Source organism: Kribbella catacumbae DSM 19601, assembly GCF_000372465.1.
GTDB lineage: Bacteria > Actinomycetota > Actinomycetes > Propionibacteriales > Kribbellaceae > Kribbella > Kribbella catacumbae.
Genome location: NZ_AQUZ01000004.1, coordinates 115344 through 227200 on the forward strand (window position 1 = coordinate 115344; position 111857 = coordinate 227200).

General features: G+C 67.9%; 124 protein-coding genes and 2 tRNA genes (2 of these 126 cut by a window edge). 33 read left to right on the plus strand and 93 right to left on the minus strand.

The window, feature by feature from the left end:
* The 3 genes in view from A3ES_RS0105840 to A3ES_RS56665 are tightly spaced (at most 49 nt apart) and all read right to left on the minus strand, a layout consistent with a single transcriptional unit that may run on beyond the window.
* Positions 1 to 211, minus strand: partial view of a hypothetical protein gene (locus tag A3ES_RS0105840; RefSeq protein ID WP_020385847.1) — the 5' end (the start) only. The gene continues 362 nt to the left of window position 1, outside the view; the window shows 211 of its 573 coding nt (coding positions 1-211); the start codon lies at positions 209 to 211; the stop codon falls past the left edge of the window.
* Entirely contained in the window at positions 211 to 498 is a 288-nt protein-coding gene (locus A3ES_RS0105845) for a hypothetical protein (protein WP_020385848.1), read from the minus strand. The genes A3ES_RS0105840 and A3ES_RS0105845 overlap by 1 nt, the downstream gene beginning before the upstream one ends.
* Before the next feature lie 49 nt (positions 499 to 547).
* Positions 548 to 1846 carry a conjugal transfer protein gene (locus tag A3ES_RS56665; protein WP_169501751.1) on the minus strand — a complete coding sequence of 433 codons (1299 nt, stop codon included), beginning with the start codon at positions 1844 to 1846 and terminating at the stop codon, positions 548 to 550.
* A gap of 571 nt (positions 1847 to 2417) precedes the next feature.
* Here A3ES_RS56665 and A3ES_RS0105855 point away from each other — a divergent pair.
* Positions 2418 to 3293 carry an aldo/keto reductase gene (locus A3ES_RS0105855; RefSeq protein WP_020385849.1) on the plus strand — a complete coding sequence of 292 codons (876 nt, stop codon included), beginning with the start codon at positions 2418 to 2420 and terminating at the stop codon, positions 3291 to 3293.
* A gap of 101 nt (positions 3294 to 3394) precedes the next feature.
* Positions 3395 to 3784, plus strand: a complete 390-nt coding sequence (gene trxA, locus A3ES_RS0105860) for a thioredoxin (protein ID WP_020385850.1) — start codon at positions 3395 to 3397, stop codon at positions 3782 to 3784.
* A 447-nt stretch (positions 3785 to 4231) separates the two neighbouring features.
* Here trxA and A3ES_RS0105865 read toward each other — a convergent pair whose 3' ends face one another.
* Positions 4232 to 5500, minus strand: a complete 1269-nt coding sequence (locus tag A3ES_RS0105865; protein WP_020385851.1) for an NAD(P)/FAD-dependent oxidoreductase — start codon at positions 5498 to 5500, stop codon at positions 4232 to 4234.
* Between the two features lie 90 nt (positions 5501 to 5590).
* Here A3ES_RS0105865 and A3ES_RS0105870 point away from each other — a divergent pair, with 90 nt between their 5' ends.
* Positions 5591 to 7144: a PucR family transcriptional regulator gene (locus tag A3ES_RS0105870; protein WP_020385852.1), complete on the plus strand. Its 1554-nt coding sequence runs from the start codon at positions 5591 to 5593 to the stop codon at positions 7142 to 7144.
* Positions 7145 to 7401: 257 nt separating this feature from the next.
* Here A3ES_RS0105870 and A3ES_RS0105875 read toward each other — a convergent pair whose 3' ends face one another.
* From A3ES_RS0105875 to A3ES_RS0105885, 3 genes are read right to left on the minus strand one after another with little or no spacing between them, the layout of a single operon-like run.
* The gene (locus tag A3ES_RS0105875) at positions 7402 to 8421 is read right to left on the minus strand and encodes an NAD(P)/FAD-dependent oxidoreductase (RefSeq protein WP_020385853.1); all 1020 of its coding nucleotides are present in this window, start codon (positions 8419 to 8421) and stop codon (positions 7402 to 7404) included.
* Positions 8418 to 8945, minus strand: a complete 528-nt coding sequence (locus A3ES_RS0105880; protein ID WP_020385854.1) for an isoprenylcysteine carboxyl methyltransferase family protein — start codon at positions 8943 to 8945, stop codon at positions 8418 to 8420. Before A3ES_RS0105880 ends, A3ES_RS0105875 begins: the two co-directional genes overlap by 4 nt.
* Positions 8945 to 9991: a type III polyketide synthase gene (locus A3ES_RS0105885; protein WP_020385855.1), complete on the minus strand. Its 1047-nt coding sequence runs from the start codon at positions 9989 to 9991 to the stop codon at positions 8945 to 8947. The genes A3ES_RS0105880 and A3ES_RS0105885 overlap by 1 nt, the downstream gene beginning before the upstream one ends.
* Positions 9992 to 10018: 27 nt before the next feature.
* Between A3ES_RS0105885 and A3ES_RS0105890 the strand changes: the two genes are divergently transcribed.
* Positions 10019 to 10837, plus strand: coding sequence for a UbiA family prenyltransferase (locus A3ES_RS0105890; RefSeq protein ID WP_040454085.1), 819 nt, complete (start codon positions 10019 to 10021; stop codon positions 10835 to 10837).
* Here the strand turns inward: A3ES_RS0105890 and A3ES_RS0105895 are convergent.
* Positions 10834 to 11709, minus strand: a complete 876-nt coding sequence (locus A3ES_RS0105895) for a LysR substrate-binding domain-containing protein (protein WP_020385857.1) — start codon at positions 11707 to 11709, stop codon at positions 10834 to 10836. The genes A3ES_RS0105890 and A3ES_RS0105895 overlap by 4 nt on opposite strands.
* A gap of 132 nt (positions 11710 to 11841) precedes the next feature.
* On the opposite strand from A3ES_RS0105895, the gene A3ES_RS0105900 reads away from it, so the two are divergent.
* Positions 11842 to 13365, plus strand: a complete 1524-nt coding sequence (locus A3ES_RS0105900) for an MFS transporter (RefSeq protein WP_020385858.1) — start codon at positions 11842 to 11844, stop codon at positions 13363 to 13365.
* On the opposite strand, the gene A3ES_RS0105905 is transcribed toward A3ES_RS0105900, so the two are convergent.
* Together A3ES_RS0105905 and A3ES_RS0105910 are read right to left on the minus strand one after the other, a co-directional pair.
* A complete protein-coding gene (locus A3ES_RS0105905; protein WP_020385859.1) occupies positions 13353 to 14048 on the minus strand; it encodes an SRPBCC family protein in 696 nt (231 codons plus the stop codon). The genes A3ES_RS0105900 and A3ES_RS0105905 overlap by 13 nt on opposite strands.
* Before the next feature lie 265 nt (positions 14049 to 14313).
* Positions 14314 to 15882: a lysyl oxidase family protein gene (locus A3ES_RS0105910; protein ID WP_083933220.1), complete on the minus strand. Its 1569-nt coding sequence runs from the start codon at positions 15880 to 15882 to the stop codon at positions 14314 to 14316.
* Between the two features lie 169 nt (positions 15883 to 16051).
* On the opposite strand from A3ES_RS0105910, the gene A3ES_RS0105915 reads away from it, so the two are divergent.
* Positions 16052 to 18118 carry a fibronectin type III domain-containing protein gene (locus A3ES_RS0105915; RefSeq protein WP_020385861.1) on the plus strand — a complete coding sequence of 689 codons (2067 nt, stop codon included), beginning with the start codon at positions 16052 to 16054 and terminating at the stop codon, positions 18116 to 18118.
* A 54-nt stretch (positions 18119 to 18172) separates the two neighbouring features.
* Here A3ES_RS0105915 and A3ES_RS0105920 read toward each other — a convergent pair whose 3' ends face one another.
* Positions 18173 to 18946 (minus strand): SDR family NAD(P)-dependent oxidoreductase, encoded by a 774-nt coding sequence (locus tag A3ES_RS0105920; protein ID WP_026162587.1) that lies wholly within the window; start codon positions 18944 to 18946, stop codon positions 18173 to 18175.
* Between the two features lie 177 nt (positions 18947 to 19123).
* Here A3ES_RS0105920 and A3ES_RS0105925 point away from each other — a divergent pair, with 177 nt between their 5' ends.
* On the plus strand, positions 19124 to 21346 hold the full coding sequence (locus tag A3ES_RS0105925) for a bifunctional SulP family inorganic anion transporter/carbonic anhydrase (RefSeq protein WP_026162588.1): 2223 nt from the start codon (positions 19124 to 19126) through the stop codon (positions 21344 to 21346).
* On the opposite strand, the gene A3ES_RS0105930 is transcribed toward A3ES_RS0105925, so the two are convergent.
* Together A3ES_RS0105930 and A3ES_RS0105935 are read right to left on the minus strand one after the other, a co-directional pair.
* On the minus strand, positions 21286 to 22023 hold the full coding sequence (locus tag A3ES_RS0105930; RefSeq protein ID WP_020385864.1) for a phosphatase PAP2 family protein: 738 nt from the start codon (positions 22021 to 22023) through the stop codon (positions 21286 to 21288). The two genes, A3ES_RS0105925 and A3ES_RS0105930, sit on opposite strands and share 61 nt — an antisense overlap.
* Before the next feature lie 373 nt (positions 22024 to 22396).
* Positions 22397 to 24340 (minus strand): S41 family peptidase, encoded by a 1944-nt coding sequence (locus tag A3ES_RS0105935; protein ID WP_020385865.1) that lies wholly within the window; start codon positions 24338 to 24340, stop codon positions 22397 to 22399.
* A 129-nt stretch (positions 24341 to 24469) separates the two neighbouring features.
* Here A3ES_RS0105935 and A3ES_RS0105940 point away from each other — a divergent pair, with 129 nt between their 5' ends.
* Positions 24470 to 25648, plus strand: a complete 1179-nt coding sequence (locus A3ES_RS0105940; RefSeq protein WP_026162589.1) for a hypothetical protein — start codon at positions 24470 to 24472, stop codon at positions 25646 to 25648.
* On the opposite strand, the gene A3ES_RS0105945 is transcribed toward A3ES_RS0105940, so the two are convergent.
* A complete protein-coding gene (locus A3ES_RS0105945; protein ID WP_020385867.1) occupies positions 25645 to 26328 on the minus strand; it encodes an SDR family oxidoreductase in 684 nt (227 codons plus the stop codon). The two genes, A3ES_RS0105940 and A3ES_RS0105945, sit on opposite strands and share 4 nt — an antisense overlap.
* Positions 26329 to 26359: 31 nt before the next feature.
* On the opposite strand from A3ES_RS0105945, the gene A3ES_RS0105950 reads away from it, so the two are divergent.
* Positions 26360 to 27064 carry a M50 family metallopeptidase gene (locus A3ES_RS0105950; protein ID WP_020385868.1) on the plus strand — a complete coding sequence of 235 codons (705 nt, stop codon included), beginning with the start codon at positions 26360 to 26362 and terminating at the stop codon, positions 27062 to 27064.
* A gap of 408 nt (positions 27065 to 27472) precedes the next feature.
* Here the strand turns inward: A3ES_RS0105950 and A3ES_RS0105955 are convergent, their stop codons facing one another.
* Together A3ES_RS0105955 and A3ES_RS0105960 are read right to left on the minus strand one after the other, a co-directional pair.
* Positions 27473 to 28504 (minus strand): aldo/keto reductase, encoded by a 1032-nt coding sequence (locus tag A3ES_RS0105955; protein WP_020385869.1) that lies wholly within the window; start codon positions 28502 to 28504, stop codon positions 27473 to 27475.
* A 58-nt stretch (positions 28505 to 28562) separates the two neighbouring features.
* Entirely contained in the window at positions 28563 to 28958 is a 396-nt protein-coding gene (locus A3ES_RS0105960; protein ID WP_020385870.1) for a RidA family protein, read from the minus strand.
* A gap of 112 nt (positions 28959 to 29070) precedes the next feature.
* Here A3ES_RS0105960 and A3ES_RS0105965 point away from each other — a divergent pair, with 112 nt between their 5' ends.
* Positions 29071 to 29571: a mycothiol transferase gene (locus A3ES_RS0105965; protein ID WP_020385871.1), complete on the plus strand. Its 501-nt coding sequence runs from the start codon at positions 29071 to 29073 to the stop codon at positions 29569 to 29571.
* On the opposite strand, the gene A3ES_RS0105970 is transcribed toward A3ES_RS0105965, so the two are convergent.
* On the minus strand, positions 29564 to 30697 hold the full coding sequence (locus A3ES_RS0105970; protein ID WP_020385872.1) for a hypothetical protein: 1134 nt from the start codon (positions 30695 to 30697) through the stop codon (positions 29564 to 29566). The two genes, A3ES_RS0105965 and A3ES_RS0105970, sit on opposite strands and share 8 nt — an antisense overlap.
* Position 30698: 1 nt before the next feature.
* Positions 30699 to 31577: an exodeoxyribonuclease III gene (locus tag A3ES_RS0105975; RefSeq protein ID WP_040454091.1), complete on the minus strand. Its 879-nt coding sequence runs from the start codon at positions 31575 to 31577 to the stop codon at positions 30699 to 30701.
* 120 nt (positions 31578 to 31697) lie between these two features.
* On the opposite strand from A3ES_RS0105975, the gene A3ES_RS0105980 reads away from it, so the two are divergent.
* The gene (locus tag A3ES_RS0105980) at positions 31698 to 32009 is read left to right on the plus strand and encodes a hypothetical protein (RefSeq protein WP_020385874.1); all 312 of its coding nucleotides are present in this window, start codon (positions 31698 to 31700) and stop codon (positions 32007 to 32009) included.
* A gap of 680 nt (positions 32010 to 32689) precedes the next feature.
* Here the strand turns inward: A3ES_RS0105980 and A3ES_RS46390 are convergent.
* The 19 genes from A3ES_RS46390 to A3ES_RS0106090 all read right to left on the minus strand — a co-directional run bounded on the left by A3ES_RS46390 (position 32690) and on the right by A3ES_RS0106090 (position 48863).
* Complete coding sequence (locus A3ES_RS46390; protein ID WP_020385876.1) at positions 32690 to 33235, minus strand: hypothetical protein; 546 nt, start codon at positions 33233 to 33235, stop codon at positions 32690 to 32692.
* Positions 33228 to 33458: a hypothetical protein gene (locus tag A3ES_RS46395; RefSeq protein ID WP_020385877.1), complete on the minus strand. Its 231-nt coding sequence runs from the start codon at positions 33456 to 33458 to the stop codon at positions 33228 to 33230. The genes A3ES_RS46390 and A3ES_RS46395 overlap by 8 nt, the downstream gene beginning before the upstream one ends.
* Positions 33458 to 34135, minus strand: coding sequence for a glycine-rich domain-containing protein (locus A3ES_RS0106000; protein WP_020385878.1), 678 nt, complete (start codon positions 34133 to 34135; stop codon positions 33458 to 33460). The genes A3ES_RS46395 and A3ES_RS0106000 overlap by 1 nt, the downstream gene beginning before the upstream one ends.
* A gap of 13 nt (positions 34136 to 34148) precedes the next feature.
* Positions 34149 to 36881, minus strand: coding sequence for a hypothetical protein (locus A3ES_RS0106005; RefSeq protein ID WP_020385879.1), 2733 nt, complete (start codon positions 36879 to 36881; stop codon positions 34149 to 34151).
* Entirely contained in the window at positions 36878 to 37933 is a 1056-nt protein-coding gene (locus A3ES_RS0106010; RefSeq protein ID WP_020385880.1) for a phage tail tape measure protein, read from the minus strand. The genes A3ES_RS0106005 and A3ES_RS0106010 overlap by 4 nt, the downstream gene beginning before the upstream one ends.
* Positions 37933 to 38343 carry an HK97 gp10 family phage protein gene (locus A3ES_RS0106015; protein WP_020385881.1) on the minus strand — a complete coding sequence of 137 codons (411 nt, stop codon included), beginning with the start codon at positions 38341 to 38343 and terminating at the stop codon, positions 37933 to 37935. Before A3ES_RS0106015 ends, A3ES_RS0106010 begins: the two co-directional genes overlap by 1 nt.
* Positions 38344 to 38421: 78 nt before the next feature.
* A complete protein-coding gene (locus A3ES_RS0106020) occupies positions 38422 to 38823 on the minus strand; it encodes a hypothetical protein (RefSeq protein WP_020385882.1) in 402 nt (133 codons plus the stop codon).
* The gene (locus A3ES_RS0106025; RefSeq protein ID WP_020385883.1) at positions 38820 to 39221 is read right to left on the minus strand and encodes a hypothetical protein; all 402 of its coding nucleotides are present in this window, start codon (positions 39219 to 39221) and stop codon (positions 38820 to 38822) included. The genes A3ES_RS0106020 and A3ES_RS0106025 overlap by 4 nt, the downstream gene beginning before the upstream one ends.
* 10 nt (positions 39222 to 39231) lie before the next feature.
* On the minus strand, positions 39232 to 39570 hold the full coding sequence (locus A3ES_RS0106030; protein WP_020385884.1) for a hypothetical protein: 339 nt from the start codon (positions 39568 to 39570) through the stop codon (positions 39232 to 39234).
* Position 39571: 1 nt separating this feature from the next.
* Complete coding sequence (locus tag A3ES_RS0106035; RefSeq protein WP_020385885.1) at positions 39572 to 39979, minus strand: hypothetical protein; 408 nt, start codon at positions 39977 to 39979, stop codon at positions 39572 to 39574.
* On the minus strand, positions 39979 to 40575 hold the full coding sequence (locus tag A3ES_RS0106040; RefSeq protein WP_020385886.1) for a hypothetical protein: 597 nt from the start codon (positions 40573 to 40575) through the stop codon (positions 39979 to 39981). Before A3ES_RS0106040 ends, A3ES_RS0106035 begins: the two co-directional genes overlap by 1 nt.
* A 140-nt stretch (positions 40576 to 40715) precedes the next feature.
* Positions 40716 to 41897, minus strand: a complete 1182-nt coding sequence (locus A3ES_RS0106050; protein WP_020385888.1) for a phage major capsid protein — start codon at positions 41895 to 41897, stop codon at positions 40716 to 40718.
* Positions 41894 to 42457, minus strand: a complete 564-nt coding sequence (locus A3ES_RS46400; RefSeq protein ID WP_020385889.1) for an HK97 family phage prohead protease — start codon at positions 42455 to 42457, stop codon at positions 41894 to 41896. Before A3ES_RS46400 ends, A3ES_RS0106050 begins: the two co-directional genes overlap by 4 nt.
* Positions 42454 to 43629 carry a phage portal protein gene (locus A3ES_RS0106060; RefSeq protein WP_040454093.1) on the minus strand — a complete coding sequence of 392 codons (1176 nt, stop codon included), beginning with the start codon at positions 43627 to 43629 and terminating at the stop codon, positions 42454 to 42456. Before A3ES_RS0106060 ends, A3ES_RS46400 begins: the two co-directional genes overlap by 4 nt.
* Before the next feature lie 36 nt (positions 43630 to 43665).
* Positions 43666 to 45411 carry an HNH endonuclease gene (locus A3ES_RS46405; protein ID WP_020385891.1) on the minus strand — a complete coding sequence of 582 codons (1746 nt, stop codon included), beginning with the start codon at positions 45409 to 45411 and terminating at the stop codon, positions 43666 to 43668.
* A gap of 542 nt (positions 45412 to 45953) precedes the next feature.
* On the minus strand, positions 45954 to 46973 hold the full coding sequence (locus tag A3ES_RS51050) for an AAA family ATPase (RefSeq protein WP_020385893.1): 1020 nt from the start codon (positions 46971 to 46973) through the stop codon (positions 45954 to 45956).
* The gene (locus A3ES_RS0106080; RefSeq protein ID WP_020385894.1) at positions 46973 to 47266 is read right to left on the minus strand and encodes a hypothetical protein; all 294 of its coding nucleotides are present in this window, start codon (positions 47264 to 47266) and stop codon (positions 46973 to 46975) included. Before A3ES_RS0106080 ends, A3ES_RS51050 begins: the two co-directional genes overlap by 1 nt.
* Complete coding sequence (locus tag A3ES_RS0106085) at positions 47266 to 47454, minus strand: hypothetical protein (protein WP_051084643.1); 189 nt, start codon at positions 47452 to 47454, stop codon at positions 47266 to 47268. The genes A3ES_RS0106080 and A3ES_RS0106085 overlap by 1 nt, the downstream gene beginning before the upstream one ends.
* A 527-nt stretch (positions 47455 to 47981) precedes the next feature.
* Complete coding sequence (locus A3ES_RS0106090) at positions 47982 to 48863, minus strand: tyrosine-type recombinase/integrase (RefSeq protein ID WP_020385896.1); 882 nt, start codon at positions 48861 to 48863, stop codon at positions 47982 to 47984.
* Positions 48864 to 49072: 209 nt separating this feature from the next.
* Between A3ES_RS0106090 and A3ES_RS0106095 the strand changes: the two genes are divergently transcribed.
* On the plus strand, positions 49073 to 50197 hold the full coding sequence (locus A3ES_RS0106095) for a winged helix DNA-binding domain-containing protein (RefSeq protein ID WP_020385897.1): 1125 nt from the start codon (positions 49073 to 49075) through the stop codon (positions 50195 to 50197).
* Here A3ES_RS0106095 and A3ES_RS0106100 read toward each other — a convergent pair whose 3' ends face one another.
* From A3ES_RS0106100 to A3ES_RS0106115, 4 genes are all read right to left on the minus strand, one after another.
* Positions 50198 to 50551, minus strand: coding sequence for a VOC family protein (locus A3ES_RS0106100; RefSeq protein ID WP_020385898.1), 354 nt, complete (start codon positions 50549 to 50551; stop codon positions 50198 to 50200).
* Between the two features lie 43 nt (positions 50552 to 50594).
* Entirely contained in the window at positions 50595 to 51893 is a 1299-nt protein-coding gene (locus tag A3ES_RS0106105; protein WP_020385899.1) for a phosphoinositide-specific phospholipase C-related protein, read from the minus strand.
* A gap of 114 nt (positions 51894 to 52007) precedes the next feature.
* Positions 52008 to 53213 carry a CynX/NimT family MFS transporter gene (locus A3ES_RS0106110; RefSeq protein WP_020385900.1) on the minus strand — a complete coding sequence of 402 codons (1206 nt, stop codon included), beginning with the start codon at positions 53211 to 53213 and terminating at the stop codon, positions 52008 to 52010.
* Positions 53210 to 53905, minus strand: a complete 696-nt coding sequence (locus tag A3ES_RS0106115; protein ID WP_020385901.1) for a FadR/GntR family transcriptional regulator — start codon at positions 53903 to 53905, stop codon at positions 53210 to 53212. Before A3ES_RS0106115 ends, A3ES_RS0106110 begins: the two co-directional genes overlap by 4 nt.
* A gap of 128 nt (positions 53906 to 54033) precedes the next feature.
* On the opposite strand from A3ES_RS0106115, the gene A3ES_RS0106120 reads away from it, so the two are divergent.
* Both A3ES_RS0106120 and A3ES_RS0106125 read left to right on the plus strand, forming a co-directional pair.
* Positions 54034 to 54840, plus strand: a complete 807-nt coding sequence (locus A3ES_RS0106120; protein ID WP_020385902.1) for a metalloregulator ArsR/SmtB family transcription factor — start codon at positions 54034 to 54036, stop codon at positions 54838 to 54840.
* A 1-nt stretch (position 54841) separates the two neighbouring features.
* Positions 54842 to 55441, plus strand: coding sequence for a dihydrofolate reductase family protein (locus tag A3ES_RS0106125; protein ID WP_020385903.1), 600 nt, complete (start codon positions 54842 to 54844; stop codon positions 55439 to 55441).
* 101 nt (positions 55442 to 55542) lie between these two features.
* On the opposite strand, the gene A3ES_RS0106130 is transcribed toward A3ES_RS0106125, so the two are convergent.
* Entirely contained in the window at positions 55543 to 56397 is an 855-nt protein-coding gene (locus A3ES_RS0106130; protein WP_020385904.1) for an alpha/beta fold hydrolase, read from the minus strand.
* 70 nt (positions 56398 to 56467) lie between these two features.
* The gene (locus A3ES_RS0106135; RefSeq protein ID WP_157630362.1) at positions 56468 to 58120 is read right to left on the minus strand and encodes a response regulator transcription factor; all 1653 of its coding nucleotides are present in this window, start codon (positions 58118 to 58120) and stop codon (positions 56468 to 56470) included.
* An 80-nt stretch (positions 58121 to 58200) separates the two neighbouring features.
* Here A3ES_RS0106135 and A3ES_RS0106140 point away from each other — a divergent pair, with 80 nt between their 5' ends.
* From A3ES_RS0106140 to A3ES_RS46415, 7 genes are all read left to right on the plus strand, one after another.
* The gene (locus A3ES_RS0106140; RefSeq protein ID WP_020385906.1) at positions 58201 to 58596 is read left to right on the plus strand and encodes a MerR family transcriptional regulator; all 396 of its coding nucleotides are present in this window, start codon (positions 58201 to 58203) and stop codon (positions 58594 to 58596) included.
* Complete coding sequence (locus tag A3ES_RS0106145) at positions 58596 to 59516, plus strand: alkylmercury lyase family protein (protein ID WP_020385907.1); 921 nt, start codon at positions 58596 to 58598, stop codon at positions 59514 to 59516. The genes A3ES_RS0106140 and A3ES_RS0106145 overlap by 1 nt, the downstream gene beginning before the upstream one ends.
* A 37-nt stretch (positions 59517 to 59553) precedes the next feature.
* On the plus strand, positions 59554 to 60051 hold the full coding sequence (locus tag A3ES_RS0106150) for a pyridoxamine 5'-phosphate oxidase family protein (RefSeq protein WP_020385908.1): 498 nt from the start codon (positions 59554 to 59556) through the stop codon (positions 60049 to 60051).
* A gap of 67 nt (positions 60052 to 60118) precedes the next feature.
* Positions 60119 to 60790 carry a response regulator transcription factor gene (locus tag A3ES_RS0106155; protein WP_026162595.1) on the plus strand — a complete coding sequence of 224 codons (672 nt, stop codon included), beginning with the start codon at positions 60119 to 60121 and terminating at the stop codon, positions 60788 to 60790.
* A gap of 53 nt (positions 60791 to 60843) precedes the next feature.
* Positions 60844 to 62103 (plus strand): sensor histidine kinase, encoded by a 1260-nt coding sequence (locus tag A3ES_RS0106160; RefSeq protein ID WP_020385910.1) that lies wholly within the window; start codon positions 60844 to 60846, stop codon positions 62101 to 62103.
* Between the two features lie 106 nt (positions 62104 to 62209).
* Positions 62210 to 63841, plus strand: a complete 1632-nt coding sequence (locus A3ES_RS0106165; protein ID WP_020385911.1) for an alpha/beta hydrolase — start codon at positions 62210 to 62212, stop codon at positions 63839 to 63841.
* 11 nt (positions 63842 to 63852) lie between these two features.
* Entirely contained in the window at positions 63853 to 65031 is a 1179-nt protein-coding gene (locus tag A3ES_RS46415; protein ID WP_020385912.1) for a hypothetical protein, read from the plus strand.
* A gap of 190 nt (positions 65032 to 65221) precedes the next feature.
* Here the strand turns inward: A3ES_RS46415 and A3ES_RS0106175 are convergent.
* Positions 65222 to 65298 (minus strand) — tRNA-Ile (locus A3ES_RS0106175).
* 118 nt (positions 65299 to 65416) lie between these two features.
* On the opposite strand from A3ES_RS0106175, the gene A3ES_RS54960 reads away from it, so the two are divergent.
* From A3ES_RS54960 to A3ES_RS0106200, 5 genes are all read left to right on the plus strand, one after another.
* A complete protein-coding gene (locus A3ES_RS54960; RefSeq protein WP_169501752.1) occupies positions 65417 to 65563 on the plus strand; it encodes a hypothetical protein in 147 nt (48 codons plus the stop codon).
* A gap of 400 nt (positions 65564 to 65963) precedes the next feature.
* Positions 65964 to 66848 carry a tyrosine-type recombinase/integrase gene (locus A3ES_RS0106185; protein WP_026162596.1) on the plus strand — a complete coding sequence of 295 codons (885 nt, stop codon included), beginning with the start codon at positions 65964 to 65966 and terminating at the stop codon, positions 66846 to 66848.
* Between the two features lie 71 nt (positions 66849 to 66919).
* Positions 66920 to 67162, plus strand: a complete 243-nt coding sequence (locus A3ES_RS0106190) for a hypothetical protein (protein ID WP_020385915.1) — start codon at positions 66920 to 66922, stop codon at positions 67160 to 67162.
* A gap of 15 nt (positions 67163 to 67177) precedes the next feature.
* Positions 67178 to 67645, plus strand: coding sequence for a DUF4234 domain-containing protein (locus tag A3ES_RS0106195; protein WP_020385916.1), 468 nt, complete (start codon positions 67178 to 67180; stop codon positions 67643 to 67645).
* A 28-nt stretch (positions 67646 to 67673) separates the two neighbouring features.
* A complete protein-coding gene (locus tag A3ES_RS0106200) occupies positions 67674 to 67952 on the plus strand; it encodes a hypothetical protein (protein WP_020385917.1) in 279 nt (92 codons plus the stop codon).
* Between the two features lie 107 nt (positions 67953 to 68059).
* On the opposite strand, the gene A3ES_RS0106205 is transcribed toward A3ES_RS0106200, so the two are convergent.
* From A3ES_RS0106205 to A3ES_RS0106385, 35 genes are all read right to left on the minus strand, one after another.
* Entirely contained in the window at positions 68060 to 68764 is a 705-nt protein-coding gene (locus A3ES_RS0106205; RefSeq protein WP_020385918.1) for a peptidoglycan recognition protein family protein, read from the minus strand.
* Positions 68757 to 68987, minus strand: a complete 231-nt coding sequence (locus A3ES_RS0106210) for a hypothetical protein (RefSeq protein WP_020385919.1) — start codon at positions 68985 to 68987, stop codon at positions 68757 to 68759. The genes A3ES_RS0106205 and A3ES_RS0106210 overlap by 8 nt, the downstream gene beginning before the upstream one ends.
* Positions 68987 to 69664: a glycine-rich domain-containing protein gene (locus tag A3ES_RS0106215; protein WP_020385920.1), complete on the minus strand. Its 678-nt coding sequence runs from the start codon at positions 69662 to 69664 to the stop codon at positions 68987 to 68989. Before A3ES_RS0106215 ends, A3ES_RS0106210 begins: the two co-directional genes overlap by 1 nt.
* 10 nt (positions 69665 to 69674) lie before the next feature.
* On the minus strand, positions 69675 to 72407 hold the full coding sequence (locus A3ES_RS0106220) for a hypothetical protein (protein WP_020385921.1): 2733 nt from the start codon (positions 72405 to 72407) through the stop codon (positions 69675 to 69677).
* Positions 72404 to 73474, minus strand: a complete 1071-nt coding sequence (locus A3ES_RS0106225; RefSeq protein WP_020385922.1) for a hypothetical protein — start codon at positions 73472 to 73474, stop codon at positions 72404 to 72406. Before A3ES_RS0106225 ends, A3ES_RS0106220 begins: the two co-directional genes overlap by 4 nt.
* On the minus strand, positions 73474 to 73884 hold the full coding sequence (locus tag A3ES_RS0106230) for an HK97 gp10 family phage protein (RefSeq protein ID WP_020385923.1): 411 nt from the start codon (positions 73882 to 73884) through the stop codon (positions 73474 to 73476). Before A3ES_RS0106230 ends, A3ES_RS0106225 begins: the two co-directional genes overlap by 1 nt.
* 84 nt (positions 73885 to 73968) lie before the next feature.
* On the minus strand, positions 73969 to 74376 hold the full coding sequence (locus A3ES_RS0106235; protein ID WP_020385924.1) for a hypothetical protein: 408 nt from the start codon (positions 74374 to 74376) through the stop codon (positions 73969 to 73971).
* Positions 74373 to 74774, minus strand: a complete 402-nt coding sequence (locus tag A3ES_RS0106240) for a hypothetical protein (RefSeq protein ID WP_020385925.1) — start codon at positions 74772 to 74774, stop codon at positions 74373 to 74375. The genes A3ES_RS0106235 and A3ES_RS0106240 overlap by 4 nt, the downstream gene beginning before the upstream one ends.
* A gap of 9 nt (positions 74775 to 74783) precedes the next feature.
* Positions 74784 to 75122 carry a hypothetical protein gene (locus A3ES_RS0106245; protein ID WP_020385926.1) on the minus strand — a complete coding sequence of 113 codons (339 nt, stop codon included), beginning with the start codon at positions 75120 to 75122 and terminating at the stop codon, positions 74784 to 74786.
* A gap of 1 nt (position 75123) precedes the next feature.
* Positions 75124 to 75531, minus strand: coding sequence for a hypothetical protein (locus A3ES_RS0106250; RefSeq protein ID WP_026162597.1), 408 nt, complete (start codon positions 75529 to 75531; stop codon positions 75124 to 75126).
* Entirely contained in the window at positions 75531 to 76127 is a 597-nt protein-coding gene (locus tag A3ES_RS0106255; RefSeq protein ID WP_020385928.1) for a head-tail connector protein, read from the minus strand. Before A3ES_RS0106255 ends, A3ES_RS0106250 begins: the two co-directional genes overlap by 1 nt.
* 25 nt (positions 76128 to 76152) lie before the next feature.
* On the minus strand, positions 76153 to 76422 hold the full coding sequence (locus tag A3ES_RS46420; protein WP_020385929.1) for a hypothetical protein: 270 nt from the start codon (positions 76420 to 76422) through the stop codon (positions 76153 to 76155).
* Between the two features lie 75 nt (positions 76423 to 76497).
* Complete coding sequence (locus A3ES_RS56670; protein ID WP_020385930.1) at positions 76498 to 76632, minus strand: hypothetical protein; 135 nt, start codon at positions 76630 to 76632, stop codon at positions 76498 to 76500.
* 3 nt (positions 76633 to 76635) lie between these two features.
* Positions 76636 to 78570, minus strand: a complete 1935-nt coding sequence (locus A3ES_RS0106270; RefSeq protein WP_237744866.1) for a phage major capsid protein — start codon at positions 78568 to 78570, stop codon at positions 76636 to 76638.
* The gene (locus A3ES_RS0106280; protein ID WP_020385932.1) at positions 78567 to 79781 is read right to left on the minus strand and encodes a phage portal protein; all 1215 of its coding nucleotides are present in this window, start codon (positions 79779 to 79781) and stop codon (positions 78567 to 78569) included. Before A3ES_RS0106280 ends, A3ES_RS0106270 begins: the two co-directional genes overlap by 4 nt.
* A gap of 40 nt (positions 79782 to 79821) precedes the next feature.
* A complete protein-coding gene (locus A3ES_RS0106285) occupies positions 79822 to 81570 on the minus strand; it encodes an HNH endonuclease (protein WP_020385933.1) in 1749 nt (582 codons plus the stop codon).
* Positions 81567 to 82079: a hypothetical protein gene (locus tag A3ES_RS0106290; RefSeq protein WP_020385934.1), complete on the minus strand. Its 513-nt coding sequence runs from the start codon at positions 82077 to 82079 to the stop codon at positions 81567 to 81569. The genes A3ES_RS0106285 and A3ES_RS0106290 overlap by 4 nt, the downstream gene beginning before the upstream one ends.
* 205 nt (positions 82080 to 82284) lie before the next feature.
* Positions 82285 to 82581 carry a hypothetical protein gene (locus A3ES_RS0106295; RefSeq protein ID WP_157630363.1) on the minus strand — a complete coding sequence of 99 codons (297 nt, stop codon included), beginning with the start codon at positions 82579 to 82581 and terminating at the stop codon, positions 82285 to 82287.
* A 62-nt stretch (positions 82582 to 82643) separates the two neighbouring features.
* On the minus strand, positions 82644 to 83090 hold the full coding sequence (locus A3ES_RS0106300) for a hypothetical protein (RefSeq protein ID WP_020385936.1): 447 nt from the start codon (positions 83088 to 83090) through the stop codon (positions 82644 to 82646).
* A gap of 3 nt (positions 83091 to 83093) precedes the next feature.
* On the minus strand, positions 83094 to 83309 hold the full coding sequence (locus tag A3ES_RS57440) for a RusA family crossover junction endodeoxyribonuclease (RefSeq protein ID WP_475008778.1): 216 nt from the start codon (positions 83307 to 83309) through the stop codon (positions 83094 to 83096).
* A gap of 254 nt (positions 83310 to 83563) precedes the next feature.
* A complete protein-coding gene (locus A3ES_RS53840; RefSeq protein ID WP_020385938.1) occupies positions 83564 to 83740 on the minus strand; it encodes a hypothetical protein in 177 nt (58 codons plus the stop codon).
* Entirely contained in the window at positions 83737 to 83955 is a 219-nt protein-coding gene (locus A3ES_RS0106315; protein ID WP_020385939.1) for a hypothetical protein, read from the minus strand. The genes A3ES_RS53840 and A3ES_RS0106315 overlap by 4 nt, the downstream gene beginning before the upstream one ends.
* 742 nt (positions 83956 to 84697) lie before the next feature.
* The gene (locus tag A3ES_RS0106325) at positions 84698 to 85072 is read right to left on the minus strand and encodes a hypothetical protein (protein ID WP_020385941.1); all 375 of its coding nucleotides are present in this window, start codon (positions 85070 to 85072) and stop codon (positions 84698 to 84700) included.
* The gene (locus tag A3ES_RS0106330; protein ID WP_020385942.1) at positions 85069 to 85398 is read right to left on the minus strand and encodes a hypothetical protein; all 330 of its coding nucleotides are present in this window, start codon (positions 85396 to 85398) and stop codon (positions 85069 to 85071) included. Before A3ES_RS0106330 ends, A3ES_RS0106325 begins: the two co-directional genes overlap by 4 nt.
* Entirely contained in the window at positions 85398 to 86489 is a 1092-nt protein-coding gene (locus A3ES_RS51055; protein WP_020385943.1) for an ERF family protein, read from the minus strand. Before A3ES_RS51055 ends, A3ES_RS0106330 begins: the two co-directional genes overlap by 1 nt.
* Positions 86486 to 86608 carry a hypothetical protein gene (locus tag A3ES_RS56675; RefSeq protein ID WP_020385944.1) on the minus strand — a complete coding sequence of 41 codons (123 nt, stop codon included), beginning with the start codon at positions 86606 to 86608 and terminating at the stop codon, positions 86486 to 86488. The genes A3ES_RS51055 and A3ES_RS56675 overlap by 4 nt, the downstream gene beginning before the upstream one ends.
* Positions 86605 to 86988 (minus strand): hypothetical protein, encoded by a 384-nt coding sequence (locus A3ES_RS53845; protein WP_020385945.1) that lies wholly within the window; start codon positions 86986 to 86988, stop codon positions 86605 to 86607. The genes A3ES_RS56675 and A3ES_RS53845 overlap by 4 nt, the downstream gene beginning before the upstream one ends.
* A complete protein-coding gene (locus tag A3ES_RS53850; protein WP_020385946.1) occupies positions 86985 to 87122 on the minus strand; it encodes a hypothetical protein in 138 nt (45 codons plus the stop codon). The genes A3ES_RS53845 and A3ES_RS53850 overlap by 4 nt, the downstream gene beginning before the upstream one ends.
* Entirely contained in the window at positions 87100 to 87309 is a 210-nt protein-coding gene (locus tag A3ES_RS0106355) for a hypothetical protein (protein WP_020385947.1), read from the minus strand. The genes A3ES_RS53850 and A3ES_RS0106355 overlap by 23 nt, the downstream gene beginning before the upstream one ends.
* Positions 87302 to 87607 (minus strand): hypothetical protein, encoded by a 306-nt coding sequence (locus tag A3ES_RS0106360; protein WP_020385948.1) that lies wholly within the window; start codon positions 87605 to 87607, stop codon positions 87302 to 87304. Before A3ES_RS0106360 ends, A3ES_RS0106355 begins: the two co-directional genes overlap by 8 nt.
* Entirely contained in the window at positions 87604 to 87882 is a 279-nt protein-coding gene (locus tag A3ES_RS0106365; protein ID WP_020385949.1) for a hypothetical protein, read from the minus strand. Before A3ES_RS0106365 ends, A3ES_RS0106360 begins: the two co-directional genes overlap by 4 nt.
* Positions 87879 to 88229: a hypothetical protein gene (locus A3ES_RS0106370; RefSeq protein ID WP_020385950.1), complete on the minus strand. Its 351-nt coding sequence runs from the start codon at positions 88227 to 88229 to the stop codon at positions 87879 to 87881. Before A3ES_RS0106370 ends, A3ES_RS0106365 begins: the two co-directional genes overlap by 4 nt.
* Positions 88226 to 88783 (minus strand): hypothetical protein, encoded by a 558-nt coding sequence (locus A3ES_RS51060; protein ID WP_020385951.1) that lies wholly within the window; start codon positions 88781 to 88783, stop codon positions 88226 to 88228. The genes A3ES_RS0106370 and A3ES_RS51060 overlap by 4 nt, the downstream gene beginning before the upstream one ends.
* Positions 88780 to 88962, minus strand: a complete 183-nt coding sequence (locus A3ES_RS0106380) for a hypothetical protein (RefSeq protein WP_020385952.1) — start codon at positions 88960 to 88962, stop codon at positions 88780 to 88782. Before A3ES_RS0106380 ends, A3ES_RS51060 begins: the two co-directional genes overlap by 4 nt.
* A gap of 109 nt (positions 88963 to 89071) precedes the next feature.
* A complete protein-coding gene (locus A3ES_RS0106385) occupies positions 89072 to 89287 on the minus strand; it encodes a helix-turn-helix domain-containing protein (RefSeq protein WP_083933226.1) in 216 nt (71 codons plus the stop codon).
* 116 nt (positions 89288 to 89403) lie between these two features.
* On the opposite strand from A3ES_RS0106385, the gene A3ES_RS57000 reads away from it, so the two are divergent.
* A complete protein-coding gene (locus A3ES_RS57000) occupies positions 89404 to 89682 on the plus strand; it encodes a helix-turn-helix domain-containing protein (protein ID WP_083933236.1) in 279 nt (92 codons plus the stop codon).
* On the opposite strand, the gene A3ES_RS0106390 is transcribed toward A3ES_RS57000, so the two are convergent.
* The 8 genes from A3ES_RS0106390 to A3ES_RS0106425 form a co-directional block, all read right to left on the minus strand.
* Positions 89641 to 89716 (minus strand) — tRNA-Asn (locus A3ES_RS0106390). The genes A3ES_RS57000 and A3ES_RS0106390 overlap by 42 nt on opposite strands.
* Before the next feature lie 95 nt (positions 89717 to 89811).
* Positions 89812 to 90354 carry a hypothetical protein gene (locus tag A3ES_RS0106395; protein ID WP_020385954.1) on the minus strand — a complete coding sequence of 181 codons (543 nt, stop codon included), beginning with the start codon at positions 90352 to 90354 and terminating at the stop codon, positions 89812 to 89814.
* A 29-nt stretch (positions 90355 to 90383) separates the two neighbouring features.
* The gene (locus tag A3ES_RS0106400; protein WP_020385955.1) at positions 90384 to 91265 is read right to left on the minus strand and encodes a sigma-70 family RNA polymerase sigma factor; all 882 of its coding nucleotides are present in this window, start codon (positions 91263 to 91265) and stop codon (positions 90384 to 90386) included.
* Positions 91266 to 91358: 93 nt separating this feature from the next.
* On the minus strand, positions 91359 to 93263 hold the full coding sequence (gene dnaG / locus A3ES_RS0106405; RefSeq protein WP_020385956.1) for a DNA primase: 1905 nt from the start codon (positions 93261 to 93263) through the stop codon (positions 91359 to 91361).
* 48 nt (positions 93264 to 93311) lie between these two features.
* Entirely contained in the window at positions 93312 to 94553 is a 1242-nt protein-coding gene (locus tag A3ES_RS0106410) for an NAD(P)/FAD-dependent oxidoreductase (RefSeq protein WP_020385957.1), read from the minus strand.
* A gap of 9 nt (positions 94554 to 94562) precedes the next feature.
* A complete protein-coding gene (locus A3ES_RS0106415; protein WP_020385958.1) occupies positions 94563 to 95408 on the minus strand; it encodes a carbohydrate ABC transporter permease in 846 nt (281 codons plus the stop codon).
* Positions 95405 to 96292: a carbohydrate ABC transporter permease gene (locus tag A3ES_RS0106420; protein WP_020385959.1), complete on the minus strand. Its 888-nt coding sequence runs from the start codon at positions 96290 to 96292 to the stop codon at positions 95405 to 95407. The genes A3ES_RS0106415 and A3ES_RS0106420 overlap by 4 nt, the downstream gene beginning before the upstream one ends.
* Entirely contained in the window at positions 96289 to 97626 is a 1338-nt protein-coding gene (locus A3ES_RS0106425) for an ABC transporter substrate-binding protein (RefSeq protein WP_020385960.1), read from the minus strand. Before A3ES_RS0106425 ends, A3ES_RS0106420 begins: the two co-directional genes overlap by 4 nt.
* Positions 97627 to 97762: 136 nt before the next feature.
* On the opposite strand from A3ES_RS0106425, the gene A3ES_RS0106430 reads away from it, so the two are divergent.
* Both A3ES_RS0106430 and A3ES_RS0106435 read left to right on the plus strand, forming a co-directional pair.
* Positions 97763 to 98443 (plus strand): FadR/GntR family transcriptional regulator, encoded by a 681-nt coding sequence (locus tag A3ES_RS0106430; RefSeq protein WP_020385961.1) that lies wholly within the window; start codon positions 97763 to 97765, stop codon positions 98441 to 98443.
* Between the two features lie 132 nt (positions 98444 to 98575).
* On the plus strand, positions 98576 to 100513 hold the full coding sequence (locus A3ES_RS0106435) for a sialidase family protein (protein WP_020385962.1): 1938 nt from the start codon (positions 98576 to 98578) through the stop codon (positions 100511 to 100513).
* A gap of 43 nt (positions 100514 to 100556) precedes the next feature.
* Here the strand turns inward: A3ES_RS0106435 and A3ES_RS0106440 are convergent, their stop codons facing one another.
* Positions 100557 to 101789 carry a deoxyguanosinetriphosphate triphosphohydrolase gene (locus A3ES_RS0106440; protein WP_020385963.1) on the minus strand — a complete coding sequence of 411 codons (1233 nt, stop codon included), beginning with the start codon at positions 101787 to 101789 and terminating at the stop codon, positions 100557 to 100559.
* 11 nt (positions 101790 to 101800) lie between these two features.
* Positions 101801 to 102445 (minus strand): dihydrofolate reductase family protein, encoded by a 645-nt coding sequence (locus A3ES_RS0106445; RefSeq protein ID WP_020385964.1) that lies wholly within the window; start codon positions 102443 to 102445, stop codon positions 101801 to 101803.
* 642 nt (positions 102446 to 103087) lie between these two features.
* Between A3ES_RS0106445 and A3ES_RS0106450 the strand changes: the two genes are divergently transcribed.
* Both A3ES_RS0106450 and A3ES_RS0106455 read left to right on the plus strand, forming a co-directional pair.
* On the plus strand, positions 103088 to 103639 hold the full coding sequence (locus tag A3ES_RS0106450) for an ArsR/SmtB family transcription factor (RefSeq protein WP_202806441.1): 552 nt from the start codon (positions 103088 to 103090) through the stop codon (positions 103637 to 103639).
* Positions 103636 to 104937, plus strand: coding sequence for an MFS transporter (locus A3ES_RS0106455; protein ID WP_020385966.1), 1302 nt, complete (start codon positions 103636 to 103638; stop codon positions 104935 to 104937). The genes A3ES_RS0106450 and A3ES_RS0106455 overlap by 4 nt, the downstream gene beginning before the upstream one ends.
* Here A3ES_RS0106455 and A3ES_RS0106460 read toward each other — a convergent pair.
* Positions 104859 to 105509: a TetR/AcrR family transcriptional regulator gene (locus A3ES_RS0106460; RefSeq protein ID WP_020385967.1), complete on the minus strand. Its 651-nt coding sequence runs from the start codon at positions 105507 to 105509 to the stop codon at positions 104859 to 104861. The two genes, A3ES_RS0106455 and A3ES_RS0106460, sit on opposite strands and share 79 nt — an antisense overlap.
* A 99-nt stretch (positions 105510 to 105608) precedes the next feature.
* Here A3ES_RS0106460 and A3ES_RS46440 point away from each other — a divergent pair, with 99 nt between their 5' ends.
* Positions 105609 to 106448, plus strand: coding sequence for an alpha/beta hydrolase (locus tag A3ES_RS46440; protein WP_020385968.1), 840 nt, complete (start codon positions 105609 to 105611; stop codon positions 106446 to 106448).
* Here A3ES_RS46440 and A3ES_RS0106470 read toward each other — a convergent pair.
* Positions 106413 to 107939 carry a helix-turn-helix domain-containing protein gene (locus tag A3ES_RS0106470; RefSeq protein WP_020385969.1) on the minus strand — a complete coding sequence of 509 codons (1527 nt, stop codon included), beginning with the start codon at positions 107937 to 107939 and terminating at the stop codon, positions 106413 to 106415. The two genes, A3ES_RS46440 and A3ES_RS0106470, sit on opposite strands and share 36 nt — an antisense overlap.
* Before the next feature lie 154 nt (positions 107940 to 108093).
* Between A3ES_RS0106470 and A3ES_RS0106475 the strand changes: the two genes are divergently transcribed.
* Entirely contained in the window at positions 108094 to 109323 is a 1230-nt protein-coding gene (locus tag A3ES_RS0106475) for a hypothetical protein (protein WP_020385970.1), read from the plus strand.
* A gap of 21 nt (positions 109324 to 109344) precedes the next feature.
* On the opposite strand, the gene A3ES_RS0106480 is transcribed toward A3ES_RS0106475, so the two are convergent.
* Entirely contained in the window at positions 109345 to 109617 is a 273-nt protein-coding gene (locus A3ES_RS0106480; RefSeq protein ID WP_020385971.1) for a YciI family protein, read from the minus strand.
* A 302-nt stretch (positions 109618 to 109919) separates the two neighbouring features.
* Positions 109920 to 111857, minus strand: the 3' portion of a protein-coding gene (ppdK, locus tag A3ES_RS0106485) for a pyruvate, phosphate dikinase (protein ID WP_020385972.1). 741 nt of this gene lie beyond the right edge of the window; 1938 of the gene's 2679 nt are visible here — the last part of the coding sequence; the start codon falls outside the window, past its right edge; it ends in the stop codon at positions 109920 to 109922.

The following is a 111857-nucleotide window of genomic DNA, read 5'->3' on the forward strand; positions in this document are numbered from 1 at the left end:
TGATCACGAACGGCGGTACGACGTACAGGCTGACGGTGGCCTTCTGCGGCACCCCGATGAACGGGACGAGCAAAGCGATCCAGACCAGGATGATCACCGCACCGAAGATGATCATCCGCCGTCGGGCGCCTTCGCCGAGGTCGATGCCGAGCAGGTCGTACTGCCGGGTCTCGATCTCGAAATGGTGGGTCAGGGTGCGGCCGACACGCATCAATTACCTCCGGCCAGCAATCCCCAGAACCCCTTGAGCACGTTGATCGTCTGGTTGTTGGCATAGATCAGGCCACCGACGAGGACGCCGGCCGCGATGTGGCCGAACAGCTCGCCCCACTCGCGCTTGAAGTAGTGGCCGATCGCGCGCAGGACGAGGATCGCGATGAAGATGTTCCCCGCGATGACCAGGACCCAGTCCTTGAAGTCCGCCCCGGTGGGGACATTGCTGTCAGCCAGCGGCGCGACGAGCTGCGCAACGCTCGCGGCGAGTTGGTGCGTCATCATTGCGGTATCTCCCTTGGTACTCCGGTCATCCGACGGCAGTCTGCTGTGGTCATCCGACGGCAGCCACTTGCCATCGCTGTGCTCCGTCCGCGGCGACAGTACGCCGAAGAGTGAGCGAATAGGTCTGGTCGAGGGTGGTATCCCCGGCCCCGTTCCAGGTGACGGCGGCCGTGGCCCGGCGCTCGTCATCGTTTCCGGTGTAGACCTGCCAGGCCTTCAGGTCGCCCAGTTTCACCACGCCGTTGAGGCTGCGGATCGCGGCGCCGGGAGCCGTCACCGCCTCCACCTTGGCGTCGGACTCGGCGTACGCGCTGAAGAAGGCCTCGGCGTCCTTGAGAGTCGCCGCGGTCAGATCGTCGTCCGGCACGCCCGCCTCGGGCATGTTGTCGGGCAACGCGGCCCGCTCGTCGGCGACGAAGGTGGGCGGGCCGCTGGCGACGACCCGCGATGACGTCCGCGCCACCGGCACGGAGACTCGCTGCCAGGTGTACGGGCCGGGCACGAAGGCGCGGCCGGACTTGGTGAAGGCGCGGACCTGCACCCGGACGTCGACGACCGCGGTCACCCCGCCCGAGGCGACCCTGACCTCGCCTGGATAGGCCTTGTCCGCGGTCTGCTTGCCACGGCCGTTCCAGCCCGCGCGGGCGTCCAGGCCGGCAGCCAGGTCGAGGCCGATCGCGGCCGGGCGGGCGTCGGCGTTGGCCTCGTCCCAGTTCAGGTAGGACACCGCGTACCGCGTCGCGACCGCGCGCGCCTCGTCCGCCGGGAAACCGGACTGGCCGGTGACGACGGTCGAGGGCACGTTGTTCGGCCGGACCCAGGACCGGATGCCGCTGATCGCGGCGAGCAGCAGGACGGCGACCACCAAGCCGCGGAAGAACCGCCGCGCCCAGGTGGAGAAGGAGGACTCGGGCTCGGTCGACCAGGGGGTCTGGTTGGGCTCGAGGATCGGCTCGCGGACCGGGCCGGGCGCCGCGTGGGCACCGTGCGGCGATCGCTGCCGGAGCCGCTCGGGGGGCCGGTTGCCGCCCGCCGGCGGCTGGCCCGTAGTACCGGCTGCTGGGGGTTGGCCAGGCGGTGCCTGACCGGGAGGTGGCTGGGTGCCGGGCTGTTGCGGGCGACGCGGCGGTGCCATCACGCCACCGGAGTTCGGAGGTTGGGGTTGGCTGTACTGCGCTGCTACCCCCTGCGCCTGGCGAGGCGTAGGTGACACCGGGCCATCGGGGTGTGCCCACCACTCCGGTGCGGTGTTCTGCGGGCGCTGCCTGCCCGCCTTCTTCGTTCGCCGCTGGTCCGCCCAGTGCTCACCTTTTGGCGGCAGATTCAGCAACGTTCGCCACCAACTCATCGCTACCCGCCCCTCAAACAGCAGTTACGCGGACAGTAGCCGGGAGGATACGGCAAGCAACTGTCCACCGGGAGTCCTGAGACCAGGATCCGGATGCTCCATCGCTCCCCGCAGCCATACTGTTACCCGCTTCCACGCTCGGTGCACATTCACGGGTGAAGCGTGACACCTTCGGTACCGTCGCCATAACTCCTCTCTCATGCCCGACCAAGTCGATCAGGCAGCGCACACCATGCCACACGGAACCGACGTTCGAATATCCGTGCGAACAACATGGTAAGCAGAACGATCCAACTGATCACAGATAGTAACCGATCCAGCTGCCCAGCCTGTGGAAAACTCTCCCGTGGCGAGGGGTCAAAGTACTAGTCCTTCGTACCCCGAAACCGTATGTCAGCTCCGGTGTCCGGTGGGGTGCATCGCAAGCCGGAGGCGGAGGCTCGATGCGGGGTTCATCGTGCCTTCGCCTCCGGCGCCGCGAGGCGCCCTGCCGGGCGCCGGAGATGGCGTGCGGGGGCGGGGTACGGAGGACTAATGTTTGACCGACCTGCGGACTTTGAGAGGACAAGCGATGGAGACTCGTCGACTCGGGCGGCTGGAGCACCAGAGCTCGGTACTGATCTACGGCGCGGCATCGCTGGGTGGTGTCGACCAGGATCGCGCCGACGTCTCGATCCAGGAGGCCCTCGACGCCGGGATCAACCACTTCGACGTGGCCGCCGACTACGGCGACGCCGAACTGCGGCTCGGCCCGCGGATGCCGGAGATCCGGGACCGGATCTTCCTGGCCACCAAGACCGGACGGCGCACGTACGACGAGGCGTGGGCGGAGATCAACCGCTCCCTCGAGCGCTTGCAGACCGACCGCCTCGACCTGATCCAGATGCACGCGGTCTGCGATCTGGAGAACCTCGACCTGGTGACCGGCAAGGGCGGTTCGCTCGAGGCAGCGATCCGGGCCAAGGAGGAGGGAATGGTGTCGGCGATCGGCATCACCGGGCACACCGACGAGGCGCCATCGGTGCATCGCGAGGGGCTGCGGAGATTCGACTTCGACAGCGTGCTGACGCCGTTGAACTACAAGCTGTCCACCGATCCGCGGTACGCCGATGATTACGCAGCGCTGGTGGAAGCGGTGCAGGCCAGCGATGCGGCGCTGATGACGATCAAGATGATCTCCCGGCGAAACTGGCGCGACGGCGAGGAGAAGACGTACGACACCTGGTACCGGCCGTTCGACGAGCAACGCTACGTGACGGCCGCCACGGCCTGGTTGCTGAACGGGCATCCGGAGATCACCGGGCTGGCGACCGCCGGCGAGACCAGGCTGCTGCAGCAGATGGTCCAGGCCGAGAAGGAGCGGGCCGGTCTCAGCCCGGACGACGCGGCTGCGATCCTGGACGAGGTGCAGGACTACGAGTCGCCGTTCGTCGACATCCCGATCTGATCGTCCGTACGAGGGACACACCCTCCGGTGCGCGGGCTGGGGAACACTGACGGCTCCCGCACTGTTGTAGAGGGCGTATTCGTCTAACTTCGGAGGTCGTAGTGGCAACGGTCGAGCTGTCCCAGGAGAACTTCGACAAGGTCGTCGGTTCCGACGGACTCGTCCTGGTGGATTTCTGGGCGGAGTGGTGTGGTCCGTGTAAGGCGTTCGGGCCGGTGTTCGAGAAGTCGTCCGAGACGCATGACGACATCACGTTCGGCAAGGTCGACACCGAGGACCAGGTCGAGCTGGCGCAGGCCTTCCAGATCCGGTCCATCCCGACGCTGATGGCGGTCCGTGACGGCGTCGTGCTGTACTCCCAGCCGGGCGCGCTGCCGGCCGCGGCGCTGGAGGACCTGATCGGCCAGCTTCGCGCGGTCGACATGGAAGAGGTTCGCGCCCAGATCGCGGCCCACGAGGCCGAGCACGGCACCGAGCCGCACACGCACTGAGCACCTATATATAGAGAAGCGGTCCAGACCTGATGTTCGGGTCTGGACCGCTTGCTCTTTGCGGCCGGCTCCCGCGCGGCATCGCGGGAGCCGGGTTTTGCGCTCGCGGTCCCGCCAGGCGCTGGGTTCGGACCGCTGCCGGTTTCCGCGAGTGAGGCGTCGCGGAGGCCGGGTACTGCGCCGCGGTCTCCCAGCAGGGTGGGAGCCGCAGGCGGTGCGCCGGCTCCGTTGGATACGGATCCCGGGTGGTACTGCCGGGACCGTGGGGCCACGGTGCCCGGGTGGTGCTGCCGGGATGCCGCGGAGTCGCGGGCCCGGGGTGGCGCTGCCGGATCCCCGGGAGAAATTCGGGGCCGGCTGGTGGTCTCCTGCAGGGTGGAGGCCGTTTGGTCCCGTCACGGGGAGGCGGCTGTGGTACGGCTCGGCCGCGACGGGAGATCGGTGGGGTCAGCGGAGTGGGTCGAAGGGCGCCAGCTCGGTCGGGATACGGCCGGTGGTGATGGTTTCGGCGAGCAGTTGGCCGGTGATCGGGCCGAGGGTTATGCCCCACATGCCGTGGCCGCCGGCGGCGAAGACGCGAGGTGACGCGGTGGCACCTATCAGCGGCAGGCCGTCCGGGGTGCACGGACGCGGGCCGACCCACTCGAAGGTGCGGGCGTCGAGGTCGGCGTCCCGCAGCAGCGGCCGGGCTGCCTCCACGATCGCGTCGATCCGGCGCGGGTCGAGCTTCGCGTCGGGCTTGCGGAACTCCATCATCCCGGCGACGCGCAGCCGGTCACCGAGCGGCGTACAGGCGATGCGCTGGGCCGGGAAGTAGACCGGTCCGGCCGGTACATGGGCGATCGGCACGCTGAAGCTGTAGCCACGACCCGCCTGGACGACGGTCTTCACGCCGAACTGCCGGGCCAGGTCGCCGAGCCAGGCGCCGGTGGCCATCACGACCGCGTCGTACGGCGTACTCTCGCCCTCGGCGGTGACGATCCGGACGCCGCGGATCTCGTCGACGATGTCCGTAACGGTGACGCCGGTGACGATGGAGCCGCCGCGGGCGCGGACCGAGTCGGCGAGCATGTTCACGTATTCGCCCGGGTTGATGAAGCGCTGGCCGTGCAGCCGGATCGCGGCGCCGATCTCGTCGGACAGCGACGGCTCGATCTCACGGGCGTCGTCGCCGGTGATCGCCTCGAACTCGATGCCCTGGCCGGCCGCGTGGATGTGCTCGATCTCCTCGAGCAGCACGGCCCGCTCGGCCTGCGTCCGGTACGCCGCCAGGAACGACTTGGCCTCGTAGGTCTCGGCCTCGACGCCGGCTTTGGCCAGTGCGTCGAATCCGTTCAGCGCCTGCCGGTTGATCGGCACCAGCGCCTCCATCGCGGTCTTCCAGCGTCCGGCGGTGCTGTTGCGAGCGAAGCGGGTCAGGAAGGAGATGAGCCGCGGGCTCGCCGTCGGCGGTACGTAGACCGGCGAGGAGGGGCTGAGCACCGCGCGGACGCCGTACTTGAGGACGGCCGGTTCCGGCAGCGGGGTCGCCAGGCCGGGGGTCAGCCAGCCCGCGTTGCCCCACGAGGCACCGGCGGCGACACCTTCGCGGTCCAGCACGGTGACCTCGATCCCGGCCTCCTGGAGAAACCAGGCGGTGGCGAGGCCGACCATGCCGGCGCCGACGACGGCGACCCGGTCGGGGACGATGTGAGTACCTTGCACGGAAGCGACCATGTATCGATGGTGCGGCCGCCCTGGACCGCTGTCATGGTGCGATCGCACCAAGGCTGGGTTAAATGACGGTGGCGAGAGCACAATAACCTCATGATCACTGTCCCTGACCTGGTCGTTGCGGTCGGACCGGCCCTGTTCGAGATCGTTGTCGCCGGGCACGGCGACGACGAGGTGCGTGACGTCTTCCTGGCCGACCCGCAGGAGTCCGCGACCGGGCAGCCGGGCGACCTGGTCCTCGGTTTCGGCCTGGGCAGCCCGGAGGAAGCAGTAGAGCTGCTGGAACGCTGTGCCGCCGGCCGGGCCTCCGGCATCATCCTGCGCACCGCACTCGCCCAGGACCCCGCTGTAGTGGCGCAAGCAGAGAAGCGGCAGCTCACATTGGTCGCACTGCAGCCGACAGTCACCTGGGCCCACGTGGTGTGGCTACTGCGGGGCGTGATCGACAGGGCGGCCGCGCCCGACTCCCCCGCCGCAGGCGACGCCGGAGTACACCAGGAGCTCTTCGCACTGGCTGATGCCGCTGCCGCCATCGTCGATGCGCCGGTGACGATCGAGGACAACCAGTCGCGCGTCCTGGCCTACTCGAGCCTCCATGACGTCTCTGACACTGACCCGACCCGGGTGTCGACGATTGTCGGCCGCCGGGTGCCTGCTGAGGTCATCGCGCACTTCAGGGCCCGAGGGATCTTCCGACGCCTCGCCCGGTCGAGTGAGCCCTTCCTTGTCCCCGACGGGCCCAACGGCATCCGCCCGCGGCTCGTAGTACCGGTTCGGGCCGGTGGTGAGTGGCTGGGGTCTATCTGGGCGGTAGTGGATGGCCCGGTGAGCGCAGAGGTGACTACTGAGCTGAGCAACGCGGCATCGGTCCTTGCACTCCATCTGCTGCGACTCAGGGCCCAGGCTGACGTCGCTAGGCGCAGTGCGATCGACAGGCTGCGTACTGTCCTGCGGCAGTTCTCCCCCGACAATCCACTCGACGTACGGCTGCCGTCGCCGCCGTGGCGGGTGGTAGCGCTCGGTTCGCCTGCCGCGTACGACGTACCGCAGGAGCTGGATCTGTGGGAGTCCACTGGTCGCCGCCACGGCTGGAGCGAGCCGCAGCTGGCCGACCTCGACGGCATCGTCCTAGCCGTCGTCTCGGATGGCGACGGCCCTGGGTCCTGGCGCTGGCTGCGCAAACTCGTCACCGACCTGGCCAAAGAATTCCCCGGTACTACGGCCGCCGCCGGCGGGCGTGCGCGTGGCCCGGCGGACCTACCGAGCTCCCGGGCGGAGGCGGTCGAACTGCTAGGCCTGGTACGCCGTGAGCTCGCGCCCGGCCCGGCGCTGCGGGTGGAGCAGGCTTGGCACATCCTGACCGTTCATCGAGCGGTCACCTCACTGGACACCACCAAGCTGGACGGCCCGCTCGCGACTTTGCTGCGGCACGACATCGAGCACGACACGGCATTCGTCGACACCTTGCAGGCCTGGCTGAACTATCCGGGCCAGCCGCAGCAAGCGGCCAAACAGCTGCATCTGCACACGAATACCTTGCGGCACCGGATGAAACGGATCGGCGAGATCGCCAAGCTGGATCTGGCCAATCCGCGCGAAAGGCTCGCCTTGCAACTGCAGATTGCCGCCGTCCGCACCGAGCACTGAGACGTAGGCCACAGGGCCAGGTAACAAGGCTTCATATTCCGGCAATGGATGGGCAACATCTGGCTGGCAATCTTTACCTCAGAAACACCGGGAACTTGTCCCAGCCTTTCACCAGGAGGCTGGGGCCAGATCGTTCCAGCCTTTCACCAGGAGGCTGGAGCAAACGGGCGAGCATTTCACCAGGATGCTCGGCCACCGTGCGGCCCGGCGATCGTCTGAGCGATCGCCGGGCCCGCGTGCGTTTCCAGCAGAATCCGCTACGCGAGTTGGTTGACGATGGCACCGAAAACCTTCGGCAGCCGCGCGGCCGCCGGGACGATGCGGGGAGCGAGCAACGACCTGTTGCGGGCCCAGAGCAACGAACCGGTGAGGAACCGGCACTCCCAGGACGCCCGCCGCCAAGCCGCCTCGTACGCCGCCGGCCGGTCGGCCTCGACGCACCGGACCAACTCGGCAGACGTTCGGAGCGCGACGGCGATGCCCTCGCCGGTCAGTGCGTCGACGTAGCCGGCCGCGTCGCCGACCAGCAGCACTCGGCCGGCGACCCGGCCGCGGACGCGTTGGCGCAGTGGACCGGCGCCCATCACGGAGGTCGCCTCGGTTGCGCCGGACAGTCGGCGCTTGAGGGCGGGGAAGGCTTCCAGATGAGAGTCGAAGGTGCCTTTCGCAGAGGTCAGGATCGCGACCCCGACGAGGTCGTCGGCGACCGGCGTCACGTAGGCCTCACCAAGAGACGACCAGTAGACCTCGACGAGATCGCACCACGGGCTGACGGCGTAGTGCCTCCGAAGCCCGCGCCGCGGCCCACTTTTGTCCTGCTCAGCACCCAGACCTAGCTGGCGGCGGATTGTGGAGTGGAGGCCGTCGGCGGCGGCTAGATAGCAGGCGGTGATTCCGGCGGCGGTGACCGAGTGCTGGTTTTGGGTGATGGTTTCGACGCGGACGGGGATGACAGGTACTTCCAGTTCGGCGAGCCGAGCCGCGAGGGCGCGCTGGAGGGTAGTACGGCGTACTCCGAGGCCTGGGCCCGCGTGGAAGCGGGCGTCGACCGCGTGCTGAGCGTCGAGGTACCGGATGCCATGGAAGGGGCGGCCCTCGAGCCGCACGCCCAACCGGTCCAAGTACTCCACCGCGCTGTGCGCGATTCCTTCGCCGCACGCCTTGTCGATCGGCGACCTGCGTGGCTCGACGACGGTCACCGACAGGCCGGCGAGCGCGGCCCGGATGGCAGTCGCCGCGCCGGCCGGGCCCGCACCGGCGACCAAGAGGTCGATCACTTCGTCAGCGCGGAGTCCAACGCTGCTTCCTCCGCGCGGATCCGGATCGTCAGCAGCGGGATGTTCAGCAGCAGGAACACCGCCGCCGTCACCCACGCCGTATGCACCAGCGGCAACGCGATCCCCTCCGCCACCACCGCGACGTAGTTCGGATGCCGGATCCACTGATAGGGGCCCTTAGCAACTAGCTTCAACCCCGGTACGACGATCACCCGGGTGTTCCACTGATGCCCGAGCACGCTGATGCACCACCAGCGCAACCCCTGCGCCAGCAACACGACGGCGAACATCGACCACCCGAGCGCCGGGATGAACGGCCGGTCGGCCACGATCGCCTCGACCAGACAGCCAGCCAGGAACCCGGTGTGCAGCACCACCATGAACGGGTAGTGCCCCTTGCCGGACTCCACCCCGCCCTGCTTGAAGCTCCAAGCCGCGTTGCGCAGCGAGACGACCAGTTCGGCCACGCGCTCGAGCCCGACGACCAGGACCAGGACGACGTACCACCACAACGACGAATCCATCACCACTCCAGGAGTACGAGCTCGGAACAGAAACCTGGGCCCATCGCGAGCAACACGCCCATCCCCGAAGGATCCAGGCGCAGGGTGTCACCGAGCACGTGCAGTACCGACGAGGACGACAAGTTGCCGACGGCGTCGAGTGATCGCCAGGTCAGTTCGAGCGCGCCCGGTCTCAGGTCCAGCGTCTCCGCGACGGCCTCGAGCACCTTCGGCCCACCCGGGTGACTCACCCAAGTACCGATCTCCGGAACAGTCAGGCCATGCTCCGCGAGGAACGCCGTGACGTCGCCGCCGAGATACTGCCGAACCACCTGCGGTACGTCGGCACCGAGCACGATCCGGAATCCGCCGGATCCGACGTCCCACCCCATCACCCGCTCCGAGTCGGGATAGAGCCGCGAACGCGTCGCCACCACAGACGGCCCCGAGGCCGCGGGATGCTCCGACCCCGTCAGTACTACGGCCGCCGCGCCATCGCCGAAGAGCGCGCCGCCCACCAAGTTCGGCAGCGACGAGTCATCACGCTGAAGCGTCAGCGAGCACAACTCAACCGACAGCAACACCGCCACATGCGTTGGCCACGCCTTGAGATAGTCGTGCAGCCGCGCGATCCCCGCCGCTCCGCCGACACATCCCAACCCGAACAGCGGCAGCCGCTTGACGTCTTCACGCAAGCCGAGCCGTACTGCGACACGCGCGTCGATCGACGGCGCGGCCACCCCGGTCACCGTGGTGAACATCAGGATGTCGACGTCATCCACAGTTAGCCCGGCAGCAGCCAACGCACCCGAGACAGCCTCGGCCCCCAGGTCGACCGCCACCGAGATCCACGCGTCATTGGCCTCGCCGAAATCCTTCAGTACGCCGTACCGCTCCAAGGGCAGCGCGAGATGCCGGTGGGACACGCCCGCGTTCGCGTGCAGCCGGCGGAGCAGCCCGACGCCCTTGCCGTCGGGCAGACAGATCTCGGCGAAGGCCTCGGTCAACTCGTGCTGCGGATAGCGGTGGGGCGGCAACGCCGCCTGCACCGAGGCAATCCGCGTCATCGTGGCATCGTTGGGTCGGTGACCCGGATGCGAGCCGTGCTGAGACCAGTGCGCGGGCTGGCGATGGCGAGCCATCCCGGGCCGACCGTTGCCGTCACCACCCTGGTCACTGTCGTCGCGTGGTCGGCGGGCCGAGACCTCGCCGGATGCTTGTCTGTCGCCGCAGCAATCCTCACCGGCCACCTCTCGATCGGCTGGAGCAATGACGCGATTGACGCAACTCGCGACACCAGTGTCCACCGAAACGACAAACCAATCGTCCTCGGACTGGTGAGTCGCCGGACGTTGTGGATCGGCGCGACCCTGATGCTGGTTGCCTGCGTCCCCCTGTCGCTGGCCAGCGGCTGGCTCGCCGGCCTCGCACATCTCGTCGGCGTGGCGGCCGCGTGGGGGTACAACCTGCGGCTCAAATCGACCCGGATCTCGTGGCTCCCGTACGCCGTGGCGTTCGGGCTGCTGCCGTCTTTCGTCACGCTCGGCACTTCGGGCACGTGGGCGCCATGGTGGGCGTCAGCCGCGACGGCGTTGCTCGGCGTCGGCGCGCACCTGGCGAACGTAGTACCGGATCTTGCCGATGATCTGGCGACCGGAGTCGAGGGCTGGCCGCAACGCCTCGGCCGACTAGCCCGGTACGCCGCTCCGCTGCCGCTCGCCACAGCAACCGCGTTGCTGGTGGTCGCCCCACCCGGCCCGGTCGGCGCAATCGGCTGGGCCACCCTGGCGGTGGTCGCAGTACTGCTGGTGGTGATCGTGGCCTGGAGAAATGCGCCGTTCCTCCTGACGATCGCGGTCGCCGCGGTGAGCATCGTTGCCCTGGTACTACACGGTGACGCCCTCACGAGCTAGTCGGCTGGTTTGAGAGGGGCGTTGCTGCCGAGGATGGCCGCTGTCAGCGCTTCGGCGGGCTCTTTGGCGGCTCGGGGGTTGGTGATGAGGACCAGGTCGATGGCGGGCAGCTCTGGAAGGCCGGCGCTGGGCGGCGGTTCGACCAGGTCAGCGGGCATGAGCGATCGGGCAAAGATGGCTATCCCCAGGCCGGCGCGCACGGCGGCGAGGACGCCGTTGACGCCGCGGACTATGCAGGTGATCCGGCACGAGCGGCCGGCCTGTTCGAGGGTCTGGACGCCGAGGGAGCGGCTGATGCTTGGCGCCTGGTAGGCGACCAGGGGCACGTGTCCGTCCGGCGCGATCCGCGTGCCCGCGATTCCGGCCCACACGAGCGGGTCTCGGCGTACCAGCCGGCCGTTGGGCTCGTAGCCGCCGCCGAGGCTGTGCTTGACGTAGGCGAGGTCGAGGTGGCCGGACTCGACCCGGCGGAGCAGATTGGGGCTCTGCGCAACGGTCAGCTCGAGATCGATCCGCGGGTAGAGCTGCCGGAAATCCCGCAGGATCCGCGGCAGCGGCGTCAGCGCGAGGTCGTCGGTGACGCCGAACCGCAGCCGCCCACGCAGCTCAGACCCGGTGAAGTACCCCGCCGCCTCCTCGTGCGCGGCGAGGATCGTCCGCGCGAACCCGGCCATCGCCTCGCCGTCGGCGGTCAGCGTGACGGTGCGCGTGTCGCGCACGAACAGCGGCCGCCCGATCGCCGTCTCGAGTTTACGAACATGCTGGCTGACCGTTGGTTGCCGGATGCCCAGACGTTCCGCGGCCTGGGTAAAGCTCAGCGACTGCGCCACCGCCAGGAACGTGCGCAACTGGTCCGGATCGTAGGCCACCATCACTCCTCAGGTACCGAGGTCATTGCGGTACGCAATAAGACTAATAGGAGTAATTCGCTGTCAGAATCCAGGTCCAAACCACGAGGATGGAGGTGACCGCCCCTGACAAGCCCACTTCCGTAGGGATGACTCTTGACCACCCGGGCCACCGGACCTGTCCACCCCGTCGCCGACTTCCACACCCACCGCACCACCACCAGTCCTGAGAACCGCCGCCAACGGCCAGGCTTCCGGGACACCTTCAGCGCCCTGCAGGTGCGCAACTTCCGCCTCCTGATCAGCGGCCTCTTCGTCAGCTCGACCGGCGGCTGGGTGCAGCGCATCGCCCAGGACTGGCTGGTCCTGACGCTGACCGGCAGCGCCACCGCGGTCGGCATCACCACCGCCCTGCAGTTCCTGCCCTCTCTCCTGCTCGGCATGTACGGCGGCGTCATCGCCGACCGCTTCCCCAAGCGCAAGGTGCTGCTCTGCACCCAGGCCACGATGGGTACGGCGGCAGCCATCCTGGCCGTGCTGGCGCTCACCGGTGAGGTCAAGGTCTGGCAGGTCTACGCGCTGGCCCTGTTCCTCGGCCTCGCGACCGCCGTCGACAACCCGACCCGGCAGTCCTTCGTCAACGAACTGGTCGGCAAGGAACGCCTCCGGAACGCGATCAGCATGGTCTCCTCGACGTTCCAGCTGGGCAGCCTGATCGGCCCGGCGCTCGGCGGCCTCCTGCTCGGCACGATCGGCACCGGCTGGGCCTTCGCGATCAACGCGGTCACGTTCTTCGGCTCGATCACCGCGCTGCTGATGATGCGCGAGCACGAGATGCCCGGACTGCAGGCTGCCCGCCGGGCCAGCGCGGGGATCCGGATGCGCGACGGCCTGCGCGACGGAGTGCGGTACGCGTTCCACGAGCCGGCCGTCCGGTGGGCCATCGCACTGGTCGGCATCTACGGCATGTTCACCATCAGCCTGCCGGTGACGCTCACCGCCTTCGCCGACCGCGTCTTCCACACCGGAGCCACCGGGTACGGCGTACTGAACTCCGTCGTTGCCGCCGGCGCGTTGACCGGAGCGCTGCTGTCGGCGCGGCGGGTCCGGCCGACCAGGCTGCGCAACCTGGTCGGGATCGCCTCGATCCTCGCGGTGACCGAAATGGTCGCCGCGATCCAGCCGTCGCTATGGACCTTCTTGCCGCTGCTCTGCGCACTCGGCATGGCCACGCTGATGTTCCTCACCGCGGCCCAGTCGATGGTCCAGCTGATCACGCCAGACGGACTCCGCGGCCGGGTCGCCGGCATCTACAGCCTGGTCTTCGTCGGCGGCGGCGCGATCGGCGGACCGACTGCCGGCTGGATCGCCGAGCACTGGGGTGCCCGTACTGCACTGTTGCTCGCCGGAATGATCCCGGCCGTCGCGACCCTCGCGATCGGCATCAAGCTGGCCCGGGCCGGCCGGTTCCGGGTGGTCGTGGTCCGGCCGCAGACCCGCTCACCCTGGTTGCAGCCGCCACGGCTCGGCCTGACCCAGACCGAAGTACGGATCGAACGGCCGGCCGCGCCGCGGATCGAGCGGCCGGCGACGATCGCCCGGCGTCAGCATCAGCGCAACGGCGACCACCCGCACCCCCGGCGTACCAGAAAGAAGCCGCTGCGGCACTACACGAGGTAGAACTCCGTGAGCCAGGACTGCCAGGCGTCTTCCAGGCGTTTGGCATCCTGGCCGGGGCCGTAGTAATGGTGGCCGAGGGCAACGGGCATCCCGAGCAGGCTGCGGTCGTGGAAGCGCAGCAGCGCGTTGTCGGTGCGGATGCCGAGGTGGCTCGGGCCGTGGTAGTCGACCTCGCCGATGACCGTGCCCAGGCCGTAGATGTCCAGCTCGACCTTGTCGCCGACCGCACCACCGATGGCGTCGCGCAGCTTCTGCCACGCCTCCGGAGTACCGGACCACGCGGGGCCTTCAGCAACTACATAGGTGGCGGGCACGCCGTTATAGCCCGACAGATAGACCTGCAGCGTGTGGAAGTAGAGGTCCCAGCCGCGCGCGGTCGCCTCGTACTCCGCTTCCCAGTCGTCGCCGGTGAATCCGGTCTGGACAAAACGCAGTACGGACGAACCGCCGTCACGCGCCTCGATCAGATACTCGAATGCACCCGCCTCGGCCTGGATGGCGAAACCGCGGCCGGGCTCCCAGCGCAGTACGACGCCATCGGCCGACACCCCGTTCTCGTCCGGCGCCGGGTTCATCGGCGCGAACCAGGCGGTCAACCCGGCCTCGGTCGCGATCGCGTCCCAGACCTGGTCAGGTGTCGCCTCCAGTGGGACCTCGACTTCAAGCCTGCGTTCCTCAGTCATCGTTGCTCTCCGGACTGTCGTGTCGGTTTCGGATGGACGGCCACCAGCAGCCGGTGGCTACGGCCATTCGGCGCGGACTCGTCGTGATACTTGGCCACCAGTACCCGCAACGCCTGCCCCAACTCGTCGGAGAAGGCAGCCCGATCCGCGGCCGTGGCGAACCTGACCTCGCCGTCGACCGCGAACGTCGCGGCACGCCAAAGGCGGCCCTCCCCCAGGAAGGGCCGCCTCGGCGGCGGTCTCGCGGCGGCGGCGCGAGACCGGATCAGGGAGCGTCGACCAGCTGGACCGGCGGGACCTTGACCGTGCGGTGGTGCAGGGTGCCGCCGAGGATGACCTTGCGCAGCGACACGTTGTTCTTGAGGTTGGACTCGAACAGCCGCTTCTCCGGGTTCGCGGCGACCTCGATGTAGTAGGTGCCGTTCGGCAGGCCGGTGATATCGAACGACTGCCCCGGCAACGACTGCACGTAGGTGTCACCGGAGCCGACGTCGAGGACCTCACGCACCGACAGCGACCCCTGGCTGCCACAGGCCGTGTGCAGGTCGGTGTTCATCGGGTGCCAGTTCGCGTTCTTCACCGTGTAGTCGATCGAGTCGGTCGCGGCCAGGCAGAAGGCCTCCTTCTGGCTGCGGACGACCTCGGTCTGCTTGGCGTTCAGCAGGCTGTACCGGGCGAAGTCCGTGAAGTGCCAGTGGGCGTGACCGTCGCGGGCATCCCACTCCATCGTGCCGGTCTTGGCGTAGCCGACCTCCTTGCCCTTCTCGTCGTAGAAGTACTGGTAGGCGTCCATCAGGTCCTTGCCCTTTTGCCGGAAGCCGTCGAGCACCAGAGTGGACGGTCCGGCGTTCCAGACGTTGGCGGAGAACTGCAGGAAGTCACGGCCGGCGCTCGGCGTACCGGCTTCGCCCGGGGCGACCACGATCTGCCAGGCCGGCAGGGATCGCAGGTCCGGCTTCGGGCCCTTCGGAACGCTCGCCTTGCCGGTCGGCCGCTGCGCGTGCGGCTTCGGCGCCGCCTTGGCCGGCTCACCCTCAGCCTTGGCGGCCAGCTTGGCCTTGGCCTTCGCGAAGGCCTGCCTGCAGCCGTCGTGACCGCAGTTCGCGGCCTCCCTGACCGTCACCTTCAGCGTCACGGCCGAGTCGTAGGCGCCGATCTTGAAGAGGTCGCGGTAGGCCTTGTTGACGGTCAGCTTCGCGGTGTACTTGCCGACTGGCAAGTCCACCCCGGCTTCGTCAAAGCCCACGGTGCTCGCCGACCAGCCGGCCTGCAGGCCCCAGACAGCGCCGAGTGTGAACGGGTTCGCAGTGCAGCCGTCCGGGTACGGCGAGGTGGCCGGCGCGTCCGGCCGGGTCCGCGATCCCTCGCCGTTCAGGCAGAAGGTGCGGTCCTTGTCGTAGACCTTCTTTCCCTTGGCATCGGTGACGGTCAGGTGCAGGAACTTGGCGAGCCCACCGAAGTCGGTGACCAGGCCGGCCGGCAACGCCTTCGCCTTGCCGTTGACGAGCTGGCTGGCGACGATCGGATCGCCATAGGACTTGCGGGTCGCGCGCACCTCGATCGGATTCTTGCCGGCCACCAGATGGGTGCCCAGATCCAGCAGCACGCCACCGTCGGGATACCGGTCCAGGGTCACTTCGGTGCTTCCGGCAACTAGTTTGAGCGGCGCGTCCGCGGCCGCCCGTGGTTGCGACGACGCTGCGCCCGCGGCCCCCGCCGCGAGCGCGACGAGTGTCGCGGCTCCGGTCACGGCCACCGCCGTACGACCGAACTTCCGTGAAATGTTGATGATCAATCCCCTCCCGTTCGGGCCGACCCGCCTCACACGGGTCATCGATCCCTTACGTGAGTACTGACCTCCAGCCGCCCGGCATTGTTGATCTCAGTTGGATGGCAGTTGTGTCACAGCGATCACTCACGGTAATCGCAGCCTGTTACTTGACGACGTAAATTAAACACCCCTAGGCTCGGCGCAAGTTTCCGCCACCCGATGGAGGACACACATGTCAGTACGCCGATCGCCGGGGCGCCGCCTGCGCCGTACCGGTGTGGTGACGATGGCCGCTCTCGCCCTGGTGTCGGCGGCGGCCGCGATCGTGCCGGCCAGCGCGACAGCACCGACCGCCAAGGCGCCGGTACCCGCGAAGTACCCGCAGGTCGCCGCCAAGCCCTACCTGGGCTGGAGCAGCTGGAGCCTGCAGTCCACCAACTATCCGGGGGTGAACCCCGACGGCCCGGGCAGCTTCATCAGCGAGAAGAACATCCTCGCCCAGGCCAACGCGATGGCCACCAAGCTGAAGCCGTTCGGCTACGAGTACATCAACATCGACGCGGGCTGGCAGCTCGGCGGCGACGAGTACGGCCGTCCGGTCGCGAACAAGGCCCGCTTCCCGCGCGGGATGAAGGCGGTCGGCGACGACCTGCACAAGCTCGGACTGAAGTTCGGCATCTACACCGTCGTCGGCCTCGGCTTCGACGTGTACCGCGAGGGCAACACCCCGATCCACGACGCTCCGGGCTGCTTCACCCGCGACATCGTGTACCCCGACCTGCGAACCACCAACGGCTGGGACCAGGCGTACAAGATCAACTACGCCAGCCCGTGCGCGCAGAAGTATGCCGACTCGATCGCGAACCTGTTTGCCGGCTGGGGCGTCGACTTCATCAAGATGGACGGCGTCGGCCCAGGCTCCTGGAAGGGTGCTCCGGACGACCCGAACCACAACAACACCGAGGACGTCGAGGCCTGGTGGCGCGCCGTCCAGAACGCCGGCCGCCCGATGCAGTACACGCTGTCGTGGTCGCTGAGCCACCGGTACGCCGAAACCTGGAAGCAGAACTCCAACGGCTGGCGGATCGACACCGATGTGGAGTGCTACTGCGACACGATCGTCCGCTGGGACAGCTCGGTGAAGCAGCGCTGGTGGGACCTGCCGCAGTGGATCGACGATGCCGGACCGGGTCACTGGAACAACCTCGACGCGATCAACGTCGGCGTCGGCGAGATGGATGGCCTGAACGAGGCCGAGCGGCAGAGCTACATGACGTTCTGGGCGATCAACGCCGCGCCGCTGTTCGTCGGTGACGACATGACCAAGCTCGACGCGTACGGTCTCAAGCTGCTGACCAACCGCGAGGTCATCGCGATCAACCAGTCCGGCAACCCGGCCCGGCCGCTGAACCAGGACCAGCTGCAGCAGACCTGGTACGCGAAGAACGCCGACGGCAGTGTCACGGTCGGCCTGTTCAACCTGGCAGAGACCCCGGCGACGGTGACCGGCGACTTCGGCCAGCTGGGCATCACCGGCAAGGCGACCGTCCGCGAGGTCTGGGCGAATCAGAACACGTCGAACGTGTCCGGCCAGGTCTCCGCGGCGTTGCCGGCGCATGGCTCGAAGCTGTACAAGATCTTCCCGAACAGCCTCGGCTCGGTGAGCAAGCCGGCTGATCTGACGGCGACCGACGTCAGCCGTACCACGATGTCGCTGACCTGGCGGCCGAGCACGAACGCGAAGTCCTACGCGGTCTACGCGAACGGCAAGCAGGTGGCGATCAGCACGACGACCAGCACCGTCGTCACCGGGTTGCTGCCGCAGACGCAGTACAAGTTCGAGGTGAAGGGTATCAACGGCAACAAGTCGTCCGACGCCAGCGCCGCGATCACCATGTTCACCGCTAAGGCGGGTGGACCGGTCCGGTACGAGGCTGAGGCCGCGAACAGCACGCTGACCGGCAACGCGAGTGCCAACGGCTGCACGTTGTGCTCGGGTGGCAAGAAGATCGGCAACATCGGCTACGACGCCTCGGTGACGCTGAACGACATCACCGTGCCGGCGGCCGGGACCTACCTGGTCAAGATCGCCTACACCGACGGCGACACGAGCCGGCAGAGCATGCTGACCATCAACGACGCCGACTCCTACTGGGTGAACTACCACGGCCTCGGCGACAACGACTGGGGTACGCCGCAGGTCGTCTACCTACCGGTCAAGCTGGCCGCGGGCGCCAACTCACTCAAGATCTCCAACCCGTCTGGCTACATCGCCGACATCGACTGGATCACCGTCTAGTCGTCCCCTCGAAGCAGGGGGCGGACCGCCTGCCCGCGGTCCGCCCCTGCCTGGTCAGATCGCCGAGGTGACGCCGCCGTCCATGGTGATGATCGCGCCGGTGACGTAGCCGGCCAGTGGGGAGGCGAGGAAGACCGCGACGTTGGCGATCTCGGCCGGCTCGGCCGCGCGGCCGATCGGGATCTCGCTGACCATCTCGGCGAGCAGTTCGTCCTTCGGCCGGCCGGTCGCCCGGACCGCGGCCTCGAGTCCTTCGTCCACGCGACCGGTCCGGGTCAGCCCGGGATTGATCACGTTCACCCGGACGCCGCGATCGGCGTACGCCTTGGCATAGCCGACGGAGGCAAGCATCAGCGCCGCGTTGGCCGCGCCGCCGCCGATGTGCAGCGGGCTCGCCGCCCGGCCGCCCTGGCCGACCACGTTCACGATCGTGCCGCTGCCGCGCTCGGCCATCCCGCGGACGACCGCTTCGGTCGCGTGCATATAGGTGAAGTACTTCGCTTCCATCGCCGCGTGCAGCGCCTTGCTGTCCAGCTCGGCCGCCGGCGTACGCCGGGCCGCTCCGGCACAGTTGATCAGGATGTCGGGGACGCCGATCCGCTCGAACGCCGCGGCCGACGCCTCCGGATCGGTGAGGTCGACCGCCTCGACCTCGAAGGTCAGCCCTTTCCCGGCGAGCTCCTGCTGGGCGGCGGCGAGGTTGGCGGGGTCGCGGGAGATGCCGATCACCTTCGCGCCCTCCCCGGCCAGCGCCTCGACGCAGGCCAGCCCGATCCCCTTGCTTGCTCCGGTCACCACGGCGGTCCGGCCAGATAGTTGAAGATCCACACCGTGAGCCTATCTCCCCGCAAAACAAGGTGATGAAGGCAACTATCCAGGGGCGGTAGGCAACGAATTGGAACTACTGGCCGGTCGGCCTTGATCCGGCCGGTACTATCAGTAATCAGATCGACACTCTTTGTTTCGACGTTCCGTTGCTGTCAGCACCTAACGCCGGAGGGACCCGTGCCGAGCATCTCACCCAACCACTCACCGCCTCCGTCCGAGCCTGCGCGCGACCGCAGCTCGTGGAGGTCCATCCTTCGCCATGACGTACCGGCCTCGCTGGTCGTCTTCCTGATCGCAATCCCTTTGTCGCTAGGGATTGCCGCCGCATCCGGAGCCCCGTTGATCGCCGGGCTCGTCGCCGCCGTCGTCGGTGGCATCGTCGCCGGTGCACTCGGCGGCTCCCCCTTGCAGGTCAGCGGTCCAGCCGCCGGCCTCACGGTCGTCGTGGCCAGCCTGGCCACGCAGTACGGCTGGGCCGCTACCGCGGGTATCACCTGCGCGGCCGGCCTTCTGCAGATCCTGCTGGGCGTCACCCGCATCGGCCGGCTCGCTCTCTCACTGTCGCCCGCCGTGGTGCACGGCATGCTGGCTGGAATCGGTGTCACCATCGCCGTCCAGCAGCTGCACGTGGTGCTCGGCGGACAGGCGCAGAGTTCCCTGATCGCCAACCTGGCAGGGCTTCCCGCGCAGTTGGTGGCCCATCACCCCGGATCCGTGCTGGTCGGGATCCTCACCGTGGTGATCTTGCTGGTCTGGCCCCGGCTACCCCGGGTCAGCATCGTTCCCGCACCCCTGGTCGCGGTGGTCGCCGTCACGGCGCTGGCCGCCGCGTTCATGGTCGACGTCACCCGCGTCGACCTGCCGGACGAACCGTTGAAGGAGCTCATCCTCCCCACGTTGCCGCACGGCGGACCACTCGAGATCGCGACGGCCATCCTGACCATCGCGCTCGTCGCCAGCGTCGAGTCGTTGCTCTCGGCCGTTGCCGTGGACAAGCTTCATCGCGGCAAGCGCAGCAACCTCGATCGCGAGCTGATCGGGCAGGGTGCGGCCAACGCGATCTCCGGTGCACTGGGCGGGATGCCCGTCACCGGCGTGATCGTGCGCAGTTCCACCAATGTCGCCGCCGGCGCCCGCACCAGGGCATCGGCGATCATGCACGGCGTCTGGATCGCGGTCTTCGTGCTCGCCGCGGGCGCGATGCTCGAGCTGATCCCGATGGCCGCGCTGGCCGGCGTTCTTCTGGTCACCGGCCTGCGTCTGGTCCAACTGGCCCACATCCGCATTCTCAGGCGCCACGACGAACTCCTCGTGTACGTCGTGACCGCGGCCGGCGTCGCCGTCCTGGGGCTGGCCGAAGGAGTGCTGGCCGGACTCGTTCTCGCTCTTGCCCGGGTGCTGTACCGGTTGGCCAGGGCAACGGTGACAGCGACCGAGGAGGACCGCGTCTGGATCGTCCGGATCCGCGGCACGCTGGTCTTCCTCGGGGTGGCGTCGCTGGTCCGGACGCTGCGCACGATCCCGGTGGGCGCGTCCGTCCGGGTGGATCTCCAGGTCAACCACCTGGACCACGCGGCGTACGAAGCGATCGAGGACTGGCGGCGCGGACACCTCGCGCGCGGCGGCTCGGTCGTCCTGAACCGATCGGCGTTCCGTGCCGCAATGCGTGGCGACTCGGGCCGCCGGATCATCCCCTGGCAGCAGCAACGCCAGGTGGTGCCGGAGGTCGACCAGCGGGCCGCCATGCTCGACGGGATCCGCGAGTTCGAGGCATCGGCCGAGCCGATCCGCCCGATGATGGCCCGGCTCGCGGCCACCGGTCAGCGGCCGACGCAGTTGTTCATCACCTGCGCCGATTCGCGCATCGTGCCGAACATGATCACCGCGACCGGGCCGGGCGACCAGTTCTGCGTCCGCAACGTCGGCAACCTCGTTCCGCCGTACGGGTCGAACAGCAACTCTGTCGACGCGGCAGTCGAGTACGCGGTCGAAGTACTGGGGGTCGCGTCGATCGTGGTCTGCGGTCACTCGCACTGCGGGGCGGCCGGGGCGGCGCTGGATGCTTCCAGTCTGGACGGTTCCGCGTTGCAGACCTGGCTGAAGCACCTGGAAGTGTCCGTACGCCGGTCCGCCGCGCTGCCCGACATCATCGACCCGGTGACCGGCATCAAACTGTCACCGGCCGACAAGTTGTCCGTCACCAACGTGGCGGTGCAACTGGAGAACCTGCGCAGTTTCGCCTGCGTCCGCAAGGCCGAGGAGGCGGGCCGGCTGGAACTGGTCGGCCTGTACTTCGACATCGGCGCGGCCGCGGCACGGCTGGTCGTCGAGCGCGAGCCCTACCTCGTGCGCGCCGACGAGGAACTGGCGGCCACCGCGACTCCACCGGCCGACACCTGATCGGCACCGGCGGGTGCGCTGTCCCGGCGCACCCGCCGGCTGTCGAAGAGCAGGACCAGCGGGATCGCCAGTGCGATCGCGATCAGGCCGTCGAGCCAGTAGTGGTTGGCCGTCACCACGACGACCGCGAACGTGATCACCGGATGCGCGATCCACAACCAGCGCCAGCGCGAACTGGTGGCGCGGATCAGGAACACCGCGACCATGAACGCCCAGCCGACATGCAGGCTCGGCATCGCCGCGAACTGGTTCGCCAGGCCGCTCTCGGCATCGGCGCTGTAGACCGACTGCCCGAGCAACTGCGCGGTGTCGATCCAGCCGTGCTGCGGAAACATCCGCGGCGGCGCGAGCGGGAACACCAGGTGCCCGAGCAGCGCCAGTCCGGTCAGCGACGCGAGCGCCCACCGGGCTTTCGCGTACTCCGCCGGGCGGCGGATCAGCAGCCAGAGCAAGACGATCGCGGTGAGCGGGAAGTGCACGCTCGCGTAGTACCGGTTCGCCGCCTGAGGCAGATCGGGCACCTGCAACGCGAGGCGCTGGACCTCGGCCTCGCTGGGCAGGCCCATCCAGGTCTGCAACTGCATCAGCGCGTCCGCGTGCTCGAAGGCAGATCCGGCGTGATGGGCCGAGATCAGCCGGCCGAGGTTGTAGATGCCGAAAAGAACGGCGAGCAGCACGATCTCGCGGATGATGCGTTTGCGGTCTGGCGCGCTGCGACACCAGTGGCGGTAGCTCCCCCAACGGCCTGCTGAGCGGCTCGAGAGTCGCCTGCGCCATGTCGCCCTCCCCTTGGAAACCGAACGCTCGTTCTCCGACTTCCAGACTGACGGTGAAGCCTAGGAGAAATCAAGAACGATCATTCGTTTTCCAGTGTGATCCCGACCGCATTTCTCCTCTTTCAAATTATCGCAACTTGCTGATAGTTGCGAAGAATATGAACGAGATCACACTTTGCCTAACCCACTGGGCACCCGATGCCGACCTTGGGCACCCGCCAGCCAGCTACCCGCCAGTACGACGACTGGCGGGTGCTCAAAGTCGAGCGGTGGGTTAGACGTGCAGGCGGCGGGAGGCGACCAGGGTGCCGGTGGCGTAGCCGTCGGCGCGAAGGAGTTGGCCGGGGGCGACGTCGGTGATGGCGATGCTGAGCGGGGCTCCGGTCAGGTCTTCGGAGCTGATCGGGCGGTCGTCGACATACAGGTCGACCCGGTCGAGGCCTTCCACGTCCAGCTCGACGGTCAGCGTCGTACCGGCGAGTGAGGTGGAGACGTCGAGCCGGCGGTTCGGCATCGCCGCGAGCAGCGCGCCGGCGGCGTCGAGGAGATCGACATTGCCTTCGAGCAGGTCAGCGCGCGTCAGCTGGTGGGTCGAGTCTGGCCGTACGCCGAGGTCCTCGACCGGCGTACCGGACAGGTCGCCGACGCGCAGGGTCCGGCGGATCGCGACCCGGAGATTCGCGCCGTTCGGCAGTGCCTCGTACGGCGAGGTCGGGTCCGGCGGCTGCGGCTCATTGAGCAGGGCGGCGAGCAATCCGTGGGTCCACACGTTCGCGCCACCCGCGCCGGTGTTGTTGTCGACGCCGAGGATGTGACCGATCTGGTGATCAGCGAACCCGGCCGCGAAGATGTCCGTCGCCGAGTAGACGCGCGCGTCGGTGATGAGAACGACCGGGCCGTAGTACGTCTGGCCGATCGCGTTCGCACCGTCCTCCGGGGTGATCGGCTTCGCAGCGGAGTACCCGGCGCCTGTCTCGGTGGCCAGGTCGAGCGAGTCGAACCAGGGACCGAGGTCGATGCCGGACGGGTTGTCCTTGTGCCGCCGGCAGAGCCGCAGGTTGAGCGGCGTACTGATGAACTGCACCGGCTCGGGCGAGATCCCGCGCGGCGTCATCGTCTGCAGGGTGAACTCGCTGGCGAAGATGTGCCCGCCGCCGTTGTCGCGGACGTCGACGATCAGGCCGTTCTGTGGCAGCGCGGCGGCGAGCCGGACGAACTCGTCGCGGAAGGCGATCGGGTCGTTCACGCTGAAGGTGAAGATGCGCAGCTGGCCGAAGGTGCCGTGCGCGGTGACCACCTCGCGGGCGCGGAAGACGCCGGGCATCGTCGTCGGCAGGTCCGCCGCACCGACTGCCTGCGGTTCGGCCAGCTCGGCCGAGCTCTTGCCCTTCTCCAGCTCGATCACCTCGCGAACGTAGAGCACCTTCTTGGCGCGCGCCTTCTCGTCGGAGTCGAGGTCGACCCCCATCGACGCCGAGGCCGGGGTGAGCGCGTCGAGATCGGTCATCGGCGGCAGGTTGGTCGTCACCTTCCACTGCTCGCGCAGTTCCCGGGCGGATCCGTCGAGACCGAGGTAGCTCATGGTCACCCAGTCCTCGTCCGGTGGCGACTGGACCACCAGCGGGCGCAACGTCAGCGACTCGAGTCCGCGAGCCAGGTTCGCGACATCGTTGCTGCCGGCGAACTGGGCACCGTTGAGGGCGACCGCCCGAGCGATCGGCGTACCGTTCCAGTGCGTCACTTCGGCACCGGCCCCGAACTGCTCGGCGGTGTAGCCGACGACGGTCCGGGTGACCAGGTAGTGCTCGCCGGCCTGGTCGAAGCACTTCTCGATCATGAACGGGAGAAAGGCGATCTTGCCCGCGAACGGCGCCGGCAGCAGGTAGTTGGTGTGCAGATCCCGCACCGAGTGGAAGACGCTCGACATCCGCCGGTGGAAGATCCACTCGGCCTCCATCGTCTCGGCCGTCTGGCGTTCCATCCTGGATCGCATCACTCGCAAACGCTGCAAGGGATTGACAGCGTGCATCGCGGCCTTGAGCGGCAGGTGCACGTAGTTCTGCTCGAGCACCAACAGGGCCTGGTCGACGAGCAACTTGCGCTGACCGAGCGACAGCGATCCGGCTGATTCGAGGAACTGCGGCAACGGGACGGCGGCGGCTTCCTGCGTGGCGACTGCTTTGCGAGTGGTGGCGGTGGCTTTGCGAGTTCGCGACATGACTTCCCCCCAAAAAAGGCGGCCCCTCCCCTGAGCCGCGGTTCCTCCACCGTGCGGCGGCGTCTGGGCGATGTCAACGCCTCGTTGTCCTCGTGGCCAACGGCGGCTCGTTCGACAACCATCGAAGACATGAGGATCAGACGTTTGGTGTTGACCATCGCGGTGGTGACCGGCGTCTGTACTGCGCCGGCTCTGGCTGAGGCAGCCGCTACGTTCCCCCGGATCGACGCGTCCGGGTTCCAGCTCGTCACGGGCGACACGTTCGCGACGTACGGCGCCCGGATCGCCGCGCTGGAGCAGAAGCCAGGACTCGCGCCGGTCGGCGTTACCGAAGTACTGGCCGCATCCAACCGGACCGGGCGCAACCTGTGCCATCCGACGTACCTGACGGCGTCTCTCAATCCGCAGGGGTTCTGCTGGCAGGACGGCGAGGACGATGACGCGAACGTCTGGATCCCGCAAGGCTTCACCGGGTCGGGCGATGCCCAGCCCGGCGGTGGCGCCCGCCGGATCGCGGCCGCCACCTGGCACAACGGCAACGACAGTGCGATCCGGGTGTCGTTCCTGGATCTGACCACCTACAAGTACCGGCACGTGCTGCTGGTCGAGCCGACCAGTACCGGCAACTTCGCGGCGATCGCCGGGCATGGGCACGGGATGTACTGGTCGGGCAACACGCTCGTCGTCGCCACGGGCGGGTCGGTACTGCGTACTTTCGACCTGCGGCACATCTGGCGGACCGACACCAGCACGGGCGAAGTCGGATTAGGTGCCGACGGCAAGTATCACGCGTTGTGGCATGCCTTTGCGTTGCCGCAGACCGGGGCCTATTGGTATGCGGGTGGCGGATGCGCCAACACCACGGGCGTGAAGCCGTGCTTTGCGAGTCTCGGGCTTGATCACTCGGGCACTGGGTCCTTCGTGGCCGCGGAGCACACCCAGCGGGGCGGTGGACGGATCGTTCGCTGGCCCGTCGACAAGGCGACCGGCCTTCCGGTGGTGAACGGTTCGGGAGTCGTGCAGGCCAGCGAGGCTTTCAACTCGCCGGTTTGGGGGATGCAGGGAGCTGTCTCGTACGCCGGGAAGTTCGTCGTCGCGGGGGTCTGCCCGGAGTACGCGGACAACATCGGGGATGGCGTGGACTACCCGAGCTGCCTGCATCGGGGTACCGGCGGGGTGTCGACCAGCGTGTGGACGAAGGCCCCCAAGAACACGGAGAACCTGGCGTACTGGCCGGCCACCAACGAGCTTTGGCTGCTCAGCGAGCAACTGCGCGAGCGGGTGACCGTCCACATCCCTTGGAGCTAAGGAATACGAGGGCCCAGGAACAAACCACCGCTGGCGTCGATGACCTGACCGGTGATCCAGCGCGCCTCGTCGGAGGCGAGGAAGGTGACGATGTCGGCGACGTCGCCGGGCTCGCCCAGACGGTCGAGGGCTGTCCCGGCGGCGATCTGGGCGACCAGACCCGGGGCGTCGAAGCTCGCTCCATTGGTGGCCGACCGGGTGGCGCCGGGCGCGACCGCGTTCACCGTGATCCCCTGGACGCCGAGCTGGTTGGCCAAGGTCATCGTCATCGTCTCGATCGCGCCCTTCGTCATCGCGAACGAGGTCTGACCCGGGTTCGCCATCCGGGTCGCCACGGACGAGAGCTTGATGACGCGGCCGCCCTCGGGCAGCAGCGGCAAGGCCCGCTGGATGATGAAGTACGGCGCTCGCACGTTCACCGCGAAGAGGTGGTCGAACTCCGCCCGGGTCGTGATTCCGAGCGGTCCCGCCGGCGCGGCCGCCGCGTTGTTGACGAGGATGTCGAGCGGCCGCCCGGCCAGGATCGATTCGACTCCCGCGAAGAGCGTCTCGGCGTCATCGTCCACACCCAGCTCCGCCCGTACGGCGTACGCGGTCCCGCCGGCCCGCTCGATCTCCTCGACCGTCGCCGCCGCGGCTTTCGGGAGCACCAGCGCCGAGGGCTGACCACCAGCTTGCAAGGCTTGACCACCTGCCTGTAAGGATGGGCTGATGGGTGAGGTTTGGGACAACATCACGACCACGCAGCCGGATCCTTCGGTGACAGTGGTGATCGGCACTGCCGTCGTCGCGCTGCTCCTCATCGCCTGGCGCCCGATCTGGCGCCAGACGCGGCAGGTGGTCACCATCGCCCACGAAGGCGCCCACGGCCTCATCGCACTTCTCGTCGGCCGTCAGCTCGCCGGCATCCGGCTGCACTCCGACACGTCGGGCGTGACGGTCTCGCGCGGCAAACCAGACGGTGCCGGCATGATCGCCGTCCTGCTGGCCGGCTACCCCGGTCCTGCACTCTTCGGTCTGGGGGCGGCCTTCGTCCTGGGCCGCGGGTACGCCGTCGCCCTCCTCTGGGGGCTCCTCCTCGCGCTTCTCCTGCTGCTACTCCAGATCCGCAACCTCTTCGGCCTCTGGTCGGTCGTCGCGTTCGGCGCTCTGGTGTTCGCGGTTTCCTGGTGGGGATCGGAGCAGGTGCAGTCCGGTTTCGCGCAACTCCTGACCTGGTTCCTCTTGCTCGCCGCTCCACGCGCGGTGCTGGAGCTGCAGCGCTCCCGCCGGTATGGCGGCGGCCGCAGCTCCGATGCGGATCAGCTTCGGCGAATGACCGGCGTACCGGCGATCCTTTGGGTTGGCTTCTTCGGGATCGTCACGCTCGCCTGTCTCGCGCTCGGCGTGGTCTGGTCCGGCGTACTGCCCGACTAGCCGCGCTCTGTCAGCCGGCGGGCAAGCCCACCAGTGGTGGGCTTGAACACCTTCTGGTGACCTTGAACAGGGCAGACCTTGTTCAAGGTCGCCGTTAGGGGTCCGAGCCCACCACTGGTGGGCTCGCGGCCGAAAGGTCGGCGGCGACCAGTGCCCTGGGCACAACATCGGGAGGATCCGGACGTCCGCGCATACCCATCTCCGGCCAGCAAACGCTTCCCTCGGCGTGTCGAGGCATCGGGGCCGGGTCGTGCGTGCGCCGCCGTCCGCGCCTTCGCTCCGGGCCGTGCCTACGGGCGGCCTCGTTGAAGCACCTCCCCGAACCGCCTAGCGGGCTCTGGGGCTGCCCCTGCCTGCGGGTTGGCCCTGCGAAGTACCTCAACTGGCTTTGGGGCTGGCCGTGGCTGGTTAGCCGCGGCCGCCTTCGATCGGGCGGTCGCGTTGGGTGGTGCCGGGGCCGCCGTACGGGTAGTCGGCCGCGCCCGGGTTGCTGGCATGGTCGAGATGCTCGGTTTCTTCGGCCGTGAGGTGCAGGTCGGCCGCGGCGAGGTTGTCGTCGAGTTGCGCGGTGGTGCGGGCGCCGAGGATCACCGACGTGATCGCCGGCCGGTCGACGAGCCAGGCGAGTGCGACCTGGGCCATCGAGATACCGCGAGCTTCGGCGATCACGCGGACCGCCTCGACGACGTCGCGGACGCGTTGGTTCTGGCTGCGCCGATGCCAGGACTCGACGCCGCGGTTCGAGTCCTCACCCAACCGGGTCGCGCCGGTCGGCTCCTCGTCGAAGGAGTACTTGCCGGTCAGCCAGCCGCCACCGAGCGGCGACCACGGCAGCAGGCCAAGACCGTTCTCCTGCGCGGCCGGGATGATCTCCCACTCGATCTCCCGCACCAGCAGGTTGTACTGCGGCTGCAGCGTGACCAGTGGCGACCAGCCGCGCCGGTCGATCAGGTCGCACGCCTTCTGCAGTTGCCATCCGGTGAAGTTCGACACCCCGCCGTACAGGATCTTCCCGGCCCGTACTGCGTCCTCCAGGAAGCTCAGGCTCTCCTGAAGCGGCGTGATCGGGTCCCACGCGTGCAGCTGGTACAGGTCGACGTGATCCACCCCGAGCCGGGTCAGTGACGCGTCGAGCGCCTTGCGCAGATGACGCCGCGACGTACCGACATCGTTCGGCAGGTCCCCGATCGGGAACCGCCCCTTGGTCGCCAGTACTACGGTCTCGCGCGCGCCCGACTTTGCCAGCCAGCTGCCGATGATGTTCTCCGAGGCGCCGGCCGTGTAGACGTCGGCCGTGTCGACGAAGTTGCCGCCGGACTCGACGTACCGGTAGAGCTGCTCATGCGAGCCGGCCTCGTCGGTCTCGTTGCCGAACGTCATCGTGCCCAGCGCGTAGGTGGAAACGACAGTGCCGCTGCTGCCCAGAGTGCGGTATTCCACGACTGCTCCTCGCTCGAGACGAATGTCCTGACAACACTAGACCGCAACAGCCACGACCTCAGAGAGCCACGGTGACGTCGATCTCGACGAGTTGGCCGGGGAAGCCAAGCTGGGCGACGCCGAGGAGCGTGCTGGCGGACGTGAAGGCCGGGGCAAGGGGCGACTCGCTGAGCTGCGCCCAAACCCCGGCCAGGTCGGACCGGTCGGCGCTGTTCACGTAGATGACCGTCCGCACCACGTCCTCCGGGGTAGCACCCGCAGCGGCTAGCGCGATCAGGATGTTGTCGATGACCTGCGCTGTCTGCCCGGCCAACCCGCCCTCGGCAAGCACGCCGGACGGGTCCAACGGGCACTGGCCCGCAAGGTAGATCAAGGTGTCCGCGTGCACCTTCGTCAGATGGTGGTAGCCGGGTGTCGGATGCAGTCCGTCGGGATTCGTTCGTTCGATGGTCACCTCGCGAGCCAACGCGAACAGATCGCCTTGGTCAACAGAATTGTCGGGTGCGCCGGAACTGTCCGAGGCGGCCAGTAGCCTGGCGGGGTCCGCGTGATGAAGGGGAATTTCGATGAACACCAGCGAACTGCTGCTCGATGCTTTCGGCCGGATCGAGGAGGTCGTGCGGGAAGCCGTCGACGGCCTCGACGACAAGGCGCTCGCCACCCGGCCCGAGCAGACCGGCAACTCGATCGGCTGGATGATCTGGCACCTCACCCGGATCCAGGACGACCACCTAGCCAACGCGGGCGGGTATGAGCAGGTGTACACGACCGGCGGCTGGCATGAGCGACTCGGTCTCCCGTTCGACGCCGCCGACACCGGCTACGGGCACACCTCCGACGACGTCGCCGCGGTGCAACTGTCGGCCGAGCAACTACTCGGGTACTACGACGCCGTGCACGCCCGCAGCCTCGAGTACCTGAAAGGTCTGACCGACGACGACCTCGACCGGATCGTCGACACGAACTGGAACCCACCGGTGACGCTCGGAGTCCGCCTCATCAGCGTGCTGGGCGACGACCTCGAGCATGCCGGCCAAGCGGCGTACGTGCGAGGCCTGCTCAGCTGAGAGTGGTCTTCCACAGCGAAGCGGGCCGGTCGGCGGGACCGGCCAGCAGGTAGAGCGTCTTGCCGACCAGTGCGGCGTCCTTCACCACGCCCTCCGGCCCGGTCGACTCCTGCACCGTCCAACTGCCGTCGTGCCCGCTGACCACCTTCACCTTGTTGCCTTCAGCAATCACTTGGTAGAGGTGCCCGTTGTCGTCGACGGGCGGCGGCAGCTTGTCCTTGTCGCCGACGGCGATCGCCGGCACGTTCTGCAGCCGCTTGCCCTGACTACCGTCGATCTGCCAGATCGCGAGCTTGTTGTCGACGAAACCGGAGATCGTGCAGGCGGTGGCCGTAGTACAGGACGCTGTATTGCCCTGACTGCGACCGCCCAGCTCCGGGAGTACGACCCGGCTCCAGCCCTGGTTGACGCTGGTCGATCGCCAGACGGCCGCCTCCTGCTGGACCACGTTCGGCGCGAGCCGGACCTGCGAGCCGGTCAGCAGGATGCCCTTGCCGGCTGCAGTGCCGTAGTTCGGGCTGAGCAACAGCGCCGGCACGCTCTCCAGCACGGTCTTCGCCGAAGGCTGCCGCACCCACTTGGTGCTCCCTTGCGGCAACCAGACCGCCCCGTCCAGCCCGGTCTGCGCGCTCCCCCACGAGCCGGCCAAGGCCTGACCGGCCGGCGTGATGATCGCGGAGTACAGGGCTCCCGCGGTCTGCCCGCCGAAGGTGTTGAACTCCTGCGGGTACTCCGTCAGCGCCTTCGCGGAGCCGGTCCACACGGTCCAGCGGGTGTTGGAGTGGGCACCACCTGAGGCACCACCCAGGGCGAGCAACCGCTGACCGTCGTACGCGATCGACTGCCAGGTCGCCTCGATCGCGTACGGGCTCTTGGCCTCGATCTTGATCTCCTGCCGACTGCCGTTCGCCTGCTGCAGCAGCAGTCTGGGCACGACCTTCGCCTTGCGATCGCGCAGCCCGATCAGCAACTCGTCGCCATGCCCGGTCAGTACTACGGGCTCGGCCGGCAACTCGACCTTCGTCCACGCCACCGGCTGGGGTGGCGACGCGGCCTTGTCCTCGGTGCAACCGGCGATCGTCAGTACAAGCGCGCCCGCGACGGCGGCTAGGCGGAGGCCGTTCACTTCAGCGGTTCTGGGGAAGCTTGGTGGACTTCTTCTTCCCGCCGCGTGGTGCCGATGGCGGCGGTACGACCGGACCGAGGTCGCCGTCCGGCGCGGTGTCCAGGTCGATGATCACCGGCGCGTGGTCGCTCGGGCCGGTGCCCTTGCGCGCCTTCCGGTCGATCCAGGCCGCCTTCACCCGCTCGGCCACCGGCTCGGACGCGAGCATCAGGTCGATCCGCATGCCGAGGTCCTGGTGGAACATGCCGGCGCGGTAGTCCCAGTAGCTGAACACCCGCTCGGCCGGCCAGCGGTCGCGGACGACATCGTGCAGCCCGGTCGACATCAGGTCGGCGAGTGCCTGTCGCTCCGGCGCGGTCACGTGCGTCGATCCGACGTAGGCCGCGGGGTCGAAGACGTCGGCATCGGTCGGCGCGATGTTCATGTCACCACAGACGATCTGCTCGGCCGGTCCCGAGGCGACAACGTCTTTCAACGCGGCGAGCCACGCAAGCTTGTAGAGGTAATGATCCGAGTCCGGCACCCGCCCGTTCGGCACATACAACGAGTGGATCCTGATCCCTCCACAGGTCGCGGCGACGGCTCGCGCCTCTGGATTGGGGAAGCCTGGCGCTTCCGCGACGCCGGTGACGACGTCTTCCAGACCGACCTTGGACAGCAGCGCGACACCGTTCCACTGCACCTCGCCGTACAGGGCTGTCTCGTAGCCGCGACTGGACAGCTCGTCACCCAGCAGTTTCGTGAACGCGTCGTCCGCCAGCTTGGTCTCCTGCAGACAGACGACGTCGGGCTGCCGCTCGTCCAGCCAGCCCAGCAACCGCGGCATCCGCTGCTTCACCGAGTTCACATTCCAGGTAGCTATCCGGGTCCCGAGCGTCATGCCAACAGGCTATCCAGACTGCGAGTCACGCAGCGCTATGCACGCCAATATCCTGCACCAGCGGGACCGCCAGGAGGTGCAATCTCCGGACGGTCCCTCGACCGGAAAGCGAGTCCGACCGTGAGAACAAAGCTAACTGACCACCAGATCATCGAAGCGATCGAGCGCATCTTTGTCACCGAGCACGGTGATGCCGCCGCCGTCCGGAAGGTGCGCCAGCTCCTGGCGCCACCGGCAGCGAACGACGGCCTGCCTACGTACGACTTCGAGACCGCCACCGAGGCCGAGCGGTGGGCGTACGACCAGGGTTACGAGGCCGGCTGGGAGTCGCGCCTCGACCCGACCGAGATGGACTGGAGCGACGTCGAGGACGCGCTGAAGGCGTACATCGAGTTCATCAACCTGGAGCTCGCCGAGGTGGAGGGCAAGTGACCGCCGAGGCGATCCGGGTGTCGATGCCCCTGGTCGAGTTGGTGCTGATCGCGGGGTTCGCGTTCGCGCTCGGTTTCTTCGTCGGCCTGTGGGTGCGGTCATGAGAGCCGCTGCGCTGACAGCCGCGCTGGTAGCGGCTGGTCTGGCGGTCGCTGTCGGCCTGTTCTCAGGTGAGCCGAACTACTCACCCGAGGTGCGGCCACCGGCGGTCCAGCCCGGTCCCCCCGTGGTGACAGTCCATGCAGGTCAGCGATAACCTGCCCCTAATCTCTCCCGCCGGGAGAGCGGCGACGGGCCCAGCGCCAACTGGAACCCGCCGCCTCGACATCCTCCACTGAGTCTGGAGAACGCCGTGAATGCATCATCTCAGACAGGCGCGCCCGCGTGCGCCGCCTACCAACTCTCCGGTCGCCCGCCTGCCCTCTCGTCAAGGGCAGGCGAGGCATGACCGGGCGGGAGCCAGTCGGAGTGCTGGCACAACCTGCCGAAGACCGGAACGAGTGCCAGGCTGAGTCAAGCCGACAGGGGCTCGTCAACACCGGTCATCTCAGCCACCGCTGCTTCAAGCTCGGTGAGCATGACATCCACCGCTGCACAGGTTGCACACACACCTGGACTGACCGCACCGCCTAGTACTGCACGCAGCGCCCGCCATGAGGGATGGCGGGCGCTGCTGTCTGTCAGGACTGGTTGGCCTCGATGCGGTCGAGCTGGGCACGGATCGCGGTGCCGGTTCCGGTCGGCTCGACCCAGAACCGCTTCATGTACTCCTCGATCTCGGCCTGCATCATCGCCCGGAGCTGTGTCTCGGTGTACGGCATGTCGTCCTCCTCGAACCAGCGGGTTGTGTCGGTCTCTGCCGCCTTGGTGTGCTTGATGCTGATGTGCACGTGCTTGTCGTGCGGGTTGGTGCCGTTGTAGGGCTCCCAGTCCCAGGGCTGGCCGTCGTCGGTCGCCGAGGCGATGCGCCGGTTCCAGATGACGTAGGCGACCCGGGGGTCCCGCACAACCGCGTCGAGCAACTCCTGGACGTCGATGCCGTCCTTGTCGACGTCGATCGCCCGGACCACGCCGCCGGCGTCCCAGTCGGGGTTGTGGTCGGACGGCCGGGCCGCGTGTGAAGCGTCCCCGAGGGCGCCGTCACTGGCCTTGTCCCGGTCCGGCCATCGCCGGTTGATCTCGGTGCGCAACGCGACGAGGGACGCCGCGAGATACCAGTCAGCCACGGTGTACCGCCTCCTCCAGCTTCGTCAGCCGGTCCTCGACCAGCTGCATCCGTTTCGGCATGGCCGGCACCTCGGCTCGGCCCGGCCGGGCCGGTTCGCCGTTCCAGTCCTCGAGGAACGCGTCAACCCGCTTCCACGCCCGGTAGATGCCACGGGCAACCAGCGTGACCGGGATAAGCGCGGCGCACACAGCACCGATCGTCACCACCCACTCGATGCCCATCAGAACACCGTGAGGATGAGCACGGCGCCGGGTGCGCCGGCGCCTCCGGTCTGGTTGGTGGTCGTGCCGTAGGCGCCGCCGCCTCCGCCGCCGTAGTTCTGCCCGGCGATCCCTGTGCCGGCCGCTGTGAGGCTCCGGGCGCCGCCTCCCATGCCCTCGGCTGCCGCGCCTCCAACGGACGTCAGGACAGGCTGCCCGGCCAGCACACGGCCTTTCCCGCCAGCGGCGCCGGAGATGTTGACGGTGCCGCCCACGCCGACCCCCTGGGTGCCGCCGTTCGCGACCCCGTTACCGGTTGTCGAGGTCATCGCGGCCCCGCCGGTCCCTCCGGTCGCCGAGATCGCTGGACCCGACGCCGGATCGAACGATGACGTACCGCCGCTGTTGCCTGCCGCCCCTGACACGCCGGTGCCGCCAGCGCCGATGACGCAGGGGACGGTGGCATCCAGCTCGGACGCAAGGTAGAACCGCTCCGAGACGCCGGCGCCGGCGCCGTACCCGCCCTCGCTCTGCCCGGACCCGGCGCCGATACAGCCACCTCCGGCCCCGCCGCCGCCAACGACACGGACCCAGGCGCCGCGGATCCCGGCCGGGCGGGTCCAGTCACCGGTAGCGGTGATGATCTGCAGGTTCGGGTCTCCGGGTGCGATGATCCGGTCCCCAGCTAGCTGGCCCATGTCGAGGCTCCTTTCACAGTGCGTATCGGGGTGTCGGGTACAGGCTGACGTCGGCTAACGCCAGGTGGGATTTGGCGACTCCGTTCACTGCGCGGGTCACGGTGAAGGTCTGCGGCGACGTCGCGCCAGTGATGGCGGTGACCGTGATCCGCTCGCCGCCGATCATGATGTCGAACGGCAACGACGCCGCGGTGGTGGTCCACACGGTGCGCTGCGACGACACCGACAGCGAGGTCGCCGAGCTCGTCACCCCGGACACCAGCGCGCTGCTGTAGGTGTCGTAGCGGCCCGTGCCGACGGTTTCGCTGGTGGCGTACACGGCGGGTGCGTACAGGTCGGCGGGGACCAGGCCGAAGGTGATCTCGTGCACGACCGGGCCGATCGTCTCGGAGTAGCCGACCACCAGCACGTCGAGGTCGTCGTAGATGCCGATGGCATCCAGGTTCGTGATCCGGATCAGGTCGCCGACGTCAGTGGCGAGTACGGCCGTGGCGAGCGCAGCCGCGGCGGGTGCCGCCAGGTTCACGGTCAGCGTGGGGAACCGGAGTTTGTCGAGGGTGCCCAGGTTCAGCAACCAGGCCGCGTAGGTCGGCAGCTGCGCGTCGCTCTCGCAGTTGACTTGGATCTCGTCCGGGTAGGGGCCGACGCCGTTCGGGGGGTTCAGGATCGACAGCGCGCCGCTGGTCTTGGTGACCCTGAAGGCGTCGCCGTTGCGGCGGGAGGCGGTGACGTCGTTGCGGGTGTTCGCGTCGTCGTCGACCGGTTCGAACGGTGGCGCCACCTGCCCGGCCGAGTAGTCGACTGTCAGCTTCGGGGTCTGGTTGTACTGCGACGCACGTGAGCGGTAGAGCAGCTCCAGCGCGTCTCTGGCTTCGGTGAGCACGCCGAGGTCGGTGGCCTCGGCGTCGCGGATCTGGGCCAGGGTCGGCTCGGCGAACTGCACACCCATGCCGGAGGTGTCGGCGACGGCGCCCACGATCGTCAGGTCGATGTCTGCGAGCCCGGCAACCCGCTCCATCCGCTCACCTGCGGTCTCGCCGGCGTACCCCTGCACCGCGGCGGAAACGTCAGCAGCGGACGGGATGTTCGCCGGGCTCGCCTCGGACCAGACGATGACGTGCGCCAGGTTGACGTAGGTCTGGTTCACGTACCGCGAGTAGTAGAAGCGGCAGGTGCCGGTGCCGAGCCACTTGTAGCCGGCCATGGTCCCGGTATCGACCGAGATGCCGTCGATGAACAGCTCAAAGTTGGTGTCGGCGCCGACCACGATCATCTGCAACCGGCAGTAGTGGACCTCCTGGTCCTGCAACGCGGCCAGGACGCCAGTGGCTGAGAAGCCGATCGGCCCCACGGACGGGTCGGTGAAGCTGACCTGTGCGGTCCCGTCATCGGTGGAGGTGTTGAGGACGACGGCCCACCGGTTGTCGTTGTAGTCGGCAACCTGCGCCGTCAGGACACCCATCGCCGTGCTCTGCCAGACGAAGTCGAGCGCGACCCCGGACTGTTCGCCGGTGCCGACGTCGCCGCGCATGTTCGAGACGTTGCCGGTCGCGTTGATCTCCAGCGCCGACCCGAGCCACGGCGCCCCCAGGTCCTTGCCGTAGGTGAACGACGGGGTGAACTCGGGGAAGAACCGGGTACTGCCCTCCCACGTCTTGCCGAGGTTGATCGAGAACTTGGTGCCCTCGGCACCGGACAGCGGCCAATAGGACGTCAGGGACTGCGGCTTGGACAGGATGTACTCGCGCAGGCCGATGTTTGCTGGCTCGTTGCCCTGCTGGAGACGCCGCAGGATCCCGGCTGCTGTGATCGGCACCCATGCCTCTTTGTGGGACAGGTCCCACCGTGGCGGTAGCTCGGGGATCTCACCCAGGAACCGGTACGACACGGCCCGGACCGCGGCGGCCATGATTCCCCAGCCGGCGGAGGCCGCGGTCCAGTTGATCCCGTAGCTCGCGGGGGTCTGGATGCCGGCGCGCATCACGTTGACTGTCTCGGTGCCGATGTCGTGCTCGCCGAGCTGGGTGAAGCCTCCGGTGACGGCGATGGTCGAGCCGTCGTCCAGGTCGCTGAGCAGGGACCCGACCAGCACGGCGCGCTTGAACACGGTCAGGCCCATGCCGGGGTTCGCGGACGGCGTGGCGCCGCTGTAGGCGAACTGGTTGTTGTCGAGTTCGCAGTTGGAGCCGCCGGTGAAGCTGACCGCGGACGCCTGCCGGCCGATGACTGCGGTGGTGTCGACCACGATGGTCTGCGGGCCGGTCGGGATGTTGCGGTTGAGCCAGTACATGTAGCCGACCGCGTTCACGGCTTGCAGCGTGAACAGCCCGTTCGTCTTCAGCGTCATCGGGACCCCGCCGTAGGTGACCGACGCGATCTGGTTCGTGGTGGTGTTGTACTGCCAGATCCAGACCGCTACCCCGGTGGGCGTACCGACCGGGGTGTGCGTCCAGGACAGGTCGCCTGTCCCCGAGGTGTTGCTGTAGGCATCGAAGGCAGCGTCGACTTTCTTGGCTACCCGGATCTGGGTGTTGCGGCCGATCTTCCCGAAGTACGTGCCGACCGGGTTGCGCGGGGAGAACTTGCCGTCACGGTTGTTCAGCGTCAGCGAGCAAGACGACGGGCCAGCCTGTGCGGCCAGCTCACCCTTTCCACGGATGATCGTGATTTCGCTGGCCGTGCGGACGTCGGTAGTGACCTCGGTCCATGTGCCGTCGACAAGCATCTCGACCAGTTCGTTGCTCACTGGCCCAACACCACCTGTGCGTTGCCGCCCTCAGCCTGGATCGACTTGCGGAGAAGCTCAAGGAGTACGCGCCCGGCCGCGGTGCCGTCAGGCTTCAGCACGAGAGTCACAGCGCCACCGCTGTTGCGGCCGCCGGTGATCCGCTCACCGGCCTTGACCATCGCCAGCGTCTCGGAACCCATGCCGCCAGGCACGATGCCGCCGCTGTGGAAGTAGGGGATCGTGAAGCCCTTGCCGCCGATGTTCGGCACCCACGACGGCACGCTGAAGCCCTTGCCGCCGACCGTGCTGTTCCAGGCGTTCCGCACGCCATCGAAGGCGGCACGGAACGGCGCGGTGATCGTGCCGGCGACCCCGCGCATGAATCCGGCGATGGCTCCCGGCACCGCCTTGATCGCGCCCAGGATCGAGTCGCGGTGTTTCCAGATCGGCTTCACCATCAGGGAGAACGGCGCGGTCAGGACCGCGAACAGCGCCTGCCAGTTGCCCCGGATCCAGTTGAAGATGCCCACGGCAACATCCCGCACCGCACCGAAAGAACCGTTCACGATTCTGCGGAAGGTCTCGCTTTTCTTGTAGGCCAGCACGAGCCCGGTCCCCAGCAGGACCAGTGCTGTGATCACCAGCCCGATCGGGTTGGCGCGCATGGCGACGTTCATCGCCCGCTGTGCGATGGTCGTGGACTTGATCCACGTCACGCCGTTCTTCAGCGCCGGAATCATGAACGACGCCATACCGCCCGCCAGATCAGCGGCACCCTGCCCGGCCATCACGAACCCCTCGAACAGGTTGCCTCTGGCGATCTCGCCTACGCCGCCCATCACGTCCTTGGTGCCGGTCAGGGTGTCGGAGAAACCCTGGGCTTTGCCTTCCGCTCCGTCGGCTGCTTCCCCGACGGTGTCGAACGACGATGCCGACTCACCGACAGACTTCGATGCCGCGCCGACGTCGGTGTCCATCTTGCGGGCCGACGATCCGACCTTGTCGAATGCAGATTCGAGCTTGGTCGAGTCACCCGCGAAGGTGAGCGTGACCTGTGGTTTGCCGGCCATCAGTCGACCTCGATCCCTGCTTGGCGGGCCACATCCAGCAGCGCCTGCTCCACGAGCTCGGCGTACCGGGCCTGGTTGTCGAAGTAGGCGTTGTAGATGTAGCGGCCGTGCTTGATGAACGGCCGGCTGACCGAGCGGCCCTTGCCGACCCGGCCACCGAAGTCGAGCCACGGGTAGTACGGGACGCGCTTGGATCCGCCGACGACACGGGACGCGGACGCCGTCGACCGGGCATTCACCGACGCCTTGGCCTTGCCGGACTTGGTCGGGATGCCTTGCCGGGCATCGGTCACCACGACCTCGGCGGCGGCGTTGAACGCCATCCGGAGCGCCTTCGGCAGGTCGCTGTCGAGCTTCTTCAGGTTCCGGGTGAACTCGGCCAGGCCGTCGATCTTGATCGCGTCCGTCATGCCCCTCCACCCTTCAGTCGCTCAAGCTCTTCCTGCTGCGCTATCCGTGCGTAGTAGACGCCCCACTGCACGAACTCGTCATTGCTCATCTGCTCCCGGAGCTGACCCACCGTCATCGACAGCTTCGTCGCCAGCAGGAACTCGAACTCCGTCGTCGGGTCCGTCTCGAAACGTCGCCATCGCCTGCTTCTCGGACCTCGCACCGACACCGGAAAGGTCGCGGATCTTCTCGCTGACGGGCTCGATCTCACCCGCCGGGGAGCTGCGCTGCCACTGCCCCACCTCGGCCTCGGTCATCGCCGGGTCGAGCATGCCCAGAGAAAGGGTTCTGCGTTCCTGCAGCTCGGTCCCCTTCAACTGCTGGACCATGAACACCTCGCCGCGGGACAGGCCACGTACACGGACGGTGCCGAACTCCAGCGCGACGGTGCCCTCGGGCAGGCGAGGCTTCAGCAGCCGCGCCTTCAGGTCCTCGCTCACGGCTGGCTCGTCGAGGTGACTTCGTCGGACAGCTCCAGCGCGACACTCCACTTGACCATGTCGGCGACCGGGTTGGTCTCGACGTACTCGCCGACAACCACGTTTACCGAGTCCTGCGGCCGGCCAGTACCGGTGCCCTCCGGCCGCCGGATCAGCGTCACGTTGGTGCCGATCAGAGGCTCGATGGTTCCGCGGGGCCCGCCGACCGCGTTGTCGTAGGTGCCACTCATCGACCCCTTCCCGTCGAGCAGACCACCCACCTTGACGTGCGACTGCTTGCCGTACGTCGTCACGTCGTGGATGTCAGAGTTGCGGGTCAGCTCAGACGCGTCGGTGAACGCCGACAGGTCCACCGCGTTCAAGCTGATGAACGTGTTCTTCCCATGCACGAAGGCCATCGGGGTCTCCTTATCCGACCGGGTAGAGCTTGTAGGTGACGGTCGTGGTGACCGAGTGGGTGACAGTGACCAGGCCGGTCGCGGGGGCCGCCTGATCCGGCTTGATGTGGAAGACCTTGTTGGTGCCGTTGGTGACCGATGGCGCGTTCGCCGCTGCGGCCGCTCCGGTCGGCGTTGTACTCGCGTCGGAGATCGTCATGTTGTCGACGGCTGCGTTGCCGTTCAGGATCTCCAGATAGCAGCCCTTCGGCCCCATCACGGACCGGGCAATCGTGTCGGATGCAGCGACGCCCGCACCGGGAGTCGCGACGCCCGCGTTCGTGGGTGTAGTGGCGGTGAGCGCAGCCATGTCAGGCTCCTTGTCCTGCGATATCGAGCGTGAAGGTGGCGGCGAGGTGCTCGACCGCGCCGACCGCGATGATGTCGAACGTGACCTCGGTGACACGCACCGTGTCGAACGCCGTGTATGTGCCGGACTCGACCACGGTCTTGATCGAGGTGGCCCCGGATCCCTTGACCCATTTGGTGATCAGGTCCCGGGATGCCCGGTCGCTGACCTTGCCGACGAGCAGCACCACGGTCAGGTCAGGGATGCGGTCCATGCCCCGGCCGTACGTCGCGTCGTAGGTGAGCGTGCCGGGGTAGGTGACGACCGCGGCGGGAGGCGCGACCGTGCCCGGCGGGTAGGCGTACACCCGCAGGTCCGCGATCGTGTCGATGCGGTCCGCTACGGCCTGCATCACTGCACCCAGGTCCATCAGGCCGCGCTCCACCAGCGGGTGTACGGACCGAGCACCACGGCTACGTCAGGGTCGACCTTGGCCAACAGCCGCAGCTCCGAGCCCAGCTCGGGAGAGCCGGCGACACCGAACGGAGCCTGTCGCCGCGTGAAGAACCGAGCCGCCTGAAGCAGGGCCGCCTGTTTCACCGCGACAGGGACCGTGGTCCAGCCGAACTGGGCTGTGACAGTGACGCCGTCCTCCTTCAAGGTGGGCAGCGTCGTCGAGGTGGGGTCGACCACCAGCCGCGTCCACGGCACACCGTTCAGGTCCGCGTTGCCCGGCTCCTTGGCGAACACGTCGATAGCACCGTTTTCACCGGTGACCACCAGGCCGGTCACGGTCATCAGGTCGTCGATGTCCACGACGTACCGGGCGCGGTCCCTGTCCCACCGCGCCGTGTACTTACGGGCCTGCGCAGCGACGACCAGGCCGAACTGCCGGTTCGTGGCCCGGTCGACGGCGCGGGAGGCGGCAGAGATGGCGTACGCGATCTCCGTGTCATCAGCGGTGTCGCTGATACGGAGATAGCCCTTCAGCTCCGGCGTGCTGACGTAATCGGGTGCCCAGGGCATCTCTGCCGCCTCCTCTCGCTACTTGTGGTTCTCGCCGTGCCGGGCGCGGATCTGCGCGTCGACCTCGGCCAGTTGGGCGATGAGCTCACGACGCTTGTCGACGAGATCCTGGATCGTGGGTTCCTTCTTCGCCGCCACCGCTACACCGCGTTGATGAGGACGCGGTACGCGTTCGGGTCCTGGACCGTGCCGTCGGCGCGAGCCCACAGCACGTACTCGACCTGGCCCTCGTTCGCCCGCGAGTACGGGTTCACGATCAGGGTCAGGTCCTTGACGCGCCGGATGACGTAGCCGGCGTTGAGATCGCCGAACACGCCCCACTTGTTGGTGCCGCCGTCGGTGTAGGTGGCGAACGCCTGATCGATGACGACCGGGTAGCCGAGCAGGGTCTTGTTGTTCGGGCCGGTGGCGATGCCGTCGTTGGCGTCGTTCAGGATCGGGCGGCCGGTGGTGTCGACGATGCTCTCGATCTTCGCGAGGGTCGCGTCGTTGAATGCCCACCGGGCGCCCATCCGGTAGTCCGGGTCGACCTCGTGCACCGCGGCCACCAGTTCGGCGTAGGTGATGCCGACCGACGTGAACGCCGTACCGGAGGTGCCGGTGGTGATACCGAACGGCAGGGTCGTGCCGGCGCCGGTCACCCAGTCGACCGCCTGCTTGCGGGCGATCCGCTCGCCGAGCTTGCGGGTGACCAGGCCCTCGATGTCGAACGCCGCGTCCTGCAGCAGCTCCACCGAGACCCGCAGAGGGAGGTTGGTCGCGCCCGGGGCGACGTACTTGAACGCGCCCAGGGTCTTCTCGCCGAACACCAGGTCCGCGCCCCCGGAGGCCGGGGCGGTGCCCTCAGCCGCGATCACACCGGAGTTGGCGGTGTCGTCCAGGGTCGGCCACCGCAGCGTCTCCCCGCCGCTGGTGGTGATCTCCTCGACCGCCGAGGCCAGGCCACCGAACGCCTTCAGCCGCTCGACCATCTTGTCCCGCAGGACGTCCGGGACCAGGAAACCGCCGGCCGCGTCCGTACCCACGGACTGCGCCCGTAGCTCGACGATGTCGGCGTTCTGCTGGCCGGTGCGCATGTAGTGGTTGAACGCCCGCTCCAGGGTGTCGTCCTCCTTCGGGGTGGCGACGTGGACGCCGAGAGCGCCACTAACCGGGGTGGTGTACGCGGTCTGCCGGGAGCGGATCTCCACGTCCTTGCGCATGGCGGCGAGCTCCACCTCGAGCTTCTCGTACCGCTCCACCTGGTCATCGCTGAGCGTTTCGGTTCCGGCTTCGTCAAGGATCGCCTGCAACGCGGCGAGCAGTTCCTCGATGGTCTTCATCGTGCACCCCTTCCGAGGGCTCGCGCACGTGCGCGGATCAGCTGCGACCGGCCGGACGGCTGGCCGAGGTCGTACGAGCGCAGCGCCACACCGGCGCCTGCGTAGGCCGGGAAGGTCACAGGGGACACATCCCGCAAGTGGGTGATGGTGTTGATGGTGTGCAACTGCGAACCGTCAGCAGTGCGAGTCCAGGTGCCGTCGTCGCCGGGGATGAACCCGAACGAGGCGCCGGTCATGTCACCGCGGGCAACAAGCTTCCGCAGGTCGTTCGCGTACGACGTGTCCGGTAGGTCAACCTCGAACGCAAGGCCCTCGTCATCGGAGCGGACCCGCAAGGTCCCGGACGACTGGCGGCCGAGCAACTGGTGTGGGTCATGGTTGATGAGGGCAACCGGGTCGGAGTCGGGGTTCTTCAGCACCTGGTCGAACGCACGGGTGCTCAGCTGCTCGTATCCGCCGGGAACCTTGGCGACCTGGTTGAACACAGCCGCGTGACCGTGCAGCGTGTCTCCCTCGATGCTGGAACGGCACAGGACCGAGTAACGGGTCAGGGTGGTCACGCGGCTACCTCCGGGGTCTCCGTCGGCTCAGGGGCGGCCTCAGGCAGTGGAGGCAGGTTGCGGATCGCCCGGGCCTCGTTCACCGTCAGCAGCCCACCCGCGACCTGCTCCAGCAGGAGGCGGATCTCGTCCTCGGGGTTGGCGCGCTCCAGGCCGGCGAAGTCGAACTCGGCGAACTGGTTCTTGGGCAGCAGGCGGGATAGCCGCTGCTCGAAGCGCTGACCCCAGGGGGAGAGCACGGTGCGGGCCAGGCCCCGCTGCTGCGAGTCGATCCCGGTACCCCAGGAGGTCTGTTTCTCCGTCTGCATCAGCTCGAACGGAGGGATCCCGTACCAGCGGGCGACCTCCTCGATGGAGAACTGCCGGGACTCCAGGAACTGGGCATCCGCGTTGCTGGTGGACCACTGGGTGAACTTCAGCTTGCGGTTGACGACGGCGATGTCACCGGCGTTGTCAACTCCGGAGACCTTGGCCTTCAGGCCCTCCTTGATCGTCTTCGCCTCATCCTCGGTGACGTCCTCCTCGGGCGTCACCAGACCGGAGACCATCGCGCCGTTGCCGAACATCCGGGCCGCGGCCCGGTCGCCGGCGATCGCGGTACCGAGACTGTGGCGGGCGACCGTGATCGGCGAGAGACCCTTCAGCCCGTCCAGCGACAGGGCCATGATCTGCGTCATCTCGGCCTGCGTGAACGTCCGGACCCCGTCATCCAGGGTGGCCTTGAAGACTTTCCGGCCGGTCGGCTTACCGTCGACCTTCTCCCACTCCGGGGCGACGCCGAGCGGGTGCAGCGGCACCAGGCCGACCAGCGCGCCGGCCTGGTTCCAGACGTGTGCCAGGTAGGCGTTGCCGTGGATGACCAAGTGAGCGAGCACGGTTTCCACCCACTCGAACGCGGTAGGGCCATCCGGGCCGCCGGGGTTATCCAGGAATGACGGCACCTGCTCCCGGAGCCCGGCCTTGTCGCGCAGGGTCTTCAACGGGACCGAGGCAATGGTGCCCGAGATCAGCGACACCGAGCGCCAGACAGCCGACAGGCCGAGCGCGGTGGTCTCGTTCACAGGTACGCCGGCCAGGTTCTGCGGGCCGACGCTGAAGAAGGCGGCCATCGCCGGGTCACTGATCGACCACGACGACCGCTCCTCCACCGGACGGGACCAGGGCCACCTCACGACTTCGAGTGTAACCCTCATTTACGACTTGAGGGTTTACAACACGACCAGCGCCGCCCGTTGGCGCTGGCGGCAGTCCGTGGCCGCCCACACCGCAGCCTTGACCGCATCAGCCGCGCCCTTGGACACCACCCGTGGACCGTCCGGTCCGGGCATCGTGCGCACCGCCAGCACCTGGCCCGTGAGGTGCTCCCCGCCGTCATGGCGGAACGCGTCCTCCGCCGCCAGCCGCTGAAGCTCCTGCACGGCCGCGCCTGCACGCCCCTGCCCCTTACGCGCCCGCACACCCTTCAGCGCCGGGTCCTCCAGCAGGGATGCGCCCACCGTCGCCGTACGGGTGAACCCCACCCGCTTCAACGCGGCAGGCACCTCGGCCAGGTCCGGCAGGTCCTCGACCGAGATCACGGCCCGACCGGCGGCGTTCCATGCGAACGCCACCGAGACCCCGTCGCCGAACCAGGACTCCACCGCAGCAGCGACTGGCGGCCCCTCGGGTCGCTCGGCGGTGAGATCGGCCCACTCGTCGGCCGAGATGACCGGATCGCCGCGGTCGACCTTCGCCTCGGTCAGCCGCCACATGTTCAGGTACTGGGCATTGAAGCCCTCCATCGGGTCCGGGTCGTCAGCTTGCGGATCCGCCTCCCCTGCAAGGGCCTTCGCGTACTTGTCCGCGATCATCCGGCGGCGGTCCTCGCTCCAGTGCGGGCTAGCAGCGCGCCACACCTCGGGATCACCAGGGTCGGCACCCGCCGGCGCCGCCCACAGCAGCAACAGCGCCTCCGACGCCTCCATCGTCAGCGCCGCCTGCAACTGGCCCTTCATCAGCGACGTAGCGCGCCGGTGCGCCGTACTGGTCAGGTGGATCTGCGGAGACGATCGCTCCAAGGTCGCGGGCTCCAGGCCCTCCGAGATCGTGTCGGCCTTCACGTTCCAGCACTCGTCCGCGATCCCCAGGCACACGTCGTACCCGTAGACGGCGAGCTGCGCCCGTACGAGCCACCGATCGCCGTCCGGGGTCTCTAGTGCCTCCTTGCCGTTCGCACGGGACACGTGCCAGCCGGCGACCTCCTCAGCCCACCGCCACGCCCCGCGCTGGATCTCCCGGCAGATCGCGACGTCGCTGCCGGTGTGGATGACCGTCTGCACCTCGCCGAACAGATCCGTATGCGCCATCCGCCACAGAGCCACCCCACGCACCCGCACGGACTTCCCAGCACGCCGCGGTGCCGACTCCACCACCAGCCGGTGGCACAGGGAGCCGTCCTCGCGGTGCTCCAGCTGGCGGACGATCGCCAACCGCTGCCACCAGCGCAGGGTCTTGCGCTCGACGTTCTCGATCCAGTCGATCGCGTCCGCGCCGTACGAGCCGACCGCGTCCTCCGGTACCGGAGACATCGCCAGCGGAACCGCCGCGTCGTCGGGTACATCGAGGTACGGCGCCAGCCACTCATGGGTCAGACGGTCCGGATCCCAGGAGAGCTCGGGACGGACCACCAGGTCCGGGGAGAGAGAAAAGACAGGTACAAGGGGTGTCCTGGCCCCCAGGCTGTGAACTTTCTGCGGATCCCCCAAGTGCAGATTGCAGTCGCGGCACGCTGCCTGCAGTTGGTCTGGTGGAACGATGATGCCGTTGGTCGTGCCGTGGATGTGGTGCACGTGGGTGGCGGTGCCTGTGCATACGTCCGGGATCTGCAGCTGGCATTTGTACTGGTCGCGCAGGAGCACCACGGCTCGCAGCTTGCGCCACTGCCGGGTGCTCCCGCCCTGCCAGCCTTGGCTCACGTCAGCGGGTCAGGTATTCGATGAGGTAGCACCAGCCACCGAGTAGGCCCAGCGCCACGGCTGCACCCTCGATCAACTCCCGCGTGGTGGTGAGGATCTTCTTGATCATGACGTTGCTCCCTTGGCGATGATGCGGGACTTGACGTAGACGGCGTACTCAAGCAATGGGTGTGCCCCAGACAACCGTCTCGGGATGGGTAGCGAAACGGGAACAGGATTCCGAAATCGCTAGCCCCCTGTGCTTGGCGCAGAGCTTCACTTCGGCCAATGGGTCGAGCGTCTCTCCGGTACAGCGGTTGCCTGAGTCCCCGCAGTAGTGGCACTGGCTTGTGCCGGCTACTCGGGTGGCGTGCCGCTTGGTTAGTCCGGCGTCTCGTGCGGCGGTGAATTCGGTGCGGTCGTGGTGGCTCACGACAGGCCCCTTTCGGGTGAGTGAAGGAGGAGTCTCATGAGACTCTCAATGGGTCTCATGAGACGTGTCTCACGTCTCACACCCATACTCTTTCTGTATGGGTGAGTGACCCTGGCACTGATCCTGAGTCTCATGAGACTGGGACCCTGGTCAGGCTGTAGTAGGTGGCTCGGCCAGCCTCTTCCTTCATCACGGCGCCCTGGTCGATCAGGATGCGAACGTGGCGGTAGAAGGTGGCCTTGGTGGTCAGCTCGGCATCGATCAGCTTGGTCGCTGTGACCTTGTCCGTCTGGAACGTCTCGTACCACCGCTGGGCCGTCTTGGTGGCCGCGGTGGCACTGCCCGCGGTCTTGCCGTCCGTCAGGGTGAGGACCGCGCTGGGCCCGCAGGGCGTCAGCTTCAGTTCGATGTCCTCGAACTCGTCCACGTCCTTCTGCTTGGGGTTCTTGACCGTGATGACATCCTCGTCCTTCTCGACGCGGATAACGGTCGTCGCGGCGCCGTCCATGGCCGTCGAGCCGCGCATGTGGTCGCCGCTACGCCCTTGGTGGTGAACGGTCAGCACACACGCAGCTGTGGCCTGCCGCAGCTTCTCCAGGGCGTCGATGAACTCGCCCATGTCCTTGGCTGCGTTCTCTTCCATGCCGACCGTGACGCGGGCCTGTGTGTCGAGCACGATCATTGCGGGCTTGAGATCCGCGGCCAGTTCTCGCAGGCCCCGCCACTCGGCCGGCTTGCCTGCTTGTACGGCCATCGGAAGCCAGATGACTCCGGTCATCTTGCGGCCGTAGCTCTGCTCCCATGCCCGTACGCGGCGTTTCATCCCACTGACGCCCTCGGCCGCGACGTACAGCACCAGCCCTTGTGTGACACCCCGGTCCTGCCATGCCTCCCCCGTGCCGACGCAGCCTGCGATGTCGAGGGCAACGAACGACTTGCCATGTCCGGGCTTGCCCACGATCCACGCGGTCGAGTCGGTGAACAGGGTTGCGGTGATCAGCGGTATGGGCTCGGGGATGGTGTCGAGTCCTACGGAGTCCACCAGGGCGTTTCGGTAGATCGCCGCGTACGACAAAGTCGTGACGTTGTCCTCGAACTCGTCCTCGGGTGGCTCGTCGGCGAAGTAGGGCTCACCGGGAGGCGCGCCCATCAGGCCACCTCGAACGCATGCTCCGCGTCCGGGGCGATCCACGGGCTTACGGTGCCTTCGGCAAGCAGCCGGGCATGGTTGCGGCAGTTCGTCGCGGCGAGCGTCAGCCCGGCATCGCGTACGGCGATCTCCTCGACTGTGGCGCGACCGATGAAGTCTCCGGGCTTGGACCGCGCCGCCTCAAGGACCTCGGCGCGCTTGACCCAGTAGAGTGACATGGCCTCGGTGATGCACTGCTGGATGGTGCGGATAGCGAACCGGTCGATCTCGTAGTCGAGATCCCGGCCGCCCATCAGGCCGCGCCGTTCTCGCGGGCCTCACGGTTGCGCCGGCGGGCGGCGACGGACTGGCGGGCGAGGTTTGCGAAGTATGCCTTCCGCAAGGACTCGGCCCGAACCGGATCTCCGTCGGCTGCGTCCACGAACCGCTGCTCGAACTTGGCCCGCCCGGGCGCAGTCCGGGCGGTGCGGTCCTCGGTCATGCCCCAGCCGAGATGGGCGAGGGCGCTAGCCTGGAGGCTGATCTCAGCGTCGGTGCGGCCCTTGTGACGGCCTTCACCTTGTGCGCTTGTCAAGCGCTGTGCGACAGTGGCGTCAGTGGCCGGGTTTGGTTGGGGGACTGATCCCTGGGCATTCGTGGTCACAACTACTCCCTTGAGACGGGTGGTAGCGCGACGGGCGACCCTCCTTGGAGGTAGGACTCCAAGGAACTATGGGTGGCCCGTTTCGCGTTCTGTGTAAGGCCATTCGTACGGCCTTGGAAGCGATCGTGACTGTTCCGAGACCCGAGGTCAAATAGTGCTATCGACCGCACAGCGCTCTTGTGGTAGATGCCCCTCGATACCTAGAACGCAAGAAGGGGCACTACTAGGCGTGTCCGTAACGTTCCGTGTCCGACCGGTTCGGATAACCTGACAGCAACCGGTTTCCAGACCCATTCGCCCGTGACCTAATCGTTATAAAGACGCACAGCGCTCGAACATGCTCTCGATAACCACAAGTGTGTAACTCACAGGTCCCCAAGTCCCAGCCGCCGTGATTCCTCGGCGGCCCGGGCGGATGCCGTCGCGGCGACGTAGCGGTCCATCATGCTGCGCTGCTTCCACCCCGCGATCGCCATCAGCCCACCCTCGGATCCACCCTTGGCCAGCCACCTCGTGGCCGCCGTGTGCCTGGTCCTGTGCGGGTGGAACCCGGTCACGCCCGCCTTCGCCGCACGGATGCCGAGTGTCTTGTGCAGGGCGCGGTACCCGAACCCCTCGCCCTGCTGCCCGAGCCACAGCCTCGGACTGGCGGCGTGCTTGTGGGTACGTCGGCGCCGCAGGTAGCGATCCAGTGCCGCGGCCGTCTTGGCGCCGAAGGCAACAGTGCGCTCCCGTCCGCCCTTGCCGCGGATCAGCGCGCTGCCGGCCTTGACGTTGACGTCGTCGACGTTCAGCCCGACCACCTCGCCGGCGCGGACGATCGCCTCGTTCATGAACCGGATGATCGCCTCGTCCCGGATGCCGGTGAACGTCTTGCGGTCGCAGGTCTTTAGCAACGCGGTGAGCTCGGCCTCGGTGAGCGGCTGGACCACTTTGTCGTCCACCTTGGGTGGCTTGACCCCGATCAGCGGGTCGACCGGGATCTCCTGCTCGTCGGCCAGCCACGCGCTGAACCGCCGGACCGCCAACTGTCGGGCGCGGGCCGTGGACGCCTCGGCGCCGGCGGCGAGCAGCGACCCCACCCAGCTCTGCATGGCGCGCTTGTCGATCTCGTCCGGTAGTCCGTTGGTCTCGCACCACCGCAGGTACAGGCGTGTACCGAGCAGGTACGACGCGATGGTGTTCTTGCTCTTCCGCTCGGCCCTGAGCGCGATCTCCCACGAATCCACCAGGCCGGACACGCCCATGTTTTCCCCTCGATATCTGTACTCGGAGCGTTATGCAGTGCTACCGTACCCGAGTAGTGCACCGAGAAGTAGTGTCTGACCTGCGGAAACACTGGTTCCCGCTCTGATATGAGAGTGCAGATAGCAGGTAGCTACTCGCACCTGGCCTACGTTAGCTCTCGTCCGGCTCGACTGACCGAAATGTCCCTCCGGTCTGACAGGATCGTTCTGTGGCTATCAAGGTCAGTGCCGAAGAGCTCAACCGGGCGACGCTCGCCCGGCAGCTGCTGCTCGCCCGGGAACAGCTCAGCGCGACCGAGGCCACCCGGCGAATCGTCGCCATCCAGGCGCAGCACGCGGCGTCGCCGTACGTCGCGCTGTGGAACCGGCTGGTCGATTTCGACCCCGCCGAGCTCGACTCGGCCTTCGCTGAGCGGCAACTGGTGAAGGCGACGCTGATGCGGTTCACGCTGCACGCCGTCCATCGCGACGACCACTTGCCCTTCCACGTCGCTATGCAGCCGTCGCTCCCGGAGAAGTACCTAACCGACCGTGGTCTCACCCGTCCACAAGCCCACGCCTACCTGCCGGAGCTGCTGGAGTTCGTCGCCGAGCCGCGCAGCAGCGCAGAGGTGGAGGAGTGGTTCACCTCGTACCACGGCGTGGCTGGCAAGGACGTCTGGTGGATCCTCCGCGCCTTCGCGCCGGTCTGTCACTCCCCGACCGGCGGGCCGTGGTCCTTCGGTCAACGGCCGCACTTCGTCGCGGCCTCACCACATCCGGCGCAGTACTCCGATGAGTTGGCCGCTACGGCGCGGGAGACGCTGGTCTGGCGGTATCTCGAGGGGTTCGGGCCGGCGTCGCTGGCCGATGTGGCGCAGTTCGCGAAGATCCAGCGAGCGCACGCCAAGGCCGCGATCTCGGCGCTCGGGGAGAAGCTGGTGGTGCTGGAAGGGCCGGACGGGTCAACGCTGTACGACGTACCGGGTGCGCCTCGGCCGGCCGCGGACACGCCTGCTCCGCCGCGGTTGATGGCGATGTGGGACAGCGCTCTGCTCGCCTATGCCGACCGGTCGCGCATCGTTCCGGCGGAGTACAAGTCTGTTGTCACCCGGATCAACGGCGACGTCCTGCCCACCCTCCTGGTCGATGGGCAGGTCGCCGGCCTGTGGCGCTCGACTGCCGACGGCATCGAGGCCGCAGCCTTTCGTCCGCTGCCTGCGAAGACCTGGAAAGCCCTCAGCGTCGAGGCCTCGATTCTCACCACGTTCTTGGCGGACCGTGAGCCAACGGTCTACTCCCGCTACAACAACTGGTGGTCCGATCTCCCCGCTGCCGAAACCCGGCTGCTCTGATCAGTCCACACACAGGCAGAACGGGTGTCCTGCCGGGTCGAGGAACACCCGGAACGTAGTACCGGGCTGGTGATCGGGCTTGGTCGCGCCGAGCTGGAGGACCGCTGCCTCACCGGCGTCGAGGTCCTCGACCATGATGTCGATGTGGAACTGCTGCGGCACCTCCTGGCCCGGCCACTCGGGTCGGCGGTAACCCTCGACCTGCTGAAAGCAGATGCAGGCATTCTCGGTCCGGATCTCGGCCCAGCCGTCCGAGCTCTCCACCTTCCAATCCAGGACCGCGCCGTAGAACGACGCCAGCGCGCCGGGATCGGGACAGTCGAGGACAACGCTTGGATATCTCCCAATGGCCATACCAGGCACGATATCCACGGTCCCGGACGATCCTCGTCCGGGTTTACCAATAGGTGTTGAGGTCGGCGAGGAGGGAACGGACCGCGCCGCCCTCGGGCTTCTGGTAGAAGTCCAGCGCCACATAGTTAGGCTTGCGTCCCGCGACGGGACCACAGACCCGGCGTACCCGGTCGGCCAGTTTGCTGCCGTTGTCCGCGGCGGCCGAGCCTTCCGACGGGACGTCGCGGTAGTGGTTCATCACGTACAGGCGGCGAAAGCCTGGCTCTTCCTTGGCCAGCGGTACTTCGTCCCACCGGCTGTAGCAGTGGATGTCGCCGCCACCGGAACCGAGGGTCCAGTAGTTCTCCGCGGTCCAGTCCCGGTCGAACATCACGCCGTACGAGTCGCGGCCGGAGCGCTGGGAGAAGACCAGCAGACGGCGGTTCTGGGCGACCAGTTCGGAGAGGCGGGGCCAGCCGTTCTGCCGGACCGCGGCCTGGCCGGGGTTGAAGACGCGATCGGCGAATCCGTTGACCCGGGCAACGGATGTGCGGAGTTCCTCGACGCTGGTGTAGTCCTCGATGAACAAGGTGACGACGGCATCGCGATTGGCGTTGAGGAAGTTGACCACGTCCTGCAGGCCCGCGGTCAGAGTGCGCTCGTTGCCCCAGCAACTGCCGTGGCACATCCGGACGTCACCGTTGTACGAGTGGGCGTCGAGCTGCAGACCGCGCACGCCCTGGGTCAGCTGATCCCGCAGCCGGTACGACTGGTTGGGGAAGCGACCCCAGAAGCCCTCGTCGGTGTTGGCCATCGCGTTGTGCGCGGTGAGGAAGCTGACCTGATCGAGACGCGGGTCCGCGGGCAGTGGCCGGCGCGGCACTTCGAGACCGTTGAGGTACCACTCGGAGCCGGCACCCGAGTCCGGACTCGTGATCAGCTCGCGGCCGGTCGAGGGGCTGGTGGTGACGACATGCAGATAACCACCGCCGGATGGATCCTTGATCCGGTAGCGGCCGCCGAGGTCCTCGAAATCCCAACCGGACAAGGGATTCGTGCAGCTGCGGAGTACGACCTTGGCCTGGTCGCGGGACAGGCACCATGCCTGGTTGGAGGCGAGCTTGATCTTGTGGTGGTCGCCATCGCGCTGCACCTGCCATTGCTGGGCGACCGAGCCGTTCGCGGTCCACTCCTGGATCTCGCGGCCATCGCTGACTCCGCCGCCGTCGAGATCGGCGACCCGGCCGTTCGGCACGCTGACGATGATCACCGCCCCAGCTGGCGGATCGGCGGCCGGCTGGGCGTACGCCGTACCGGCTGAGACGACCAGGGCTAAAGCCGTGGCAGTTAGGAGTCGGATCATGAGCAGGTACCTCCGGCGTCGCACCCCGATCCGGCTGGGCGGTGCGGATCCCGGGGCGTCCCGCACACAGAGTGCCGAAGAGAACGCACCGCGTCAAAATCTCCGCGAGTTGAATTACGAGTCGTCAGCGAGTTGGAGGTCGCGTCCGGCACCGAAGCCCGCGGCCGCCATGGCCAGGGCCAGGCCGATCAGCACGAGGAGCGGAAGGCTCCAGCCACCGGTGTGGTCGTACAGGACGCCCAGAAGCAAAGGGCCGGCGGCAGCCACGAGGTACCCGATGGCCTGGGCCATGCCCGCGAGCGCGGGAGCCTGCGCCGGGCTTGCGGCGCGCCGGCTCTGGAACGTCATCGCCAGCACGATGCAGGTGCCACCGCCGAGGCCAAGCAGCGTGCAAGAGAGGAGCGACATCGCCGGCGCCGTCAGGAGTACGACGAAGCCCGCGGCGATCAGCGCCGACGCGGCCGCGGCCATCCACCGCTGGTCCTCACGCCCTCGCGAGAGCAAGGGAACGACACTGCTGGCCAGCAGGGCGACCACTTGGTAGAAGAACAGCATCCATCCGGCACTGGATGCTGAGGTGCCCTCGTGGGCGAGGATGCTCGGCAGCCAGGCGATGACGGCGTAGAAGCAGAGCGACTGAAGCCCCATGAAGAAGGTGACCTGCCAGGCCAGCAGGGAACGCCAGGGCATCGCGCTTCTGCGTGCGGTGGGCGCGGGACGGCCGGAGCCGTTGCGCATGCGGGGTATCCAGACCAGCAGTGCGGGGATCGCCAGGAGCAGGCTCCAGCCGAGCGACGTACGCCAGGCTCCGGGCAGGACGTCGGCGAGCGGAACGGAGACGCCGGAGGAGATGGCAGCGACGAGGCCCATGACGGTCACGTACAGGGCGCTGACGGTTCCGATCCGGTGGGTGGGCACGGATCGGCGTACGACGGCTGGCAGCAGGACGTTTCCACACGCGATGGCCGCCGACAGCACAACCGTTCCCGCGAACAGGCAGGCCAAGGAGGGAAGGGATCTCAGCAGGGTGCCCGCGGCGAGGACGGCCAACGAGAGGACGAGCAGGCGGGCGTCGCCCAGACGGTGTGACATCCGTCCGACCAGCGGGGACGTCGCAGCGAAGGTGAGCAGGGGAAGGGTGCTGAGCAGTCCGGCCCCGCCGGAGCCCAAGCCGGTCCCCTGCTCGATGGCGGGCAGGAGGACGCCCACCCCGGTCAGTGTGGCTCGCAGGTTCGCGGCCACCAGCACGATCGCGACCAGGAGTCCGAGGGTGACGGCTCGGCCGTTCTGTTTGGTCTCTGTGAGTTCCTGGGAACTCACGTGTCCGCCTCGCCCGCAGCGCGGCGCGATACCTCGACCACCGAGGCGGCAAGGTACCGCGCGTCCGTCTCGTCTCCGGCCTCGACGGCATCCACGAGTTGTCGATGCAGCCGAGCGTGTTCGGCTTGGTCCTCGGCGTTCCAGGGCAGCGCGCCGAGCGCAGAGGTGAGCGCGCTGCCGAGGTACCCGTAGACATCGGTCAGGAGTTCGTTGCCCCCGGCACGGACCAGCGTGCGGTGGAAGTCGCCATCCACTGCCGCGATCGCTTCCATGTCCTCAGTGCTGCTGACCTCGTCGGCACAGTCCAGCAGCCGACGCAGCTCGGCCAGATCCTCCGACGTACGGCGTACTGCGGCCAGGCCTGCCGCGTACTCCTCGAGGATTGCGCGCAGCTCGAAGACGTCCTCGCCGCGAGCAGCTGTCGCGCGCCGGACCAGTACCGACTCCAGTTCGTTGGACGCGCGGACGTACGTGCCGTCGCCGGCCCGTGCTTCCAGCAGTCCCAGATGGACGAGGGCCCGGAGCGCCTCGCGCAGGGTGTTCCGGCTGACCTGCAGCTCTTGGACGAGCGTGTGCTCCGGCGGAATCCGGCTCCCGACCGGCCAGCGCCCGGCCGCGATGTGAGCCCGCAAGCTGTCGACCAGCTGAGCCGACAAGGACGCCGTCCGCTGCGGTGCTTCCAGGCCTTCCATCGGGGAAACCTCCAAATGTAGGACATCTGGCTCCGATCCTTCGTCATCACTGGGGTACGTGTCAAACAAGCAACTTCGCTTGAGGTATTCATTGACAAGAATATTCTTGTGTGTGAATACTTTGACTCATGGATCGGATCGCAGCAGCACTGGGAGACCCGGCGCGGTGGCGCATCGTGGAACTCCTCACCGAGCGGCCCCGGTCGGTCGGCGAGCTGGCCGAGTTGACCGGGTTGCGGCAGCCGCAGACCACCAAGCACCTCCAGACCCTCGCCCGCGCTGGGCTCGTCGTCGTCTTCCCGCTCGGGCAACGTCGCGTCTACGCGGTCGAGTCGGCTCCGCTGGCGACCTTGGCCGGGCGGCTGCGGGACCTGGCCGATGTCACCGAGGCGCATCAGGGCGAGCGGGACGTCATCGCGCAGTACCGGACTTCCATCGACACCGAATCCGCGCTCGCGGACCGGGCGCGGTGGGCGGATGGGCGGACCTTCTCGTTCGAGCGTGTGCTGGCCGCGTCACCGGCCGTCGTCTGGCGGCACTGGGGCGAGCCGGATCTGCTGGCGTCTTGGTGGGCTCCGCAGTCGATGTCTATCACCGAGTGCGCATTGGAGCCGCGGCCGGGCGGACGCGTAGTACTCGAATATCGCGATGCCGAAGGGCGGTATCGCTCCGAGGGACAGGTCCATATCGCCAAGGAACCCGAGCACCTCGTGTTCGACCTCTCGGTGCTGGACGCGGAGGGGGCGGTCTCGTTCACCGGCCACTACGACCTGAAGTTCACCGCGACACCGGCCGGCACCCAGCTGCGGCTCGACCTGCGCATCACCGAATCGACCATCGAGGCCCTCCCGTACATCGCCGGGATCGAAACCGGCTGGGGCCCGGTACTGGACAACCTCGCCGACGCCGTCGGCTCATTCACCGGAAGGAAATGACATGACCGCCTCGACCGACCGCTTGGTGACCGCGAACATCGCCCTGACTCTCGACGGGCGCTACAACGGCCCCGGCGGGCCTGAAGACTTCGCCGCCTTCGTTCCCTTTGTGACCACCGACGTCGCGCGAGACCACATGAGCCGGATGTGGGCGACCGCGACGACCGCCCTGCTCGGCCGCGTCAACGCGGACGGATTCCTTGGGTACTGGCCATCCGTAGCCGACGACGAGAACGCCGACCCCCGCGACCGCGGCTACGCCAAGTGGCTGGTCGACACGGAGAAGGTGGTCCTCTCGACGACTCTGACCGAGGCACCCTGGGAACGCACCCGCATCGTGAACGCTCCCGCCGCGGACGTGGTCACCGAACTCAAGGCAACCGGCCACGGCGACATCCTCATCAACAACAGCGCCACCGTCATCAAGGCCCTCCTCGCGGCAGGCCTCCTCGACCGGCTGTACTTGCTGGTCCTGCCCGTGATCGCCGGCGGCGGCCAACGCCTGTTCGAGGACGGTCTTCCCTCGTCGAACTGGACCCTCACCCACCAAGAGACAGGCGCCATGGGCGAGCTGGCGATGACCTACGACCGCACCTCTTGACTCTGTCTCAGATGGCCTGCGCCCTCGACCAACCGAAGTGAACCTCGGCGTGTCTCGCACCGCAAAGCCGGCGGCGGACGGTGGGTGTCGTACGGGTGGCCCTATGCGGTGTGCTTGGTCAGCCAGGGCAGTACGGCGTTGGCCAGTTGGTCGGCGTCTTCGAGGTGGGCGAAGTGGCCGGCGCCTTCGAGGTGGATGTAGTCGGCGCCGGGAATGGTGGTGGCCAGCGCGTGGGCCCATGCGACGGGTACTGGGTCCAGCTCTGAATGGACGAGCAGCGTGGGGCATTGGATGTCGGCGAATCGGCGCATGGGATCGAGTGCGGCCAGCGATCCCATCATGCGTTCTGGGGCGGCTTGCACGTTGGCTGCGGTGATCTCCGTGAACCCGAGGGCGACCTTCTCGATCGTGGCGCGATCACGGAAGAACGGGACGAAGGTGTTGAGCTGGTGGCGCTCCAGCGTTTCCGGGTCTCGTGCCTGGAACAGCGCCGACTCCTCGATCGTCTTCCTCTCCGCGTTGTCGGCGGCGGTACGGCGAGAGGCCATCTCCTGCTGGAACGCTTGAAACAACTCGGGGATGAGCGGCGGAGCAGGGTTGAGTAGGACGACTGACGCTGTGGCCTCGGGACGCGTACCGGCGTACAAGGCGGCGAGGATCGCGCCGGCGGAGTGGCCGACCAGGTTGACGCGATCGAGACCCAGCCCGGCACGGAGTCCGTCCAGGTCGTCGATCGCTCCGGCGAAGGAGACTCTCCGCGCGTCGCCCAGCGGAGTACCGCCGCTGCCGCGCTGGTCGTAGTACACGAGTTGGAAGGTGTCGGCCCATCGGTCCAGGTCACGCATGTACCTCGCGCCGAGGCCGATCGCCCCGTGGACCACGATCAGCGGGGTGCCGTCGCCGACCACGGAGCACGCGACCTGGATGTCTCCGACGGGGATGGATGTTGCTCTCATGACTGCCTCCTTCATCAGTGGATGAGAGGAGACTGCGCTCCCGGCGGCCTCGAAGGATCGGGGAAATCCCCTATTCGTTGCCCCTGGCCCGGACCGTGGCTGCCTCTGTTCGGGTCTTTACCCCGAGCTTGCGCAGGATCGCGCCAACGTGGTGCTCGATGGTCTTCGCGCTCAAGAAAAGCCGGGAGCCGATCTCGCGGTTGGTAAGCCCTTGCGCGAGCAGGGTCAGCACCTCCTGCTCCCGCACGGTCAGCAGAGCGACATCCTTCGGACCGGTACGACCCCGGACGCCGAGGTCGCGCAGCAGGGCCGCGGCCCGATCGGACTCGTTGCGGGCTCCGAGCCGCTCGAATGCCTTGAGCGCCGATTGAGCCTCGACGACCGCAAGCACGCCTTCCCTGCTCCGCAACGCTTTTGCGAGCTCCAGCCTGGTACGCGCCTCCTCGTACGGCATCCGCAACCGGCCGAACAGCTCCGCGCCACGCCCCAGGAGTTCAATCGCCTCCGGGGCTTCCGCATCGAGCGCCACGCGACCGGCGGCCGCGGCGGCGACAGCAGCGACGCGTGCGTTGCCGGTCTGCGCGGCAATGCTCTCCAACTCAGCGGCCGTTGCGCCGGCGCCTCCGTTGTCGCCGTTCACCAGCTTGGCCTCGGCCAGCAACGCGAGCAGTGGTACAGCGAGCAGTCCGGATCGGCTGATGAGCGACAACTGCCGATCGAGCAATGCGACGGCCGCGGCCGCTTCGCCGCGAGCAAGACGAATCACGGCATCGGCGCGAACTGCCGTCGGCGATCCGCCGTATCCCAGCAGTACTTCCTCAGCCTCTTCTATCCGCCCCTGGGCCATCCGCAGTTGGGAGAGTCGTACCGCCGGATCGACGCAGCGGGATCGCTGGCCGGTGCTGGCCAGCTCGGCAAGGGCGTGTACCAACTCAGCCTCGGTCTCAACCCCCGAGCTCAGCAGGTCGGCCTCACAGGTCGGGCAGAAGGTCAGCAGTGGGAGTTCGTTGTGGCGGTGGACGTAGCCCTCCATGACCTTGCTCCACTGGCGAACGCGATCATCGTCACCGGCGAGATCGCAGGCCAGCACCAGGCTGCAGCAGGTCTGCGCCACCGCCTCGAAGGTGACCGCGTCCTCCCCTGTCGCCGCAGCCATTGCCTGGTCAAGGTGTCCCAGCCCTTCGTCAACCTGACCCAGGGTGATCTGGACCAGCCCCAGCCGGGAGAGTGCGGCCAACTCGAGATCCGGGTCAGCCAACCGGCGGGCCAGCATCAGCGCGGCCTCGGCGTGACCAGCCGCGACCGCGGGATCCAGACAACGCTCTGCCTTGGCCAGGTCGAGATACCCCCGCTCGGGCACGTAGTCCCGATCAGTCAGCAGGTGCTCGGCCCGGGCGAGCCATCCGTCGGCGGCGGGCTCGTTGCCGTGCACAGCCGAATACTCGTGGACCAGCCACAACGCGATGCGCACTGCGCGCGCGACGTCACCCGTACTGCGGAACAAAGCGTGCGCGCGGACTCGTGCGTCAATGGCCTCCGCCGGACGGCCCAACCACCACAGAGCGCGAGCCAGCCCGTCCAGACCTTCGGGTGACATCTCCTGCGCCAGCGCGGCCTCGAATCGTTCGCGGGCCCGATCCCACGCTCCCTCGGACAGCGACAGCTCACCCGCCGCGACAAGCTCCCGCGCGGTCGGTGACGATGCCGAGCCCACCCCGCCCACGCTTGCATAGTGTCACCGCAAGGCCCGCGCAGTCACGGCTTCTTGACTCTGTAGTTGGGTCCAGGGTTCACGATGGAGGCATGCGAACCAGCGAGCTGGCCGGCGAAGCCGGGGTGAACACCGAAACTCTGCGGTACTACGAACGGCGCGGCCTGCTCACCGAGCCACCCCGGACGCCGGGCGGCTACCGCGACTACCCACCCACGACGGTCGACCTGCTCCGGTTCATCAAACGAGCCCAGCAACTCGGCTTCACCCTCACCGAGGTCGAGGAACTACTCCACCTGGACACCGGCGGCCCAGCAAGCTGCGACGCGGCCCGATCCCTGGCCGAACACCGCCTAGCCGACCTCACCCGACGAATCCAGGACCTCCAGCGGATGCACGACTCGCTCACCAACCTCGTCGCCACCTGCGACCTCCCCCGCGCCGACCGCACCTGCGCCCTACTCGAAGCAATCCCAGAGGCAGCCTGATGAGGCTGGAAGTCCTCCACATCCCGGACTGCCCGAACCTGTCGCCGATGCTGCGTCATCTCGCCGAGGCCACCGACCTACCGATCACCACGCGAGTCATACTCAACGACTCCGCGGCCGTCGCCTTCGGCATGGCAGGCTCTCCGACCTTGCTGATCGATGGCGTGGACCCGTTCCCTCCCGACGACTGCGAATGCGGGCTGTCATGCCGGCTGTACCGCGACGAGGATGGCCAAATCGTCCCAGCTCCCTCGATCGAGCAACTCCGCGATGCGATCAACTCTCTGCCGGCACCAGGCGACGTGCTGAGCGCCTGGAGAACTCGCGCTCTGCCGCTGGACCCGATCGAAAGGTCTGTCCAGCAAGCGATCCTGCGTACCTTCGCCACCACAGGCCACCCACCCGAGGCCGCCGATCTAGGCCCGGCCACGGCCGACGGCGGCCGCAGTACGGGCGAGGTACTGAAGGCGTTGCACGAGGCCGACGCGATCCGCCTGACCGAAGACGGCCAGGTCGCAGTCGCCTATCCGTTCTCCACTACACCGACCCGGCACCAAGTCCGGATCGGCTCGGTGGACGTCTACGCGATGTGCGCCATCGACGCCCTCGGCATCGCCCCAATGCTCAACCAGGACACCCTGATCGAGTTCGTCGACCTCACCACCGGCCAGCCGATCACCGTCACCAACACGCGAGGCCTCACAACGTGGGAGCCCGCCGGCGCAGTGGTCTTCATCGGCGCCGAGGCTGGCGGCGGCCCTTCTGCGGACTGCTGCTGCAACTACCTCAACTTCTTCACCAACCAGGCCGCCGCCGAAGCCTGGAGCACCGCTCACCCCCAAGTCCCCGGCCAGATCCTCAACCACCCCGAAGCCGAATCCCTCGCCACCCGCCTCTTCGGCCACCTACTAGCGCCCTAACCCCACGCCCGCTGCCTGGCCGAATAAGATCCGAGGCGTGAACGATCCGAATCTGGCGACTTGGTTGGACCGGCTGCAAGAAGCGTCATTCAGCCAGGGCGGGCAGGCCGTGCGCGCGGCGTACCCGCCCGAACGACGGATGACCGGCCCCCAGCTGGCCGGCTATCTGGAGCGCCGTACCTATGCGCTCGCCTCCTCCACCCGGGCTGACGGCCGTGCCCACGCCGCACCGACGCTGTTCACGATCCACGCGGAGGCCTTCTGGCTCCCCACCGTCGGCGGAGCAGTCCGCCTCCGCAACGTCCAGGCCCACCCGTGGCTAGCGCTGTCTGTACTAGAAGGCGAACACGACACCCACGCCGCAGTACTCACCGAAGGCCCAGCCGAGGTCCTGACGACGGCCCCAGCCGAGGTCCACGACGCCACCCTCCTCCGCAACGCCGGCGGCACCCTGGACTGGGCAACAGCCTGGCTACGAATGACCCCCCACCGCCTCTTCAGCTTCGCCGAACACGCCTGGCAGGAAGACTCCTAGATCACGCTCTGAGTCCAGGGCCCGTTGCTGCGGCGGCCCCGCTCGCAGAGGAGCTAGGGTGTGCGGCGTGCGAGTGCTGTTGGTCGAGGACGACGACAATCTGCGATTCGGGATCGCCGCCGCGCTGCGTGCCGCCGGACTGGCCGTCGACGAGGCCGCCGACCTGCCCCAGGCCGACGAGGCGCTGTTCGTCACCGCGTACGACTGCGCCGTCTTCGACCGGATGCTCCCGTCCGGGGACGCCGCCACGTACGTGGAAACGCTGCGCCGGGGCGGCCGGGAGGTCCCGGTGCTCTTCCTCACCGCACGCGACTCGGTCGCCGACCGTGTCGAGGGCTTCGCGAGCGGCGGTGACGACTACCTGATCAAGCCGTTCGCCGTCCCGGAGCTGGCCGCCCGGGTACGCAGTCTCTGCCGGCGCTCTGCGGTCGTCCGCCCGCCCGTCCATCACGTCGGCGACCTGGAGATCGACACCGCCCGCCGGCGCGTGCACCGCGCCGGTGTGCTGCTCACCCTGACGAGCCGGGAGTTCGCGGTCCTGGAGATGCTGGCCACGCGTGCCGATCAGGCCGTTTCCCGCTCGGAGCTGCTGGAGAGCTGCTGGGACGAGATGGCCGAGCCGCAGTCCAATGTCCTGGACGTCCTCATCTCTCAGCTCCGCCGCAAGCTAGGCCAGCCGCCGCTCATCCACACCGTCCGGAGCGTCGGCTACCGCCTCGCCGCGGACGGCTCTTCGTGAACCGGCGGCGAGCGAGGGTCCGTGGGTCGGGGCAGGTCACCCCCACCACGAGGGTGCGCCGACTGCGGTGGCGCATCACCGCGCTCTTCGCGCTCACCAGCGCCGTGGGGATGGGCATCATGGCCGTCTTCGCGGTACGCAGCGACGACGCCCGGTGGCGCGAGCAGCTGGACCGGTCGATGAACGTCGACACGAGCTGGGCGATCGGACTGCTGGAGACCGAGGAGGACGACCGGCTGAACACCGGCGTCCTGGTGGACGCCATGGGGACCGCCTGCCCTCCGTTGACCGTCTTCTCCTTGCCGCCCGGCAAGCAGAAGGTCTCGGATCTGGTCATCGAGCACACACCGCGCCGGCCCTGTCTGAGCGTCCCCGCCGCCGAGGTGCGGGCCGCAGCGGCGGCGGCCGTGTTCGACGACAAGCTCGCGACCTCCGACCGCGTGACGACGGACGGGGAACCGGTCCGCGTGTTCGCGATGCCCTTCTACCATCCGGACGCGGTTGAGGATGATCCTCCGCAGGGAGCCATCGTGACCATGGCTGCGGTCTCCGACCAGCTGGCCGACCACCGCCGGCTGGTCTGGCTGGTATCGGGGGGCTGCCTGGTGCTCGTCGGCGTTTCGGCGGTCGTCGGCCATGTACTGTCCGGACGGGCCGTCCGGCCCGCGCTGTCCGTGCTCGGCCAGCAGGAGGCGTTCCTCGCTGACGCCGCGCACGACCTGCGGACGCCGACCGCGTCACTGCGTACGCTCGCCGAGACCGCGCTGCGCGGCGAGACGGACAGCACCGATGTCCTGCGGCGCACGCTGCGGCTGGCGGAGGGTATGGGGGGCCTGGTCGACGGGCTGCTCACCCGGGCACGGCTCATGTCCGGCGCGGCGACTCTCGCGCGTGAGCCGCTGCGACTCGACCAGCTGGTGGAGGCGGTCGTCGCGGACGCTCCGGTCGAGGGACACCGGGTGACGGTCCGCACCGAGGAGAGCGTCGTGAACGCCGATCCCGATCTGGTGCGTCGGGCGGTGGCCAATCTGCTGGGCAACGCCCTCGCGCACGGGCACCTCCCGGGGGTACCCGCTGACGTCCGGATCAGCGTCGGACGGGACGGGTCCGTGACGGTCGACGACGCGGGGCCGGGACTTCCCCCGGAGGTCGCGGGGGCGCTGTTCGAGCGGTTCCGCAGCGGGTCGGGGTCCACCGGTCTCGGGCTCTCCATCGCGTCCTGGGTCGCTCATGCCCACGGCGGCACCCTCACCGCCGACCGGGGCGACCGCGGGGGCGCCAGCTTCGTCCTGCGCCTGCCCAGCAGCGGCTGACCGACCCGGTCCCGGGCGCCGGCGGCCACGCACCCCCGCCGTCCTCATCAAATCCTCAGCATCGACCCGCCAAGCTCCCCAGTGAACCGAACAGGGGAGCACCTCGTTGAACCACGCAGTCCGCAAACACGCCCTGGCCATCGTCCTGGCCGTCCTGGGCGCCACCACGCTCGCCGCCTGCACGACGCCTGCGGCATCGAGATCGGGATCGGGCCGGCCGAAGGCAGGGGCCGGGCCCGCCGACCCCGCCACCCGGCCCGAGCTGAGGCCCTTCTACCAGCAGAAGCTGAAGTGGAAGGCCTGCGGTGAAATCCAGTGCGCCGAGCTGACCGTTCCGATGGATTACACGCACCCGGCGAACGGGAAGACCTTCGTCCTTCCGGTGGCCCGAGCGGTCACGGCGAAGCCCGCCGAGCGGATCGGCTCGATCATCGCGAACCCCGGCGGACCGGGCTCCTCCGGGGCGACGTCCCTCCTCGAGGACGGCATGACCGATTCCTTCGGCGCGAAGGCGCGCGCCCGCTTCGACATCGTCTCCTTCGACCCGCGTGGCGTCGGGGGCAGCTCGCCGGCGCTGACCTGCGGGGGAAGCGAGGAGGCCGCCGACGAGACGACCGAGCCGGCACCGGAAGAGCGGGCCCAGCAGACCAGGGAGGCGGTCGATCCGTTCTTCCCGAAGACCGATGGCGAGCGGGCCGACGTTCTCGAGGCCGCGAAGCAGGAGGCGGACGCGTGCGCGAAGCACAGCGCCGGCATCCTGCGGCACGTCGGCACCGAGGACGTGGCCCGGGACATGGACGTGCTGCGGGCGGCCCTCGGGGAGCCCCAGGTCACGTATCTCGGCTGGTCGTACGGGACGAGTCTGGGCACCTCGTACGCCGAGCAATTCCCCCGACGCGTACGTGCCATGGTCCTCGACGGTGCGGTGGACTCCTCCCTGGACTGGTCGAAGCGGGCCGTGAGCCAGGGCGTCGGCTTCCAGCGGGCGGTCGAGGACTACGCCACCCACTGCGCCGACGTCGCAGGCGACAGCTGCCCCGGCAGCACCCCCGAGGAGATACGCACGCTGATGGACAGGCTGTTCGAGAAGACCGCGCGCGAGCCGCTGCCGGTCACCGGCGAGGAGTTCGGCCTCGACGCGAACGCGCTGCTCGGAGCTGTCGTCATGTCGATGTACGCGCCCGAGACGCAGTGGCAGGACCTCTCCGAGGCCCTGGCCGCCGCGGACCGCGGCGACGCTACGAAGCTGGCCACGTTGGCGGAGTCCGAGGAGCCGGTCCCGGACGGACCGAGCGATGCCGGCGAGCCCGGCACGGAGGTTCCTTCCGACAACAGCGACGCGGCGCTCCAAGCCGTCAACTGCTTCGACAACCCGCACCCCCGCGATCCGCAGGCGTACTGGCAGGCCCTCGCCCCCGCCCAGAAAGCGGCGGGCCGGTACGGCACCTCCAATGTGACCACGGCACTCATCTGCAAGGACTGGCCCAGGACCGCACAGAAGCCGCACCGGGTCAGCGCCACGGGCGTCGCCCCGGTCCTCGTGGTGGGCACGACCGGCGATGCGGCCACCCCCTACGAGGAGGCGGCGAGCCTCGCGTCCCAGTTCCCCGGCGGAATGCTCCTCACCTACGAGGGCCTGGGCCACACCGCGTACGGCCGCAGCAATGCCTGCGTCACGAACCACGTAGACGACTACCTCATCGAGCGGAAGACGGTCCCCTCCGGGGCCACCTGCTGAAGGAGACCGCAGTGCCCGCCCCCCTCATCACCCCCCGCCCCCGCCGTGGCACCGGAGCGATCACTATCGTGGCCCTGTTCGGGCTGCTGCTGCCGATCGCGGCCTGCGCCGGACAGGACGAGCCCCGTGCACAGACCTGCGTCAGCGGGACCCTGACCTACGACCACAAGGACGCCGCCGCGGGCGAGAAGAAGCCTGTGACTACCGCCCCCGCACGCAACGCCAACTGGGAACTGTGGGGCAAGACGTCCGACAACGCGTCAGCCAAGCGGCTCGCCTCCGGGATCACAGACAGCGACAACGGCGCCTTCAATGCCTGCTACAAGGCCGCCGGCACCCTGCCGGAGGTCCATGTGAAGTTCCGCTCCAGCAGCACCGACATGTGGCGGGTCGTCAGAGACCGGACCGCGAAGACGGAGTACGCCTTCGACTCGGCCTCCCGCTTCGACGTCTCCACCAGCCAGAATCTCGGCACCGTCAAGGTCCCGGCCACGATGCAGAATGCCTGGCACGTCGTCGACACCCTCAACCTTCTCTACTGGAAGCGCGGCAACCCCGCGTCGGACTGCTGGACCAGTCACCAGGAAACCGGCACGTGCGACAAGCTCACCTTCGTCTGGGAACCGGTCGAGAACCGCGACTCCGGCTACTGGTACCACCGCGATGAGACGGACACCTCCGAGGGCGCCAACGCCGTGATCGTCTCGGGCAGCATGACCGACTCCAAGCACCTGATCCTCCACGAGGCCGGGCACTGGTGGCAGTGGCAGCTCTACGACCGCCAGTTCCCCGAGGTGACGGACTGTGCCCCGCACTTCGTCGACAAGCACAGCTCCACGACGTGCGCGTGGACCGAGGGCTTCGCCGACGCCGTGGCCGCCTACGTCCTGGGCGACTACCGCTATGTGGACGAGAACGGCGGCGAGACCACCTTCGACAACGACGCCGACACCCCCGGCTGGGACACCGGTGACACCGTCCAGGGACGCGTCGGCAGCTCGCTGCTCGACCTGTGGGCGAAGGACGGCCCCGACGACGGCAGCTGGGACAGCACCATCCGGCTCATGACGGAGGAGGTGAGCGACGACTTCCGCGAGTACTTCACGGAGGACCGGCCCAAGGCCACGCCGCCGCTCAGCACGACCGGAACGGCCGAGGACATCATCGCCCGCCACACCATCCAGTACTGACGTCTCTTCTCGCCGCTTACCGTCGGTACCACCGACGTGGGGTCCGGAATCGATCCGGCGGGTGTTTGCGACGTAGCTTCCTGGGCGCTGTACAGCAACGTCTACCAGACACTCCTGACGTTCGCGCTCCGGCTGCGGTGAAACACTCCTTCGACCGGGAGCTGGCGATCCAGGTCAGAACGATCTTCCGTGGTGGGGCGGGTGGGACTCGAACCCACGACCTAAGGATTATGAGTCCTCTGCTCTAACCGGCTGAGCTACCGCCCCGGGCGGCGGTGCCGCGTGGTGATGGTATCGGATTCCAGGGGTGGGTCAGGGTGATGACTGAGGGGTTTTGCTGGTGTGGTGGGGGATGATGGGGCTAGGTCCTATGAAGGGAAGTTCGATGGGCTGGTTCATCTTGCTGGTGCTAGTGGTGGGTGCTGTGGCGGCCTACAAGTTCCGGGTGCCGTTGATCGCGAAGCTGACCGGGCAGCCGCCGCAGCGGATTCAGCGGGCTATCGAGAAGCGTAAGCAGGACAAGCGGCGCTGACGACGGCTGAAAGGGCGACGGGCGGCGGGAACGAGTTCCGCGCGCCCTAGAACCTTCGGGTCGGGGCTTTCCGCGCGCCCTAGGACCTTCGGGTCGGGGCTTTCCGCGCGCCGAGACGTTCTGAGTCGGGGCTTCCGCGCGCCTGAGAAGTTCAGCGTCGCGCTGCGACCTAGGGAGATCAGACAGGCAGGAAGGCCGATTCGGGGTGGAATCGGCCTTCTGTGGTTGCTCCCGCGACTGGACTCGAACCAGTAACCTGCCGGTAATGCGGGTCGACTCGCGATGGTGGCCTGACATGTCACTTCCTGCAATTTCCGAAGTAGTTGTAACAGGCACCTATCGGAAACCGATGTCCCCTTCACAGAGCGTTATTTTATCGATCGCCAAGGGGGGCGAACTCGTGAGGGCAACAGCGGTGGCATGGGTCGTGATGATTGCTTCGTTCACGACCTATCTGCGGGCGGCAGACCGTTCCGCGCAGACCATCCGACTACGCACGTACTGGATCAACAGACTCGGTCTCGAATGCGGCCGCGGTGATCCGCTCAAGGTAACGATGGACGACCTGGTCAGCTGGCTGGCAAACGACAGTTGGTCGTCGGAGACGAAGAAGTCGGCGCGTGCGAGCGTCGTCGTGTTCTACCGGTGGGCTGTCGTGTCCGGCCGTATGGCGGTGACGGACAACCCGGCGGTAGATCTGCCGAGTATCACGCCGAGCCCGCCGGTTCCCCGGCCGACACCTGACCAGGTGCTCCAGGCGGCACTGGCCGACGCGAACCACCGCGACAGGCTGTTGTTGATGCTCGCCGGGTACGGCGGTCTGCGGCGCGGCGAGATCGCCCGCGTGCATCTGGACGACTTCTTGTGGACCGACATGGAGCTCCTTGTCCACGGGAAAGGCCGGCGGGAGCGGCTGGTGCCGATCCATCCGGATCTGGCGGCCGCGGTGCTGGCTGAGATCGACCGGCGTACGGCCGGCGGTCACGGCACGGGGTTCCGGTACTTCAAGGGTTGCCGGCCGGACGGGTACCTGTTCCCGGGAAAGCACGGTCATCTGACCCCGGACACGGTGGGTCGGCTCCTTGAGCAGCTGCTGGCGGGGCCGTGGACGGGTCACACGTTGCGGCACCGGTTCGCGACGGTCGGGTACTCGGTGGACCGTGACCTGAGAGCGATGCAGGAATTGTTGGGGCATTCAAAACCTGAGACGACGGCTCGCTATGTGCGGACGCCACCGAAAGCGAAGCGGGCCGCGGTACTAGCCGCCGGCCTCAATGCAGCCTAAATACATTAGGCGGCCCCGGACCGGTGCTGTAACACCGGCCGGGGCCTCGAACGGACACCGGAGGTCCGGACGTGAACGACACCCTATCCATCCCGGACCCGGCAACGCAGCTCGCCGAGGTCCGGTCGATCATCGAAGGCCGCACGTTCATGCATTCGTGCGAGTCCACGCTGCTCGCGATCCGGCTGGTGATCTTCCCGGCGCCGGCCGAGATCGTGCCGCCCAAGCTCTCGCCCCGTGGCTGGCCCGAGCTGTACGCTGCCGACCCTCCGGGGGACGCATGGGAACGCCACGACGATCCCGAACACGACTAGGGGAGGAAACCCGACATGTCGCAATACGAAGAGATCCCGACCAACACACCCGCCACCGTCCGGGCCGGGATGGTTCCGGTCGCCGACGGGCTACAGATGAAGCGCCGGAACCCGGCCGCCGCCTGGATCGGGCTGCCGCTGATCACGCTCGGCATCTACCACCTGGTCTGGTACTACAAGATCCACGAGGAACTCGCGATGTTCGACCGTCGCCGGGTGGTCCCGGTCGCCGGCCCGATGCTGGTCCTGCTCCTGCTCGGGTGGACGGTGATCGCGCCGCTGGTGTCGTACTTCGGTGCGGGGAAGCGGATCCAGGCCGCGCAGAAGGCCGCGGGTCTGCCGGCGAGCTGCAGCCCGGGCGTTGGTCTGCTGCTGATGCTGCTCGGCGGGGCCGGGGTCATCTACTACCAGGTGCAGCTCAACAAGGTCACGGACTCGTACAAGGACGCCGCGGTCGGCGACCAGGTCGCGCTCTACGTCTGACCGGGGGGGGGCGAGTATCGTGCTGCGCATGGTTACCGGAGACCAGGACAACATCGGGCGTGGCGATGAGGCGCCGGCCTGGCTGGTTCGGCGCGAGGTGGTGCCGGTCGATCCGGCGAAGATGGTCGGCCCGGGCGGCATCGTGAGTCGGCAAGGCGTACGGTCGCCCGACTACGGCACCGGCACCATCGTCGGACTCACCGCGAACGGTGTGACGATCTACTGGGATCAGCCGCTGTCGGGGACGCGGTGCCATCTGCTGGAGCATGACCGGTCGTATGTCGAGCGGCTGGAGCGATTGGAGTAGCCTGCTGCCGCGGGCCGGGCTTAAGGACAACCGGTTCGTGTGCATTTGGGAGCATGACGAAGCCCCCCGGACTGGAACCCCGGGGGGCTTCTGCTTTGTGCGAAGGCTTATGACGGTTGCCGGGGCGTGACGGACTCTTCGATCCGGACGAGGGCAGCGTCGGTCCGCTGCATGAACTCGCCCGCGGTCCCGCCCTCGCCCCACAACCTTCGGTGGTACTCCTCCAGCTCGGCCTGGACCATGGCCCGGATCTGGGTTTCGGTGTACTGCATGTCGTCCTCCTGTGCGGTGCCGGGCGTGAATGCCCCGGACTTGATGAGTGCCCGGACCAGGTCGCCGGGGCAGTCGGTGCCGTCCGGCCTGACCTTGGAGTGCGGCGCGATCAGGTCGCAGTTCGGGTAGATGGCCTGGAAGTCGCGGATCACTTCCCGGGTGGTCGCGATCATCGCCGGGGACGGGTGTTCACCGGAACCGACCACCAGCAGGACAGCGCCGAACCTCTGGTTGACGTCGGTGTTGCCGTTGGCCCCTGACTGGGTTCGGAGCCCGCGCAGTGTCCAGGCCCGGCCGGCCTGGTCGACAGCGACCTGATAGGCGATGTCCGACCAGCCGCGGCCGTTCGGCTTCGGGTCCATGTGGTAGTTCTGCCAGCCGCGCAGAGCGGACGCGACCTCCGACAGGGAGCCGAGGCGCCGGCGGCCCATGCCGGGCCAGTGGACCGCGACCCCTTCGACCCGGGCCACAGTCAGCGACCCGGGCCCGTCCTCAGCGACCCGGGCACCCCACGCTGTGCGGGGCAGGTAGTCAACCACGGTGTACCGCCTCCTCCAGTTTCGTCAGCCGGTCCTCAACCAACTGCATCCGTTTCGGCATGGCCGGCACCTCAGCCCGGCCGGGCCGGGCGGGCTCGCCGTTCCAGTCCTCCAGGAACGCGTCAACCCGCTTCCACGCCCGGTAGATGCCGCGGGCAACCAGCGTGACCGGGATGAGCGCGGCGCATACCGCGCCGATCGTCACCACCCACTCGGCGCCCATCAGAACACCGTGAGGATGAGGATGACGCCGGGTGCGCCGGCGCCTCCGGTCTGGTTCGTGGTCGTGCCGTAGGCGCCGCCGCCACCTCCGCCGTAGGGCTGCCCGGCGAGCCCTGTACCGGCCGCTGTGAGGCTCCTAGCGCCTCCGCCCATGCCTCCGGCTGCCGCGCCGCCAACGGCTGTCAGGACCGGCTGTCCGGCCAGCACACGCCCTTTCCCGCCGGCAGCACCGGTGATGTTGAGGGTGCCGCCGACCCCGAGCCCACCGAGGCCACCGTTCGCGACACCGTTCCCGGTAGTCGACGTCATCTGGTTCCCGCCGGTGCCGCCGCTCGCGGAGATCGCAGGACCCGAGGCCGGGTCGAACGACGACGTACCGCCCGAGTTCCCTGTCCCGGCAGAGACGCCGGTGCCGCCGGCGCCGATCACGCAGGGGACTGTGGCGTCCAGCTCGGACGCAAGGTAGAACCGCTCCGCTTCGCCGCCGCCGGCACCGTACCCGCCCTCGGACTGCCCAGACCCGGCACCCGTGCAACCGCCGCCGGCACCGCCGGCGCCGACGACACGCACCCACGCGCCCCGCAGCCCTGCCGGACGGGTCCAGTCACCGGTAGCGGTGATGACCTGCAGGTTCGGGTCTCCGGGTGCGATGATCCGGTCTCCAGCTAGCTGGCCCATGAGGCTCCTTTCACAGTGCGTACCGGGGTGTGGGGTACAGGCGGACGTCGGCGTTGGCGTCGTGCGCCTTGGAGACGCCGTTGACTGCGCGGGTCACCGTGAACGTCTGCGGCGACGTCGCACCGGTGATGGCCGTGACCGTGATCCGCTCCCCGCCGATGACGATGTCGAACGGGAACGAGTCCGCGTCGAGCGTCCACACGGTCCGCACCGACGACACCGACAGCGACGTCGCCGAGCTGGTCACCCCGGACACCAGCGCACTGCTGTTGGTGTCGTACCGGGCGGTGCCGACAGTCTCGCTCGTGGCGTACACGGCAGGCTGGTACAGGTCGGCCGGCACCAGTTGCGCGGTCCACGTGTGCACGACCGGATCGATCGTCTCGTCGTAGCCGACGATGATCAGGTCGAGATCGTCATAGATCCCGAGCACGTCCAGGTTGGTGATCCGGATCAGGTCGCCGACGTCGCACGCCAGGACCTGCGTCTTGAGCGCCGCGGCCGCGGGTGCGGCGAGGTTCACGGTCAGGGTGGGGAAGCGGAGCTTGTCGAGCGTGCCGAGGTTCAGGAACCAGCCGGCGTAGACCGGCAGCTGCGCGTCGGTCTCGCAGTTCACGGAGATCTCGTCGGAGTACGGGCCGACACCGTTCGGCGGCGCGAGGGTCGAGAGTGACCCGCTGGTCTGGGTGAGGCGGAAAGAGTCGCCGTTGCGGCGGGACACGGTGACGTCGTTGCGGATCGCCGCGTCGTCGTCGACCGGTTCGAACGGCGGCGCGACCGTCTTCAGCGAGTAGTCGAGCGTGAGCTTCGGTGTCTGGTTGTACAGCGACGCCCGGGTCCGGTACATCAGCTCCAGGGCGTCGCGGGATTCGGTGAGGACGCCGAGGTCGGTGGCTTCGGCGTCGCGGATCTGCGCGAGGACCGGTTCGGCGAACTGCACTCCCATCTTGGAGGTGTCCGCGACGGTGCCGACGATCTTGAGCGGGATCCCGGCGAGCCCGGCGACCCGGGTCATGCGGGCGCCGGCGGTCTCCCCGGTGTAGCCGTGCACGGCTGCAGAGACGTCGGCTGCAGAGGGGATGTTGGCCGGGTTGTTCTCCGACCACACCGTGACGTGCGCCAGGTTCACGTAGGTCTGATTCACGAACCGGGAGTAGTAGAAGCGGCAGGTTCCGGTGCCGAGCCACGTGTAGCCGGCCATGGTGCCGGTGTCCACGGAGACTCCGTCGATGTACAGCGTGAAGTCGGTGTCGGCGCCGTTGACGATCATCTGCAGCCGGCAGTGGTGGACCTCCTGGTCCTGCAGTGCGGCCAGTACACCGGTGGCTGAGAACCCGATCGGGCCGACGGACGGGTCGTCGAAGCTGACCTGCGCGGTCCCGTCGTCCGTGCTCGTGTTGAGGGTGACGGACCACCGGTTGTCGCGGTAGTCGGCGACCACGGCCGTCAGGACACCCATCGCCGTGGACTGCCAGACGAAGTCGAGCGCGACCCCGGACTGTTCGCCGGTGCCGACGTCGCCGCGCATGTTCGACACGTTGCCGGTCGCGTTGATCTCCAGCGCCGACCCGAGCCACGGCGCCCCGAGATCCTTGCCGTAGGTGAAGCTCGGGGTGAACTCGGGGAAGAAGCGGGTGGAGCCCTCCCAAGTCTTGCCGAGGTTGATGGAGAACTTGGTGCCCTCGGCACCGGACAGCGGCCAATAGGACGTCAGGGCTTGCGGCTTCGACAGGATGTACTCGCGCAGCCCGATGTTGGCTGGTTCGTTGCCCTGCTGGTACCGGCGCAACGCACCGGCCGCGGTGACCGGCACCCATGCCTCTTTGTGGGACAGGTCCCAGCGCGGCGGGAGCTCGCTGATCTCGCCCAGGAACCGGTACGACACGGCCCGCACGGCGACAGCCATGATCCCCCAGCCCGCCGACGCCGCGGTCCAGTTGATCCCGTACGACGCCGGCGCCTGGATCCCGGCCCGCATCACGTTGACCGTCTCGGTGCCGATGTCGTGCTCACCGAGCTCCGTGAACCCCGCCGTCACGGCGATGGTCGAGCCGTCGTCCAGGTCGCTGAGCAGCGACCCGACCAGCACGGCCCGCTTGAACACGGTCAGGCCCATGCCCGGGTTGGCCGACGGGGTCGCGCCGCTGTAGGCGAACTGGTTGTTGTCGAGCTCGCAGTTGGAGCCGCCGGTGAAGCTGACCGCGGACGCCTGCCGGCCGATCACCGCGGTGGTGTCCACCACGATGGTCTGCGCACCTGGCGGGATGTTGCGGTTGAGCCAGTACATGTAGCCGACCGCGTTCACGGCCTGCAGCGTGAACAGCCCGTTCGTCTTCAGGGCCATCGGGACCCCGCCGTAGGTGACCGACGCGATCTGGTTGGCGTTGGTGTTGTACTGCCAGATCCAGACCGCGACGCCGGTCGGCGTGCCGGCCAGGGTGTGGGTCCAGGACAGGTCGCCGGTGCCCGAGGTGTTGCTGTAGGCGTCGAAGGCAGCATCGACCTTCTCTGCCACCCTGATCTGCGTGTTGCGGCCGATCTTCCCGAAGTACGGGCCGACCGGGTTGCGCGGCGAGAACTTGCCGTCACGGTTGTTCAACGTCAGCGAGCAGGACGAAGGGCCGGCCTGTGACGCCAGCTCACCCTTCCCGCGGGTGACCGTGATCGTGTTGGCGACGCGGACGTCGGTGGTGACCTCGGTCCACGTGCCGTCGATCAGCATCTCGACCAGCTCGTCGCTCATCGGCCCAGCGCCACCTGGACGTTGCCGCCGAACTCGTCCTTGATCGCCTTTCGCATGATCTCCACCAGCGCCCGGCTAGCCGCGGTTCCGTCCGCCTTCAACACGATCGTTACGCCGCTGCCGGAGTTGGACCCGGCGGTGATCCGCTCGCCGGCCTTGACCATCGCCAGCGTCTCCGAGCCCATGCCGCCAGGGACGATGCCGCCGGAGTGGAAGCGGGGGATGGTGAACGAGAACCCGGGAATCGAACCGGGCCCGGGCGGATCGAACCCGGGGAAGCTGAAGCCGCGGCCGCCGATCGTGTTGTTCCAGGCGGCACGGATTCCGTCGAAGGCGGCGCGGAACGGCGCGGTGATCGTGCCGGCGACCCCGCGCATGAATCCGGCGATCGCTCCTGGCACGGCCTTGATCGCGCCCAGGATCGAGTCACGGTGTTTCCAGATCGGCTTCACCATCAGGGAGAACGGCGCGGTCAGGACCGCGAACAGCGTCTGCCAGTTGGTCTTGATCCAGTTGAAGATGCCGACCGCTACGTTCTTCACGGCGTTGAAGGCACCGTTGACGATGTTGCGGAAGGTCTCGCTCTTCTTGTAGGCCACCACGAGCCCGGTCCCGAGCAGAACCAGCGCTGTGACCACCAGTCCGATCGGGTTGGCTCGCATGGCGACGTTCATCGCCCGTTGTGCGATCGTCGTGGACTTGATCCACGTCACGCCGTTCTTCAGCGAGGGGATCAGGAACGACGCCAGGCCGCCCGCGAGGTCGGCCATTCCCTGGCCGGCTTGGACGAACCCTTCGAACAGGTTGCCCTTGGCGATCTCGCCGACGCCGCCCATGACGTCCTTGGTGCCGGTCAGCGTGTCGGAGAAGCCCTGCGCTTTGCCTTCCGCGCCGTCGGCTGCTTCTCCTACGGTGTCGAACGACGATGCCGACTCACCGACAGATTTCGATGCCGCGCCGACGTCGGTGTCCATCTTGCGGGCCGAGCTGCCGACCTTGTCGAACGCGGATTCCAGCTTGGTCGAGTCACCCGCGAAGGTGAGGGTGACCTGCGGCTTGCTGGCCATCAGTCGACCTCGATCCCTGCTTGACGGGCCACGTCCAGCAGCGCCTGCTCGACGAGCTCGGCGTACCGGGCCTGGTTGTCGAAGTAGGCGTTGTAGATGTAGCGGCCGTGCTTGATGAACGGCCGGCTGACCGAGCGGCTCTTGCCGACGCGGCCGCCGAAGTCGAGCCACGGGTAGTACGGGACGCGCTTCGATCCGCCGACGACCCGGGACGCGGTGGCGGTGGAGCGGGACTTCACCGAGGCTTTCGCCTTGCCTGATTTGGTCGGGATGGACCGGCGGGCGTCGTTGACGACCACGTCGGCGCAGGAGTTGAACGCCATCCGGAGCGCCTTGGGCAGGTCGGTGTCGAGCTTCTTCAGGTTGCGGGTGAACGCGGCCAGTCCGTCGATCTTGATCGCGTCGGTCATGTCGGGCTCCTTCCGGCCTTCAGTCGTTCAAGCTCTTTCTGCTGCGCTATCCGGGCGTAGTAGACGCCCCAGTGCACGAACTCGTCATTGCTCATCTGGTCCCGGAGTTGACCCACCGTCATCGACAGCTTCGTCGCCAGCAGGAACTCGAACTCCGTCGTCGGGTCCGTCTCGAAACGTCGCCATCGCCTGCTTCTCGGAGTTCGCGCCGACGCCGGACAGGTCGCGGATCTTCTCGGTGACGGGTTCGATCTCACCCGCCGGTGAGCTGCGCTGCCACTGACCGGCCTCGGCCTCGGTCATCACCGGGTCGAGCAGGCCGAGAGCGAGGGTTCTGCGTTCCTGCAGCTCGATCCCCTTCAGCTGCTGGACCATGAACACCTCGCCGCGGGACAGGCCCCGTACGCGGACGGTGCCGAACTCCAGCTCGACTTCGCCCTCGGGCAGCCGTGGCTTCAGCAGCCGCGCCTTCAGGTCCTCGTCCATGCTCATGCCTGCGTCGTCGAGGTGACGTCGTCGGACAGCTCCAGCGCGACCGACCACTTGACCATGTCCGCGACCGGCGAGGTTTCGACGAACTCGCCGACAACCACGTTCACCGAGTCCTGCGGCTTGCCCGTGCCGGTCCCCTCGGGCCGCCGGATCAGTGTCACGTTCGTGCCGATCAGAGGCTCGATCGTGCCGCGGGGCCCGCCTGCCGTGTTGTCGTAGGTGCCGCTCATCGAGCACTTGCCGTCGAGCAGGCCGCCCACCTTGACGTGCGCGTTCTTGCCGTAGGTCGTCACGTCGTGGATGTCGGGGTTGCGGGTCAGCTCGGACGCATCGGTGTACGCGGACAGGTCGACCGCGTTCAGGCTGATGAACGTGTTCTTTCCGTGGACGAATGCCATCGGGGTCTCCTATCCGACCGGGTAGAGCTTGTAGGTGACGGTCGTGGTGACCGAGTGGGTGACGGTGACGAGCCCGGTTGCGGGGTTCACCTGGTCCGGCTTGATGTGGAAGGTCTTGTTCGTGCCGTTGGTGACGGACGGCGCGTTAGCGGCCGCAGCCGCGCCGGTCGGGGTCGTGCTCGCGTCGCTGATCGTCATGTTGTCGACGGCCGCGTTGCCGTTGAGGATCTCCAGGTAGACACCCTTGGGGCCCATGACGCCGCGGGCGATCGTGTCCGATGCGGCGACACCGGCACCGGGCGTGGCGACGCCGGCGTTCGTGGGGGTGGTGGCGGTGAGTGCGGCCATGTCAGGCTCCTTGTCCTGCGATGTCGAGAGTGAAGGTCGCGGCGAGGTGTTCCACACCGGCGACCGAGATGATGTCGAACGTGGCCTCGGTGACCCGGACCGTGTCGAACGCGGTGTAGGTGCCGGACTCGACCACGGTCTTGATCGACGTGGCCCCGGATCCCTTGGCCCACTTGGTGATCAGGTCCCGGGATGCCCGGTCGCTGACCTTGCCGACCAGCAGCACCACGGTCAGGTCCGGGATGCGATCCATGCCGCGCCCGTACGTCGCGTCGTACGTGAGGGTGCCGGGATAGGTGACGATCGCAGCAGGCGGTGAGACCGTGCCGGGCGGGTAGGCGAACACCCGCAGGTCCGGGATGGTGTCGATGCGGTCGGCAACCGCCTGCATGACTGCTCCGAGATCCATCAGGCCGCCGCCCACCAGCGGATGTACGGCCCGAGCACCACCGCGACATCGGGATCGACCTTCGCCAGCAGCCGCAGCTCGGAGCCGAGCTCCGGGGAGCCGGCCACGCCGAACGGCGCCTGGCGACGGGTGAAGAACCGGGACGCCTGCAACAGGGTCGCCTGCTTCACCGCGACCGGCACCGTGGTCCAGCCGAACTGGGCGGTGACGGTGACGGCGTCCTCCTTCAGCGTGGGCAGGGTGGTGGAGGTGGGGTCGACCACCAGCAGCGTCCACGGCACGCCGTTCAGGTCCGCGTTGCTGGGCTGCTTGGCGAACACGTCGACCGCGCCGTTCTCACCGGTGACCACCAGGCCGAGCGCGGTCATCAGGTCGTCGATGTCGATCACGTACCGGGCCCGGTCCTTGTCCCAGCGGGCCGTGTACTTGCGGGCCTGCGCGGCAGCGACCAGACCGAACTGCCGGTTGGTGGCCCGGTCCACGGCGCGGGAGGCGGCAGCGTTGGCGAACCCGACCTCGGCGTCATCGACCGTGTCGCCGATGCGCAGATACGCCTTCAGCTCTCCGTCTGTGACGTAGTTCGGGGCCCATGCCATAACCGCCAACCTCCCTTCTGACCTGTCAGGTCGTGTAGTCCTGCACCCCGAACGTGAACGACGGGGTTGTGCCGGTGATTGCCCACGCGACCCGGTACCGGGCGGCCTTCGCAACGAACTGCTTGACGACCCCGCCGGCCGCCGTGATCGCGGTGAACGTGTCGCCCGGGCTCGCCTTGGCCCAGGCGGCGTTCGCCTCGTCGAACCACTCCACCTCGACAGCAAGCGACGGCGTAGTACCGGACACAGCGGTCACGTTGACCAGGACGTTCAGGTTCTGGCCAAGCAGCGCCACCAAGGGACCCGGAGTTCCCACTGGTCGTACGTGCGGCCAACGCCACGATGGCGCGTGGGCTCTCGTAGGCCATGGCTACCTCGCCCGCGTCTTCTTGACCGCCGGGGCGGCCGGAGGCTCAACGGCCTCCAGCAGCTCCAGCAGCTCCAGCAGCTTGGCCATCTCCTGGCGCACCTTCGCGAGCTGCGCCTTGATCTCGTCGGTATCCATGACTCAGATCGCGTTGATCAGGACGCGGTACGCGTTGGTGTCCTGCGTGTTGCCGTCCGCACGCGCCCACAGCACGTATTCGATCTGGCCCTCGCTGGCCCGGCTGTACGGGTTCACGATCAGGGTCATGTCCTTCACGCGGCGGATGATGTAGCCGGCGCGGAGGTCGCCGAACGCGCCCCACTTGTTGGTGCCACCATCGGTGTAGGTGGCCCACGCCTGGTCGATCACGACCGGGTATCCGAGCAGCCGCAGGTTCGACGGACTGTCCTCGACACCAGCCGTGCTGTCCTTCAGGATCGGGCGGCCGGTGGTGTCCACGATCTTCTCGACCTTAGCGAGGGTCGCGTCGTTGAACGTCCAGGACGCGCCCATCCGGTACGCCGGGTCCACCTCGTGCGTCGCGTCGACCAGCTCGGCGTACGTGATGCCGGCCGAGGTGAACGCGGGCGCCGAGGTACCGGTGTTCAGACCGGACGGCTCGGTAGTACCGACACCGCTCACCCAGTCGACTGCCTGTGCACGGGCGATCCGCTCGCCCAGCTTCCGCTCCACCAGGCCCTCGATGTCGAACGCGGAGTCCTGCAACAGCTCCAGCGACACCCGCAGCGGCAGGTTGCCCGCGCCCGGGGCGACGTACCGGAACGCGCCCAGCACCTTCTCGCCGAACACCAGGTCCGCGCCACCGCTAGCCGGGGCGGTGCCCTCAGCCGCGATCACGCCAGAGTTGGCGGTGTCGTCCAGTGTCGGCCAGCGCAGCGACTCACCCGCCGCCGTGGTGATCTCCTCCACTGCGGTAGCGAGACCACCGAACGCCTTCAGCCGCTCCTGCAGCCGGACGCGCATCGTGTCCGGAACAGTGAACCCACCCGCACCATCGGTGCCGACGCCCTGCGCGTTCTCCACCCGCAGGTCCGAGATATCGGCGTTCGGCCGGCCGGTGCGCATGTAGTGCCCGAACGCCTTCTCCAGGCCGTCGTCCTCCTTCGCCGGGGCGACATGTACCGCGGCCTGCACGTTGTCGCGGACCGGGGTCTCGTAGGCGACCTGCCGGTTGCGTACCTGCTGTGTGCGCTTCTCGGCCAGGTCGACCTCCAGCGCCTCGTACCGCTTGACTTCCTCGTCGGTCAGGGTGCGGCCCTCGGCGCCATCGATGATGGCCTTCAGGGCAGCCATGATCTCGTCGATCTCCACCTTCGTTCCTTTCTCGTTGTGGCTACCCCGGGCGGTTGCCGGTGTAGGGGTCTTGCTGATCGAGGCGGACGCGACGGCGCCGACAGGCGTCAACGTCGGCGCGGCGACCGGAGGTGCCGCGGCCTTGTTCGTGGCGGTGTCGTTCGCGACCCGGTCGGCGAGCCCGGCCTCGACAGCCTCCGCCGCGGAATACCAGGTCTCGGCCTTCATCGCCTCGCGCCACGACTCGACCGTGCCGCCTGCCCGGTCGGCGTAGATCCCGGCGATCGTGTCCGACAGGTCATCCAGCAGGTCGGCCATCTCGCGCATGTCGTCGGCGTTGCCCAGGACGATGCCGCCGGCGTCGTGAATCATCATCTTGGCGGGCTTCTCGATCGAGATCGTGTCACCGGCCATCGCGACGAACGACGCAGCCGACGCAGCCACACCATCCACGTGGACGTCCACGGTCGCGGCGTGGTTCAGCAGCGCCGCGTGGATCGCGACCCCGTCGAACACCAGGCCGCCGGGCGAGTTGATGTGCAGGTCGAGCGCGGGTGCGGTGATGCCTCGCAGCGCGCGGACGAACGACGCTGCGGTCGTGTCGTCGTCGCCCCAGTAGTCACCGATCGCGCCGTAGATGAACAGCTCGGCCCGCTCGTCGCTGTCAGCGTTGGCGACCCGGAACCAGTCGCCGCGGTTCTGTGGCCGGCGCACCATCTTGCGGCCGCGGTCGGCCAGCCCCATTAGTTCCTCGGGCGTCACGTCGTTACCTCCTCAGGCACAGCGGGCGGCGTAGCGGGGGCAGCGGCCGGCGTCTTGCTGCGTAGCTCGTCGCCGCCGGGGATCGGCGGCAGGTTCCGGACGTGTCGCGCCTCGTTCGGGGTGATCAGCCCCGCTTCGACCTGCTTGATCAACAGGTCGATCTCCTGCTCGGGGGTCGGCCGCTCAAGCCCGGCGTACTCGAACTCGGCGAACACCGGCGGTGGCAGCAGCAGCGAGAGCCGCTGCTCGAACCGGCCGGTCCAGGTGGACAGGGTGAACCGGGATAGGCCGCGGTTCTGCGACTCGACACCGGTGCCCCAGCTGGTTTGCTTCTCGGTCTGCATCAGCAGGTGCGGGGGGACCCCGGTCCAGCGGGCGATTTCCTCGATCTGGAACTGCCGCGACTGCAAGAACTGGGCATCCTCGGCCGACATCGTCCACGGGGAGAACTTCAGTTTGCGGTTCACGAACGCCAGCTGTCCGGCGTTCTCCCAGCCGCCCATCTTGCGGTCGAGTCCCGCCTTGATCTCCTTGGCCTCGGCCTCGGTGACGTCCTCGTCGGGCGTGACGAGTCCGGAGATCAACGCCCCGTTGCCGAACATCCGCGCCGCAGCCCGATCCGCGGCGACCGTGGTTCCCATCGAATCACGCGCCACCTGGATCACGGACATTCCGCGGAGCCCGTCGAGACTCGGCCCCATAACTTGCGTCATCTCTGACTGGTTGAACGTCCGCACTCTGCGGTCATCGAGTGTCGCCCGGTACAGCTTCCGGCCGGTGTAGCGACCGTTCTGGTCCTTCTCCCACTCGACCGATACCGCCAGTGGGTGGATCGGGATTGCGCCGATGATCGCGCCGCCCTGGTTGAACACATGCTTCAGGAACGTGTCACCGTGCAACAGCATGTGCAGGATGGACGTTTCTTTCCACTCGTACGGGGTCTGGCCCTCGACCCCACCAGGATTGTCGAGCCATGACGCGAGCCGTTGCCGTTCCCCCTCGGCGGTGTCGCGGTACGTCTTCAGCGGTAGCCCGGCGATCGTCCCCGAGATCAGCATCACCGCCCGCCAGAATGCGGAAATGCCCAGAGCGGTGCGTTCCCCGACCGGGACCCCAGCTAGCGTCGGCGGCACCCCGAAGTACGCAGCCAACGCCGGATCCGAGATCGGGATCAAGTCAGTCGGCTGACTGCGCTGCCAGGGCCACTTCACAGCCGCAGTGTAACCGGCAAACTCGGATTAGACAGTTAGCTCACAGGACGACGATCGGTGCTTTCTGTGGCCGGCGGGCGCTTGTCGCGGCCCACACCGCAGCCTTGATCGCGTCCGCCGCGCCGTTGGAAACCATCCGCGGGCCGTCCGCGGCCGCCATAGTCCGGGCCGCGAGGACCTGCTCCGACAGGTGCTCGCCGCCGTCATGCCGGAACACGTCCTCGGCGAGCAGCCGCTGCAACTCTTGGACAGACGCGACCACCCGCCCCTGTCCCTTGTCCGCCCGCAAGCCTTTCAGCGCGGGGTCTTCCAGCAGCGACGCGCCCACCGTTGCCCGTCCCTCGAACCCGGCCTCGCGCAGGCTACCCGTGACCTCGGACAGGTCGGCCAGATCCCGCACCGACACGACCACACGCTCGCCGTCCCGCCACGCCATCGCCAGCGAGACACCGTCGCCGAACCACCCCTCCACCGCGGCGGCCGCCGGCGGGCCGTCCGGCACACCAGCCTCTAGCGAGGCCCAGTCGTCTTCCGACACGACGGGATCGCCACGCTCGATCGCGCCCCGGTCGGACAGATCCCACTGGTTCGCGAACTGGCACGCGAAACCACGCAACGGATCCGGGTCATCGAACTCAGGATCGGACTCACCAGCCGCCGCCTTGGCGTACATCGAGGCCACGAACTCGCGCCGGTCATCGTCCCAGTACGGCGCTGCTGCCCGCCACACCTCCGGATCGCTGATGTCGGCGCCCGGCAGCGTCCCCCACCACAGCAGCAGCGTCTTCGGGTCGTGGTTCATCAGCGCGGTCGCCATCGCCGACCGCATCGTGCTGCGGGCCCGCCGGTGCGACGTCGACGTCAGCACCAGCTGCGGAGACTGCCGCCCCAGCAGCGACGGCGACAGGCCCTCATCGACGGTCTCCGGCTTTACGTCCCAGCCCTCATCGACAAGCCCGAGGGTCGTGTCCCAGCCGTACGTTGCGTCCTGCGCTCGCACGAGCCACACGTCACCATCGGGCGACTCGATCGCCTCCTTGCCGTTGCCACGGGTGACGGCTTTACGGCCCCAGTGCGACTGGGCCCACCGCCACGCCTCCTTCTGCGCCTTCCGGCACACCGCGAGATCCGAGCCGGTGTGCACGATCTCCTGGCGCTCGCCGAACAGCTCGGCGCCGTGCTCCATCCGCCACAACGCCAGGCCACGCAGACCGACCGACTTGCCGGCACGCCTCGGAGCCGACTCCACGACGACGCGCTTGAGCAGTCTGCCGTCGCTGTCGTGCTGGAGCTTCAGCGCGAGGCCGAGACGCTGCCACCACCGCAGCGTCTTGCCCTCGACCTGCTCGATCCACGGCACCGCAGCCTCCGCATAGGTGCCTGTTGCGTCCGGGTGAAGGGGGCTCACAGCGAGCGGCGGGTTGGAGTTGGCGTCCAGTTCCAGGTACGGCAGCAGCCACTCAGGAGCGGCGTCAACGAACGCTTCCCAGGTCAGCTCGGGAGAGAGAGAACGGACACTTACAAGGGGTGTCCGGGCCCCCGGGCTGTGAACTTTTCGGGTGTCGGTGGGGTCGCCGATGTGGTTGTTGCATGGTCCGCATGCTGCGACGGCGCGGTCGGGTGGGCATAGCTTGCCTGCGTTGACGCCGTCGAGGTGGTGGAGCTGGTCGCCGACGTGGGTGCAGATGTCCTTGGTGGTGAGTTGGCATTGGTAGTTGTCGCGCAGCAGTACGAAGGCGCGGAGTTTGCGGTAGGCGCGTGTGCTGCCGCCTTCCCATCCTTTGCTCATGAGCCCTCGACGTATGCCCCGGGTTGGCCCCATGCCTTGGCTCGTTCGGTCTGTGGTGCGGCGGGGCCTGCGGGGTCGAGGTACGGCCTGGCGGTGCATGCGGGGCAGGGGCAGGCGGTGTCGTGGGTGGCGTGGTCGGGTTCGTCTTCGGCGTGGACGGGGCAGTTGTCGTCGGAGCAGGGGCGGCCGCCGGGGAGCGCGTCGCGGGGTGCGGTGCAGATGGGTGCGGGTGGGTCGTCGTAGTCGGCGAACCGGTCGGCTTCGTCGGCGGTGATGTGGCCGAGGGCAACGGGGCAGTACTCGGTGTGGGGTCGGCCTTCGGGTGCGTGGCAGGACGCGCATTCATCGACAATGCGCCAGATGGAGCGTTCACCGTTCGACTTCTCGATGCTGATGGTTTCGCTTGTAAGTCTGACGGCCATGACGCGAAGGAATGGCCGGTCCTCTATGCCGAGGCTGTCGAGGGCGGCAACGACGACGCTGCGGGCAATGGTCTGTGGTGTATTCACGTTGGTCTCCGTTTCGCGGTTTATCCACAAGCTGTGGCTGCCCTGTGGTGGTGGGCGCTAAGGCGAGTTGTCTCCTCGGTCTCGCTCCTCTTGTCTCCTCGTGTCTCCTATGGGGGACGGAAACCGTCCGATGACTTGGACACAAACCGTCCGGTGTCTCGGACACAAACCGTCCGGTGGCTGGTGGACGGTTTCCGTCCGGTGTCTACTCGTCGGGTTGGCGTTCCATCTCGGCGATATCCACAGGCAAAGGCAGTTCGAGGTTGAGGCCGTAGCGGGCTGTGGACGGGGCATTTCGGCGGAACGCTCCGCGCCTTTCGAGGGCAATTGCTTTCGCTTCAAACAATGGTTTGAGGGCTCTTTGTACGGCTTTTAGGTCGCTGTCTGTGATTGGTTCTCGGCGGCCTAGTGCGAATTGAGCGATGGCTTCGTGGCCTTGGCCGTACCAGGGTTCTTTGTCGGCGTCTTTGGAGACGGTGGCCATGTAGCCGAGGATCTGCATGGCGAGGGGTGGGACCTTGCCGGCGTACAGGGCGTACGCCCGGAGGTTGTTCCTGGCCCCCATCAGATGACCTCGTCGCGTACCCACTCCATGACGGGCCGGGGTGGCAGCAAGTCACAGAAGGCCGGCCCGCACTCGGCGCGCGGATGTACCCCGTACGGTGTCCGGTGTTGCTCGTAGAGCTTGTGGACGATGCTCAGGGTCCATTCGGTGCCGCAGCGTGGGCAGCGCCATCCGCAGCCCTCAGAGCGCCAGGAGCGGCCCAGCAGGTGGATGTTGCAGCGGTGTGGGCGGTGGACCGGGCAGTCGGGGGCATCCGGCCGCCCGGGGTACCAGCCGGCCGCTTCACGGCACCGGCAGCCCGTGGTGAGCTGTGGCATCGGGTCGCGCCATCCGCCGGCGTAGTACGCGCGCCAGTAGGCCCTGCGGAAGACAGCGGTGAGCTGCCGTACCGCGGCATCGACCGAGGAAGCGTCGAAGTGGATGGTGAGGTTGATGTGCTGGGCCACTGGTCAGCCTCCAAAGGGGTAGACCCTGATGACGACACCGGGCCGGTCGAGATGGTCGGCGGGGTCGATCCAGGGGACGGATGGGGAGTCGGGGTACCGCTTGTGTGTGGTGAGCGAGCAGACCTGCGCGTCGTTCCCGAACAGGCCGGATTGGGCAAGGCCGTCGAGGAGGGCACGGCCGAGCTTGTCGACGTCGCCGTGCCCAGGTGACACGGTCATCGGCCAGGCGCGGAGCCTGAGCGGGATCGTGCGGGGCCGGGCGATCGTGTGGGTCGCGACCACACGCAAGGGCCCTACCAGCCCCGTGACTGGTAGGGCCCTGCCTGCTTTTTCGACACGAGACCGCCACGCCTTCAGCTCTTTCTCGTTGCTGGGTTGAAGGTTCGGCTTGGTAACGTGTCTGGCTTTGCAGGTCATGGAGCCCTGTGGTGCGGGGTCGCCGAAGACCTGCACAGCCCACTCGGTCATAGGCGTCAGAGACCCTTCCCGGTGCCGACCGTGAGAACCGCGACAGCGAGCACGGCGTGCACGGCGAAGACTGCGGCCGCGTTCGTCGAAGTGAGCGGCTTGCGTGGCTTCCCTACATCCCCGACAGCCAGCACGTACGACAGGCTCCAGAACGCGATCAGGGCCCACCCGAACCAGGTCACAGCTCGACCGCGTCCGGCTCGGCTGGCCTCAGGTCGAACGTGATCCGGACCTGGCTCTTGCTGGTCAGGAACTCACACTGGTTCGAGCTGGCGACCAGGTGGTCGGCCAGGCTGCGCGCGTCGGTGAAGTCGTCCGCGCCGAACGCTTCGAGCAGCTGCTCAAGCTTCGCGGTGGTGAGCATGTCGTCGTACGGGTTACTCAACCTCTTGCCCATCACGCGGCCTCGATCATGCGGTCGAACAGCTCAATCGCGCTGTCCTGCAGGAACGCGACCGTGGGCGCGAGATGAGCCCTGGCGGCATCCCTGGCGGCAGCCCTGGCGGCAGCCCAGGCGGCATCCCAGGCGGCAGCCCAGGCGGCATCCCTGGCGGCAGCCCNGGCGGCAGCCCTGGCGGCAGCCCTGGCGGCAGCCCTGGCGGCANCCCAGGCGGCAGCCCCGGCGGCATCCCCGGCGGCATCCCAGGCGGCAGCCCAGGCGGCAGCCCCGGCGGCATCCCCGGCGGCATCCCCGGCGGATATACGCGCTTCGCGCGCACGTTCCCTAGCGGCACGAGCCACCGGCACAGCTGCCGCGACGTCGTCCCAGCTCGCCTGCCGCTCCAGGGTCTCCAGCGACAACGCCTCGGCCTCCAGGCCGGCCAGCCGCAGCCACGTCGGCGTGTACACCCGGATGAGCCAGTCTGCCGCCATGAGCCCGCGGACCTGGTCCTTGTCCGGGTCGCCGGCGGTGCCGATCAGCCGCGGGATGAACGGCTTCAGCTCCTGCCGCTTGTCGTCCGGCAAGGTGTCGTTGAGGTTGCGGCCGAACGTGCCGAGGATCCGGGACACGCAGGGCGGGGAGTCGCTGAACTCGATCCCGCGGACGAAGGCGACGGCCTCCATCAGGCACATGCCAGCTTCGGGGTTCGGGTGGGATCCCCTGCCCAGGGTGATGTTGTCGAGCTCGATCGTGGTCATCAGTCGTCGTCCTCTCCGTCGTTGTCGTCCTCGTCGCCGAACGAGAGGATCCGGACGCCGTCGACGTCGGTCTCGTCGAACGGCAGCGGCGTGTGACCCAGACGCGCCTCAGCGGCCTGCATGACCAGCTCCCGCAGGGCCTGCGACGCGGCGTCGACCTCGCCCATTGGCTCGATCCGCTTCACCCGCAGCGTGGGGACGTGGTCGCCGGTCTCCACGTCCTCGGTGATCTTGAGGACGTCGGCCCAGATCACGAACATGCGGTCGGCCTTGGGGCTGTCGATGAGCTCCTGTACGACCGACAGCAGGCCGTTGTTCTCGGTGCTGCCTGGCAGCCGCCCGGCGAGCTTCACGCTCTTGGATACGTCGGTCACGGTTCTCCTTGTGTGGTGGGTAGGTCGAACAGGGTGGGTGGCGGTGCGGGCCGCGGCTTCGGGCGCGGGCGATCGGGGCAGGACCCGTGGTGGGCGGCGTACCGGTGGTTGGGTGCGCCGTGCGGGTGGGCGTCGCTGATGACGTAGCCGTGCAACTGGTTGCCGACGAGCCGCGCGGACACGTTGCCGTCAGCAACTGGGATCGGGTCGACCGGTAGCCGCTTGTCCGTGTAGACCATCTTCACGAACACGACCTGTGCGCCGCAGCTGCCGCAGGCGGGCGGGCCGGTCTTGCGCATGGTGCGCGAGCGGGAGCGGCGGACCATCACGCGCCCCCGCTCGCTGTCTCCTCGCCCGCGGGCACACGGGTTTCACCGGACGCGCTGTGGGCGCCGGCGGCAGGCTCGGAGACGTTCTGGGGTGACAGGCCGGTCCGCTCAGCTATGTCGACGTCCTCCTTCAGTGCCTTGAGCACTGCGGCCGCGTCGGCCTGCATGACCTCGCCACGCGACTTGATCGTCCGGCCGAGGACGCTGGACAGGTACTCCAGCTGTGCTGCGCGCTGCTTCGTCATGCCGAGCTTCTCGAACAGCACGAACATGTGGCCGTTGTCGATCTTGCTCAGCTTCTGCTGCCGGGCCTCGGGATCGGCCGAGGGCGGCGGGGTAGACGGGTCGCTGCCGGCGTCCGCGGCGGGCAGGCTGGACAGGTACGCGGCGAACGATCGGAGCTGGCCGGCGGTTGCCGTGGTCAACGTCCCGCCCTTCGACCAAGCGTGGTACGCGCGCTGCGCCTGGTCCTGGTTGAACTCGCCGTAGTGGAGCGCCCACGCGCCCCGTACAGCGTCGACGGCGTGGTTCAGCTCCGACGCTGCCTGAGCCTGCTCCTGCTCGGCGACGGCGGCGGCCTGGGCCCGCTGGTCGGCACGCTGCGTCGCCCGGTCGGCTTCAGCCGCCGCCGCGTCGTCGTCATCCTCGGGCGATACTCCGGTCATGGCGCACAGGCAGTAGCGGCGCGCGTAGGTGATCTGCGACCCCATCGCCTGCGGGGACCGGACGTCCTCGGCCAACGGGTAGAGCCCGCCGAGCCGCTGCCCGCTGGAGTGGAGCAGTTCGTAGCGGAGCACGAACCGGGCACCGATGAGCGTCGGGCAGGTGACGAACGACAGGCCGTGTTTGCCGAGCATTGGCATGATCGCGTCGGCGACCGTGGCGAGCCCGGCGTATTTGTAGCTGTAGTTGACCGGCTTGCCCTGCTTGGTTTCCCCGGTGACCTTGGCGACTTCGCGGGCGACGATGCGGGGCAGTTCGGCTTGTACCGCGGCGAGCGCGGCCGCCAGGTGATCGACTCCCGGCTCATAGGTGCTGGCGGGCGGGTTTCCACCCACCTCGGCGGGTTGCGATTCCGTCACGGTCACAGGTAGTCCTCCGGGTCGTAGTCGCACTCGCCGAGGATGTGGTGGCTCATGTGGTGCCCGCAGTTCTCGCACCACCAGCCCTCCTCGCTGGCCTCTGGTTCGTCGCAGTCGCAGGTCACCGGTGGTCCTCCTGCTCGTGGTCGGGTCCCCACAGGGCCCGCTGCTCCATCGCCCGCAGTACCGCGGCCGCCCTCGCCGCGTCGTTCGGGTCGGTGTCCTCGTGCAACGCGATGCCCGCGATGAACCCGAGCGCGTCAGCCAGCAGGTCACCGATCCGGAACGGGTCGTCCGGCAGGCCGTTCCAGATCGTTGAGACGATCGCGTCGAACTCTGCCGCGGTGAAAGGGGTCGGCGCCGGGGAAGGTGAGTTCGTCGTAGAGACGACAGCCAGCGACCGGGTTTCCTGCCCGTCTGCGGGGGACCCTGCCTCTACGCCTTCATCCCCGGCGCCATGGACGCCCACATCGGTGGTAGGGACGTCCAGTCCGTGTGTGTTCACTGCTTGCCGCCTATCAGCCTGCGGAGGGCCCTGAGACTGCCCTCGACGTTGTCGCCCTTGTGCGCCTTGTCCAGCGCCTTGTTGTCCTGTTCGCGTTTCTTCTTGCCGCCGTCAGGAGGTGGCGTCTTCGGCACCGGCCGTCTCCTTGCGGTGCTTTGCCCTGTGCCACCGGGCTTTCTCGTCGGCGTCGACTTTGACCGCGGCGACGTAGACGTAGGTGCAGTCGCCCGTGGCGCACCACACGACCTGCTGTTTGCTGCCGGGCCATCCGCCGGCCTCGGGGACGCCGGTCGGCCGGATGTAGACGAGCGGCCTAGCCACGGCGCACCTCGATCGCTTCGCAGTCGACCTCGCCGGCCTGCATCGCGAGGACGTCCGCAGCGACCTGCACCAACTGCTCCCGCAACGCCTTCGCGACAGCCCGGTCGACCGCGGAGGCCAGATCGAGGACCCGCTCGTTGGTGAGGTGCGCGTCGACGTGTTTCGCGATCGCCTTCCCCTGCCCGCGTAGCGATTCGGTGAGGTAGTCGACCGCTGGCCGGTAGCCGGTGCGGGGCAGTTCGGCCTCGTACAGCGGCGTCTCGTGCAACGGGTTGTACCCGTGCGTCGCCGTGCTCATCGCTTCGCTCCCTCGTCGAGTACCGAGGTGGCGACCGCCGGGATCAGCATGTCCAGCGGAGTCTTCTGGGGCATGGTGCGGTGATGCGTGCTGTCCGGCGTCAACGGCCACGCCCACTGGCCCAGCTCGTTAGGAGCCCACAGCGTGGTCAGGTGCTCGCCGGTGTCGGCGTGCCGGATCTCCACCGCGAGGCCGTTCTCAACGAGACGGCCGGTGAGCTTCCCGTGCCGGTTGACCGCATCCGCGGCCAGCTTCGCCACGCTGAACCCGCTCACGAGCTCAGCTCCCGCAACTGAGCCCTGATCCGGGCCAGGTCATCCAGCGCGCTGGCCGAGTTGAACTCGGCCAGCGTGCCGCCGTGTACGGCGCGGGCCGTATCGGAGATCGAGTAGACCGCCATCCGCAACGCGCCCCAAAGCGGGTTGGCGTACAGCTTGTCGAGTAGGTCGAAGATCTCCTCACGCATGGCACCGACGACGATGGACCGCGGGCCTCTCGAACACCGGCCCTTGTAGCCAGCGACGCAGGGGGCGTGCTCGCAGTCCGGGCAGAACCCGGGCGGGGTACCGGTCGTGTCGAAGAACTGGGCCTCCCGGTAGGGGCCTGCGGCAACGGTCGTCACCTCTTGACCTCGGTCCACTCGCCGCACCCCTGCGACACAAACGCCACATCCGTCGCGCCGAGGGTGACCCGCTGCATACCGGTCCGGCCGAACCCGGACGCGATGACCGCATCGAACTCGCCGGACAGGTTCGAGAGCCGGGCCCAGTAGCACGTCGGGCCGGTGAACGACTCGTACGTCGCCCGCCTGATCTCTCTGCCGATCAGCCAGGTGCCGTCGCCTTCCACGATCGCGGCGACCGGCGGTGCCTTCTCGGCGGGCTTGGTCGCGGCGCTGCGGGTCTTGTCGTCGGCCGGTTGCGGTACCGGCGGGCCGGGCTGAGCCGACGGCACCGCGGCCCTGTCCCCCGCCGCCCCGGCCCGAGCGGCGATGTTGTCAGAGAACACGATGAACACGGCGACCGCGGCGACCACGATCGTGATCGCGAGAGCGACAGCGACGTACGGCCGTAGCCGGTCATAGTCGTGGTCGTGGCGGTGCTCGGCCGCGTCGGTGAGCGGGTACAGCGGGTCCGGCGGCCGCGGCACATACCGCGGGAAATCCTGATGGTTCATGAGCGCTGCTCCATCGGCCGGACGCGGTCCTCGTGGATCTCGGTCCACTCGTCAGTCACGCCACCGGCCTTGAAAAGCACACTCGGGTAGCGCGAGTGGACTGTGTCGCAGTCGAGCAACCCGGCGACCCAGTGGCCGCTGGAGTGCTGGAGTTCGACACCGATCGTGTTCGTGTGCATGGCCCTGCTCCGTTCAGGAAATTGGGGGGGTGGTCGGCCCGGGCCGGGAGGGGAAGCGCCTCGGCCCGAGGCAGTCGCCGGACGCTCTACACGAGCCCGGGCCGACCGGTCAGGTGGTGCTGAGAAGCACCGAGGGATCGACGTCGAGCGCGGCCGCGATGCGGTGCGCCTCGTCGGGCGTGATCGGTACGGAACCGGTGGTGCGACGGGAAACCCACGCGGCGGATACACCGAGCTTGCCGGCGAGATCGCGGGTGGTGACGTTCTTCCGCGCCATCTCGGCGCGCACCGTTGCTGCAACGGTAGCGTTCGGCGTGGTTATCATGACCGGTACGTTGACACGTTTATCGTTGCAGGTCAAGCACACGGCGAGACGTGGTAGCGATTTGGTGTGGAATTGGTCTCTAGCCGTGGACCTGAGCAAGCGTTACAGTGTCACGCATGACGAACACAGTGGTAGCGCCCTCGGGGGGCGCGCCGTCCCGGCTTATCGCGAGTGAGATCCGCGCGGAGCTCGGACGACAGCAGCTATCGAACCGGCGCCTAGCGATGCAGCTGGGCGTGTCGTTCATGTGGGTCAACCGGCGGATCAACTCCGGCGAGACGGACCTGACGTTCGAGGACGTCCAGAAAATCGCAGAGGCGCTGAACGTTCCCGTTCAGCGCCTCATGTCCAGCTGGCTCCCGCGGATGGACTCGAACCATCAACCTGCCGGTTAACAGCCGGCTGCTCTGCCAATTGAGCTACGCGGGATCGAAGTGCTTCCCGATCCCCTAACGCCTGAGGACCTGAGTAGGTTAGCAGGCCCGGGACCAACTACAAAAATGGGATTTGGGATCGCTTCCAGCTCAGATTCCGAACTCGTCGCGGACGGCTGCCAGGGCTGCTTCGGCGGCCTCGACGAGACCGGGCTGGGTGGGCTCCAATCCCTTGTCCAGAACGAAGTTCCAGCTCGTCGGAGCACCTGGCTCGGACGGGTTGCGGCGGCCGACGATGCGGACACCCTTCTTGCCCACCAACGGAACGTGGCGCTGGATCACGACGCTCGCGTCGACGCGCTCGCGCAGCAGCTGGCCGAAGCGGCCCGGGTCGTCGACCTTCAGCTCGGTACCGCGTAGCGGAGTACCGAACGGAGTCGTCTCGTAGACACGCAGAACCGACGCTTCGGAGTCCCAGCCGGCCCGCTCGATCTTCTCCCAGCCGACCCGGCGTACTGCGCCCGCAGTCTCCGTGGGCAGGTACAGCGCCGCGCGGCTGCCCGCCACCCAGCCGCCATCGAGCAGCTGGACCGCGGCCAGGACGTCCTCCTTGCCGCCCGGAGAATGCCTGGAGGCGATGGTGACCGCCTCGGTCAGCTCGCGCGGCCACGACGTACGACGAAGTCTCAGCACAGCTCCATGATCTCAGCCGGCTCCAACCGTCAGGCCGCATAGTCTCGCAATCCGATCGCGCAGCGGCGCCGGAGCGCGATCAGCGCCTCAGCCTCCAGGGCGCGGACCTGGTCTGGGTCGAGCTCCAGCACGGTGGCGGTCTCGTCCACCGAGGCGGCCGCCGGGCCGACCAGACCGAAGCGGAGGCTGACGACCGCTCGCTGGACGTCATCGAGGAACTCCAGCTGGTAGTGGAGGTCACGGCGAAGGGCCGCCCGCAGCACGATCGCCTCGTCATCGACGTACTGGTCGGTCTCCTCCAGGTCGAGTGACTCAGGCTTGATCTTCCAGGCGTGAGCACGCTCCACCCGGGCGACGGTGAGGCAGGCTCCCGCGGCCACCTCGGCGGTCGACGGCTCGCGGCCAAGGCGCTGGGTGAGCTCACGGTGCACTGCGGTCACTCGGCCGGCGTCGGTGTACGCCTGAGCCGGCATCCGGACCAGCCTCGAGCGGTCGGAGATCGCGCGCCCGATCGCCTGCCGGATCCACCAGATCGCGTACGTCGAGAAGCGGTTGCCGAGCTTGTGGTCGAAGCGCTCGACCGCTCGCATCAACCCGAGATTCCCCTCCTGGATGAGGTCCAGGAGCGAGATCCCCTTGCCCGTGTACCGCTTGGCCAGCGACACCACGAGCCTCAGGTTGCCCTCGATCATCCGCCGGCGAGCCCGCTCCCCCAACACCACCACAGCCTCCAGCTCGGCACGGAGCTCGGCTGAAGCAGTGTTCAGGCGGTCGGCAGCCAGCAGGCCGGCCTCTATCCAGGTGGCATGGCTGGTCACCTCGTCGGTGGTCAGCAGGTCGTGGCGGCCGATCTCGCGGAGGTACGCGATCAAGGCGTGCAGGTCGGCCGGGTCGCAGTCCAGCTCTGGCATGGCAGTCTCCCTCTGTCACTAGGAATACTGCCGCGATCACACTTGGTGACCGACCGGTAATGAAAAGCCTGTGGATAACAGGCCCCAAACACCTCAGATGGCGCCGCTGATCGCCTGTTCGCGGAGTTCGGCCCGGTAGCGCTCCAGCGCGATCAGCTCGCCGAACATCCGGTTGTAGTCGTCCGCCCGATCGATCGGGTTGGTCCGCTGCAGCTTCGACTTCAGGTCGGCGATCCGGCGCAGGCAGGTGAGTTCCTGGAGCCGGGCCAGATGCGCCCGCGCATAGATCTCGTCAGGGTCGCGATCGAGCCGCACCGGGTCGACGGCGAGCGCGCTGACCACAGCCGCCGCCGGATCGATCCCCATCGCTTCCCGTACCGCGACGACCCACGCCTCTCCCGGCGCCGCGTGCACGGGCCCACCTGTCTTCTCCATCGCGCCCCGCACCGCCGCGAGCCAAGGATGCGTGAAGTCCTGGTCGTCCAGCTCGTCGAACGCGACCCCCATCAGATGCGGGTACTGCATCGCGATCTTCAGTACGTCCCACTCGATCACGAACCGCTGGTCCCGCGGCGACGGCAGGTCGACCCGGGGCGGCGGCGGAGCCTCACTCGTCGTCTGCACCGGCCCACGATCACGCACAACAGCCGGGGCCGGCGCAGGCCGGGAGGCAGCCCGATGTACTTCGGTCCGCACCTGGTCCACCTCCATCCCCAGATGCCCAGCGAGCTCGCGGGTGAACGCGTCCACCTTCGACCGATCCCGGATGCTCACCACGAGCCGCGCCGCATCCCGCATCGCGTCGATCCGGGTGTCTGCCCGGTCCAGGTCGTACTTCGACAACACGTTGGACAGCACGAACCGGTACAGCGGGACCCGCCGCCCGATCAGCTCGCGCACCGCCGCGTCGCCCTTCTGCAACCGCAGGTCGCACGGGTCGAGCCCATCCGGCTCCACGGCCACATACGTCTGCGACGCGAACGCCTGATCGCCTTCGAAGGCCTTCAACGCGGCCCGCTGCCCGGCGCTGTCGCCGTCGAAGGTGAAGATCACCTCGCCCCGGAACTGGTCATGATCCAGCAAGAGCTGCCGGAGTACCCGCGAGTGGTCCTCACCGAACGACGTGCCGCAGGTGGCAACAGCAGTCTGTACTCCGGCCAGGTGGCAGGCCATCACATCCGTATAGCCCTCGACGACCACGGCCTGCTTGCCCTTCGCGATCTCCCGGCGGGCCAGGTCCACGCCGTACAGGACCTTCGACTTCTTGTAGATCGGGGTCTCGCCGGTGTTGAGGTACTTCGCCTCGATCTTGTCGTCATCGAAGAGCCGCCGCGCCCCGAAGCCGATCACGTCGCCGCCGGCATCGCGGATCGGCCACATCAGCCGGCCGCGGAAGCGGTCGTAGAGTCCGCGCTGGCCGTCCGCGCACAAGCCGGAGGTGACCAGTTCGGTGTTGGTGAAGCCGCGGCCTCGCAGGTGCGCTACGAGCGCCTCACCGCCACGCGGCGCGAAGCCGACGCCGAACAGCGCCGCCGCGTCACGGTCGAAGCCGCGCTTGTCCAGGAACTGCCGCCCGAGCATCGCCTCCGGGGCGCCGAAGAGCTGCTCGGAGTAGTACTCCGCCGCCACCTTGTGCGCCTCGACGAGCCGCGGCCGCTGATTGCTCTGCGACCGCTGGACCGGCGTGCCCGATTCGTCGTACCGGAGCTGGATGCCGACCTTCGCGGCGAGCGTCTCGACGGCTTCGTGGAAGCTGATCTGATCGATCTTCTGGATGAAGTCGATGACGTCGCCGCCCTCTTGGCAGCCGAAGCAGTAGAAGAAGCCGCGCGCCGGGGTGACGTTGAACGACGGCGACTTCTCGTCATGGAACGGGCACAGTCCCTTGAGCGAGCCGCCGCCGGCGTTCTTCAGGGTCACGTAGGAGCCGACCACTTCATCGATCCGAGCACGCTCGCGCACCAGCGCGATGTCCTCTTCCTTGATCCTGCCGGCCACGCGGTGAGTCTACGGTCCAGCACGCGACCGCAGTACAACGGACGCCGGCTAGACCTCCGGCAGCTCGATCGAGGAGTCCGCGAGGCGGGCCGGATCGACCTGCTTCTTGGTGCGGATCAGGTCCCGTACGCCGTCGATCGCGCCCCACGTGTTGACGTGCATGCCGGCCAGCACGTGGTTGTCGTCGGCCAGCCAGAAGGCCAGGTAGGCGCCCGATGCCGGGTCACCGCGCAGGACGACCTGGTACGACGTACCGCGCGGCACGTCACCGGCGTACTCCATGCCGAGGTCGTACTGGTCGGTGAAGAAGTACGGGATCGCGTCCTGCGACACGTCCTGCCCGATCATCGCCTTCGCCGCCGCGGCGCCGCTGTCCTTCGCGTTCTGCCAGTGCTCGACGCGGATCGAGTGGCCGAGCAGCGGGTGGTCCCAGCGGACCACGTCGCCGGCGGCGTACACGCCCGGTACTGAGGTCTGCAGGTCCGCGCCAGTGCGGATGCCGGAACCGTCCTCGCGGCTCGCGACGTCGATCCCCGCGGCCTCGGCGAGCTCGGTGTTGGGCTGGACTCCGACACCGACGACCACCAGGTCCGCGGGCAACACGTCGCCACCGGAGACCCGTACGCCGGTCAGCTTGCCGTCACCCTCGAAGCCTTCGACGCCACTGTTGAACCGGAGGTCGACGCCGTGCTGACGGTGGAGGTCGGCATACAGCTCGCCGACCTGCTCGCCCATCACCGAAGCGAGGGCGGTGGACTGCGGCTCGACGACGGTGACCTCGCAGCCGCGTTCGCGGGCGGCCGAGGCAGCTTCCAGCCCGATCCAGCCGGCTCCGACGACGACCACGCGCGGCTTGGCGGCGTACGCGTCGGTCAGGGCTTGCGACTGCGCCGCAGTACGGAGGTAGTGGATGCCTTGCAGGTCACCACCCGGTACGTCGAGCTTGCGGACGCGGCTGCCGGTCGCGATGAGCAGCTTGTCGTAGCCGACCTCTGAGCCGTCGTCGAGTGTCACTGTGCTGGCCGCGGTGTCGATGGCGGTCGCCTTGGCGCCGAGCCGGAGTTCGATGTTGTTCTCGTCGTACCAGGCACGGTCGTGGAGCTGGGCGCTGACGGGCTCGTCCTTGCCGAGCAGCACGGCCTTCGACAGCGGCGGTCGCTCGTAAGGCAACTCGGTCTCTTCACCGATCAGGACGACTTGGCCGGTCCACCCTTCCTCCCGCAGGGTCTTGGCTGCCTGGGCTCCCGCCAGGCTCGCTCCGATGATGACAATGCGTTCCGAGTCAGTCATGGAGTGAGGCTAATCCTTCAGGCTTCCCTGCGTCAGCCCTGTGCGCCAGTGGCGTTGCAGGACGACCATCAGGATCATCAGGGGAATCACCGACAGCAGAGCACCGCCGACCGTGAGCTGGTACAGGATCGGCGCGCGGTCGGTGTAGCCGTGCCAGGAGGTCAGGCCGAGCGTGACCGGATAGAGCTTCTGATCGGACAGCATCACCAGGGGCAGGAAGAAGTTGTTCCAGATGCCGACGAACTGGAAGAGGAACACGGTGACCAGGGCAGGCGTCATCACCCGCAGCACGATCCGCCGGAAGATCGCCAACTCGCCGGCGCCGTCGATCCGCGCGGCCTCGAGCAGGCCGTCCGGCACCGCGGCGGTCGCGTAGATCCTGCACAGGTAGACCCCGAACGGACTCACCATGCTCGGGATCAGTACCGCGGCGTACGAGTTGGTCAGACCGACTTTGTTGAACAGCAGGTACAGCGGCAGCGCAAGGGCGGTCGCCGGGATCAACACCCCGGCCAGCACGATGTTGAAGACCGTCTCACGCCCGGGGAACCGGAACTTGGCCAGGGCGTACCCCGCCGCCGACGAGAGCAAGGTGGCCGCCAGAGCACCTACCCCGGCGTACAGCAGGCTGTTGGCGATCCAGCGGAGGTAGATGCCGTTGTCATAGCTAAGCACCATCCGCAGGTAGCGGATCGGATGCGGGTCGGCCAGCCAGAACCCGTTCGAGCCGAACAGCCCGGTGGTGTCCTTCGTCGCCGCCAGCACCAGCCAGTAGACCGGGATCAGGAAGTAGACGGCGGCCACCGCCAGCAGGGACGAGACGATGATCCGCCAGCGCAGCGGGGTGGAGGTCACTCGTCCCCCTGCCGTCCGACCAGACGCAGGAAGCCGAACGAGAGCAGGCACGCCACGAGCGCGAGCAGCACGGCCTCCGCGGCGGCCAGGTTGTAGCTGTTGTTGACGAACGCCTGGGTGTACGCGTTCAGGTTCGGGGTGTAGGTGTCGTTGATGGCGACCGTCAGCGGCCGGAGTACCAACGGCTCGGAGAACAGTTGCAGCGTCCCGATGATCGAGAAGACGGTGGTCAGGACGATCGCGGGCCGCGCCATCGGCAGCTTGAGGTAGCGCGCCAACTGCCAGGCATTGGTGCCGTCGATGCGCGCCGCCTCGTAGAGCTCGATCGGAACCGCCTTCAACTGCGAGATGACGATCAGCATGTTGTAGCCCGCGAACTGCCAGGTGACGATGTTCGCGATCGACCACAGCACGGTGCCGCTGGAGAGGAAGTCCACCTGTAGGCCGGCGCCGTCCAGCAGCCGGACGATCGGGCTGATCCCAGGCACGTAGAGGAAGCCCCACAGGATCGACGCTATCACCCCTGGCACCCCGTGCGGCAGGAAGAACGCCGAGCGGAAGAACGGCACCCAGCGGGCCGACGCCGATTCCAGCAGCAACGCCAGGACGACGGACAGCACGATCATCAACGGGACCTGCACGACGCCGAACAACAGCACCCGCAGCACGCTGCCGGTGAACTCGCTGTCGCGCAGGGCGGCGGAATAGTTGGCGAACCCGGCGAAGACCGACTTGTCACCGCCGAGGCCGAGCGGCCCGCTGCGCTCGACCTTCAGCAGGCTCTGGTAGATCGCATAACCGATCGGCGCCAGGAAGCAGCCCGCGAACAGCAGGCAGAACGGCCCGAGCAGTGCGAGGACGGCAAGGTTGCGGTGGCGCCTCACCCGGTGGCCACCTTCAGCCCCTTGGCCTGCAGGTCAGCCACGGTCTGCCGCTGCACGGTTGCGATCGCATCGCCGAAGGAGGTCTTGTTCGCGATCGCGGCGGTGATCGCGTCACCGAGGTGGCGATAGGTGTCGCTGATGGTCGGGATCCACTTCCAGCTCTTGTCGATCAACTGGTCGGACTTGGCGAACACCTCGTTGTACTTCGCACCGCCGAAGAACGCGCTCGGCTTGTCCAGCGCCGAGCCGGTGAACGCGTCCTTGGCCGCCGGCCAGCCGTAGCCGCCCTGGATCAGCAGATCCACGCTGGCCTTGTCGGTGTTCAGCCAGATCGCGAACTCGAGTGCTTCCTTCGGATACTTGGAGCCGTTCAGTACCGCGGTGCTGGAGCCACCCCAGTTCGAGCTGGACGGCTTCGCCTTGTCCCACTGTGGCATCTGGGTGACCGCCCATTTGCCCGCGGTGTTCGCCGCGTTGCCGGTCAGGATCGCGTCACCCCACTGCGCGGCGACCCAGCACCCGATCTTGCCGCCCTGGACCTCGGAGAACCATCCGCTCTGCTGATCCGGCTCCGGCTTGACCAGGTCAGCACGGATCAGCCCTTCCCAGTAGGACGCCACCTTCCGCGTCTCGGGCGAGTCGATGGTGACTACCCAGTCGTCACCGCGTACGTCGAACCACTTCGCACCGGCCTGCCAGGCCATCGCGCTGAACCAGCCGCCGCTGGTGGGCGGGAAGGAGCAGATGTACGACGTCGGGTCAGCCTTGCGGATGGCCCGGGCGGCTGTCTCGAACTCGGCCCAGGTGGTCGGCGGCTGCACGCCCCACGCCTTGAAGCGATCCGTCCGGTAGTACATGCCCATCGGCCCGGACGCTTGCGGTACGGCGTACACACCGGACCCGAAGCTGCCCTGCTGCCATTGCCAGTCGACGAACTTCCCGGCCTGGTCGTTGATCCCGTACTGCGTGAGGTCGACCAGGCCCTTCTCCAGCAGGAAGGCCGGGATCTGCTGGTACTCCACCTGGCCGAGGTCGGGTGGGTTGCCGGCCTTCAGCGCGGCGAACATCTTGGGGTAGGCACCCTTGGAGCCCGCGATCACCTTCTCCAGCTTCACCTGGACATCCGGGTTCTTGCTGTTCCACAGGTCGACGGCCTTGTCGATTCCCGGCACCCAGGACCAGAACGCCAGGGTGATCTTCTCCCCCGGCTTTCGGCCGGCGGTTCCGGCCGCGCTGGGGCTGTCGTCCGACGAACAGCCGGCCAGCGCCAGGCCCGCGGCAGCGGCCGCGGCTCCGGTCAGCAAGGTACGGCGATTGATGGGGCCCGGTGACATGACTTCTCCTCAGCAAACCGGCGGTGATGCAAGACATAGGACGTAGGATGTTCACGGACGGTAGGACACCGAGCCGCAGCCGGTCAAGAGCTGGTGCGGTGTAGATTGCCGCGCAATGGCCGGCACAGGAGGCAGGATGCGGATGCGCCCGGGCGCTGCCCTGGAGGAACGGATCATCGAGCTGATCCACGAACGCGGCCTCGCGCCCGGCGCGGCGATGCCGACCGAACCGCAACTGATGGACCTGCTCGGCGCCAGCCGCAACAGCGTCCGGGAGTCGATCCGCGCACTCCAGGCGCTCGGCATCGTCGACATCCGGCACGGCTACGGCACCTTCGTCGGACAGACCTCACTGACTGGGCTGACCACCTCGCTCGCGTTCCGGGTCCGCTCCAGGGCCGGCCACGGCGTCCGCGCGATCCACGACCTGGTCGAGGTCCGCGAACTGCTCGAGACCGGGCTGATCGGCGAGGTGGCCAAGGCGCGGACCAGCGAGGGAAGGCTTTCCGCGCTGGACGCGCTGGTGACGGCGATGGCCCACGACCCGGGTGCGGACCGGGCCTTCCACGCACTGCTGTACGAGAACTGCGGGAACGAGCTCGTCCTGCAGTTGATCGGCCTTTTCTGGGACACGTACCACGACGTGGAGCACATCCTGGGCGAGCCGGCCGACCGGACCGACGACATCATCGCCAACCACCGCCGGATCGTCAGCGCCGTGCGCGACCGCGACGCCGAGGCGGCCCGCGACGCGATGCGGCTGCACTTCTCCGACATCCGGACCCGGATCGCCCGCGCCGAGTCCGAAGCTTCCTGACCCGAGCTTCCTGACCCGAGCCTCCTGACAGGGCTTCCTGACAGGCCCGCCGCGACCTCTTGCCGGACCGCGGGTAAATCACTATGTTTTCGCAGGACATCCCATGTCCTACGCTTCGGCAGGGAGTGAGCTATGGTCCTCCGCCTCTTTCGAACCACCTCCACACGTCCGCTGACCACCGCACTGATCGCCACCGGCGCACTGGTCGCGACACTGGCCGGCAGCCCCCCGGCGACCGCCCGGCCGGCCTCTGCGCCACCTGACGCCCCGCAGTCCGCAGTACCGGCGGCCCAGCCGTTCGTCGAGGACAACGTGTTGTTCCAGCAGAAGACCGACGGGTATGCGTGCTTCCGGATTCCAGCCATCGTGCGCGCCGCCAACGGCACGGTGCTGGCGTTCGCCGAGGGGCGGGTCGCCGACTGTGGTGACGACGGCGACATCGATCTCGTACTCCGGCGGTCGTCCGACGGCGGCAAGACCTGGGGCCCACTCCAGGTCGTTTCCGAAGGCAACGGCACCACCCACGGCAACCCGGTCCCCATCGTCGACCAGTCGACCGGGCGGATCGTTGTCGTCAGCACCCACAACGGCTCCGCGCCGTGCCCGAACGGCTGCGACCGCGACCCGTACGTCCAGACCAGCGACGACAACGGCGCCACCTGGACGCCGGCGCGGGAACTGACCGATGCCAAGCTGCCGTCCTGGAACTTCTGGTACGCGACCGGTCCGATGCACGGCATCCAACTGCAGCGCGGCAATCACGCCGGACGGATGATCGTCGGCGCGAACTTCGAGACGTACGACGGGGTCGGCAAGCACATCTACGGCACCCACCTGCTCTACAGCGACGACTCCGGCCAGACTTGGCACATCGGCGCGACCACCTCCCGCGACGACGGCACCGTGATCGCGCAGGAGGTCACCGTGGTCGAGCTGACCGACGGGAGGATCTACGCGCTCGCCCGTGAACGCGGTACAGACCGGGGCAGCCGGGCCGAGGCGATCAGCAGCGACGGTGGAGCGACGTTCGATGCACCCTTCAAGACGCTGCCCGCGCTGGTGATGCCCGACGTACAGGGCTCGTTGCTGCGATTCAGCGCGCGGGACGACGGTGATCGGCGCAACCGCATCCTGTTCTCCGCGCCGGCTCATGCAGCTGCTCGCGAGGTGATGACCGTGCGGTCCTCGTACAACGAGGCTCGCACGTGGGGTACATGGCAGCAGGGCAAGGTCTTCTGGTGGGGACCGACTGCCTACTCGGACCTCGTCCGTCTGGAAGGTGACGAGGCCGGGTTGCTCTACGAGGCGGGCGTGGCGACGCCGTACGAGACCATCCGGTACGCACGGTTCAACGAGGCCTACCTCAGTACGCCGAACGGGACGCCACCCGGGATTCCGGGACCGCCCGCGCCGGGACCGCGGACCACCGATGCGAGCCCGGGCCACACCCCGGCGTACGTGCGAGGCGGCGCGATCGTTGCTCCGGGCAAATTCGGCAACGGGATCGCGCTGGACGGGGTGGACGATCGCGTCGAGGTGCCGTTCGACCGGTCCATCGATGTCGGCGCGGACGACTTCACCATGATGGCGTGGATCAGGTACGGCGCGATCACCGGAACGCACTCGATCCTCTGGGCCTACCGGACCGGATCAGGGACGACACCGCAGGTCTGGCTGCGAGCGGAACCGGGAAGCCAGCGGATCAGGGCGCTGATGGCGGTCGACCGCTTCAACGTCACCGTGCAGTCGAGCTCGGCCTACAACGACGACCAGTGGCATCACGTCGTCCTGCAGCGCGTTGGCGGGTCGCTCAGGCTCCTCGTCGACGGCGTCGAGGTCGGCTCCGCTGTCGCACCGCCGGGATCGGTGACGGCGGGCAAGGAGTTCGGTGTCCAGGGCATCCACGTCGGTCAGCGGGTGGACGGCGTGAACCGCTTCCACGGGACGCTGGACGACGTCCGGGTCTACCGCCGCGCCCTCTCCCCGGCCGAACTCACCCAGATCCGCCTTACGAACAAGCCGATCCGGGAACAGCTCGGCCTCCACCTCCCCTTCGAGTCCATCCACTGACCCGTTGCCTCCGAAGAACCTCAGCCCTGAGGTTCTTCGGAGGTCAGCGGACGAGGGCGGTGTGCCAGGCCTGGGCCGAGGGGTCGGTCAGCGACGCGACCTGGTCTATGACGACGCGGAGGCGAGCACTGTCGTCCCCGGCTTCCTTGAAGTCGGCGGCGAAGGCGGCGTCCAGGTGGTTCGGCGCTGACTTGGACAGGGCGTCCACCAGTTCGGTGAGCAGTTCGCGCTGGACCGCTCGCCGAGCCTGGCGTTCCGGCGAGTTCAGCACGTGGAACATGCCGATCCCCTTCAGCAGGCCGATCTCGGCGCGGATCCCGCTCGGCACGACCAGGTCCGCTTCGTAGCGAACCAGTCGCGACCGGCCGAACCGGGCGTGGGTCGCCTGCTCCGCCGCAGTCACGAAACGCCCGATGAGCTGGCTGGTCAGATCCTTCAACCCGCCGTGCGCACGCCGGCTGTCGTCGAACGCCGCCCGCGGCCAGTACACCAGGCTCGTCAGCCGCTGCCAGCTCTCGTCCAGCTCCGCATCGGTTGCCTCCGGCAAGTAAGAACGCCGTACCGTCTCCCAGTACTGCGCCCGCTCGGCGCCGACCCGGCCGAGGTCGATGTGGTGCGCCACGATCCCGTCCTCCACGTCGTGCACCGAGTACGCCACGTCGTCGGCGAAGTCCATCACCTGCGCCTCGAGACAGCGCCGCCCACCCGCGTCGACGCCCTGCCGCAACCAGTCGAAGACCGCGGCGTCATCGTCGTACACGCCGAACTTGCGCTCGCCGGTCCGCCTCGGCCACGGGTACTTCGTTGCCGCGTCGAGCGTCGCGCGACTGAGATTCAGCCCGACACTGCGCCCGTTCTGATCGAACGTCTTCGACTCCAGCCGGGTCAGCAACCTCAGCGTCTGCGCGTTCCCCTCGAACCCGCCGATCTTCTCGGCAAGCTGGTCCAGCGCCCGCTCGCCGTTGTGGCCGAACGGCGGATGGCCCAGATCATGCGCCAGACAAGCGGCATCCACGATGTCCGGGTCGCAGCCGAGCGTGCTGGCGAGTTCGCGGCCGATCTGCGCGACCTCCAGGCTGTGGGTCAGCCTGTTGCGAACGAAGTCGTCGCTGCCGGCCGTGACCACCTGCGTCTTCGCCGCCAGCCGACGGAGCGCGGCACTGTGCAGCACCCGGGCACGATCGCGCGCGAACGCGGTGCGCCCGGGCCGCTTGACCGGCTCCGCGACCCACCGCTCGGCATCATGCTCGTCGTACCACTCATGCTGCTTCCTCATCACGACTCACACTAGCCATCCCCACCGACACTTTCGCCGGCGTCGAAGGAGGCGATGCAATACCGGAGCCAGGTGATGCCTGGCAGGAAGGTCTCGACATTGGCCAGGGAGAGGTCGAGGTGACCGGTGAACGAGTCGTGCCAGCGCGGTGCGTCGCCGACCAGGACGGGGTGGACGAGCAGCGTGAGCTCGTCGATCAGGCCTAGGTCGAGGAGTGCTCCGAGCAAACTGCCGCCGCTGTCGACGCGGACGACCTTGGCGCCCCGTCGGCCGAGCAGCTCCAGCAATTCGGCGAGGTCGACCCGGTCATAGCCGGTGACGAGCTCCTGGATCGCGCTGTCGGGTGGACGCGCCGGGGTCTGATCGGAGTACAGGGCGAGGACGTCGGACCAGTAGCCGAGCTCGCGCAGAGCTTCGAGGTTGTGGACGCGATGACGGCTGTCGACGACCGCGAGCAGCGGTCCGTCGGCGCGCGGACCGGGGCGAACGGCCGTCCGGACAGCACTCTCCTGGGCCAGGATCGTGTCGGCGCCGACCAGCGTCACGTCCTCCTGCCAGAGCGTCGCCAGCGCATAGAAGCGCGCCTGATCGGCCTCGAACCCGGTCGTCGCACCGTCGATCGAGACCGCCACCTGAGCCACCACATGAGGCCGCATACCAAGAACCTAGAGCCGGCCACCGACAATCCTCCCCGGCTGGGACAGCATGCGGCGGATCGGCGTGCTGGCCGGGTCCGCGCGGTGGCCGGTCTGTCCCACCGTCGCGACGTCGAGGCCTGCCGGACCAGCACCACGAGCGCCAGCGCCGGCTGCAATCAGCAGTTGGGGAGGATTTTCGCTGGACCCGGGGCGGATTTTGCGCCCAGTCCGGGACATTTCCCTCCCCAACCGGCGAGACGGGATCGACCTTGGGCACGGGCTGGGCGTCGTACGGCCTGGTTGGGGTGAATAGCCGGCGCACAAGGTGGGCTGAGTGGTCAAAAGGTGGCGAATGATCAGGTGATGTCGGGCGGGCGGGGCTCGGGATGGCGGGTCAGACCCCTGGGGCACAGGGCCGGGAGGGTCTGGACGCCGGCGCATACCGTCCTCGGCCAGCAAACGCTTCCCCCGGCGTGTCGGGGCATCAGCGCAGGGTCGTGCGTGCGCAGCCGTCCGCGCCATCGCCACAGCGGACGCATGGTCGAGCACTCGACCAGCTGATTCCGCGCCCTGGCTGCGGGCCGGCCTCAGCGAAGCATCTCTCCGGATATTTCCAGAGGAGTCTTTGCAGAGACTCCTCTGCAAGTTACGATGACCAGCATGACACCAAGGCGGATCGACGCCCGCAGCCTGCGCGGCCTCGCGCACCCCCTGCGGATGCGCATCCTCGAAGCGCTGGAGCTGGACGGGCCGGCCACCTCGACCGGACTGTCCGCGCGACTGGGCGAGAGCACGGGGACCATCAGCTGGCATCTGCGACTGCTCGCCGAGCACGGCTACATCGAGGAAGAGGCCGACCGCGGCACCAAACGCGAACGCTGGTGGCGGGTACCGCCGGGCGGCACGGTGCTCAACCCGGCCGACTTCCGCGACGACCCCGAGACGAGCGGAGCGCTGAAGGTCTACCTGGAAGACCTGGTCGAGCGGTACTACGACCGCGTACGCCGGTACGTCGCCGAGGACTGGTCGGGCGAATGGCAACACGCAGCCGGCCTGTCCGATTGGCGGGATCTGAAGCTGACCCCGGAGAAGCTGGTGGCACTCAACGAGGAACTGCAGGCGACCATCGAGCGCTACACGGGCGACTCAGAGGACCCAGACGCGATGCCCGTGATCGTGCAACTGCAGTCGTTCCCCCGGCGGCCCGCGTGACCTCTAGGACGGCGGCCGGCAGGAGCCTGCTGGTCCGTCATCGCGACTTCCGCTGGTTCTGGGTCGGTGAGACGGTCAGCCGGTTCGGCAGTTCGGTGTCGACCGTCGCGCTGCCGCTGATCGCCGTATCGGTGCTTCAGGCAACGACTTTCCAGGTCGGTCTGCTGAGCGCGGCCGCTTGGCTGCCCTGGCTGCTGATCGGGCTGCCGGTCGGCGCCTGGGTGGATCGCTGGCAACGCCGGCCGATCATGCAACTCGCCTCGGCGACCTCCCTGATCCTCTTCGGGAGCATCCCGCTCGCGGCGTACGCGGGCCTGCTGAGCGTCGAGTTGCTGCTCGCCGTCGCAGTACTGACCGGAGCCGCCGCCGTTTTCTTCCAAACCGCCTACACCGCCTACCTGCCGACCCTCCTCGCTCAGGACGATCAGGCCGAAGGCAACGCCAAACTCCACGGCAGCGCCGCGGCCGCTCAGATCGCCGGGGTCGGTTGTGGTGGTCTGATCGTCCAGCTCACCGGCGCCGTCGACGCGATGCTCGTCGACGCCGCGACCTTCCTCGCCGCCCTGCTCTGCCTCACCTCGATCCGCTGGCGCGAACCGCGCCGGCAGACCTCCGACCGAAGCCCACTGCGCGTCGAGGTGCTGTCCGGCCTGAAGCTCGTCGCCGGTGACGTCTGGCTTCGCACCATGACGATCTTCGGCGGCGTCTCCAACATCGCCCTGATGGGCTACCAGTCGATCGTCGTGGTGTTCCTCGTCCGCGAGGTCGGCCTCTCCCCCGGTCTCGTCGGCGCCCTGATCGCCATTGGCAGCAGCGGTGGAGTCGTCGGAGCGTTCCTGGGCCGCCGCGTCGCCAACAGAGTCGGTACTGCGCGCGCAACCCTGCTGTTCGAGCTCGTCCTGCCGACACTGGCCCTGCTGATCCCCTTGACCAGCAAGGGCCCCGGCCTCGCCCTCTACCCGATCGGCGCCTTCTGCATCGGCGTCGGCGTAGTAGCCGGCAACACGATCAAGGCGACCTTCCAGCAGGCCTACTGCCCACCCGAGCTCCGCGGCCGCCTCGCAGCCAGTACGTCGTTCCTCAACTACGGCACGATCCCAATCGGCGCATTGCTGGGCGGCACACTGGGCGAAGTACTAGGCCTCCGTCCTGCGCTGTGGATCGCCACGGCAGGTGTGCCGCTAGCCGGGCTGGTCCTGCTCTTCTCCCCCATCGGGCGTCAGCGCGATCTCCCGGATCGCCAGGGCAGCGCAGTACCGGCTGTTGCGGCTGATTCGAGTCGCGCGCGGATCGAGTGACGCGCCTGGGCGTAGATCGCGCCATCGTCGTCGTGGAGCAGTGAGGCGAGGTTGGCCGAGTCGTAGTAGGCGTTCAGCTCGAAGGCGAGTTGCGCGGGGTCGGCCTCGAGCTCGCCAAGAGAGATCGCTTCGCCGATGGTTTGCTCGACGAGCTGAACCCACTCCCGATTCACCTCAGCCAGGTAGTCGCGTACCGGACCGCGGCGGGCGCCGTACTCGTGGGAGGCCTTCGCGAAGAAGCACCCGCCCGGGAAGACGCGCCGCTGCGAGTAGTCCAGCCAACACTCGCTCAGCGCCCAGACCCGGCTGAACCCGGGCGCAGTCGCGAGCGCAGGCTCCACCACTGCGGTCACGTAGATCCGCCGGGCCGCCCGAACCGTCGCGAGCTGCAACTCCTCCTTCGACCCGAAGTGCGCGAACAACCCGCTCTTGCTGATCTCCAGCTCCTTGGCGAGCCGCCCGATCGACAGCCCTTCGAGCCCGTCCACCGAGGCGATCTCGACCGCCTTGCCCAGCACAGCCCGCCGGGTCTGGTCACCCCGCACCAGCCGTCCGTCGACACGCGTCTCCACCGCCACCTCCTGTGCCGGTCATCTTAGTTCGGTTGACGTGGCTGCTCGCCTAAACTAATAATACGACCGTTCGTATAGTTTCCGAAAGAGGAGCGTCCAGTGATCGTTGAAGTGGTTCATGCGAGCTTGAAGGTGCTTCCGCCGTCGATCGCGGGACGGGTGGCGTTCGAGTTGTGGCGGCGGCCGTTGGCGCGCGGCAAGGTCCGGGCCGACGAACGCGTGGTGCACGAGGCCGCGCGGGTCGAGGTCGTCGACGGCGTCGTCACCTATGCCTGGGGCGACGGCAGCCGCCCGGTCCTCCTCGTCCACGGCTGGCGCTCCCGAGCTTCCCGGTACTACGCCTTCGTCCAGCGCCTGCTCGAACTCGGCTACAGCCCGATCACGTACGACGCCCCCGGGCACGGCGACTCCGAAGGGCCGGCCGGGACGATCCTCGACCACCAGCGCATCATCCAAGGTCTCGAGGACAGGCATGGGCCGTTCGAGGGCGTCATCGCGCACTCGCTCGGCGTCCCGTTCGCGTTGTTTGCGGTCCGCGAGGGAGTACAGGCCAAGCGAGTGGTGACGATCAGCGGGCTCGCGGACTTCGGCTATCTCGCCGACGCTTTCTGTCGAGAGCTTGGACTTGGCGCCAGGGCCAACACGTCGCTGCGCCGGTCGATCGAGCGAAAACTGTTCGATGGCGACCAGGAGATCTGGACGAAGTACTCCGTCGCGGCCGGCGAGGTGGACCTGCTGGCGATCCACAACGACGAGGATGACGTGGTGGACCCGTCGCAGGCGCCGGTGCTGCTGGCGCAGTACGGGTCGCGAGCGCACTTTCTGCAGACGAACGGCCTCGGTCATCGCCGGATCATGGTCGATCCGGAGGTGATCACCGAGGCCGTGGCCTTCTTGCAAGACTCAGATGTCGCGGAACGTCTCGATCTGGGCGCCTAGCGAGTTGAGCCGGGCGGCGAGTTCCTCGTAGCCGCGGTTGATCACGTAGACCGACCGCAGCACCGAGGTGCCCTTGGCCGCCATCATCGCGATCAGCGTGACGACCGCCGGGCGCAGCGCCGGCGGGCACATGATCTCGGCACCGGAGAAGTGCGTCGGGCCCTCGACCATCACCCGGTGCGGGTCGAGCAGCTTGACCCGGCCGCCGAGCTTGTTCAGGTCGGTCAGGTAGATCGCGCGGTTCTCGTAGACCCAGTCGTGGATCAGCGTCTGCCCGGTCGCCGTCGCCGCGATCACCGCGAAGAACGGCAGGTTGTCGATGTTCAGGCCCGGGAACGGCATCGGGTGGATCTTGTCGATCGGCGCGTGCAGCGTGGACGCACCTGTGGTCAGGTCGACCAGCCGGGTCCGGCCGTTCTCGGCCAGGTACTCGTCAGTGCGGCTGTAGTCGAGGCCCATCTCCTCCAGCAGCGCCAGCTCGATCTCGAGGAACTCGATCGGCGCCCGCCGGATGGTGATCTCCGAGCTGGTCACGATCGCCGCGGTGAGCAGGCTCATCGCCTCGATCGGGTCCTCGGACGGCGCGTAGTCGACGTCCACATCGATGTCCGGCTTGCCGTGCACGGTCAGCGTCGTACTGCCGACGCCGTCGATCGTCACGCCGAGCAGGTCGAGGTAGAAGCACAGGTCCTGGACCATGTAGTTCGAGCTGGCGTTGCGGATCACCGTGACGCCGTCGTACCGGGCGGCGGCCATGATCGCGTTCTCGGTCACCGTGTCGCCGCGCTCGGTCAGCACGATCGGCTTGACCGGCGTGACGGCGCGGTTCACCATCGCGTGGTACTCGCCGGCGGTCGCCTTGATGTCCAGGCCGAACGGGCGCAGCGCGGACATGTGCGGCTCGACCGTCCGGGTGCCGAGGTCGCAGCCACCGGCGTACGGGAGCTGGAAGGTGTCCTCGCGGTGCAGCAGCGGGCCGAGGAACATGATGATGCTGCGGGTCCGGCGGGCCGCCTCGGCGTCCATCGAGGCCAGGTCGAGGTGGGCCGGCGGGACGATCTCCAGGTCGCCGGCGTCGTTCAGCCAGGTGGTCTTCACGCCGATCGAGTTCAGTACTTCGAGCAGCCGGTTGACCTCCTCGATCCGGGCGACCTTGCGCAGCGTCGTCCGGCCCTTGTTCAGCAGGCTGGCGCACAGCAGCGCGACACCGGCGTTCTTGCTGGACTTGACGTCGATGGATCCGGACAGCTGGCGTCCACCCACCACACGAAGGTGGACCGGACCGCCACCGAGAGAGACAATCTCGGAGTCGAGTGCTTCGCCGATCCGGGCGAGCATCTCGAGAGTGAGGTTCTGATGGCCCTTTTCGATCCGGTTCACCGCACTTTGACTGGTGCCCAGCACGTCGGCGAGCTGGGTCTGCGTCCAGCCGCGATGTTTGCGGGCGTCCCGGATGAGATTGCCGATCCGGCTCAGGTAGTCATCAGTCATGCGCCGGACCTTATCTCACATGTGAGATACCGCTTCACCGACCCGCCGCTGCCAGCGTAGCCAACGTCACGACGCACCGGCCCGCCAACCCTCAGTGCGACTGCTGCGTCCTACAGTTAGCTCACCCCGCCGACCGCCCGGAGAGGAACAATCGATGCCCGACGACGTCACCACCTCAGGTGTGACCGAGTTCGAGGCGGAATCCTGGCCGCTGGAAGCGGCCGCCGACGGCCTGCATCAGGTCATCGACGGCTTCCAGAACGGCGACACCCGGCCGCTCGTGATCGGCGACGGCGACCAGCCGGTGCTGGTAGTGCTGGCGATCGCCGACCTCGCCGACTTCCGCGCCCGGATCGCCGAACTGCTGGGCAACCCGGTGGATGCCGGCTGGTTGCGCTACTATCTGCGCTCCAACTTCGACATGAGCTCCGAGACCCTGGTCGAGCAGCTCGGCGTGGACGCCGACCACGGCCTGTCCTCCCTGGCCAGCCAGGTGAACGTCGACCAGGCGGCGGTCCTGCTGCCCGACCACCTGCGCCGGACCGAGGCGGGCGGCAACCCGCTGATGCTGATCGGCGACGGGATGCTCGCGACGGCGGCCCTGATCGCGTTCCCGGCGTTCTCGGTGCTGCTCGCGATGGAGAACGAGGGCAAGACCGACGACGACTCCTGCGCGCACGACGAGGAGGAGAAGCCGACCACGCCACTGGAGGTGCTGGCCGAGCGGCTCGGACCGATCTCGACGCAGCTCGTCGCGCAGATCAACGCCGGCCGCCAGCTGGGCCTGCCGAAGTACGACCTGCACTTCGAGGACGACCTCGTCGAGCACCTGCGCGACCTGGAGCAGCGGGCGCAGGCGGCTCCCGGCGGCGGCGCCTACGGTGAGCTGAGCGATCTGCTGCACTCGTTCGACCAGATGCGCAGCGGTGAGCTCGGGGAGGAAGGCGTCGAGGAGGAGGAGCCTGCGGAGGCGCCGTACATCGAGGTGACGGATCTCCCGGCGGCGTTCCCCGAGGTGCGGGACGCGTTCCGCTCCGGCGCGGACGATCCGTACCTGATCGGCATCGACGGGAGCCCGCTGGCCGGGCTGATCTCCTACGACCTGTACGAGATGCTGCAGAAGGTCTCCGTCGACATGGACGGCACCGAAGAGGCGCCGGTCCTGCCGTTGCCCGCGCCGCTGTGGGAGAACGGCCCGGAGGTGCTGCCGTTCGACGCGGCGGTCGAGGTCTGCCCCGCGGTGCTCGAGGACATCTCGAACGGCGACGCGTCGATGCTGTTCGTCGCCGACGACGAGACGGGCGAGCCCGAGATGGTGCTCGCCCCGCTCGTCTGGCTGTGGGCCTACGTCGACTACCTCGAGCTGGAGCCGACCGAAGCCTGACCGGTACTGCTCCCGCCGGGCTCAGGCCGGCGGGAACAACTGCTGCCACTCCTGCAGCGACGCGATCTCGTAGACGTCGGCCGCGGTGTACGGATCCTTGGCGAGGATGTCGCGAACTTCCGCCTCGTCGGCGACGTCGTAAATCAGCAAGGCGCCGGACTGATCGGTGAACGGACCGGCGGTGTGCAGCTTGCCGGCGGCGTGCAGTTCGCCCAGGTACTCCCGATGGGCCGGCCGGACCTCCATCCGGCGGTCGTTGTCGGTGAATTTCAGCTGAAGCACGTAAAGGGCCATGGCCTCAACCCTATAAGGGAAGCCACAGCCCCGCCGCGATTCGACGTTGGTGCGGGAAGGGCGTCACGAGCCGCCACAGCGGCTGGTTCAGGTCGGACCCTAAAGTCGACGGTGATCGCCCTTCCCGCTCGGTCATTTTGACTACCGGATCAGCCGGATGCAAGAGGTTGGTTAAGTCGAATTGCTGCCAACAGTTCCGGCCGGTAGCGCTCAGTGATCACGCCACCCGCCACCTCGATGAGAGCGCCGATACAGCCGTACAGTCCGTCACGACGCCGCGAAGTCAAGGGGCGCCGTGCAGGTCAGGCCAGTGCGGCGCGGCCTGCTTCGAGGCGGGCGACCGGGATGCGGAAAGGCGAGCAGGAGACGTAGTCGAGGCCCACTTCGTGGAAGAAGTGGATGCTGTCGGGGTCGCCGCCGTGCTCACCGCAGATGCCGAGCTTGAGGTCGGGCTTGGCGGCGCGGCCCAACTCGGCGCCGGTCCGGACCAGCGCGCCCACGCCGTCGCGGTCGATCGACTCGAACGGGGAGACCGCGAAGATGCCCTTCTCCAGATACCGCGTGAAGAAGGAGCCCTCGACGTCGTCCCGGCTGAAACCCCAGGTCGTCTGGGTCAGGTCGTTGGTCCCGAAGGAGAAGAAGTCCGCCGCCTCGGCGATCTGGTCCGCGATCACCGCGGCTCGCGGCAACTCGATCATCGTCCCGATCGGCGTCTTCCACTCCACTCCTTCGACGCCTTCGCTCGCCCGGTCCACCTCGGCCAGGACTGCGTCCACCTCGTCACGCGCCAGCTGCAGTTCCTGCACCGCGCCGACCAGCGGGATCATGATCTCCGGCCGGGGATCCTTGCCCTGGGCACGCAGTTCGGCAGCGGCCGACGCGATCGCGCGGACCTGCATCGCGAACAGCCCTGGGACGACAAGGCCGAGCCGGACGCCTCGAAGACCCAGCATCGGGTTCTGCTCGTGCAAACGCTGAACGGCGGCCAGCAACTCCCTGTCGCGGCCCGGGTCCTCGCCACGCTCCTCCGCGACGGCCACCTTGACGGCCAGATCCTCCATCGACGGAAGGAACTCGTGCAGCGGCGGATCGATCAGCCGGATCGTCACCGGCAGCCCGTCCATTGCCGTCAGCAACTCCAGGAAATCCCGACGCTGCAAGGGTTCCAGCTCGGCCAGCGCCGCCTCACGCTCGCTGTCCTGATCGGCCAGGATCAGCCGCTCGACCGCTTCGCGCCGCTCCCCCAGGAACATGTGCTCGGTCCGGCAAAGTCCGATGCCCTCGGCACCGAACCGTCGCGCCCGGGCCGCGTCATCCGCGGTATCCGCATTGGTCCGTACGCCGAGCCGCCGGGTCTCGTCCGCATGCGTGATCAGCCGGTGCACGGCGGCGACCAGTTCGTCGCCGGAGTCAGCCGCGAGCGACCCTTCGAAGTACTGGACGACCGGGGACGGTACGACCGGTACCTCGCCGAGGAACACCTCGCCGGTGGTGCCGTCGATCGAGATCACGTCGCCCTCGGCGATCGTCGTACCGTTGACCTTGATCTTGCGGGCGGAGACATCGACCTCGAGCTCCTCGGCCCCGCAGACACACGTCTTTCCCATGCCTCGGGCAACTACTGCCGCGTGCGAGGTCTTGCCGCCGCGGCTGGTCAGCACGCCCTGGGCGGCGATCATGCCGTGCAGGTCGTCGGGGTTCGTCTCACGGCGTACCAGGATGACCTTCGCACTCTGGCCGGCCGCCTCGACGGCAGCGGCCGAGGTGAAGACGACCTTGCCCGAGGCAGCACCCGGTGAGGCGCCGATCGCCTTGGTGACCAGGTCTTTCGCCGCGTCGCCGTCGAACCGCGGGAACATCAGCTGGGCGAGTTGCGCACCCTTCACCCGGCGCAGCGCCTCGTCGGTGTCGATCACGCCCTCGTCGATCAGGCTGGTCGCGATCCGGAACGCCGCCCCCGCGGTCCGCTTGCCAACCCGCGTCTGCAGCATCCACAGCTTGCCGCGCTCGACGGTGAACTCGATGTCGCACAGGTCGCGATAGTGCCCTTCGAGTTTGGCCATGATCGCCATCAGATCGTCGTACGACGACTTGTCGATCTGCTCCAGATCGGCCAGCGGAACCGTGTTGCGGATCCCCGCGACGACGTCCTCGCCCTGAGCATTCTGCAGGTAGTCGCCGTACACGCCGGGCTGGCCGCTGGCCGGGTCGCGGGTGAAGGCGACGCCGGTGCCGGAGTC

Coding starts and splice junctions, on each gene's coding strand:
- A3ES_RS0105845 (WP_020385848.1), bottom strand. CDS start 498: ATGATGACGCACCAACTCGCCGCGAGCGTTGCGCAGCTCGTCGCGCCG.
- A3ES_RS56665 (WP_169501751.1), bottom strand. CDS start 1,846: ATGAGTTGGTGGCGAACGTTGCTGAATCTGCCGCCAAAAGGTGAGCAC.
- A3ES_RS0105855 (WP_020385849.1), top strand. CDS start 2,418: ATGGAGACTCGTCGACTCGGGCGGCTGGAGCACCAGAGCTCGGTACTG.
- A3ES_RS0105865 (WP_020385851.1), bottom strand. CDS start 5,500: ATGGTCGCTTCCGTGCAAGGTACTCACATCGTCCCCGACCGGGTCGCC.
- A3ES_RS0105870 (WP_020385852.1), top strand. CDS start 5,591: ATGATCACTGTCCCTGACCTGGTCGTTGCGGTCGGACCGGCCCTGTTC.
- A3ES_RS0105880 (WP_020385854.1), bottom strand. CDS start 8,945: ATGGATTCGTCGTTGTGGTGGTACGTCGTCCTGGTCCTGGTCGTCGGG.
- A3ES_RS0105885 (WP_020385855.1), bottom strand. CDS start 9,991: ATGACGCGGATTGCCTCGGTGCAGGCGGCGTTGCCGCCCCACCGCTAT.
- A3ES_RS0105890 (WP_040454085.1), top strand. CDS start 10,019: ATGCGAGCCGTGCTGAGACCAGTGCGCGGGCTGGCGATGGCGAGCCAT.
- A3ES_RS0105895 (WP_020385857.1), bottom strand. CDS start 11,709: ATGGTGGCCTACGATCCGGACCAGTTGCGCACGTTCCTGGCGGTGGCG.
- A3ES_RS0105905 (WP_020385859.1), bottom strand. CDS start 14,048: ATGACTGAGGAACGCAGGCTTGAAGTCGAGGTCCCACTGGAGGCGACA.
- A3ES_RS0105910 (WP_083933220.1), bottom strand. CDS start 15,882: ATGACCCGTGTGAGGCGGGTCGGCCCGAACGGGAGGGGATTGATCATC.
- A3ES_RS0105915 (WP_020385861.1), top strand. CDS start 16,052: ATGTCAGTACGCCGATCGCCGGGGCGCCGCCTGCGCCGTACCGGTGTG.
- A3ES_RS0105935 (WP_020385865.1), bottom strand. CDS start 24,340: ATGTCGCGAACTCGCAAAGCCACCGCCACCACTCGCAAAGCAGTCGCC.
- A3ES_RS0105940 (WP_026162589.1), top strand. CDS start 24,470: ATGAGGATCAGACGTTTGGTGTTGACCATCGCGGTGGTGACCGGCGTC.
- A3ES_RS0105950 (WP_020385868.1), top strand. CDS start 26,360: ATGGGTGAGGTTTGGGACAACATCACGACCACGCAGCCGGATCCTTCG.
- A3ES_RS0105965 (WP_020385871.1), top strand. CDS start 29,071: ATGAACACCAGCGAACTGCTGCTCGATGCTTTCGGCCGGATCGAGGAG.
- A3ES_RS0105975 (WP_040454091.1), bottom strand. CDS start 31,577: ATGACGCTCGGGACCCGGATAGCTACCTGGAATGTGAACTCGGTGAAG.
- A3ES_RS46395 (WP_020385877.1), bottom strand. CDS start 33,458: ATGGGCATCGAGTGGGTGGTGACGATCGGTGCTGTGTGCGCCGCGCTT.
- A3ES_RS0106000 (WP_020385878.1), bottom strand. CDS start 34,135: ATGGGCCAGCTAGCTGGGGACCGGATCATCGCACCCGGAGACCCGAAC.
- A3ES_RS0106010 (WP_020385880.1), bottom strand. CDS start 37,933: ATGGCCGGCAAACCACAGGTCACGCTCACCTTCGCGGGTGACTCGACC.
- A3ES_RS0106015 (WP_020385881.1), bottom strand. CDS start 38,343: ATGACGGACGCGATCAAGATCGACGGCCTGGCCGAGTTCACCCGGAAC.
- A3ES_RS0106025 (WP_020385883.1), bottom strand. CDS start 39,221: ATGGCCTTCGTGCATGGGAAGAACACGTTCATCAGCTTGAACGCGGTG.
- A3ES_RS0106030 (WP_020385884.1), bottom strand. CDS start 39,570: ATGGCTGCGCTCACCGCCACTACACCCACGAACGCGGGCGTCGCGACT.
- A3ES_RS0106035 (WP_020385885.1), bottom strand. CDS start 39,979: ATGGACCTGGGTGCAGTGATGCAGGCCGTAGCGGACCGCATCGACACG.
- A3ES_RS0106040 (WP_020385886.1), bottom strand. CDS start 40,575: ATGCCCTGGGCACCCGATTACGTCAGCACGCCGGAGCTGAAGGGCTAT.
- A3ES_RS0106050 (WP_020385888.1), bottom strand. CDS start 41,897: ATGAAGACCATCGAGGAACTGCTCGCCGCGTTGCAGGCGATCCTTGAC.
- A3ES_RS51050 (WP_020385893.1), bottom strand. CDS start 46,973: ATGGGCGCGCCTCCCGGTGAGCCCTACTTCGCCGACGAGCCACCCGAG.
- A3ES_RS0106080 (WP_020385894.1), bottom strand. CDS start 47,266: ATGGGCGGCCGGGATCTCGACTACGAGATCGACCGGTTCGCTATCCGC.
- A3ES_RS0106085 (WP_051084643.1), bottom strand. CDS start 47,454: ATGACCGAGGACCGCACCGCCCGGACTGCGCCCGGGCGGGCCAAGTTC.
- A3ES_RS0106090 (WP_020385896.1), bottom strand. CDS start 48,863: ATGGGCGTGTCCGGCCTGGTGGATTCGTGGGAGATCGCGCTCAGGGCC.
- A3ES_RS0106100 (WP_020385898.1), bottom strand. CDS start 50,551: ATGGCCATTGGGAGATATCCAAGCGTTGTCCTCGACTGTCCCGATCCC.
- A3ES_RS0106105 (WP_020385899.1), bottom strand. CDS start 51,893: ATGATCCGACTCCTAACTGCCACGGCTTTAGCCCTGGTCGTCTCAGCC.
- A3ES_RS0106115 (WP_020385901.1), bottom strand. CDS start 53,905: ATGGAAGGCCTGGAAGCACCGCAGCGGACGGCGTCCTTGTCGGCTCAG.
- A3ES_RS0106120 (WP_020385902.1), top strand. CDS start 54,034: ATGGATCGGATCGCAGCAGCACTGGGAGACCCGGCGCGGTGGCGCATC.
- A3ES_RS0106125 (WP_020385903.1), top strand. CDS start 54,842: ATGACCGCCTCGACCGACCGCTTGGTGACCGCGAACATCGCCCTGACT.
- A3ES_RS0106130 (WP_020385904.1), bottom strand. CDS start 56,397: ATGAGAGCAACATCCATCCCCGTCGGAGACATCCAGGTCGCGTGCTCC.
- A3ES_RS0106140 (WP_020385906.1), top strand. CDS start 58,201: ATGCGAACCAGCGAGCTGGCCGGCGAAGCCGGGGTGAACACCGAAACT.
- A3ES_RS0106145 (WP_020385907.1), top strand. CDS start 58,596: ATGAGGCTGGAAGTCCTCCACATCCCGGACTGCCCGAACCTGTCGCCG.
- A3ES_RS54960 (WP_169501752.1), top strand. CDS start 65,417: ATGGGCTGGTTCATCTTGCTGGTGCTAGTGGTGGGTGCTGTGGCGGCC.
- A3ES_RS0106195 (WP_020385916.1), top strand. CDS start 67,178: ATGTCGCAATACGAAGAGATCCCGACCAACACACCCGCCACCGTCCGG.
- A3ES_RS0106200 (WP_020385917.1), top strand. CDS start 67,674: ATGGTTACCGGAGACCAGGACAACATCGGGCGTGGCGATGAGGCGCCG.
- A3ES_RS0106210 (WP_020385919.1), bottom strand. CDS start 68,987: ATGGGCGCCGAGTGGGTGGTGACGATCGGCGCGGTATGCGCCGCGCTC.
- A3ES_RS0106215 (WP_020385920.1), bottom strand. CDS start 69,664: ATGGGCCAGCTAGCTGGAGACCGGATCATCGCACCCGGAGACCCGAAC.
- A3ES_RS0106220 (WP_020385921.1), bottom strand. CDS start 72,407: ATGAGCGACGAGCTGGTCGAGATGCTGATCGACGGCACGTGGACCGAG.
- A3ES_RS0106225 (WP_020385922.1), bottom strand. CDS start 73,474: ATGGCCAGCAAGCCGCAGGTCACCCTCACCTTCGCGGGTGACTCGACC.
- A3ES_RS0106230 (WP_020385923.1), bottom strand. CDS start 73,884: ATGACCGACGCGATCAAGATCGACGGACTGGCCGCGTTCACCCGCAAC.
- A3ES_RS0106235 (WP_020385924.1), bottom strand. CDS start 74,376: ATGAGCATGGACGAGGACCTGAAGGCGCGGCTGCTGAAGCCACGGCTG.
- A3ES_RS0106240 (WP_020385925.1), bottom strand. CDS start 74,774: ATGGCATTCGTCCACGGAAAGAACACGTTCATCAGCCTGAACGCGGTC.
- A3ES_RS0106245 (WP_020385926.1), bottom strand. CDS start 75,122: ATGGCCGCACTCACCGCCACCACCCCCACGAACGCCGGCGTCGCCACG.
- A3ES_RS0106250 (WP_026162597.1), bottom strand. CDS start 75,531: ATGGATCTCGGAGCAGTCATGCAGGCGGTTGCCGACCGCATCGACACC.
- A3ES_RS0106255 (WP_020385928.1), bottom strand. CDS start 76,127: ATGGCATGGGCCCCGAACTACGTCACAGACGGAGAGCTGAAGGCGTAT.
- A3ES_RS56670 (WP_020385930.1), bottom strand. CDS start 76,632: ATGGATACCGACGAGATCAAGGCGCAGCTCGCGAAGGTGCGCCAGGAG.
- A3ES_RS0106285 (WP_020385933.1), bottom strand. CDS start 81,570: ATGAGCAAAGGATGGGAAGGCGGCAGCACACGCGCCTACCGCAAACTC.
- A3ES_RS0106295 (WP_157630363.1), bottom strand. CDS start 82,581: ATGCAGATCCTCGGCTACATGGCCACCGTCTCCAAAGACGCCGACAAA.
- A3ES_RS57440 (WP_475008778.1), bottom strand. CDS start 83,309: ATGACCGTGTCACCTGGGCACGGCGACGTCGACAAGCTCGGCCGTGCC.
- A3ES_RS0106315 (WP_020385939.1), bottom strand. CDS start 83,955: ATGGGCAAGAGGTTGAGTAACCCGTACGACGACATGCTCACCACCGCG.
- A3ES_RS0106330 (WP_020385942.1), bottom strand. CDS start 85,398: ATGGTCCGCCGCTCCCGCTCGCGCACCATGCGCAAGACCGGCCCGCCC.
- A3ES_RS0106360 (WP_020385948.1), bottom strand. CDS start 87,607: ATGAGCACGGCGACGCACGGGTACAACCCGTTGCACGAGACGCCGCTG.
- A3ES_RS51060 (WP_020385951.1), bottom strand. CDS start 88,783: ATGAACCATCAGGATTTCCCGCGGTATGTGCCGCGGCCGCCGGACCCG.
- A3ES_RS0106380 (WP_020385952.1), bottom strand. CDS start 88,962: ATGCACACGAACACGATCGGTGTCGAACTCCAGCACTCCAGCGGCCAC.
- A3ES_RS0106385 (WP_083933226.1), bottom strand. CDS start 89,287: ATGATAACCACGCCGAACGCTACCGTTGCAGCAACGGTGCGCGCCGAG.
- A3ES_RS57000 (WP_083933236.1), top strand. CDS start 89,404: ATGACGAACACAGTGGTAGCGCCCTCGGGGGGCGCGCCGTCCCGGCTT.
- A3ES_RS0106400 (WP_020385955.1), bottom strand. CDS start 91,265: ATGCCAGAGCTGGACTGCGACCCGGCCGACCTGCACGCCTTGATCGCG.
- A3ES_RS0106410 (WP_020385957.1), bottom strand. CDS start 94,553: ATGACTGACTCGGAACGCATTGTCATCATCGGAGCGAGCCTGGCGGGA.
- A3ES_RS0106425 (WP_020385960.1), bottom strand. CDS start 97,626: ATGTCACCGGGCCCCATCAATCGCCGTACCTTGCTGACCGGAGCCGCG.
- A3ES_RS0106430 (WP_020385961.1), top strand. CDS start 97,763: ATGCGGATGCGCCCGGGCGCTGCCCTGGAGGAACGGATCATCGAGCTG.
- A3ES_RS0106435 (WP_020385962.1), top strand. CDS start 98,576: ATGGTCCTCCGCCTCTTTCGAACCACCTCCACACGTCCGCTGACCACC.
- A3ES_RS0106440 (WP_020385963.1), bottom strand. CDS start 101,789: ATGAGGAAGCAGCATGAGTGGTACGACGAGCATGATGCCGAGCGGTGG.
- A3ES_RS0106445 (WP_020385964.1), bottom strand. CDS start 102,445: ATGCGGCCTCATGTGGTGGCTCAGGTGGCGGTCTCGATCGACGGTGCG.
- A3ES_RS0106450 (WP_202806441.1), top strand. CDS start 103,088: ATGACACCAAGGCGGATCGACGCCCGCAGCCTGCGCGGCCTCGCGCAC.
- A3ES_RS0106470 (WP_020385969.1), bottom strand. CDS start 107,939: ATGACTGATGACTACCTGAGCCGGATCGGCAATCTCATCCGGGACGCC.
- A3ES_RS0106475 (WP_020385970.1), top strand. CDS start 108,094: ATGCCCGACGACGTCACCACCTCAGGTGTGACCGAGTTCGAGGCGGAA.
- A3ES_RS0106480 (WP_020385971.1), bottom strand. CDS start 109,617: ATGGCCCTTTACGTGCTTCAGCTGAAATTCACCGACAACGACCGCCGG.